Origin of the sequence: Flavobacterium ginsenosidimutans (genome assembly GCF_003254625.1) — a bacterium.
Taxonomy (GTDB): Bacteria; Bacteroidota; Bacteroidia; order Flavobacteriales; family Flavobacteriaceae; genus Flavobacterium; species Flavobacterium ginsenosidimutans.
In genome coordinates this window covers 1-115343 of sequence record NZ_QJRJ01000078.1, presented here as the reverse complement: position 1 = coordinate 115343, position 115343 = coordinate 1, and the positions used below count along the sequence as shown (strand labels likewise).

The 115343-nt window shown below is 32.7% G+C and carries 94 protein-coding genes and 1 pseudogene (1 of these 95 running past the window's edge); 38 read left to right on the top strand and 57 right to left on the bottom strand.

Annotation, left to right across the window (positions count from 1 at the left end; translation table 11 throughout):
• Positions 1-433: the 5' portion of a thioredoxin family protein gene (locus DM444_RS13820; RefSeq protein ID WP_111287615.1), read on the bottom strand. The gene continues 122 nt to the left of window position 1, outside the view; the window shows 433 of its 555 coding nt (coding positions 1-433); it begins with the start codon at positions 431-433; the stop codon falls past the left edge of the window.
• A 127-nt stretch (positions 434-560) separates the two neighbouring features.
• Positions 561-1454: an alpha/beta fold hydrolase gene (locus DM444_RS13815; protein WP_111287613.1), complete on the bottom strand. Its 894-nt coding sequence runs from the start codon at positions 1452-1454 to the stop codon at positions 561-563.
• Positions 1455-1585: 131 nt separating this feature from the next.
• Between DM444_RS13815 and DM444_RS13810 the strand changes: the two genes are divergently transcribed.
• The gene (locus tag DM444_RS13810; RefSeq protein WP_111287611.1) at positions 1586-1921 is read left to right on the top strand and encodes a tRNA-binding protein; all 336 of its coding nucleotides are present in this window, start codon (positions 1586-1588) and stop codon (positions 1919-1921) included.
• Between the two features lie 69 nt (positions 1922-1990).
• Here DM444_RS13810 and DM444_RS13805 read toward each other — a convergent pair whose 3' ends face one another.
• The 4 genes from DM444_RS13805 to DM444_RS13790 form a co-directional block, all read right to left on the bottom strand.
• On the bottom strand, positions 1991-2536 hold the full coding sequence (locus DM444_RS13805; RefSeq protein WP_111287609.1) for an RBBP9/YdeN family alpha/beta hydrolase: 546 nt from the start codon (positions 2534-2536) through the stop codon (positions 1991-1993).
• Between the two features lie 24 nt (positions 2537-2560).
• Positions 2561-3385 (bottom strand): alpha/beta hydrolase, encoded by an 825-nt coding sequence (locus DM444_RS13800; RefSeq protein WP_111287607.1) that lies wholly within the window; start codon positions 3383-3385, stop codon positions 2561-2563.
• A 150-nt stretch (positions 3386-3535) separates the two neighbouring features.
• The gene (locus tag DM444_RS13795) at positions 3536-3904 is read right to left on the bottom strand and encodes a PUR family DNA/RNA-binding protein (protein WP_111287605.1); all 369 of its coding nucleotides are present in this window, start codon (positions 3902-3904) and stop codon (positions 3536-3538) included.
• A gap of 68 nt (positions 3905-3972) precedes the next feature.
• On the bottom strand, positions 3973-5751 hold the full coding sequence (locus DM444_RS13790; protein WP_111287603.1) for an ABC transporter ATP-binding protein: 1779 nt from the start codon (positions 5749-5751) through the stop codon (positions 3973-3975).
• Positions 5752-5954: 203 nt separating this feature from the next.
• Here DM444_RS13790 and DM444_RS13785 point away from each other — a divergent pair, with 203 nt between their 5' ends.
• The 3 genes from DM444_RS13785 to yajC all read left to right on the top strand — a co-directional run bounded on the left by DM444_RS13785 (position 5955) and on the right by yajC (position 8611).
• On the top strand, positions 5955-7061 hold the full coding sequence (locus tag DM444_RS13785; RefSeq protein WP_111287601.1) for a Glu/Leu/Phe/Val family dehydrogenase: 1107 nt from the start codon (positions 5955-5957) through the stop codon (positions 7059-7061).
• Positions 7062-7301: 240 nt separating this feature from the next.
• Complete coding sequence (gene nusB, locus DM444_RS13780; protein WP_095931444.1) at positions 7302-8213, top strand: transcription antitermination factor NusB; 912 nt, start codon at positions 7302-7304, stop codon at positions 8211-8213.
• 122 nt (positions 8214-8335) lie between these two features.
• Entirely contained in the window at positions 8336-8611 is a 276-nt protein-coding gene (yajC, locus tag DM444_RS13775) for a preprotein translocase subunit YajC (protein WP_053471036.1), read from the top strand.
• A gap of 295 nt (positions 8612-8906) precedes the next feature.
• Here the strand turns inward: yajC and DM444_RS13770 are convergent, their stop codons facing one another.
• The 7 genes from DM444_RS13770 to DM444_RS13740 form a co-directional block, all read right to left on the bottom strand.
• Positions 8907-9494 (bottom strand): YdeI/OmpD-associated family protein, encoded by a 588-nt coding sequence (locus DM444_RS13770; RefSeq protein ID WP_111287599.1) that lies wholly within the window; start codon positions 9492-9494, stop codon positions 8907-8909.
• Positions 9495-10772 carry a peptidase T gene (gene pepT, locus DM444_RS13765; protein WP_111287597.1) on the bottom strand — a complete coding sequence of 426 codons (1278 nt, stop codon included), beginning with the start codon at positions 10770-10772 and terminating at the stop codon, positions 9495-9497.
• A gap of 118 nt (positions 10773-10890) precedes the next feature.
• A complete protein-coding gene (locus DM444_RS13760; protein WP_111287595.1) occupies positions 10891-12021 on the bottom strand; it encodes a formylglycine-generating enzyme family protein in 1131 nt (376 codons plus the stop codon).
• A gap of 98 nt (positions 12022-12119) precedes the next feature.
• Positions 12120-13091 carry a DUF6515 family protein gene (locus DM444_RS13755; RefSeq protein WP_111287593.1) on the bottom strand — a complete coding sequence of 324 codons (972 nt, stop codon included), beginning with the start codon at positions 13089-13091 and terminating at the stop codon, positions 12120-12122.
• Positions 13092-13178: 87 nt separating this feature from the next.
• The gene (locus tag DM444_RS13750; RefSeq protein WP_111287950.1) at positions 13179-14399 is read right to left on the bottom strand and encodes an OprO/OprP family phosphate-selective porin; all 1221 of its coding nucleotides are present in this window, start codon (positions 14397-14399) and stop codon (positions 13179-13181) included.
• A 22-nt stretch (positions 14400-14421) separates the two neighbouring features.
• On the bottom strand, positions 14422-15000 hold the full coding sequence (locus DM444_RS13745; protein ID WP_111287591.1) for a hypothetical protein: 579 nt from the start codon (positions 14998-15000) through the stop codon (positions 14422-14424).
• A 90-nt stretch (positions 15001-15090) separates the two neighbouring features.
• Entirely contained in the window at positions 15091-17529 is a 2439-nt protein-coding gene (locus DM444_RS13740) for an arylsulfatase (RefSeq protein ID WP_111287589.1), read from the bottom strand.
• Positions 17530-17900: 371 nt separating this feature from the next.
• Here DM444_RS13740 and DM444_RS13735 point away from each other — a divergent pair, with 371 nt between their 5' ends.
• The gene (locus DM444_RS13735; RefSeq protein ID WP_111287587.1) at positions 17901-18935 is read left to right on the top strand and encodes a quinone-dependent dihydroorotate dehydrogenase; all 1035 of its coding nucleotides are present in this window, start codon (positions 17901-17903) and stop codon (positions 18933-18935) included.
• Here the strand turns inward: DM444_RS13735 and DM444_RS13730 are convergent.
• Both DM444_RS13730 and DM444_RS13725 read right to left on the bottom strand, forming a co-directional pair.
• On the bottom strand, positions 18921-19637 hold the full coding sequence (locus DM444_RS13730; RefSeq protein ID WP_111287586.1) for a DUF3307 domain-containing protein: 717 nt from the start codon (positions 19635-19637) through the stop codon (positions 18921-18923). The genes DM444_RS13735 and DM444_RS13730 overlap by 15 nt on opposite strands.
• On the bottom strand, positions 19634-20248 hold the full coding sequence (locus DM444_RS13725) for a hypothetical protein (protein ID WP_111287585.1): 615 nt from the start codon (positions 20246-20248) through the stop codon (positions 19634-19636). The genes DM444_RS13730 and DM444_RS13725 overlap by 4 nt, the downstream gene beginning before the upstream one ends.
• A 210-nt stretch (positions 20249-20458) precedes the next feature.
• On the opposite strand from DM444_RS13725, the gene DM444_RS13720 reads away from it, so the two are divergent.
• The 5 genes from DM444_RS13720 to guaB all read left to right on the top strand — a co-directional run bounded on the left by DM444_RS13720 (position 20459) and on the right by guaB (position 25407).
• A complete protein-coding gene (locus DM444_RS13720; protein ID WP_111287583.1) occupies positions 20459-21325 on the top strand; it encodes a beta/alpha barrel domain-containing protein in 867 nt (288 codons plus the stop codon).
• A 19-nt stretch (positions 21326-21344) separates the two neighbouring features.
• Complete coding sequence (locus DM444_RS13715) at positions 21345-21671, top strand: hypothetical protein (protein WP_111287581.1); 327 nt, start codon at positions 21345-21347, stop codon at positions 21669-21671.
• Between the two features lie 124 nt (positions 21672-21795).
• Positions 21796-22341 (top strand): hypothetical protein, encoded by a 546-nt coding sequence (locus DM444_RS13710; protein ID WP_111287579.1) that lies wholly within the window; start codon positions 21796-21798, stop codon positions 22339-22341.
• Complete coding sequence (locus DM444_RS13705; RefSeq protein WP_111287577.1) at positions 22338-23738, top strand: DUF5723 family protein; 1401 nt, start codon at positions 22338-22340, stop codon at positions 23736-23738. The genes DM444_RS13710 and DM444_RS13705 overlap by 4 nt, the downstream gene beginning before the upstream one ends.
• A 196-nt stretch (positions 23739-23934) precedes the next feature.
• Entirely contained in the window at positions 23935-25407 is a 1473-nt protein-coding gene (guaB, locus tag DM444_RS13700) for an IMP dehydrogenase (RefSeq protein WP_111287575.1), read from the top strand.
• 299 nt (positions 25408-25706) lie between these two features.
• Here guaB and DM444_RS13695 read toward each other — a convergent pair whose 3' ends face one another.
• The 20 genes from DM444_RS13695 to DM444_RS13600 form a co-directional block, all read right to left on the bottom strand.
• A complete protein-coding gene (locus DM444_RS13695; protein ID WP_111287573.1) occupies positions 25707-26078 on the bottom strand; it encodes a hypothetical protein in 372 nt (123 codons plus the stop codon).
• A 48-nt stretch (positions 26079-26126) separates the two neighbouring features.
• Entirely contained in the window at positions 26127-27266 is a 1140-nt protein-coding gene (locus DM444_RS13690) for an FAD-dependent oxidoreductase (protein ID WP_111287571.1), read from the bottom strand.
• A gap of 47 nt (positions 27267-27313) precedes the next feature.
• Positions 27314-27910, bottom strand: coding sequence for a TetR/AcrR family transcriptional regulator (locus DM444_RS13685; protein WP_111287569.1), 597 nt, complete (start codon positions 27908-27910; stop codon positions 27314-27316).
• A gap of 216 nt (positions 27911-28126) precedes the next feature.
• Positions 28127-29011 (bottom strand): L,D-transpeptidase, encoded by an 885-nt coding sequence (locus DM444_RS13680; protein ID WP_111287567.1) that lies wholly within the window; start codon positions 29009-29011, stop codon positions 28127-28129.
• A gap of 112 nt (positions 29012-29123) precedes the next feature.
• On the bottom strand, positions 29124-30617 hold the full coding sequence (locus DM444_RS13675; protein ID WP_111287565.1) for a S41 family peptidase: 1494 nt from the start codon (positions 30615-30617) through the stop codon (positions 29124-29126).
• Between the two features lie 39 nt (positions 30618-30656).
• Complete coding sequence (locus tag DM444_RS13670; protein ID WP_111287563.1) at positions 30657-31241, bottom strand: NUDIX domain-containing protein; 585 nt, start codon at positions 31239-31241, stop codon at positions 30657-30659.
• 54 nt (positions 31242-31295) lie between these two features.
• Positions 31296-32567, bottom strand: coding sequence for an adenylosuccinate synthase (locus tag DM444_RS13665; protein WP_111287561.1), 1272 nt, complete (start codon positions 32565-32567; stop codon positions 31296-31298).
• Between the two features lie 97 nt (positions 32568-32664).
• Complete coding sequence (locus DM444_RS13660) at positions 32665-33129, bottom strand: Fur family transcriptional regulator (protein WP_008462215.1); 465 nt, start codon at positions 33127-33129, stop codon at positions 32665-32667.
• Between the two features lie 183 nt (positions 33130-33312).
• On the bottom strand, positions 33313-33855 hold the full coding sequence (locus DM444_RS13655; RefSeq protein WP_111287559.1) for a hypothetical protein: 543 nt from the start codon (positions 33853-33855) through the stop codon (positions 33313-33315).
• 17 nt (positions 33856-33872) lie between these two features.
• Positions 33873-36092 (bottom strand): RelA/SpoT family protein, encoded by a 2220-nt coding sequence (locus tag DM444_RS13650; RefSeq protein ID WP_111287557.1) that lies wholly within the window; start codon positions 36090-36092, stop codon positions 33873-33875.
• Positions 36093-36395: 303 nt separating this feature from the next.
• Entirely contained in the window at positions 36396-37184 is a 789-nt protein-coding gene (locus DM444_RS13645; protein WP_111287555.1) for a TrmH family RNA methyltransferase, read from the bottom strand.
• Between the two features lie 153 nt (positions 37185-37337).
• On the bottom strand, positions 37338-38267 hold the full coding sequence (locus DM444_RS13640; RefSeq protein WP_111287553.1) for a DUF2167 domain-containing protein: 930 nt from the start codon (positions 38265-38267) through the stop codon (positions 37338-37340).
• Between the two features lie 29 nt (positions 38268-38296).
• Positions 38297-39394 carry an alkaline phosphatase family protein gene (locus tag DM444_RS13635; protein WP_111287551.1) on the bottom strand — a complete coding sequence of 366 codons (1098 nt, stop codon included), beginning with the start codon at positions 39392-39394 and terminating at the stop codon, positions 38297-38299.
• Between the two features lie 180 nt (positions 39395-39574).
• Positions 39575-40720, bottom strand: a complete 1146-nt coding sequence (locus DM444_RS13630) for a transglutaminase domain-containing protein (RefSeq protein WP_111287549.1) — start codon at positions 40718-40720, stop codon at positions 39575-39577.
• 63 nt (positions 40721-40783) lie between these two features.
• Positions 40784-42115 carry a DUF58 domain-containing protein gene (locus DM444_RS13625; RefSeq protein ID WP_111287948.1) on the bottom strand — a complete coding sequence of 444 codons (1332 nt, stop codon included), beginning with the start codon at positions 42113-42115 and terminating at the stop codon, positions 40784-40786.
• A 115-nt stretch (positions 42116-42230) separates the two neighbouring features.
• A complete protein-coding gene (locus tag DM444_RS13620) occupies positions 42231-43244 on the bottom strand; it encodes an AAA family ATPase (protein ID WP_111287547.1) in 1014 nt (337 codons plus the stop codon).
• Between the two features lie 107 nt (positions 43245-43351).
• Positions 43352-44554 (bottom strand): DUF4350 domain-containing protein, encoded by a 1203-nt coding sequence (locus DM444_RS13615; protein ID WP_111287545.1) that lies wholly within the window; start codon positions 44552-44554, stop codon positions 43352-43354.
• Entirely contained in the window at positions 44547-45320 is a 774-nt protein-coding gene (locus DM444_RS13610) for a DUF4129 domain-containing protein (protein WP_111287543.1), read from the bottom strand. The genes DM444_RS13615 and DM444_RS13610 overlap by 8 nt, the downstream gene beginning before the upstream one ends.
• Positions 45313-46269: a hypothetical protein gene (locus DM444_RS13605; RefSeq protein ID WP_111287541.1), complete on the bottom strand. Its 957-nt coding sequence runs from the start codon at positions 46267-46269 to the stop codon at positions 45313-45315. The genes DM444_RS13610 and DM444_RS13605 overlap by 8 nt, the downstream gene beginning before the upstream one ends.
• Complete coding sequence (locus tag DM444_RS13600; RefSeq protein ID WP_111287539.1) at positions 46269-47246, bottom strand: stage II sporulation protein M; 978 nt, start codon at positions 47244-47246, stop codon at positions 46269-46271. The genes DM444_RS13605 and DM444_RS13600 overlap by 1 nt, the downstream gene beginning before the upstream one ends.
• 20 nt (positions 47247-47266) lie before the next feature.
• Here DM444_RS13600 and DM444_RS13595 point away from each other — a divergent pair, with 20 nt between their 5' ends.
• The 6 genes from DM444_RS13595 (at position 47267) to DM444_RS13570 (ending at position 53069) form a co-directional block, all read left to right on the top strand.
• Positions 47267-48010 carry an RDD family protein gene (locus DM444_RS13595; RefSeq protein ID WP_111287537.1) on the top strand — a complete coding sequence of 248 codons (744 nt, stop codon included), beginning with the start codon at positions 47267-47269 and terminating at the stop codon, positions 48008-48010.
• 99 nt (positions 48011-48109) lie between these two features.
• On the top strand, positions 48110-48958 hold the full coding sequence (locus DM444_RS13590; RefSeq protein ID WP_111287535.1) for a hypothetical protein: 849 nt from the start codon (positions 48110-48112) through the stop codon (positions 48956-48958).
• A gap of 79 nt (positions 48959-49037) precedes the next feature.
• Positions 49038-49640, top strand: a complete 603-nt coding sequence (locus DM444_RS13585; protein ID WP_111287533.1) for a trimeric intracellular cation channel family protein — start codon at positions 49038-49040, stop codon at positions 49638-49640.
• A 2-nt stretch (positions 49641-49642) separates the two neighbouring features.
• Positions 49643-50617 (top strand): GNAT family N-acetyltransferase, encoded by a 975-nt coding sequence (locus DM444_RS13580; protein WP_111287531.1) that lies wholly within the window; start codon positions 49643-49645, stop codon positions 50615-50617.
• A 13-nt stretch (positions 50618-50630) separates the two neighbouring features.
• Positions 50631-51785 (top strand): DegT/DnrJ/EryC1/StrS family aminotransferase, encoded by a 1155-nt coding sequence (locus DM444_RS13575; protein WP_111287529.1) that lies wholly within the window; start codon positions 50631-50633, stop codon positions 51783-51785.
• On the top strand, positions 51786-53069 hold the full coding sequence (locus tag DM444_RS13570) for an O-antigen translocase (protein WP_239455687.1): 1284 nt from the start codon (positions 51786-51788) through the stop codon (positions 53067-53069).
• 22 nt (positions 53070-53091) lie between these two features.
• On the opposite strand, the gene DM444_RS13565 is transcribed toward DM444_RS13570, so the two are convergent.
• The gene (locus DM444_RS13565; RefSeq protein ID WP_111287527.1) at positions 53092-53979 is read right to left on the bottom strand and encodes a glycosyltransferase family 2 protein; all 888 of its coding nucleotides are present in this window, start codon (positions 53977-53979) and stop codon (positions 53092-53094) included.
• A gap of 86 nt (positions 53980-54065) precedes the next feature.
• On the opposite strand from DM444_RS13565, the gene DM444_RS13560 reads away from it, so the two are divergent.
• Together DM444_RS13560 and DM444_RS13555 are read left to right on the top strand one after the other, a co-directional pair.
• On the top strand, positions 54066-54899 hold the full coding sequence (locus tag DM444_RS13560) for a glycosyltransferase family 2 protein (RefSeq protein WP_111287525.1): 834 nt from the start codon (positions 54066-54068) through the stop codon (positions 54897-54899).
• A complete protein-coding gene (locus DM444_RS13555) occupies positions 54886-55299 on the top strand; it encodes a sugar 3,4-ketoisomerase (protein WP_111287944.1) in 414 nt (137 codons plus the stop codon). Before DM444_RS13560 ends, DM444_RS13555 begins: the two co-directional genes overlap by 14 nt.
• Here the strand turns inward: DM444_RS13555 and DM444_RS13550 are convergent.
• Genes DM444_RS13550 through DM444_RS13540 form a run of 3 tightly spaced genes read right to left on the bottom strand, consistent with a single transcriptional unit; the run spans position 55286 to position 57795 of the window.
• The gene (locus tag DM444_RS13550; protein ID WP_111287523.1) at positions 55286-56221 is read right to left on the bottom strand and encodes a glycosyltransferase family 2 protein; all 936 of its coding nucleotides are present in this window, start codon (positions 56219-56221) and stop codon (positions 55286-55288) included. The genes DM444_RS13555 and DM444_RS13550 overlap by 14 nt on opposite strands.
• 6 nt (positions 56222-56227) lie before the next feature.
• On the bottom strand, positions 56228-57112 hold the full coding sequence (locus tag DM444_RS13545; RefSeq protein WP_111287521.1) for a glycosyltransferase: 885 nt from the start codon (positions 57110-57112) through the stop codon (positions 56228-56230).
• Entirely contained in the window at positions 57112-57795 is a 684-nt protein-coding gene (locus tag DM444_RS13540; RefSeq protein WP_111287942.1) for a cell division ATP-binding protein FtsE, read from the bottom strand. Before DM444_RS13540 ends, DM444_RS13545 begins: the two co-directional genes overlap by 1 nt.
• 242 nt (positions 57796-58037) lie before the next feature.
• On the opposite strand from DM444_RS13540, the gene DM444_RS13535 reads away from it, so the two are divergent.
• The 12 genes from DM444_RS13535 (at position 58038) to DM444_RS13480 (ending at position 79375) form a co-directional block, all read left to right on the top strand.
• Positions 58038-61052 (top strand): tetratricopeptide repeat protein, encoded by a 3015-nt coding sequence (locus tag DM444_RS13535; protein WP_111287519.1) that lies wholly within the window; start codon positions 58038-58040, stop codon positions 61050-61052.
• Between the two features lie 91 nt (positions 61053-61143).
• Positions 61144-62007: a PhzF family phenazine biosynthesis protein gene (locus tag DM444_RS13530; RefSeq protein ID WP_111287940.1), complete on the top strand. Its 864-nt coding sequence runs from the start codon at positions 61144-61146 to the stop codon at positions 62005-62007.
• A gap of 133 nt (positions 62008-62140) precedes the next feature.
• Positions 62141-63892 (top strand): TonB-dependent receptor, encoded by a 1752-nt coding sequence (locus tag DM444_RS13525; RefSeq protein WP_111287517.1) that lies wholly within the window; start codon positions 62141-62143, stop codon positions 63890-63892.
• A gap of 132 nt (positions 63893-64024) precedes the next feature.
• Positions 64025-64555, top strand: a complete 531-nt coding sequence (locus DM444_RS13520; protein ID WP_111287515.1) for a GNAT family N-acetyltransferase — start codon at positions 64025-64027, stop codon at positions 64553-64555.
• A 74-nt stretch (positions 64556-64629) separates the two neighbouring features.
• On the top strand, positions 64630-65079 hold the full coding sequence (locus DM444_RS13515) for a hypothetical protein (RefSeq protein WP_111287513.1): 450 nt from the start codon (positions 64630-64632) through the stop codon (positions 65077-65079).
• A gap of 555 nt (positions 65080-65634) precedes the next feature.
• Positions 65635-67311, top strand: a complete 1677-nt coding sequence (asnB, locus tag DM444_RS13510; RefSeq protein WP_111287511.1) for an asparagine synthase B — start codon at positions 65635-65637, stop codon at positions 67309-67311.
• A 316-nt stretch (positions 67312-67627) separates the two neighbouring features.
• The gene (gene asnB, locus DM444_RS13505; RefSeq protein ID WP_111287509.1) at positions 67628-69241 is read left to right on the top strand and encodes an asparagine synthase B; all 1614 of its coding nucleotides are present in this window, start codon (positions 67628-67630) and stop codon (positions 69239-69241) included.
• 213 nt (positions 69242-69454) lie between these two features.
• Positions 69455-72190 (top strand): M16 family metallopeptidase, encoded by a 2736-nt coding sequence (locus DM444_RS13500; RefSeq protein ID WP_111287507.1) that lies wholly within the window; start codon positions 69455-69457, stop codon positions 72188-72190.
• Between the two features lie 281 nt (positions 72191-72471).
• Positions 72472-74412, top strand: coding sequence for a DNA topoisomerase (ATP-hydrolyzing) subunit B (gene gyrB / locus DM444_RS13495; protein WP_111287505.1), 1941 nt, complete (start codon positions 72472-72474; stop codon positions 74410-74412).
• A 110-nt stretch (positions 74413-74522) separates the two neighbouring features.
• Positions 74523-75458: a malate dehydrogenase gene (mdh, locus tag DM444_RS13490; RefSeq protein ID WP_111287503.1), complete on the top strand. Its 936-nt coding sequence runs from the start codon at positions 74523-74525 to the stop codon at positions 75456-75458.
• A 225-nt stretch (positions 75459-75683) separates the two neighbouring features.
• Positions 75684-78674, top strand: coding sequence for a protein translocase subunit SecDF (gene secDF / locus DM444_RS13485; RefSeq protein WP_111287501.1), 2991 nt, complete (start codon positions 75684-75686; stop codon positions 78672-78674).
• An 86-nt stretch (positions 78675-78760) separates the two neighbouring features.
• Positions 78761-79375 carry an acyloxyacyl hydrolase gene (locus tag DM444_RS13480; protein ID WP_239455686.1) on the top strand — a complete coding sequence of 205 codons (615 nt, stop codon included), beginning with the start codon at positions 78761-78763 and terminating at the stop codon, positions 79373-79375.
• Between the two features lie 54 nt (positions 79376-79429).
• Here DM444_RS13480 and lgt read toward each other — a convergent pair whose 3' ends face one another.
• The 6 genes from lgt to DM444_RS13450 all read right to left on the bottom strand — a co-directional run bounded on the left by lgt (position 79430) and on the right by DM444_RS13450 (position 84809).
• Positions 79430-80362, bottom strand: coding sequence for a prolipoprotein diacylglyceryl transferase (gene lgt / locus DM444_RS13475; RefSeq protein WP_111287497.1), 933 nt, complete (start codon positions 80360-80362; stop codon positions 79430-79432).
• Between the two features lie 63 nt (positions 80363-80425).
• Positions 80426-80674, bottom strand: coding sequence for a membrane protein insertion efficiency factor YidD (gene yidD / locus DM444_RS13470; RefSeq protein ID WP_111287495.1), 249 nt, complete (start codon positions 80672-80674; stop codon positions 80426-80428).
• Positions 80675-80761: 87 nt separating this feature from the next.
• Positions 80762-82243 (bottom strand): cysteine--tRNA ligase, encoded by a 1482-nt coding sequence (gene cysS, locus DM444_RS13465; protein ID WP_111287493.1) that lies wholly within the window; start codon positions 82241-82243, stop codon positions 80762-80764.
• Positions 82244-82288: 45 nt separating this feature from the next.
• On the bottom strand, positions 82289-82654 hold the full coding sequence (locus tag DM444_RS13460) for a four helix bundle protein (RefSeq protein ID WP_111287491.1): 366 nt from the start codon (positions 82652-82654) through the stop codon (positions 82289-82291).
• A gap of 95 nt (positions 82655-82749) precedes the next feature.
• Positions 82750-83421 carry a GTP cyclohydrolase I FolE gene (gene folE / locus DM444_RS13455; protein WP_095929803.1) on the bottom strand — a complete coding sequence of 224 codons (672 nt, stop codon included), beginning with the start codon at positions 83419-83421 and terminating at the stop codon, positions 82750-82752.
• A 191-nt stretch (positions 83422-83612) separates the two neighbouring features.
• Positions 83613-84809: a pyridoxal phosphate-dependent aminotransferase gene (locus DM444_RS13450; RefSeq protein ID WP_111287489.1), complete on the bottom strand. Its 1197-nt coding sequence runs from the start codon at positions 84807-84809 to the stop codon at positions 83613-83615.
• A 123-nt stretch (positions 84810-84932) separates the two neighbouring features.
• Between DM444_RS13450 and DM444_RS13445 the strand changes: the two genes are divergently transcribed.
• The 5 genes from DM444_RS13445 to DM444_RS13425 all read left to right on the top strand — a co-directional run bounded on the left by DM444_RS13445 (position 84933) and on the right by DM444_RS13425 (position 94403).
• A complete protein-coding gene (locus tag DM444_RS13445; protein WP_111287487.1) occupies positions 84933-86258 on the top strand; it encodes a PDZ domain-containing protein in 1326 nt (441 codons plus the stop codon).
• A gap of 145 nt (positions 86259-86403) precedes the next feature.
• Entirely contained in the window at positions 86404-90756 is a 4353-nt protein-coding gene (locus DM444_RS23880; RefSeq protein WP_239455684.1) for an Ig-like domain-containing protein, read from the top strand.
• Between the two features lie 31 nt (positions 90757-90787).
• Entirely contained in the window at positions 90788-91714 is a 927-nt protein-coding gene (locus DM444_RS13435) for a PorP/SprF family type IX secretion system membrane protein (RefSeq protein WP_111287485.1), read from the top strand.
• Positions 91715-91724: 10 nt separating this feature from the next.
• A complete protein-coding gene (locus DM444_RS13430; RefSeq protein WP_111287936.1) occupies positions 91725-93854 on the top strand; it encodes an OmpA family protein in 2130 nt (709 codons plus the stop codon).
• Between the two features lie 66 nt (positions 93855-93920).
• Positions 93921-94403, top strand: coding sequence for a hypothetical protein (locus tag DM444_RS13425; RefSeq protein ID WP_111287483.1), 483 nt, complete (start codon positions 93921-93923; stop codon positions 94401-94403).
• A 102-nt stretch (positions 94404-94505) separates the two neighbouring features.
• Here the strand turns inward: DM444_RS13425 and DM444_RS13420 are convergent, their stop codons facing one another.
• The gene (locus DM444_RS13420; RefSeq protein WP_111287481.1) at positions 94506-94886 is read right to left on the bottom strand and encodes a DUF1573 domain-containing protein; all 381 of its coding nucleotides are present in this window, start codon (positions 94884-94886) and stop codon (positions 94506-94508) included.
• A gap of 287 nt (positions 94887-95173) precedes the next feature.
• Between DM444_RS13420 and DM444_RS13415 the strand changes: the two genes are divergently transcribed.
• A complete protein-coding gene (locus DM444_RS13415; protein ID WP_111287479.1) occupies positions 95174-97807 on the top strand; it encodes a valine--tRNA ligase in 2634 nt (877 codons plus the stop codon).
• Positions 97808-97876: 69 nt separating this feature from the next.
• Here DM444_RS13415 and DM444_RS13410 read toward each other — a convergent pair whose 3' ends face one another.
• The 5 genes from DM444_RS13410 to DM444_RS13390 form a co-directional block, all read right to left on the bottom strand.
• The gene (locus tag DM444_RS13410; RefSeq protein ID WP_239455682.1) at positions 97877-98572 is read right to left on the bottom strand and encodes a putative polyvalent protein kinase domain-containing protein; all 696 of its coding nucleotides are present in this window, start codon (positions 98570-98572) and stop codon (positions 97877-97879) included.
• A 93-nt stretch (positions 98573-98665) separates the two neighbouring features.
• A complete protein-coding gene (locus DM444_RS13405) occupies positions 98666-100894 on the bottom strand; it encodes a TonB-dependent siderophore receptor (protein ID WP_111287477.1) in 2229 nt (742 codons plus the stop codon).
• Positions 100895-101141: 247 nt separating this feature from the next.
• A complete protein-coding gene (locus tag DM444_RS13400) occupies positions 101142-101867 on the bottom strand; it encodes a DUF4198 domain-containing protein (RefSeq protein ID WP_111287475.1) in 726 nt (241 codons plus the stop codon).
• Positions 101868-102013: 146 nt separating this feature from the next.
• Complete coding sequence (locus DM444_RS13395) at positions 102014-104443, bottom strand: TonB-dependent receptor (RefSeq protein WP_111287473.1); 2430 nt, start codon at positions 104441-104443, stop codon at positions 102014-102016.
• A 185-nt stretch (positions 104444-104628) separates the two neighbouring features.
• Positions 104629-106947: a TonB-dependent receptor gene (locus DM444_RS13390; RefSeq protein ID WP_111287471.1), complete on the bottom strand. Its 2319-nt coding sequence runs from the start codon at positions 106945-106947 to the stop codon at positions 104629-104631.
• Between the two features lie 217 nt (positions 106948-107164).
• On the opposite strand from DM444_RS13390, the gene DM444_RS13385 reads away from it, so the two are divergent.
• Complete coding sequence (locus DM444_RS13385) at positions 107165-108325, top strand: MFS transporter (RefSeq protein WP_111287469.1); 1161 nt, start codon at positions 107165-107167, stop codon at positions 108323-108325.
• A 92-nt stretch (positions 108326-108417) separates the two neighbouring features.
• Here the strand turns inward: DM444_RS13385 and DM444_RS13380 are convergent, their stop codons facing one another.
• From DM444_RS13380 to DM444_RS13360, 6 genes are all read right to left on the bottom strand, one after another.
• Positions 108418-108870, bottom strand: coding sequence for a hypothetical protein (locus tag DM444_RS13380; protein WP_162614967.1), 453 nt, complete (start codon positions 108868-108870; stop codon positions 108418-108420).
• Between the two features lie 25 nt (positions 108871-108895).
• Positions 108896-109372 carry a DUF6265 family protein gene (locus DM444_RS13375; RefSeq protein WP_111287465.1) on the bottom strand — a complete coding sequence of 159 codons (477 nt, stop codon included), beginning with the start codon at positions 109370-109372 and terminating at the stop codon, positions 108896-108898.
• 245 nt (positions 109373-109617) lie between these two features.
• Positions 109618-111927, bottom strand: coding sequence for a type IA DNA topoisomerase (locus tag DM444_RS13370; RefSeq protein ID WP_111287463.1), 2310 nt, complete (start codon positions 111925-111927; stop codon positions 109618-109620).
• A gap of 151 nt (positions 111928-112078) precedes the next feature.
• Positions 112079-112651 carry a GNAT family N-acetyltransferase gene (locus DM444_RS13365; RefSeq protein ID WP_111287461.1) on the bottom strand — a complete coding sequence of 191 codons (573 nt, stop codon included), beginning with the start codon at positions 112649-112651 and terminating at the stop codon, positions 112079-112081.
• Positions 112651-112812, bottom strand: coding sequence for a hypothetical protein (locus DM444_RS23640; protein WP_162614966.1), 162 nt, complete (start codon positions 112810-112812; stop codon positions 112651-112653). Before DM444_RS23640 ends, DM444_RS13365 begins: the two co-directional genes overlap by 1 nt.
• A 276-nt stretch (positions 112813-113088) precedes the next feature.
• Positions 113089-113931 (bottom strand): hypothetical protein, encoded by an 843-nt coding sequence (locus tag DM444_RS13360; RefSeq protein WP_111287459.1) that lies wholly within the window; start codon positions 113929-113931, stop codon positions 113089-113091.
• Between the two features lie 340 nt (positions 113932-114271).
• Here DM444_RS13360 and DM444_RS13355 point away from each other — a divergent pair.
• Positions 114272-115343 (top strand): annotated as a pseudogene (locus DM444_RS13355) (hypothetical protein); the annotation flags it as partial.

Genomic DNA, 115343 nt, shown 5'->3' with positions numbered 1-115343 from the left:
GTCTAGAATCATCTAGTTGTCCGCGGTAGAATAATTTGTCTTGATTATCAAATAAATAAAAGTCTGGCGTACAGGCTGCTTGATAGGCTTTTGCAACTTCTTGGGTTTCATCATACAAGTAAGGAAAATCGATTTTGTTTTCCATTGCAAAATCTGTCATTAACTCAGGACCATCTTGTGGATATTTTACAACATCATTACTTGAGATAGCAATTACTCCAAGTCCTTGCACACGATAATCATTTGCAATCATTACAACTTCTTTAATAACATGATGCACAAATGGGCAATGGTTGCAGATAAACATAACCAAAGTGCCTTTAGAACCTTTTAAATCCTTAAAAGAATAAGTATTGTTTGAATTCGTATCTTTTAAATAAAAATCAGGAGCAATTGTTCCTAATGGAAGCATTGTTGATTCTGTTCGTGCCATTTTATTTGAAATTTGATTTTCAAAAATAGCTTTAAAAAACTGTAAATAAAAGAGCACAAGAATAAAAAGTATCCAAAGAAAGCAGTTAGCCACAACAGCTTGCTTCTTTGGATACTTTTTTTAATTTTTATGAATTCAAAAAATCTAATAAATCTTCATTTAGCTTTTCTCTATCGGTGTAAAATAAGCCGTGTGGCGCTCCTTCATATTCAATGTAAGTATTATTTGCAATTGATTTTGCTGCTTTTCTTGAAGTAAGATCAATTGGTACAATTTTATCGTCGTCTCCGTGAATAATTAGAGTTGGAACTTTAATGAAATCTACTTCATCTCTAAAATCCGTGTATGAAAAAGATTCAGCGCATTTTAAAGTAGCTCTTGGAGAAGCCACGGAACATAAATTTCTATAATATTCTAATAAAGGCGTGCTAATTGGTTTGTTGATGATATTTACACCAAAAAATGTTTTTCCGAAATTGTCTACAAAACCAATTCGATCTTCTTTAATTGCCATTGCAGTATTTTCACTTTTTTCTTTTGGATGTCCGTCTGGATTATCATGCGTTTTTAACAGAAACGGAATGATTGACGAAATCAAAGCTGCTTTTGTAACTCCTTTTCCGCCATGACGGCTGAAATAACGAACCACTTCGCCACCGCCCATTGAGAAACCGACAAGGGTTACGTCTTCCAATTCTAGTTGTTCAATAATTTCTTTAAGATCATCTGTCAAAGTATCATAATCGTAACCGTCCCAAGGCTGAGAAGATTTCCCGAATCCACGGCGATCGTAGGCAATAACACGATAATTGTTTTGTACTAAATGATCTATTTGATATTCCCACATTTCATTAGAAAGTGGCCAGCCGTGAATTAGAATCACAGGTTTTCCTTGACCATAATCTTTAACATAAAGTCTAACATTTTGGGCAGTTTCTATATATTTATCAGTATGAACCTGTTTTAGATTAGATTCAAAATCTTTGATTGACATGCATGCATTTGGTTCAGTATGTTCCATGTTATATCTTTTTACGTGAGTATTTTCATTTTTTCTTCTCGTAAAATTAGATTTAAAGAAAAAGAAATAGGTTATAGAATTAGGCGCATTAATTACAAAATTTATAGGTTTGTAAATAATACAATTTAAAAATGGATTTAACCTGGAATGAATTTGAACGCACAGATATGCGCGTCGGAACAATTATAGAAGTAAACGATTTTCCCGAAGCAAGGAAACCAGCATTTCAGCTTACAATTGATTTTGGTTCAGAAATCGGAATTAGAAAATCATCGGCACAAATTACCAAAAGATATCAGAAAGAAGATTTAATTAATCGCCAGATTGTAGCGGTTGTAAATTTCCCGAAAAAACAAATCGGAAAATTTATGAGTGAATGCCTAGTTCTTGGCGCTGTAGGCGAGGGCGGAGATGTTATTTTATTAGCTCCGGATTTTAAGATACCAAATGGTTTGCGTATTGGTTAGTTTTTTTAGTATTCAGTCGCAGTCGCAGTTTTCAGTTCTAGACTGTTTACTGAGACTGCGACTGAAAACTTAACTAATCTTTTTAATCAATTTCTGTAATATCAACTGCCCTTCTTCCCAATATTTTAAATCAGAATCGGAGTTAATGTGTCCTTGCTGGCCGATATTTACAAAATCGCTTCCCCATTTTTCTGCGAAGTATTTTTTTCTTTCGAAAGAAGCGTAAGGATCATTTTCGCTTGCAACAACAACCGATGGAAAAGGTAATTTATAAAGCGGGATTGGCGAAAAATTTCTAGTACATTCTGGTGTGTGCTGAGGTGAATCAACATCTGCTGGTGCGACTAAAAAAGCACCAACTATTTTTGGATTATTATTTTTTTCTGCCCAATGCAAAACCAATGAAACAGCTAAACTGTGTGCAACTAAAATAGTTGGTTTGTTAAGTTTTAAGATGTTCTCGTTTAATCTGTCAAGCCATTCTTCTCGAATTGGTTCGTCCCAATTATCTTGTACAACACGAATTGAGTTTTCGAATTTTTCGTGCCAAAAGGTCTGCCAATGTTTTTCTCCAGAATCTCCAAGTCCTGGTATAATTAATAGTTGTGTCTCCATTGCCGTGGAATTTTTATTTAGTGATTATTTTTTGCGTTCTTTTAAAATTCGGTTTACTTCATTTACTAAAAGCGGAAAACCAGGTTCTGTCATTCCGTGACCGTAACCGTCTAATTCATATAATTTAGTTTGCGTGTGACCAATCAATTTCATCATTCTAGCCATGTACGCGTTTTCTTCATAACGTCCCAACATTTCTAATTCGCGATCTCCAGTAATTAACAATAATGGAGGAGCATCCGCGCGAACGTGATATAAAGGAGCAAATTCGTCAATTGTTGGCTGTTTTTCTGGAATTCCGTTTTCTCTCCTAATTTCAAAATGTGTAATACATTGTCCGCTAAACGGAATAAGTCCAGCAATTTGATTCGCATCAATGTTTTCTTTTTGTAGCCATTTTTTATCCAGACCAATCATCATTCCTAAATATCCTCCCGCAGAATGTCCAGAAACGAAAATCTGAGTTCTGTCACCGCCATAATTTGCAATGTTGTTAAAAGTCCATGCAACAGCTGCAGCAGCATCTTCTATAGCTTTTTCAGCTTTTGCTTTTGGAGATAATCTATAATTTACACCAATAATAGCAAAACCTTTATTTTTTAATGCTTCAGGAATTTCTTTGTTTCCGCCAGTTAATCCGCCACCGTGAAACCAAACGATTGTGGCAAAACCGGTTTTGTTTTTTGGATAATAAATATCTAAAACACATCTTTCGCCGATATATTTATCAGATTTATTTACAGTAGCATTATAATATTGGATATTGTTTTTCGTTTCATATTCTGTATTCTGTGCAGAAAGGGAAATTACAAAGAAGAAGAAACTTAAAAGAACTATTAATTTTTTCATTTTATAAGTATTGAATTGTATTACTTTGAATTTAGGTGATTTGAGAAAATCTAAAATCTGAAGTCTAAAATCTAAAATTATAAATTAATATATAAAAAAAGTCCAAAATGCAGAACAAATTGGACTCCTACTTTATATAGATGATTTTGATTAAATATCATCAAAATCGATATCTGTAAAACTAGATCTTTGACCTTCAGCTTTTTCAGAGCTGTATTCTTTCTTAAAATCTTTTTGATGTCTTTCAGAAATTACTTCTTCGCCTTTGTGGTTCAAAACATAAGAAGTCATTTCCTCTAATATTTCGGCGAAAGCACTAAAATCTTCTTTGTATAAGTAAATTTTGTGTTTTTTGAAGTGAAAAGAACCATCTTCCTCAGTAAATTTTTTGCTTTCGGTAATAGTAATGTAATAATCATCAGCTTTGGTAGCTCTCACATCAAAGAAATAAGTTCTTCTTCCTGCTCGTAATACTTTAGAAAAAATCTCTTCTTTTTCTAACATGTCATTTTCTCTCATAATACGTTCTATCATTTTTGGAATTAATAGTACTCAAAAATCATAAAAAATTATCTATTACGCAACAATTAAAGTAATTCTTTTTCCGAAAGTTGTTTTAAATATAACGCTGAATAATATCCTTCTTGATTTATTAATTGATTATGAGAACCTTGTTGAATTATCTTACCATCTTCTAAAATAATAATTTTGTCTGCATTTTTGGCAGATGATACTCGATGGCTTACAATTATGGTGGTTTTATCTTTAGAAATTTCAAATAAATTATTCAAAATCAACTCTTCAGTTTCGGTATCAACTGCAGATAGACAGTCGTCAAAAAGTAAGATTGCTGGATTTTTTATAATCGCTCTCGCAATCGAAACACGCTGTTTTTGCCCGCCCGAAAGTGTAATTCCTCTTTCTCCTAAAATGGTGTCATATTGTTTGTTGAAAGCAATAATATTGTCATGAACAACAGCATTTTTTGAAGCTTCGATTACATCTTCATCTGTTGCATTTTGATTTCCGAATTTGATATTGTTTTTAATAGTATCCGAAAACAAAAAAGCATCTTGAGGAACGATTCCGATATTATTTCGAAGATCATTTAAGTTTAAAGAACTGATTTCTCTTTCATCAATTTTAATATCACCTTCCGCGACATCATATAATCTCGAAATCAAAGATAGAATAGTCGATTTTCCAGAACCTGTCTTTCCTAATATTGCTAATGTTTCTCCTTTTTTTACTGTGAAAGAAACATTTTTTAACGCTTCAATATTAGTGTCTTTATAAGTAAAAGAAACATTTTCGAAAGTAATATTTCCTTGTATGTCTGATGAATCTTCGTTTTTGTTTTTGATTTCCGGTTCAATTTTCAAAAATTCATTTAAACGTTTTTGAGAAGCTTCAGCTTCTTGAACCATTGAAGAAACCCAGCCTAAAGAAGCAACTGGCCAAGTCAGCATATTTACATATAAAATAAACTCAGCAATTGTTCCAATGTTTGGAATACTTCCGTTAATGTACATTACGCCTCCAAAATAAATTACAACCAAGTTACTGATTCCGATAAGGGCAATCATCAACGGGCCAAACAAAGATTGAACTCTTGCAAGACTTAAACTTTTACGTTTGCTTTCTTCGGCAAGATCAATCATATTATTTTGGTGCTGATTTTCTAAAGAATAGGCTTTAATAACGCGAATTCCCGAAAAGATTTCCTGAGTAAAACTGGATACTTTAGAAAGATATTGTTGGAAAGTTGTACTTCTTTTATTGATTTCAGAACTTAATTTGAAAATGCAATACGAAAGAATCGGCAATGGCAATATAGTATATAAGGTAAGAAGAGGTGATACATTATACATATATAATATAACGATCGCAAAACGAATAAATGTATTAATAGTATACATTACTGCTGGCCCGACATACATGCGGACTTTTGAAACGTCTTCGCTAATACGGTTCATTAAGTCGCCAGTTCTATTTTGTTTGTAGAAATTTTGCGAAAGATTCTCGTATTGTCTGAAAACTTCATTTTTTAAATCAAACTCAATATGACGAGACATTACAATTAAAGTCTGACGCATTAAAAAGGTTAAAAATCCAGCAACAATCGTAGTTCCAATGATAAGTAGCACATTATGAATAAGATCCTGACGAAAAGTTGCTATTACTATTTCCGATTTTTGCTCTGCAGCAGATAATTTGTCAAAATTCTCAATTGCGTTTAAAGACTTACTGATAAGCTTTGGAGTAAATAACGAAAATATTTGTGCGATTATGGTGATTAAAATACCTAACGAAAAACTGTATTTATATTTAATGAAATATTTGTTTAAATAGCTTAATTCTTTCATTTTTTTAAGAAATCTGATATTGAATTGTTTTGTATTTAAGAATTATTATTAAATAAAATTATAATAATTTGCGATTTAATCAAAACAATTATATTGTAATATTGTTATTTTAAAGATAAAAAATTAGCACATGTGTATTTTTTAATTATGTTTGAGAAGTCTTTTTGACGAATTCATAATTTTAACTAATTTATACTAGCGCTATGGATGCAACTTTCGCAACTGGAAAGGAACTTCAAAAAATGGATCCTGTTTTTGGACAGTTATCTTTTGACGATCACGAACAAATTGTATTTTGCAATGACAAAGATACAGGTTTAAAAGCAATTATTGGTATTCATAATTCAGTTATGGGGCCAGCTTTGGGAGGAACCAGAATGTGGAATTACAACACGGAATGGGAGGCTTTAAATGATGTTTTACGTCTTTCGAGAGGTATGACTTTTAAATCTGCTATTACTGGACTTAATATTGGTGGAGGTAAAGCAGTTATTATTGGTGATGCTAAAACGCAAAAAACACCTGAATTAATGCGTAAGTTTGGAGAGTTTGTTCACTCATTAAGCGGAAGATATATCACTGCAGAAGATGTCGGAATGGAAACTAAAGACATGGATACTGTAAGAGATGTAACGCCTTATGTTACTGGAATTTCTGAGGAAAGAGGTGGTTCTGGAAATCCTTCTCCTGTAACAGCTTACGGAGTTTATCTAGGTATGAAAGCAGCTGCTAAAAGTCAGTTTGGTTCTGATGTTTTAGACGGTAAAAAAGTTCTAGTACAAGGAATCGGGCACGTAGGTGAAACTTTGGTTGAATATTTAACTAAAGAAGGAGCGCAGGTAACTATTTCTGATATCAACGAAGAAAAATTATTTCAAGTTGCTTCAAAATACAATGCAACTATCTATACTGGTGAAGATTTATATACTGCAGATGTTGATATCTACGCGCCATGTGCGATGGGAGCAACAATCAATGATAATACAGTAGATAAAATTAAAGCTAAAGTTATTGCTGGTGCTGCCAACAATCAATTAGCTGATGAGAATGTTCACGGTGCAAGATTACAAGAAAGAGGAATTTTATATGCTCCAGATTTCTTAATCAACGCTGGTGGAATTATCAATGTTTATGCTGAATTAGCTAACTACGGTAAAGCTGAAATCATGACTAAGACAGAAAATATCTACAATACAACTTTAGAAATTATAGATTTCGCTGCTAAAAACGGAATTACAACGCATAAAGCGGCTCTTACTATTGCTCAAAATCGTATCGATCAAAGAAGAATCGAGAACGCTTCTAAGTAATTTTTTTTAGTACTCAGTTTACAGTCACAGTTTTCAGTTTATCTGGAAACTGTGACTTTTTTGTTTTCGCTAAATACTGAAAACTGGGACTGGGACTGAAAACTAAATAAAAAAGACCACTAAAACAACTACTTTTTTACGAATTAATTTTAAAATACGTATCAAAAGTTATACTTTTGCAGACTAATTTTTAAATGTTCTTACAAGGTGGTAAATAGAAGACACATACGCGTTAAAGTAATGCAATCCATTTATGCAATGCACCAAAGCGGTTCTGATAACATGGAAAAAGAAGAGAAATTTCTTTTCTACAGCATTGACAATATTCAGGACTTATATCTTATAATGCTTTCTTCATTGATAGAAATTTGCAAAAAAGAAGCTGTCTATTTGCATCTGTCAAGCAAAAAACACCTGGCAACTGCCGCAGAACGTAATCCGAATGAAAAATTTGTAAAGAATAAAATTTTTCAACTTCTTGCCGAAAGCAATTCTCTTAGTATCGCTTTAGAAAATCGTAAAATTAATAACTGGTCATTAAACGATGATTATATTATTTTGCTTTTAAATGATGTTAAAGCAAGCGATATCTACCAAAAATATATGAGCAATAACGTAAATACGTTTGAAGAAGACAGACAATTTATTATTGATTTGTTTGAAAATGTTATTGTTCCAAATGAAAAATTATACGAGTACTTAGAAGACGATAAATTGACTTGGGTTGATGATATTCCTGTTGTAAATACACATATCGTTAAACAATTGAAAGCAATCAAAACGGAAGATCCAGACGATTTTAGAGTGCCAAAATTATATAAAGATGTTGAAGATAAAGATTTTGCAAAAGATTTATTTAGAAGAACAATTCTAAACGAAACGGCATTTGCAAAAGAATATGAAGATAAAACACCAAATTGGGACAGTGATCGTATTGCTGAAATTGATACCATTATCTTAAAAATGGCAATTTGTGAGTTTATTAAATTCCCTTCAATTCCAGTAAAAGTAACTCTTAACGAATATTTAGAAATTGCAAAAGAGTATTCTACACCAAAAAGTAGTATTTTTATCAACGGAATTTTAGATAATCTTGTAAAAGAACTTACTGCCAATAAAAAGATGGTAAAAGCGGGAAGAGGGTTAATGTAAAAATTAAATTTTCAATTTTTTAAATACCAAATTCCAACTGCTTTGTCTCTCTGAGCGTCCCGAGGCTTCGGGAGAAGAGTTAAAAAAGAATATTAAATATAAATCAAAAATAAATTTAAATTATGGGACAATTAACTCAATTTGCGCCATTCCTTTTGATGTTCGTGGTAATCTATTTCTTCATGATTAGACCACAGCAAAAAAGAGCTAAAAACGAAAAAGAATTTGAAAGCAGCCTAAAAGTAGGTGATAAAATAGTTACAAAAAGTGGTTTCCACGGTAAAATTGCTGAATTAGCAGAAACTACTGTTGTAATCGAAACTATGTCTGGAAAATTAAAATTAGAACGTTCTGCTATCTCTTTAGAATTGAGTGCTGCTTTGAATAAAAAAGCTTAATTTTTAAATTACAATATTTTAAAAATCCCAAATTCCAATTGGAGTTTGGGATTTTTTTGTTTTTTATTCACAGTAATCTTGTCATCCTGACGAAGGAAGGATCACACAAGAAACTCCATACAGTATGTCTCCAATCTTTGTCGATTTCCGCGTGTGATCCTTCCTTCGTCAGGATGACAAAAAAGAAAAACCTTTGTCAAAGTTTAAAACTTTGATAAAGGTTTAGTCTCGTATAGTTTGGTTCTTCGACTTCGCTCAGAATGACAAAGTTATTGGAATTTTGAATTTCTAAATATTACCTGTATTTATCATTCAACCCAATATTAGCTAAAATCATCGGAAGTACTTTTTCAATTCTTGAAAGCTTTGTTTTCTCCTGTTTTGCTGATTCAATATATTCTAAAAACTCGTATTGTTTGTAAGGAGAAAATTTTTCGAAAGCAGACTTCAAATCTGGATTTTTAGCCATTTCTGCATTTAGAAGTGCTGAAACTATTGCTTCTTTTTTTGCTGGTTTAATGACTTTTCCCTGCTTTTCGTTTTCAATAGCTTCGTGAATGTATTCTAAAACTTCTTTTTCGTTGATTTCTTCTTTCGAAGTAAAACGCCATTGTCGCAAAGATTTCGTTACTTCTTCCTGAGCGTTTATCAATTTCTTTTTTTCGTCTTTTAAGAAAACGCCATTAAAAAACCATATTGCAAAATAATCTTTAAATCCGCCAAGGCCAATTACGTTTTTCTTTTCGTAAACATAAACAGGACCGCCCCATTTTGTAGTTTCAGTCAGTTCGGTTTTGTCAATGATCGATTTTAGGAATAGTAATTCTTCTTCCCATTTATCGCCGTATTTCCAAATGCCTCTATTTTCGGATTTAGTTTCCAATTATTTGCTTTTTTTAGATTTTTCTGATGCGTCAAAAATACCAGGAATCGCTGTTAATTCAGCAATTTTCACAATAACATCAGTTGCTTTCTGAATGCTTTCTGCTGGAACATATTCGTATTTTCCGTGAAAATTATGCCCGCCTGCAAAAATGTTCGGACAAGGTAGTCCCATGAATGATAATTGAGAACCATCAGTTCCGCCGCGAATTGGTTTAATGATCGGTTTGATGTTTAATTCTCTCATCGCTTTTTCAGCAATATCTACAATATATTTTACAGGCAGAACCTTTTCTTTCATATTGTAATATTGATCTTTAACTTCTGCCGTTACAATGTCTTCTCCGAATTTCTTCGCGAATTTTTTATTGAATTGTTTCGCCAGTTTATGAATCAATTCTTTTCTTTTTTCGAATTTCTTTCTGTTGTGATCACGAATAATTAATTCTAAAACTGTCTCTTCGATATTTCCTTTTATGTGGTGAACGTGAAAGAAGCCTTCGTAACCTCTAGTTTCTTGTGGAGTTTCACCTTTTGGAAGCTCATTGATAAAATCATTTGCCAAAAGCATAGAATTGATCATTTTTCCTTTAGCATAACCTGGATGAACGCTTTTTCCTTTAAAAGTAATTTTAGCTCCAGCAGCATTGAAATTTTCATATTCTAATTCGCCAATCTGACTTCCGTCCATTGTGTAAGCCCATTGTGCTCCGAATTTTTCTACATCAAAATGATGCGCGCCACGGCCAATTTCTTCATCTGGAGTAAAACCGATTCTGATTTTTCCGTGTTTGATTTCTGGATGCTGAATAAGATACTCCATTGCAGAAACAATTTCTGTAATTCCAGCTTTATCGTCTGCTCCTAATAAAGTTGTTCCGTCAGTTGTAATGATCGTTTGCCCTTTATATAATAATAAATCTTTAAAGTAATCTGGAGATAAAACAATGTTTTTCTCAGCATTCAAAACAATATCTTTTCCGTCGTAATTTTCAACAATCTGTGGTTTTACATTCGCTCCGCTAAAATCTGGAGAAGTATCAAAATGAGAAACAAAACCAATTGTTGGCACTTCATGATCAACATTGCTCGGAAGTGTTGCCATGATGTAAGCTTTGTCGTCAATCGTTACATCTTCAAGGCCAATTGCTTTTAATTCGTCAACTAATTTATTGGCAAGATTCCATTGTTTTTGTGTACTTGGTGTTGTTTGTGAATTTGGATCCGATTCCGTATCAATCGTTACATAACTGATAAAGCGATCTATGATATGTTGCATTTTTTTGAATTTTTAGCAAATATAGAAAAAAATTTCTGCTGTAAAATTTAGCTTTCAATATCTGAATTAATAAAAAAAGGGATTCTAAATTGAATCCCTTTCTAGTATTTTGAATTTGTTATTTACTTTTTACGCATCTAAAACCTACGTGGTTTGCGGCAGATCTGATTTCGCCTTTTCCTCTTGTTCCAACCATGTATCGCGTGCAATATTGATCAGTACATAAAAACGAACCGCCACGATGAACGCGTTTTACTTCAGAAGGATCGTTTGGATCATAATAAGCATCTGGACCTTGCGGATTTTTTGTTACTTTCCCGCTTTCTGCTAATGATTTGTAATAATCAACACTATACCAATCGTGTACCCATTCCCAAACATTTCCAGCGATATCGTACAAGCCGTATGCATTTGGAGCGTATTGTTTTGTTGGAGCAATTCCTTTGAAACCATCTTCGCCAGTATCGCCATCTTTTATTGGAAAATGCCCTTGATAAATATTAGCTTGAAATTTTCCTTTTGGTTTTAAATCATTTCCCCACGCATACAAATTTCCAGTTTTACCGCCTCTTGCAGCAAATTCCCATTCTGCTTCAGTTGGAAGTCTTTTTCCTGCCCATTTTGCGTAAGCTTCAGCATCTTCATAAACAACATGAACAACAGGGTATTTTTCTTTTCCTATAATAGTGCTTTGTGGGCCTTCAGGATGCCTCCAATCTGCACCTGGCTCATAACGCCACCATTGCAAAAAATTATTCAAATTAACAGCAGATGGTGTAGGAGTGAAGACTACAGAACCTGTTATTAAATCTTCTTCGTTTGCCGTTGGAAATTCTTCTTTAGTAGGTTTTTGTTCAGCCACAGTAACATAACCAGTTGCTTTTACAAATTTTTCGAATTCTTCATTAGTTACTTCAGTTTCATCCATATAATAACCATCTACATACACTCTGTGAATTGGAGCTGCATCTTTCGTTACACCTTTAATACTGCACAGACTTTCATCTTCAACATTGCTTCCCATAGAAAATTCACCTCCAGGAATCCAAACCATACCTTTTGGCGCTTTTGCTGTTGGTTTAAATTTATTTTCGATAGTCGGTTTAAATTCTGATTCTATGTTGCTTGGAACTTCATGGCATTCTGCAACCGTTTTTTCTTCTTTAAATGCAAATCTGGTATAGCTGTAAGCAATTGAAATAATGGATAACGTTAGCAAAGCGAAAATCCAAAAGGTTTTATTTTTCATGGTTAATTATTTTTGAACTGATTATGGTTGTCAATAGCGGGTATAAAATTATGAAAATAACTTTTATAATTATATTAATTTTATAGGATTAATAAAGTTTACTTATCTTCTTCAACAAGAACAACTTCGTACTTGTTTTTACCATCAATTTGCACAGGCTGATAATAAGTTTCTCCAAATTTGATATATTTTACATCACCAATTGTTACCTCTTCACCGCCTTCTGGCAAACTTTCTACGATTGTTCCAGCTGTAGGAGCAACAACTTTATAGTTACTGCCATCCTTTTCATAATACGTTCCGCCGTAATAGTAGTTGTTGACGGTTCCTGTATTGACGGTTTGCGCTCCACTTGGGATATTGTTTACAGTTCCACCAACAGGTGCAGGCACAACAGTATAACCTCCGCTTGACGGGGCATACCAAACTCCTTGATCATAATGATATTGAGTACTTTCGACACTAACAACGATTGCTGTAACGGCTAACGTTGCAACGAAAAATCCCCAAGGATGCCAAACTGGTCCCCAGTAAAAAGGTCTGTAGGGGTGATAATAATAAGGATGATAACCGTAATATCTATATCCGCCATAAACATAAGGCGGACGGGCATAAACAACAGTATTTCTTCTTACCACCGTATTCCGATTATTATTGATCGTAATATCTCGGCTTCGGTCAACATTAATGTTATTTCTGTTTACTGTATTGCCACTGATATTGGTATTTCTATTACCTGTATTATTTCTGTTTACAGTATTATTTCTGTTAGTAGTATTACTTCTATTATTGATCTTAGAATTTGAACTGTTTGCAGGTCTGGTAACTTTTGTTCCAGAATTATTAGATCCAGGTCTAGTAGTTGCAGCAGGTCTAGTAGTTGTAGGTCGGTTCACATTTGGTCTGGACTGAGTTGCAGGTCGAGCAGGTCTAGCCTGAGTTGCTCCACCACCGCCTCTTCGAACTCCACCACCATGACGCTGTGCAAAACTATCAATAGAAAGAAGGAAAAATGTTCCAATCAAGCACAGGAGCGCTGATTTTTTTACTGTTTTTGATATGTTTTTCATATTCAGTGTTTTATGTTAATTAAAGTTATGAAAAAAAATATACTATTTACAGAAATAGATTATAAAGTTTGGTATCTCATTTTAAGCTTATAAGGAAATATCCCATTGAATTCTAAATCGCCAGCCTTGTTGCAATGGCAGTGTTTTGTCCTGAAAACTAAAATAACTAACTTCTGATGTAAGTTTATTTTTATGTCCTTTAAAGAACCAGTTAAAAGCTATTGTAGATTCTTCTTGTCTATTTTCTCTTATCGAATTATCTGGTCTATATGCGGCATGACGTCCCGCCATTTCTAAGCGTTTTGGCCACCAGTCAAGTAGATTATGAAAGAAATAACCCGCCTGAACATAGTATCCTTTCATTACAGTCATATCATCGTTATTGTATTTGTCGATGATTTCTTTAGTGTGCCATTCGCTTTGCCAAGAAAAACCACGGTACATAAAAGCAGTTTCTAGATTCCATTGATTGACTCTGTATTGGCCAGGCAATCCATCTTCAAATCCGTCTAATGAGCCTCCTCCAGCTTGTGAAAAGCGAGTATAAGGGCTTCGGTTAGTTATGGCTGAAAAAGCAATAATAGGTGTTAGTTTTTCATGAAACTCTAAATCACATCCTTCAAAATCAAGAAATCTTCCTAGGAAATTCCATTGTGCTCGCCCAAAATACATTAAATGATTATCATCATTAGAAGTGCTTCCGCGTCCTGTTCCTGTTAAAGCTGCGGCCCAATAATTAAAGTCGGCAATTCCGGCTCCTTTTAAGTGTCCGTAAACTTCAACTCCTAATTGTCTGTCTACGGTAAAAGGACGGTTAATAAGAGACCGTTCCACCATTTGCTGTTCGCCGCTGCTAATAAAGCGTTCGCGTGTAAACTCTGTTTTCCATTGTCCTACTTTAAAACTTAGGAAGTCCCATTTTTCGATCATAATTCTGAAATCAAGTAAATTGGACTGACTCAATTCATATTCCCAATAATATTTTAGCCAAGGTTCAAAAGCATGACCACCAATTTTTAATCTAGCACGATTTATTTTAAAAGTTGTTTTCGCATCCTGACTATAATCATCATAAGTTAAAGGATCTGTATCATAAGGAGTAGAGAAGCGAAATTGAAATCGGCTTTGTAATTGAAATAGAAATTTTTTGTCTCGGGTTTCTAATTCAATTCCTTTACTGCCATATCGAACATTCATCAGCTTTGTAGTATCTTTTTCTTGTTGTGAAAGTCCTTTATAGCTAATTAGTAAAAGAAAAGCTAAGAGAAAATATTTGGAAATGCGATTTGGTTTACTTGTGCTGTACATAAGATTATCGGGTTTGTATAAATTATTTTCCTCCAAAGTTTTTTGCAATTCCCAAACCAATTCCCCAGCTGTCGTATGCGTTCCATTTAAAATCGTAACTCACAGTGCCAAAAATTTCCCATCCTTTAGGAAGTTCATATCCATATTCTACACCGGCTCGGGTTAAGAAAAAATCTTCTTCTTTCGCAAATTCGCCACCAAAGCCTAAAAGAAAACTCCAATGTTCATTAGGTTTGTAAATTCCCATTAGAGCAGGAGCAATGGGATAGCTTCTTTCGACAGTTTCTTTATCTTCTCCGCTAGCATAAACTTTTTCGACTTTAAATTTCTCAACAATAAAATCGGTATGAAGACCAACAGCCCATTTTTCGTGAAACTGAAACGTATAATCGATTCCCCAAGCAGGAAGAGTTAAGGTTTCCCTATTTCCTTCTTCATCACGACCTTCAAAAACATGAACATGATTAATTGATATTCCTATTTGATGATGTGATTTGAATTCTTTTTCGTCACTTTCCTGAGCTGAAATTTTAGTGCTAAAAAAGAAAATTATGCATAAACAGAAAAAGAAAGATTTTAAATGTGTATTGATATATAACATTTGACTTCTCTATTAATGAAATATTTACTTAAAAGAAAAGAGGTATTTCGATTACTTAATTATAACCGAACATACCTCTTCGCTGTATTTTTAATCTCTTCCTAGAGCTCTTTTTGCTTCGTTGTTTAAGTCAGTATATTCAATTTTTCCAACGCTAACGCCAACGCCAATGATTTCACCTCCTTTGTAAGTTCCTGGAGTTTTATATTCTTTACTAACGGAATCACCACTATCGAATCCAACGCAAAGACCATCTCCTGCTAAAGTAAATTTACCAGATTGTGTTCTCATTGGGCCAGAAGCCACTTCTTTTCCATCAATGTAAAGTTTCATTTGACCAAGAGATTCTCCATTTGGTCCAGCTTTTTCGCGTATGAATTCCATTCCAAAAACATGTTTTCCTGTTGTAATTGGCACATTTGAAGTGAATTTTTGTTCAGGAGCAATTCCTAAGAAATTGTACACATAATTCAATTTGCCATCTTTTATAAATAAAGTATGCCCTCCAAAACGAGATCCATGAGCAAAAAGCACTCCTGAAGCTTTAGCATCTTTTACATCAACATCGGCTAGGATTTTATAAGATCTTCCGCGAACGTTTACAGCAACACCTTCTGGCACTGCAGAAGTTCCAGGATAATATTTATACAAGTCACGAGGAGGTTCAGATGTAGGTCTTTCTGTTCCTAAAACTTCAATTGCTGAACGGTCATCAAGCGGTAAAACCAAGTTTTTGGCAGCTTCATCGTCCCAGTCTTTAATCAATTCTTTTAATTTGTCTGGATATTTTTTAGCTAAATTATTAGATTCAGATCTGTCAATATCTGTATTGTACAATTCCCATTCATCCTTGTCAAAATGTCCTTTTCCGCCAAGAGGAGCATGAAGTGCAACTGCTTTCCAACCATCTTTCCATAAAGCACGGCTTCCTAACATGGCAAAGTACTGAATGTGTTTTTGTGTTTTGGTATTTGGGGCAGCATCAAAAGTATAACGCATTGAAACTCCTGATAATGGATATTGGGCAACACCGCGATATTCTTTTGGCATTTCAAGTCCGCAGACATCTAAGATAGTTGGAACAATATCAGTAGAGTGGTGGAATTGATCACGAACAACACCTTTAGCTTTGATTCCTTTAGGCCATGACATTACCAATGGGTCGCAAGTTCCTCCAGCATATTGGCTGTATCTTTTAAACATTTTAAATGGAGTAGAAAATGCAGCCGCCCATCCTGTAGGATAGTGTTCGTAAGTATCTGGGCTTCCTAATTTGTCAATATATTTTAGGTTTTCTTTTAATTCATCAGGATATCCGTTAAAAAATTTATTTTCATTTACAGAACCCGATTCAGAACCTTCTCCAGAAGCACCATTATCTGCTGCATAAATTACTAGAGTATTTTCAAGCTGTCCAGTTTTCTCTAAGTAATCAATAATACGTCCGACTTGAGCATCTGTATATTCTGAGAAACCAGCATAAACCTCGGCTAATCTTGAAAATAATTTTTTTTCTTCTGGTTTTAGTTTATTCCAATCTAATACATTATCGGCCGGATTTGCAACACCTGGTGGCATTGGGTTAAAATTATCCATTTTTGTTCCTGGCGGAATAACTCCTTTTGCAATCATACGAGGAAGTACCCATTTGCGGTAAGCGTCATAACCATCATCAAATTTTCCTTTATATTTAGCAATATATTCTTCTGGAGCTTGATGCGGAGCATGATTTGCACCTGGACAATACCACATATACCATGGCTTAGAAGGATTTGTAGCTTGTTGATCTTTAAGATATTCCAATGCATGATCAGCTAAATCTTTAGATAAATGATAACCTTCTTCTGGAGTTGCTGGCGGTTCTATAAAATGATTATCTTCTGTTAAGTCAGGATACCATTGATTAGTTTCTCCGCCAAGAAAGCCATAAAAACGGTCAAATCCCATTTGTAATGGCCAAGTGCTTCTAGGTCCGCCAGCAGCTATATCTTGTTCGGGAACATTGTGATCTTTTCCTATCCAAAAAGTGCTCCAACCATTATCCTGAAGAATCTGGCCAATTGTTGCAGCTTGTTTAGGTATTCTTCCGCTTGCTCCAGGATATCCGTCAGCTGTTTCAGTAATAGCCGCCATTCCGTTAAGGTGATGATTACGACCAGTAAGTAATGTTGAACGTGTTGGAGAACATAAAGCGGTTGTGTGCCATTGCGAATAGGTAATTCCATTATCGGCTAGTTTTTGCATAGTTGGCATGTTGATCGCTCCACCATACGGAGACCATGCAGCCATTCCAGTGTCATCATACAAGATAAATAGAATATTTGGAGCGCCAGCAGGTGCTTTTTTAGGAAGATAAGGAGACCAATCGCTTTTTGAGTCTCTAATATCTAAGGCCATTTTTCCTTTAAAAGTTTCTTTGGTGACTTGTTGAGGGTCGGCCTGAGCAAATATTTTCGAAGTTAAACCTAATGAAAGGCAAAATAGGAAAGTGAAAATACTTTTCAGAAATAATGATTTACTAATTTTCATGATTTTAGTTGTTAATTAATAATCTTTTAAGGGCACTTTAAAAACTTAGATATAAAAACTAATCTGAATAAATGAGATTTTATTTATCTGATTTAAAGATTATGGAGGCTTATAGGTTTTAGATTTGAATATCTCAAATTTAGCTATTCTCAACTCCAAAAAGGTGTTTTAAAAGAAACGAACTTGTTTCATTTTATAATTTGCAACATGAAAAACATGTTTTGAAACGGAATGATATAAAAATTTATAAACGGTTTTATTTAATAAGGATAATAATTAAACAAAAAGGAAATTATTTGTTTTTGTAAAAAAGCACCTTTTTAAACTATAATATTTAAATTTGCAGCCAAAATAACAACAACACAACTCTTATGTATAAATTGATAATTCGTCCGATACTTTTTTGTTTTGATCCTGAAAAAGTGCACTATTTTACTTTTTCATTTGTAAAATTCATTTCAAAAATCCCTGGAGTTTCGGCGATTATAAGATCGATTTATGAAGTTAAGGATGCGCGATTGGAAAGAGAAGTTTTCGGAATTAAGTTCAAAAATCCAGTTGGTCTTGCTGCTGGTTTTGATAAAGATGCGAAACTATACAAAGAACTAGGCGATTTTGGTTTTGGATTTATTGAAATCGGAACTGTAACGCCAGTGGGACAAGAAGGAAATCCGAAAAAGCGTTTATTCAGATTAAAAGAAGACCAAGCGATTATTAACCGAATGGGATTTAATAATGGCGGAGTTCTAGATGCTGTAGAGCGTTTGAAAAAGAATTCAGGTGTTTTAATCGGAGGAAATATCGGAAAAAATAAAGTTACTGATAACGAAGATGCGGTTAAAGATTATATCATTTGTTTTGATGCGCTTTTTAATCATGTAGATTATTTTGTAGTGAATGTGAGTTCGCCAAACACGCCAAATTTAAGGGCTTTACAAGATAAAGAACCTTTGACAGCTTTATTGCAGACTTTGCAAAATAGAAATGTCGAAAAACAAAAAACAAGCACACAAAAAGTAAAACCAATTCTTCTAAAAATTGCTCCAGACTTAACAGATGAGCAGTTGTTAGATATTATTGATATTGTAAAAACAACTCAAATTGCAGGTGTGATTGCAACAAATACCACTATTTCTAGGGAAGGTTTACAATCTGCGAATCAAACAGAAACTGGAGGTTTATCTGGAAAACCATTAACAAAACGTTCCACAGAAGTAATTCGTTTTCTTTCGGAAAAAAGTAATAAAGCATTCCCAATTATTGGAGTAGGAGGAATTCATTCTGCAGATGATGCAATTGAAAAACTAAATGCAGGTGCAAGTTTAGTGCAATTGTACACTGGCTTTATTTATGAAGGTCCAGCGTTGATCAAAGCAATTAACAAAAAAGTTTTAGGGCAGTTGTAAAAGAAGTGCCTGAATTGAAAGGCCAATAATTATCGCAATTCCAAAACTGATTAAAGTTCCAATCATTACATATTCAGTTAGTTTTCTGTCTTTGGCTTCTTTTAGATCTCCGAATCTAAAAATAGATTTAGCCGCAAGCAGAAATCCAATTGCTTCAAAGTGAGCAGTAAGAATAAAACAAACGACCAAAAGACGTTCTAAAATGCCAATGTAATTTCCTGCACTAGCAAGAGAATTGTCTTTTTGGCTGATTTGGTTTTCAGGACTCCAAATCGAAATAATGGTTTTGATAAAAATGGAAGAAGGTTTGGTAACCAATATAATCCCAGTTATTAAAATCCAGAACTCATTATCAGACCAGAAATTGACGATGGTTTTGTTTTGATAAAGCAATACAACTCCAATTAAAATCAAAATATGTGCAATTTGGTCTACTAAAAACCAAGTGCGTTTTGTTTTTGCTTTTTGGAAATTGAGTTTTATCAAATCGACAATTCCGTGCGTAACAGCAATTAAAACAGCATACGGAATAAAACTGATTTCTCCAGCCAAAACAGCAGCTAAAACGCCATGAAGTAAAATATGAACATATAAGTAAACGCTTTTATGTTTTTTAGTTTCTTTATCGGCTACCCAAGAATTAGGCTGCCAGATAAAATCTCCTAATAAATGAGCGAGAAGCAGTTTTATAAATAAAATCATGAGGCTGTAAGTTGTTTTATTTGTGTTCTAAAATAACGATCTAAATTCATAACCAAATCAAACTGGGCGCGTTTTTGTCTTCGGCTCACAGCAGCTTGGTTTATGCCTAGTTTTTGACCTAATTCTTCTTGCGATAAAGTCGGATTTTCTATTGCCAAAGCCACAAATTCTGCCGATTGAACCAGCCAGCTGTCCATAAAAGTTAACGCTAGCTGTAACATTAAATTCAGTTTTTCATCGAAATCTAAATCTCCTGTTCGCATCGCTAAAGTGACTTTTTGTTTTTTCAAAGTTTCAAAAAGTTCCCCCGAATGTATAAAAGCAGAACCATTACTTTCAGAAATACGTGCAGCATTGTGCGTTTTATCTCCAAAACCAATACTCATTCGAGCATCAGATTTTATGGATCTTAAATGCGCTTTTATTAAAATCGCAGTCAGTAAAGCATCTTCAGGATTGGTTACTTCAACTTGAAATTCGTCTCCACGATATACTTCCCATTGACTTGGAGTATGGCCTAATGGAGTTATGATTTTCTTTAAACCTTCAACCCAATTTTCTGATTTCTGCTGTCTTGAACCAATTATGTCGCCTGTAATTACACTAGTCATAACCAAATATAATTAAAAAATAATAAACTTTCTATTACAAATATAAGTAATAAAATTAAATATTACGTTTTTTGGTAATATTTTAAATTATTACGGTTTTAGGTAATAATAAAAGCTATTACGATATTCCGTAATAATTTGGATTCAGCTAAAATTATCTTTTATTTCTTTAAAAAAGAAACTAACTTAGCCTTTACAAAAGAATAAGCTTTGAACAAAGAAATCAAAATTATTGAATGCCCAAGAGATGCCATGCAAGGCATTAAAGATTTTATTCCGACAAAAAATAAAGTTACTTATATACAAGCTTTGTTGCGAGTAGGCTTTGATACTATCGATTTTGGAAGTTTTGTTTCTCCAAAAGCTATTCCGCAAATGCAAGATACTGCTGCCGTTTTAGAGCAGTTAGATTTGTCTCAAACAACAAGTAAACTGCTTTCTATTATTGCTAATACGCAAGGAGCGGTAACCGCTTCCAATTATGAACAAATTCAATATTTGGGCTTTCCTTTTTCTATTTCTGAAAACTTTCAAATGCGTAATACGCATAAGACTATTGCAGAATCTTTAGTTACATTGGAAGAAATTCTTGAAGTTGCCGATAAGAAAAATAAAGAAGTCGTGACCTATCTTTCAATGGGTTTCGGAAATCCTTATGGAGATCCATGGAATGTTGAAATTGTATCAGAATGGACCGAAAAACTGGCAGGAATGGGCGTGAAAATTTTATCGCTTTCTGATACTGTCGGAACTTCTACACCCGAAGTAATTACGTATTTGTTTTCAGATTTAATTCCGAAATATCCTGAAATTGAGTTTGGAGCACATCTTCATACAACACCCGAAAGCTGGTTCGAAAAAATAGATGCAGCAGCAAAAGCAGGCTGTACTCGTTTTGATGGTGCTATTCAAGGTTTTGGAGGCTGTCCAATGGCAACTGATAAACTTACAGGAAATATGCCGACAGAAAAATTGGTTTCTTATTTTACTGCAAATAAAAAAATAACAGGACTTAATTCTCTAAGTTTTGAAAGTGCTTATAATGAAGCTTCAAAATTGTTTGGGAAGTTTCATTAAAATCAAATAGTTGTTTTATATGGATGAATTTAAGCTTTGGTTAGAATTTGAAGAAGTTGATCCAAACAATTGGCAAAAAGACAATGATTTTTGCAATATACATGTCAAAATGGAAGATGGAAGACATTACGGAATAAATGTTTGGACTTATAATTTCTTAACTACGGCGCTTCAATCAAATAAAGAAACAAGAAATAATCTTAATGGATTATATTTAATTCCGCCAGATTTATTTGTTGAAGAATTAACTAGAGATTGTATTGAAAAAACAATTAGTGATCTATTAAAGACTGGAAATCTAGAAGAAATCTTAAACCCGAGCGTAATTTCTAAAAATACTGATTGAAGCTATAATTGTTTAGGCTTCAAAATTGTTTGTATGTTTCATTAAAGAATAGTTATATTTTCTTACCTTAGATAATAATTGTAAACTTTAAGAGTTATATTTTATGTAAGAAAAAACATTCAAAATGAAATCAAGTCTTTCAAGTTTAAATCTAATCTTTTTAGCTTTTTTATTTTTCTCCTGTTCGAGTAATTTAGATTTCGATCAGGTAAAAGATCTAAAGCTTGAGCCCGCTGTTTTAGCAAATCTGGCCTATTTTGATATTCCTGCAAATAAACTTATTGATGATGGAGGAAATCACGTCTTAGCCGATGTAAGAGGTTTTGATGTTTTTAAAGATAAATTTTTCACTAATCGTTTAACAAAAGCAGAATTTGATTTTGAAATCGAAAATACGATAGACCGCGCTTTTGTCGTAAATCTACTTTTATTAAATGCAAATGATGAGGTTTTGGAAACTATAACTTTTAATGTTCCAGCCTATACAGGAGGATCCAATGTTATAAAATATCCAACAGAATCTTTTGAAAATCAGAGATTAGAAAACTTAAAGCAAACAATTAATATTGGGTTTGTTGTTTTCGTAGCGGCTGGACCTCCATTGAATGATGACAGTACAGGAAGTTTGAAATTAAAATCAAGTGCAACGGCTTATTTAATTATCGGATGAGAAAAATATATCTGATATTCTGCCTTATTTTTCAGCTTTCTTGTTTTTCTCAAAATAAAGAAATACTGTATAATTTTACTTCTATTCCGCAGTCGTTGTTAGTAAATCCTGGCGCTGATGTTTCATATAAATATTATTTTGGTTTTCCAGTCTTATCTGGAGTTTCAGCCAACTTAGGTTCCACTAGTTTTTCAGCTTACGATTTATTTGCCGACAATGGCGTCGATTTCAATCAGAAAGTACGAAATGTAATTAGTAAATCCTCTGCAAATGATAAAGTTGTGACCAATCAGCAATTGGAAATATTTTCTGGCGGATTTAGAGTAGGAGGTAGGGAAAGCAAATCTTATGTTTCATTTGGATTGTATCAGGAATTCGATTTTTTTATGTTTGTTCCAAAAGATTTGGCTTTGTTAGCTTTAAACGGAAACAAAGATTACATTGGAAAATCCTTTAATCTTGGAGATTTAAGTATGAAAGCGGAGGTTTTGTCTGTTCTGCATTTCGGATTTCATAAAAAAGTCAATGAAAAATTGGTTTACGGAGGACGCGCCAAAATTTATTCAAGCGGGGCAAATGCTTCTTCGACAAAAAATTCTGGTTATATATATACAGGCGAAAGCGCTGCTACACCGAATTTCTACAATCAAGTTATTTCTTCCAATTTAGAATTAAGAACTTCGGGACTTTCTAAATTTACAAAGGATGAATACGAAGGAAACGTCATTAGAGATATTGCAAATAATACTTTTTTTAATGGAAGTTTAGGTCTTGGTATTGATGCAGGATTTACCTATTATTTTAAAGATAATTTGCAAGTAACAGCAAGTGTTGTCGATTTGGGATTTGTGCGACAAACCAAAGATATCGAAACTCTGACTTATAAAGGAACTTATCAATACAATGGAGTAAATCCTGATTTTATGGGAAATGATGATCCCGAAAATGTTTTTGATGAATTTGATAAGGCCATTCCACGAGATACACTTTATAATAAATATACCACTTGGCGCCCGACCAAAATATATTCGTCCATTCAATACTCATTTGGAGAATCGCGTCCAGATAATGAATGCAATTGCAAAGGACAAGGTGGCGATGTAAACTATAAAAATGCCGTAGGAGCACAGTTTTTTGCAATGTCGGCACCGCGCACACCTTTATTAGCTTTGACTGCTTTTTATAGAAGAAATATTTTTAGAAAATTAGATGTCAAAGCAACTTATACTTTAGACACTTTTTCAAATAAAAATATTGGACTAGGACTTGCAGGAACAATTGGGCCAGTAAATCTTTATGCAATGGTCAATAATGTTTTAGAGTACAAAGATGTATCAAAAGCAAGCAGTGCTGCATTTCAGCTCGGAGTTAATTTTGTTTTTCAAGATAAAGATTAAAAAAATCAATTTTCTAAATTCCAAATTCCAAAAAAACAAAGTTTCTTTTTCTCGATTCTAACTTGGAATTTGGCATTGATAAAATTGGAATTTAATTGAAAGACTTTTCTTGTAAATACAAATTTATGAATAAGTTAGTATTCAAGTTAGCAATTTATTCACTATATTTGCACGCAATTCAACTAGAAATTGCAACATGATAGCACACAACTCCAAGATTATCGGCGAAGGTTTAACTTACGACGATGTATTATTAGTACCTAACTACTCGAATGTGCTTCCCCGCGAAGTGAGTATCAAATCGAAATTCTCAAGAAACATTACATTAAACGTTCCGATTGTATCTGCTGCTATGGATACAGTTACAGAAAGTGCAATGGCAATCGCTATGGCACAAGAAGGCGGTATTGGTGTTTTACATAAAAATATGACTATCGAACAACAAGCAGGAAAAGTTCGAAAAGTAAAGCGTGCTGAAGCAGGAATGATTATCGATCCGGTAACATTACCAATGAACTCTACAATTGCAGACGCAAAAAATGCAATGAAAGAATTCGGAATCGGCGGTATTCCAATCGTTGACGAAAACAGAATCTTAAAAGGAATTGTTACCAATCGTGACTTACGTTTCGAGAAAAACGGTGCAAGACCAATCGCTGAAGTAATGACAAGCCAAAACTTAGTAACGGTTTCTGAAGGAACTTCACTTGAGCAGGCAGAAGTTGTTTTACAAGGTCATAAAATCGAAAAATTACCAGTTGTAAACGATAAAAACGAATTAGTTGGTTTAATTACGTTTAGAGATATTACAAAATTGACTCAAAAACCAATCGCTAATAAAGATAGTTTTGGTCGTTTAAGAGTTGCTGCTGCAATTGGAGTTACTGGAGACGCAGTTCAAAGAGCTGAAGCTTTAGTTGCTGCTGGTGTAGATGCAATTATTATCGATACAGCTCACGGACATACTGAAGGTGTTGTGAATGTATTGAAAGAAGTAAAATCAAAATTCCCTCAAATAGATGTAATTGTTGGAAACATCGCAACTCCAGAAGCTGCTAAATATTTAGTAGAAAATGGTGCTGATGGAGTAAAAGTTGGAATCGGACCTGGTTCTATCTGTACTACCCGTATCGTTGCAGGTGTTGGTTTTCCTCAATTCTCAGCAGTTTTAGAAGTTGCTGCAGCTATCAAAGGAACTGGGGTTCCAGTTATTGCTGATGGTGGAATTCGTTATACAGGAGATATTCCTAAAGCAATCGCTGCAGGTGCTGATTGTGTAATGTTAGGTTCATTATTAGCTGGAACAAAAGAATCACCAGGAGAAACTATCATTTTCGAAGGAAGAAAATTCAAATCTTACCGCGGAATGGGTTCTGTTGAAGCTATGCAAACAGGATCTAAAGACCGTTATTTCCAAGATGTTGAAGACGATGTTAAGAAATTAGTTCCAGAAGGAATTGTTGGTCGTGTTCCTTACAAAGGTGAATTAAACGAAAGTATGCTTCAGTTTATTGGAGGTCTTCGTGCTGGTATGGGATATTGTGGTTCAAAAGATATTCCTACTTTACAAGAAACAGGACGTTTTGTTAGAATCACTTCTAGCGGAATTACTGAAAGTCACCCACATAACGTAACTATTACAAAAGAAGCTCCGAATTATTCTAGATAATTTAGGATGTATCATAAGCAAAAAGGAGTTGTCTCAAAAAGACAACTCCTTTTTTTATAAGCTTCGGAGAAGCGAAATATTTATAGAAAAGAATAGATGTTTGCAATATAAAAGCTCCAGCGGAGCGACATATATTTTAGATTTAATATATGTCGCTCCGCTGGAGCTTTTTTTCAATTTGTTTTAATGAAATTCTATAAATATTTCACCCCGCTGGGGTTTGATGTGAAAAATATTTTTTTTAAAATATTTTTACGCAGTTAATGAAGCTGTTTTTAGACAGCCTTTTTTATTTGATTTTATTCACTTCTCCCGTATTGACTAAATTTAGCATTCCATCCGTCTTCTGAATAAGATTCTCCATGAATTCCATCACTAAGTTCAACAATATTTTTTCCATTAACTAATATTTGGATATTGTTTTCGAAATCAGCTAATTCTTGTAATGAAAAAAGAAAATCATGAATAGCAACATCAATACTTCTAATAACGATCTCTTTAATTAACTCTTTTTGGGATTCATCAAATTTATTAATTTCCGTTTGTAATTTTAAATTTGAAGGTGCTTTAGATTTATTTTTTAAAAGAGTTTCGATATTCCCAATTCCTTTGTCTCTTAGGTTTTTGACTAAAAATTCTCCAAAAATATCTAATGATTGTTTTGATTTCATAAACTTAATTTTAATCCTTTAAAGGTATTTAAAATAACTAAAGTAAAATTAAAATCGACTATTCAAAATATCTTCAGCAACAATATCAGAATGCAGTAAATCTTCCATTTTCTTTGTCATGCGCTGTGCTTCTAGTGCGTAACCAAACATTTTCTTTTCGTAATCTTTAATTGCTTTGTCAATTGTTTCAAATTTTCCGTTGGTTAAATTTTCGGTTAAATGAAAAGCATCAAATAATCCCATATTTACGCCTTCGCCTGCGAATGGAGGCATTAAGTGAGCCGCGTCGCCAACAAGTGTAATATTCGAATGCTCTTTCCAAGATTCTTCTAAAGAAAACAATCTTAAAGGCAAACAAGAAAACTCTGTAGAAGAAGCAAAGAATTTTTTGTAATCATCTCCCCAGTTTTCAAAAGTTTCATTCAAAAAAGATATAACAGATTCATCGTCTTCAAAATTGATTCCGTGGTTCGCAATCCAGTTTTCATCAGCTTTAAAAGAGACTCCAAAATGAACAGAACCGTCGCGCATGGTATGGGTGTAAAACATTTTGTGTTCTCCCATTGCCATTACATTTCCGTTTCCGTATTTTGGTTTAAATTCTGGATAATTTTGATCTGGATTTACAATTTCACCTTGAATAATATAAGTTCCGGAAAGCTGAGGTTCTTGATCGCTCACAAATTTTCGAGCATTTGATCTTCCTCCATTTGCAACGATTACAAAATCGGCAGTTGTGGTTGTTCCGTTTTTAAATTCTAAAATATATCGGCTTTCAGATTTTTCAATATTAATTAATTGGCTATCCCAAACAACGGTATTTTCTTCCAGATTCTCCAGCATAATTTTTCGAAGATCGTTGCGATCAATTTCAGGACGAGAGAAGGCATTAGTTTCATTTGGCATTTCGTCAGAAGTAATATTTCCGTTCATATCAGCCATTTTTTCGCCAGTTGGTCTTGCATACTTTATGAATTCCTCCATTAAACCTGCTTTCTGAATTGCATATTGACCTGAATCAGAATGAATGTCCAAAGTTCCTCCAGATGTTCGCGCTTGAGCATTGATGTCTCTTTCATAAACCGTGACATCAGCACCACTAATTTGTAAAATTCTGGCAGTTGTTAATCCAACTGGTCCGCCACCAATAATGGCAATTTTTTTATTTTCTATAATTGAATTTTTCATTTTTGTTGAAATTAATATTATTGTATTTGAATTTTAAAATTGAGTTTTTAAAATTGAGGAGTCAGTGCTTTTATGACCAGATTGAAAGCTTCATCTTTTAGTTCATTACTTAAAACAAAAGGTTTTCTAGACATCGATTTTCCTTCTCGATGAAATTCTAATAAAGAATAAAGTGGTCCGTAAGCAATACTCCAGAATATTTCGTAAGGAATAGAAATAAGTTCTTTTCTATTAATTGCTGCAAGCATAAATTCTGTCATCATTTGTTTGTAATCGCCTGTCATTTCTGCTACAATAGCGTCGCCATAAGTAGAATGTTTTAAAAGTTCTAAACAAGTCGCCTCAAGTGTAAAATTTAAATTGAAATAAATGCGGTTTTCCCATTGCATTCGCAATCCATCTTTAAAAGTCATATCAGCAGAAAATCCGTCGAACATCTTTTCGAAGAAGTTTTTGCCAATTTCAATTCCAATTTTTTTGATCAAATCCTCTTTGTCTGAATAATATATATAAAGTGTAGCCACAGAAATGCCACATTCCTTAGCCAAACGGTTCATTCCAAAACCTTCTACGCCTTGTGTTACAATCATTTCGATTGCTTTTTGCTTTACAATTTCTTCTTTATTTATATCTCGTGTTCTCATAATTCTAACTAATTATGACACAAAGATATAAATAATAAATGAACGATCGCTTATTTATGAATTATTTTTTAAGATTCTAAGGCTCTAAGATGCTGAGATGCTAAGTTTTTTTAGGTTCAAAGATGCAAAGTGACAAAGGTTCAAAGGTTTTTATATAAAAAAAATCAGCTGAAGTAATTTAAATTTCACTTCAGCTGATTCTGTATCAATAGTATTTTATAAAGTTTTTGTCGGCTCGGCTTCTCTTAAGTTTTGGTTTTCTAAGATATCTTTTAAAAATGGTTTTACCTGAGTTTCAATTTCAGATACTGAAATATTTAAAGCTTCTGGATCTGATGCCAATTGAAGCCATGGTTTTGGTCCGTCAAAATCATAATTTCCAAAAACGATTACTGGTGTACCTTTTACTTTTACATTTTCCTTGTCTTTCAGAATCCATTCGTCAGCAAATTTGTAAAGGTATTTGGCATCTTTTTCTAATAGTCTCAAGCAAGAATGAGAAGCTGGATATCCAGGCAAATCGTATTCATGAAAACCAACACCTAATTTATTTTCGATATTAAAATTCCATTTTAAATCCCATTCGTCATTAAAGGTGCTTGTTGTTTTCTCTGCTTTCCAGTTGGTAAAAAATAATCCTGTGGGCGTAGGATCTTTTTTTCTTCCCATATTAGTTGGTCCTGTTCTAACTAATTCACCATTTTCGTAAGCCGCAAAAGTTTGGGTCGGATAAGAAAAAAAGATAATTTTTGAAACTTCTTCTAAAGCCGAAACATGAATCGGAAACGGAAGATAATAAACCAAATCTCCGCTAAAATCTGCTGGAATTACAACAGAATCTAATTTCTTAAAATTAACTTTATCTGTTCGGTTTAAGGCATAAACAATATCCATTTTTGAGCTGTCGGCTTCATTAAGCTTTAGCCATTCTTTGGTTTTTTCTATTTGGTAAGAAACCGTTTTTGGTTTTTTATATTCAATTACTTCTTTTTTCTCTTTTTTATTTTCTGTCAGCGTTATAGTGTCGCTTTTTTTGCAAGAACCTAATAAAACCAACATTAAGATCAGTAGGGCATTTGCTGTGTAATATAACTTTTTCATAGGTTGTAATTTTATGAAATTAAAGTTATAACTATGATAGCTGAAAAGGGTTACATAATTTTTGAAATTGGTTTCGGGATTTTCATTTTGTAGATAATAGTAAACAGTAACTTTATTTTTTGTCGATTAATTTTATCGTATAAATATATTGTGTGTCTTTATTTTGCATAAAATCCTCAAATGTCTGTGAAATTTTATGATCAGGAATTACTCCTCTTCCAAAAATTTGATTTGTTTTTTTCGGAACATCCTGTTCTAGATTTACGATAGAAAACTGTGTTTTGATTTTGGTGTTTGGTAACTCGTATTCAATAGGAGTGTGGCCGTTGTGTCCGTAATATCCGCCCATAGTTTCTTCACCAATTACAATTGCCTTTGTGTTTCCTGCCACCAGTGAGGCAAATAAAGATCCAGCAGAAGCAATTCTCGGACTGATAAGCATATAAATCTGTCCTTTAAAACTGTTTTTATCAGGCTCTAATAAAAGGTTAAATTTTTTATCCTGAGGATATTTTTTATTGACGAGTTTTGGAAATTCTTCTATTATTTCATCTTCAAAATCCTTTAGTTCTTCCTGCTGTTTTTTAGCATCTGTTTCTTCATAAACGAAATAATTAGGAAATGGTATTTTCTGAAAATTCACATAAGCTGAAGCATTTTCGCGAAAAGCTTTTTGTGTCAAATAAGAGAAAGTCACGATGTCATTCGGATCGGTGCCACCGCCATTGTTTCTAACATCAACAATCAAGTTCTTAATTTCAGAATGATTAGAAAGATATTGAAAACAGCTGTCCAAATATCTTTTATACGCAATATGTTGTTTGTCTTTGGCATTTCGACCAATTACAAATGTGTGTACAGAAAGTAATGCTGTGTTTCCAGAAATTACTTTAAATGAATATTTGTCTTTCGCACGATTGTATTGCAGACTGTCAATTGGCAAAGAAAATCGGTTTTTGAAGTTTTCTTTCCGACTTTCATTTGAAACAGGATAAATAGTTTTGGTCAGTTTTTGAGTTTGATTTGGAAGCGAATATTCAACCAAAAAGCTTTTTTGCGCCCCATATTCCATTTTGAAATATTTAGCGAAAGAGCTTCCAATTCCAATCGATTTTCCAGTAATGTTATAACCGTCGGTTGTGTAATATTTGTAGAGAGAAGTAAGCAGTTTTTTGGTCTCAATACCATTAATGCTAAATATTTGAGAGCCCAGTGGAATTTCTGAATTTTTAAAATTAAGAACCAATCGATTCTCGATAAGTTTTACAGGATATGGAAAGAAAACATTTCCTGATGAATATTTCTTTTCAAAATCATCAGGAAGTGTTGTGTCATTATGTAGACTTCCTTCAAAATCGGTTATCTGAAGAATTATTTTGTAGAATTCAATAAGTTCTTTTGGTTCATTAATTTGCGAAAAAGCCCAAGAATAAATACTGTCAATCTGCTGTTTTGTTCTGTATTTATAAAGTCCTGAATTGGCTTTTTCTCTTATTTCTCTAAAGATGGTTAAATCTTTTTTGAGTTTTCCTGCTGGCCATTTTTCGTTCTGCGAAAAAACAAATAATGGCAAAAATAAAATCAGTACTATTTTAGATTTGAGCATTTTAGATTGTTTTGTTAATCTAAAATACTCAAAAAACTTTTAAATTAATCCTTTTATTTTAGCATGTTGCAATAACATAATAGTTTTAGCGTCTGAAATTTCTCCAGATTCGATCATGGCATAAGCTTGATCAAAAGTAAATTCTAAAACCTCAATATTTTCTTGTTCAGCATCTAGTCCACCGCCTTCGCTTACTTTCATATTTTCGTCGTATTCGCCAACAAAAAGATATAGAATTTCTGTTACAGAACCTGGTGACATATAAGTTTCGATTACTTTTTGAACCTTGCTTAAACGGTAACCAGTTTCTTCTTCTGTTTCGCGAATGATAGCTTGTTCTGCTTTTTCTTTATCTAAAAGTCCTGCACAAGCTTCAATCATCATTCCTGATTTATTTCCGTTAAGATAAGTTGGTAAACGAAATTGTCTGGTTAGGATAACCGTCTTTTTAGCTGAATTGTACAATAAAATTGCAGCTCCGTTTCCACGATCGTATACTTCACGAATATGTGATTCAACAGGCTGATTTTCTTTTTTATAATTAAAAGTTACTTTGTTTAAGACGTACCAATTATCAGATAATAATTTGGTCTCAGTAATTTCGATTTCTGGATTTTTTCTCATTTGAAAAATAGTTGTATAAAAAAACGCTCTGATTATCAGAGCGTTTAAAATGTATTATTTTGTTATTGTTTGTTTTCTATCTGGTCCAACCGATACAATTTTGATTGGCACTTCGATTTCTTTTTCAATAAACTCAATATATTCTTTTAGCTCAATTGGTAATTGATCGTAAGATGTCAATCCAGTTAAATCTTGTTTCCATCCTTTGAATTCTTTGTAAATAGGAGTAACGTTTTCTGGCTCAATGTTGTAAGGGAAATGAGAAATGTTTTGACCTTTGTAGTTGTATTCAGTACAAACTTTTAAAGTTTCGAAACCAGAAAGAACATCACCTTTCATCATCATTAACTGCGTAACTCCGTTAACTTGAACTGCATATTTTAAAGCAACTAAGTCTAACCATCCGCAACGTCTTTGTCTTCCTGTTACAGAACCAAATTCGTTACCAACTTTTGCCATTGTAGCACCAACTTCGTCAAAAAGTTCAGTTGGGAAAGGTCCACTACCTACACGTGTAACATAAGCTTTGAAAATTCCGTAAACCTCTTTGATTTTGTTAGGAGCAATTCCTAAACCAGTACAAGCTCCAGCAGCAGTAGTGTTTGATGAAGTTACGAAAGGATAAGTTCCGAAATCAACATCTAATAAAGATCCTTGAGCACCTTCGCAAAGAATAGATTTTCCAGCTTTTTGAGCTTGGTGCATATATTCTTCGCTATCAATGAAATCTAATTTTTTTAATTCTTCAATAGCTTCGAAGAATTCTTTTTCAAGTTCAGCTAAATTATATTGAATAGCAACATCATGAAAAGCAATCATTGCTTCATGTTTGTCAGCCAAAGCTCTGTAACGCTCTTTGAAATCTTCTAATTCGATATCTCCAACACGTAAACCATTTCTACCAGTTTTGTCCATGTAAGTTGGTCCAATTCCTTTAAGAGTAGAACCAATTTTTGCTTTTCCTTTAGAAGCTTCAGAAGCTGCGTCTAGCAAACGGTGAGTTGGTAAAATTAAGTGCGCTTTTCTTGAAATAATCAATTTGCTTTTGATGTCAAGGTTGAATTTCTCTAAACCTTCGATTTCTTTTTGAAAAACTACAGGATCAATTACAACACCATTTCCGATAATGTTTACTGAGTTTTTGTGAAAAATTCCAGAAGGAATTGTTCTAAGTACGTGTTTAATTCCGTCAAATTCTAGTGTATGTCCTGCATTTGGTCCTCCTTGGAAACGTGCAATAATATCGTAATTTGAGGTAAGTACGTCAACAATTTTTCCTTTACCTTCATCTCCCCATTGTAATCCTAGTAATAAATCTACGGTCATTCTGTTTTAATTTGCGTTGGGACAATCTAAATCGTCCTACTGATTATGTAGTTAATTTTCTTTTTTTTATTTTTTTGAAAAGTCTAATTTGAAAAGACTATGAATTTGAGTTTTGCTTTTTGTTTCCGTAGAAATAAAGCGAGTGATTTGTAATTTCAATATCAAAAATTTCTTCGATAGTCTTTTTGATGGTTTGAATTCTTGGATCACAAAATTCGATTACCTCACCAGAATCTGTCATAATGATGTGATCGTGCTGTTTATCAAAATATGATTTTTCGTAGTAAGCCTGATTTTGTCCAAATTGATGTTTTCTAACCAAAGCGCAGTCCAACAATAACTCGATCGTGTTGTATAAAGTAGCTCTACTTACACGATAGTTTTTGTTTTTCATCTTGATATAAAGGTTTTCTATATCAAAATGCTCCTCGCTATCGTAAATTTCCTGAAGTATAGCATAACGCTCAGGAGTTTTGCGATGCCCTTTTTGTTCAAGATATAGTGTAAAAACATTTTTTACAATTTCTTGATTCTTAGTGTTGTCAGTTGAAATAAGTGTCATATCCGGCAAAGATAATTTTTTATTTTTAATGAATAAAAGTTTCGGGTTTAAAGTTTAACGTTTAAACTTGTTTTTGATTAGTGATAATGCACTAAATACAGGCTTTTGCGTTAAAAATATTTTGAAAGCTTAATTTAGCTTAATTAACATAATTTTTTTAATTTATGAAAAAACTAACAATGGTTAACTTGATTTCGACATGTACATATACCAGTTCCATTCCCAAGTTTTTCCTTTGTCATCAGACATTGCCTGGCTCCAAACAGGATTCTTTTCGTCTCGAGCATCCCATCGGAATACTTGAATAACTGGTTTTTCATTAAAAACATCTTTAGAAAAAAAATGCCCCACTTTATTTTCAAAAGAACCAACTACAGGTTTGTCTAATGTTCCTGTGTTAGAATCAGACCAGTAAATGCTCCACAATTTTGTTATCGGATTAAATAATCTTACTGTCATACCTTCAAAAGGTTCTCCATCAAAAGTGGCTAGAAAATTATCAATGTTTCCAATTCCATTTAAAATCTTGTACATTTCCTGTGTTGAAGGAAATTCAATCCACTCATCGCAATTCGTTAATCTGGATTTTAATTTTCTATTACGAATAACAGATTTTCCTTGAAAAAAATCAAAATCGTCTTTTGATGAAGATTCAGATGCCGTAATTAAAAGCTCTCCATTTTCATCAAATTCTATTTTAGGAATTTCTAAGGATTTATTTTCCATGATTAATAGTAATTAGTTTAAGTTCTATACTCTCTAGTAACCTTATCAACTCCGTCAATTTTTTTGATGGCGCTAATCATTTTTTTCAAAATAGTATTGTTTTTAACAATTACGGCAACTTGTCCGTGGAAAATTCCAGCATCTGTACTCAGTGAAATACTTTGAATATTTACGCTCATATTGTTTGAAATTACTTTTGTCAATTGGTTGGTAAGTCCTAAAACATCCATTCCGGTAATATTGATAATGGCTTTGAATTCCTCTTGAGAAGAATCAATCCATTTGGCGCTCATGATTCTGTAAGCATAATTAGACTGCATTCCGATCGCGTTCGGACAATCTTTTTTGTGCACTTTTATTCCTTCGTTAATGGTAACAAAACCAAAAACATCATCACCTGGAATTGGGTTACAGCATTGCGAAAGCTTATAATCTAGTTTGTCATGTTCTGTCCCAAAAACCAGCATGTCATAGTTACTGCTAATGACTGGTTTATGAATGTCTTCATCTGCAGTATCTTTCGTTCGTTTAATTTTATTTTTAAAGAAATTGATAAACGAATTGCTTTTCTGCGCCGCAAAATCTTTTAATTGCTGATTTTCGATCGCACCAATTCCAACTCTATAAAATAAATCTAAACTTGTTTTTAGTTTAAAGAAGTTAACTAACTCGTTTGTTACCTGTTCGTTGAACGTAACTTTTAGATGTTTTAATTTTCTGACAAGTAATTCTTTTCCTTCTTCTGCAATTTTTTTAGTGTTCTCGTTAAGAACGTTTTTAATTTTATTTTTAGCTCTCGAAGTTGTTACATATTCTAACCAGTTTACCGTTGGTTTTTGGTTAGGCGAAGTAATAACTTCAACTTGGTCACCACTTTTTAGTTCGTAATTTAATGGAACTAAACGGCCATTAACACGAGTTCCGCGAGTTTTAATCCCGATTTCAGAGTGAATACTGAAAGCAAAATCAAGAGAAGTGGCACCTTTTGGCAGTGATTTGATTTCTCCTTTTGGTGTAAAGATGAAGATTTCTTTTGAATACAGATTCATTTTGAAATCTTCCACAAAATCAACCGCATTGGTTTCTGGATTTTCTAATGCTTCACGAAGTAAATTCAACCAAACATCTAAACCACTTTCTTCGCTTGCGCCATTTTTGTATTTGTAGTGCGCAGCATAACCTTTTTCTGCAATTTCGTCCATACGTTCGCTTCGAACCTGAACTTCAACCCAGCGTCCTTTTGGTCCCATTACAGTAATGTGAAGTGCTTCATAACCAGTTGATTTTGGTGATGAAATCCAATCACGCAAACGGCTCGGACTCGGTCTGTAATGATCCGTTACAATCGAATAAATTTTCCAAGCTATGAATTTTTCTTCCTGTGGAGAAGCTTTGTAAACAATTCTAAGGGCAAATTTGTCATAAACTTCATCAAAAGTTACGTTTTGAGCACGCATTTTTCGACGAATAGAATAAATCGATTTTGGTCGGCCTTTGATGATATAATCTACGCCTTCGTTATCTAAAGATTTTTTCAAAACATCCGAAATATCTTTGATATAAGCATCTTGCTCTTCTTTAGTTTCACGAATTTTACTTACGATATCATCATAAACTGCTGGTTCAGTATATTTTAATCCTAAATCTTCTAGTTTAGTTTTAATGTTATAAAGTCCCAAACGGTGCGCTAGAGGTGCGTAAATGTATAAAGTTTCAGATGCGATTTTGGTTTGTTTGTATTCTGCCATCGAATCCATTGTCTGCATGTTATGCAAACGGTCAGCCAATTTGATTAAAATTACACGAACATCATCGTTCAATGTCAGAATCATTTTTCTGAAATTCTCCGCCTGCATTGAAGCATTTAAGTCTTTTTGAACCAATGAAATCTTAGTAAGACCTTCAACCAGTTGAGCTACTTTCGGATTAAACAAACGTTCAATATCTTCAACTGTAATTGGAGTATCTTCAACAACATCGTGAAGTAAGGCCGCAGCGATAGAGGTCGCTCCCAGACCAATTTCTGAGGCAACAATTTTTGCAACTGCAATAGGATGAAAGATATACGCCTCACCAGATTTTCTTCTCTGTTCTTTGTGCGCATCTACGGCAACATCAAAAGCTTTTCGAATTAATTTTTTGTCGGTTGGGCTTAAAGTTTGGTAACTTATTCGTAGTAATTCTTTGTATTCCTGCGCAATAGCTTTGTTTTCTTTTTCTATATCTATTTCTGTCATAACGGCATAGTTCAAGTACTAAAAATAAGAATTAGTTTGAACATACGCAAGGGAATGGATTGTTGATTTAGAGTTCAGATTTTAGATTTTTGAGGGTGAAATTTTGGATTTTTCGTCTCTGGAAAGGGCTTCGACTTAGCTCAGCCTGACAGCTGAAAAGGGATTAAAAATAAATTCCAATTTTTTATCCCGAAGCCTCGGGACCAAATTCCAAAAAGGAGCAAAGCGACTTTTAGAAAATCTAAAATCTAAAATCTAAAATCTAAAATCTAAAATCTAAAATCTAAAATCTAAAATCTAAAATCAAAACCCTCTTTGTCTTTTAGCTTCAAAAATTAAAATAGCGGCTGCAACAGAAACATTCATACTATCAATTTCGCCTTGCATTGGAATAATAATGTTTTGAGTTGCATTATCACGCCATTCTTGCGTTAAACCTGTTGCTTCTGTTCCTACAACCAAAGCCGTTGGAGTGGTGAAGTTTTGAGTGTGATAAGAAGTTGAATTTTGTAAAGTGGCGCTATAGAAATTGATCTTTTTTTCTTTTAAAAAAGAAATGATTTCTGTGGTTGTTCCAGTTGCAATTTGGTTGGTAAATAAACAGCCAACGCTTGAACGAACAATATTCGGATTGTATAAGTCGCTTTTTGGATTGGCAATCAAAACGGCATCTAAATTGGCAGCATCTGCTGTACGTAAAACAGCGCCAATATTTCCTGGTTTTTCCAGAGATTCAACAACCAGAATTAATGGATTATCAGATAATTTTAAATCAGATAATTTTAGGGATTTGCTTTTAGCTACAGCTAAAATTCCTTCTGTCGTATCACGATAAGCAAGTTTTTGGTAAACCTCTTTATTGATTTCAATGATTTGAAACGGATTTTTAATTAGTTTATTGATTTCTGATTCAGAAACTAATTCAGGTAAAAATAAAACCGTTTCGATTTCATAGCCTCCTTTTATAGCTAATGAAATTTCTCTTAAACCTTCAATCAAAAATGTTCCGGTTTGTTTTCTGGCTTTGGATTTTTCCTGAAGTAAAACCAAAGATTTGATAAACGGATTTTGAATTGAAGTGATTTGTTTCATTTTTTTAAGGCTCAAAGTTGCAGAGGGGCAAAGGTACAGAGTTTTTTTCTTCCTGCAAGCCATAAAAAATAGCCACGAATTCACGAATTATTTTTTTCTGCTAAATAGTAAAAAAAATTATTAAAAATCCATGAATTCGTGGCAAACAAAACTTTACTCTTCGGTAGAATTGTTTTCTTCTAAAAGAGCTGTTTCTTCAGCAGGTTTTGTAACTATTTGGTCTTTGTTTCCAAAAAGAAATTTCTTTATTGCAGCAAAAGCCGCTATAATTCCGATTACGATAAACTTTCCGAATTTTGCCAAAATAGCAAAGAAACCAACTTTAGCTAATACTTTTCCAGCAACTAATCCGCCAATTGTCCATGCAGCAACGGTATCAGTATCGGCATCAAAATCTAAGTATTTATTTCCTTGATCAAACGCAACACTTTTGATGATTTCTGGAATACTTGCTTTTACTTCTGCTAATTGATTTACACCAGCAACAGCAGAAATATTATACATTCCTTTTCTTCCTAAAACTCTTAAATCGTAATTTAAAGTGTGTTCTTTATCTTGACCGAATTGTAATTCTTTTGCCCAATGAAGCACTTTTAAATTGTTGTCATAGAATGGAGTAGAAGCCCACCCGATCAATTGAACTTCAGGATAACCAGCTTTTTTTCTTTCTTCATTTTCTGTCGCTACATCTTCCTTCATAGTTTTCAGAAGATCTGTATAATCAATATCACCTGCATCATCATCTTTTACATAACCATCTCCTTGATAGCTAATTACAAACATCCAGCTGTCACCATGGGTAACGCCTTTTCCATCTGGAACAAGTGATCCTAGAATTGATTTATCTTCTGGATTTCCCCATAAATTGCTAAGTACATTTTGAGTTTGTTCTCCATTTAAAAATTTAAATCCTTTAGGAACATTCAAAGTTCCGTTGCCTTCAGTAAGTGTAATTTTTCCTGTTTCGTAGTTAAAGGATTTTTCAATTTTGTCATAATAAGCTTTGAGCGTATCAGGTTCTTGGGCGATCATTTTGGTAATTGAAATCGTCCATAACAAAAGAAATAATAAAGGTTTTTTCATTTTTGGTTGATTGGTTAAAGATTAATTATTTATGGTTTTTGGTTACTTTGTAATAATTCTGAAACTTCTTTTTCTACAGGATGTGAGGTTTTAAAATCATAACCCATCAATTTTGCTAAAGTTTGAGCAAATTGTTTTTGATAGAATTGAGCTTCTGTTTTGATTTCGCCTTTTGGGGCAATTTCTGGACCCATTGCGGCAAACCAAATTTCAGATGCTCCTGGAACATCAGAGCCATGATCTGTCCATTGCGATTTTACTTTATTGCCACGACCGTGATCTACTGTTATAAATAGGGTTGTTTTGTTTTTGTATTGAGGATCGGTTTGAACAAAATTCCAGATTTCCTGAATCCATTTATCTACTTGATTTGCAGCATCAAGATACGATCTGTAATCTCCGTGATGTGCCCATTCGTCGGTTTCACCGTAGGCGATGTATAACACTTTTGGCTTTTTCGTTTTTAGTTCATCTAATGCTTGATAATGTGTAAAAACGTCTAAACATTCATCTTCATGAAAAGGTTTAAATGAATTGTCACGCATTTCGTTCAGTAATTTTTGAGCTGCTGTTGGTTTGTTTCCGCCCACTTTATCAAATGCAGAAATGACAGGAAAACCGCTTCTTTCTTCATTTAAAATTCGGTCAAAAGCATCCCAAGCTCCAAAAGCTGCAACTTTTCCTTTTAGTTTAGCCTGCTGATTTAAAAACTCTAAAACATTGACATTTGGATTAGGTTTGTAGCCATTTGAGTTAACCTGAAGATCAACATTTCCAGTCATAATTTCGCTATAACCAGGATAACTAAACCAATATGGATTGGCAACATCGACTTTGTTTCCTAAATCTCGATTTCCATAAATTTGACCTTTTGAGGCAATTTCAGACCAGAAAAAAGGCATTAATTTTTTACGAGATTCTTTGATATCTGGATTCCCGTATTTTTTATAAATGTAAGCGCTGTCTCCTTGATTAAATTTTTTATCATTGGCAATTGCTGCATCCACTCCTTTAAAAACTTCCTGCCATCTAAAACCATCTGTAGTGATAATAATGATGTTTTCTGTTTTTTGTGCTTGAGATTGAATGCTTAATAAAATGAACAGAATTAGGATTGCTTTTTTCATAGCTTATTAGTTTGAAATAGAATTCAAAACTAATTAATTTAATCAAGCAATTTTTACGGGATGACGTAAGGTAACTATAAATTAATAATAGATAAAAAGCTGATAAAAGCCAATATAGGGAAAAGAAGGTTTCACATAACCATTTTACTTTTCCCTAATATTGAACACTAATAATATCCTTTATTTTGTTGGCTTAGCCCAAAACAAATTTGGATTATTTGTCTTGTAATTTGTAGTTTTTACGTTTGTTTTAGTATTCGTAGACTCTGTTTTTTGTGGAGTTTGCTCGATTCCATCTAAAGGCAATAGTTCAATATACGCAATTTCTTTTCCGTCTTTTGCAGTTTCAGTATCGTATTCGCTGTAAACTGGAGTTTTTAGCCTATATAGATTTTTAGCCATATAAGTTTCTAAGTAATATTCTTTAGTCTGCGTTGCTTTGTTGTTCCAGTTTGCTTCTGGATTTAGAATCAATGTTTTGCCGTTAATTAATCTTTCTCTTACTTCTTGAATTCCAAGTAATTCTCCTTTCTCATTCATAACATAAGCATCGAAAGTAGGATCAATCCAAATCCATTTTTTAAATTCGTTGCTGTAAACCATATTAATTACGTGGCAATCATCAAAATCAGTTTCCTTTGGCATGCAGGTAATATATCTGGATTTTATGCCCATAGCTAAATAACATTCATTAAGAATTGTTGACATCATTCTGCAGTTAAGACCTCGATTTTCGGTTTTGCAAATTTTAATTAAATCAATAGCATTTTTTAAATCTGGATTATAACTAGCTCCATCATGTCTAATTATTTTATGTACCCAATGCAGTAAATTAAGAATTTGAGAGGTTTCGCTTCCAGTTCCAGCAATTGAATCCAATTTTAAATCTTTTCTAATTTTCATTAGGTTTGGATTCTCCATTGGTTGATAAGTGAATTCAGGAATAAAACGATTGTCAGAGTAGTTGTACTTGGCTGCTTTTTTTAGTATTTCCAAACGAGATATAACGGCTTTATACTTGATCTGTGTATGAGCTTTTACAGAATCATTAAGTAAAATCACAAAATCAAATTGAGTGTTTTTTTTAATTTTTACAGAGATAGAATCTTTATCAGTAATAAAAGTGACTTTTTTTCCTAAAGATGATGTTTCGTATACATCAGGATTTAGTTCAGGAGAAATGTTCCAAGATTGTTTTTTATATTCTTTACCGTCTCTAATATCAAGTTTTTTTGATACTGCTTTTATAGTTGGAATATTTTGTTGACTTATAACTAACTGTGCTAAAAAGCTAAAAAAGATAATAAGACTGATTTTTAATTTCATTTTTTGATTTTTGATTGAGAATAATATTTTGATTGAAATGGAACAAGTTTGATAATGAGTAGACTACAAAATTCCTCTAGATTTAATCTCCAGATATTTGTTGATTGCGTCAAGCGTAAGATTTTCTGGCTGCGTCAAAACCGAATGTATTCCGTATTTCTTTAATTCGTTTACGATTAAACGTTTTTCGAACATGAATTTTTCGGCAATAACTTTGTCGTAAACTTCCTGAATAGTAGTTGTTTTTTTATTGATGATGGAGTTGAGTTCTGTATTTTGGAAGAATACCACAACTAGCAAATGGCTTTTTGCAATTCCTTTCAAATAAGGTAATTGACGATTTAAACCATCCATTGTTTCGAAATTGGTGTAAAGAATAATTAAACTTCTCTGATTGATGTTTTTCTTAATATCAACATACAATCGGCTGTAATCGCTTTCAAAAAAATCTGTTTTGATATTGTATAAAGTTTCAAGGATTTTCTGCATTTGAGAACCTCTTCTTTCTGCAAAAACTCGGTTTTCTACTTTTTTAGAAAAAGAAAAAAGTCCAGCTTTATCTTGTTTTTTGAGAATTACATTAGATAAAACCAGAGAAGAATTAATAGCATAATCTAATAAGCTTAATCCACCAAAAGGCATTTGCATGACGCGGCCTTTGTCGATTGCCATATAAACCGACTGCGATTTTTCGTCCTGAAACTGATTCACCATCAAAGAATTTCTTTTTGCGGTAGCTTTCCAGTTTAAAGTTCGCAAATCATCACCTTGAACATATTCCTTAATTTGTTCGAATTCCATTGTATGTCCAATTCGGCGTATTTTTTTAATTCCGTATTGAAACAGATTATTCGAAAAAGCAATTAAGTCGTATTTTCTTAGCTGAATATAAGAAGGATACGTTGGAACCATTTGATTATTATCAAAAGAAAATCTTCTAGAAATCAGTCTTAAAGGCGAAGAAACATAAACATTTAAAGAACCGAAATAGTATTCTCCGCGTTGTGTTGGGCGAAGATCGTAACCAATTTCTTTTTGTGCTGCAGCTTTTATGGTTTTTACAATCTTGAAGTTGCGAACTTGAAATTGAAACGGAATTTCATCAATAATTTTTACCGAAACTGGAAAATTATAATGATTCTTTAAATTGATTTTGATAGGATTTAAATCTCCATTTGATAATTTTTCTGGAGTAATTCTTTCAGCTTCAAGTCCTGTTCTTGCTAAATACAAAAGTAAAATGTCAAGTCCCAAAAAAGTAACTAAACCCAAAACAAGCAGCCAAACTGCATTATACATATTTGGAAAAATAAATGCACAGATAAACAATCCTATAACGCCTATTAGCACATAGAAAAAGAAATTGTTTAGATATAGACTTTTTATGAATTTCATTTTTTTTGTTTCAAGTTTTCTTTTTGTTTCAGGTTTCAAGTTTCGCATTTCTCTGTCAGGCTGAGCGAAGTCGAAGCCATCTCACAATTAACCATTAACCATTAATAATTAACAACTATCTCGGTATTTCTACCGTTTCAATAATCTGTTTAATGATTTCTGAACTTGTAATTCCTTCCATTTCGCGTTCTGGAGCAACAATTACACGATGCTGTAAAACAGGAATTGCTGCTTCTTTAATATCTTCTGGCGTAACAAAATCACGTCCGCGGATCGCGGCGAAACCTTTTGAAGCGTTCAAAATAGCGATTGAAGCACGAGGCGAAGCCCCTAAATATAAAAAGGCATTTTCGCGCGTATTTACTACAATTCGAGCAATGTATTCTAATAAGTTTTGTTCTACTCTAATTTGTTTAACCAAACCTTGATATTCTTTGATTTCTTGAGAAGAAAGAATGGTTTTAATCGCATCTAATTTTCCATGATCTTGTAATGAATGTTCTCTTTGAATGATTAAGATTTCTTCATTCAATTTTGGATAATCAATCGTAATTTTAAAAAGAAAACGATCCAATTGCGCTTCAGGTAAACGGTAAGTTCCTTCCTGTTCTACTGGATTTTGAGTTGCAATAACCAAAAATGGCGCTTCTAACTGATAAGCAGAACCGTCAATTGTAATTTGACGCTCTTCCATAACTTCAAAAAGTGCAGCTTGTGTTTTTGCTGGAGCACGGTTAATTTCATCAATTAAAATCAAATTCGAGAAAATTGGCCCTTTTTTGAATTCAAATTCTGAGTTTTTCAGATTGAAAATAGAAGTTCCTAAAATATCAGAAGGCATTAAATCTGGTGTAAACTGGATTCTGCTGAAACCAATATTTAAGGTTTTAGCCAATAATTTAGCCGTAATTGTTTTAGCAACTCCAGGAACACCTTCTAAAAGAACGTGACCATTTGATAAAATAGCAACTAAAAGCTGATCTACCATTTTGTGCTGACCCACAATAACTGTTTCGATTTCTTTTTTGATCGTGTTTACATGATCTAAAAGCGGTCCTAAATTAATTCTTGTTTCAAAATTCACATTTTCGTTTGTGATTTCGTTTGATGTTGTATTGATATCGTCCATAATTTGGTCTTTTATTTTATGTTTTTTTTTGCCACAGATTAGAAAGATTAAAATGATTTTATAAAAAACTAATCTGTGTTAATCCGTTTAATCTGTGGCTAAATAAATTAATGTAAAATCTTTTCAATTGCCGTATTTATTCGAATCAGATCATCTTCGAGACTTCCGTGATAACTGTTTCGATGGTCGTTAATTAATTGAATCAGTTCTCGAATGTCTTTTTCGTCTTTTCCAGTTTTATAATGCAGTTTAGTTATAAAATCATCATCGAGTTTTGAAGTATCAAGCAAATAATCGGTTCTGATTTTTTCTAAAAAGTAAATAATTTTTTTGTCAATAATATTGGTATGATCGCCTTCTTGATAATATAAATTTCCAATTGTTTTGGTAAAATCAACCGTTAAATTCTGCAAAGGTTTTATGATTGGCACAATACGCTGTTTTCGTTTTGCATTGAAAATCATAAAAATAAGAATTCCAATTAAACCTAAATACCAAGCTGACTTTAAAGCAGGCTGACTCCAAATATAACGCAGTGGCGAACTTGAAATACGCTTATCATTGAAGCTTTTATTGTACCAGAAAATGTTTCCTTTTGGAACATAAGACATGACATTTTCAGCATACAAGTAATGATCTTTTTTCAGTAAATTATAATTGGTAAAAGCTACAGGCTGCGTATGCAGATAGATATGACCATTTTTATAAGGAACTTCAATAAAGTTAATCTGCCTTTTGTTTTTATTGCTTGTTTGATATCCTAAAACTTTTGTCTTTAAAGTATCAATTTTAGAAAAATAATCACTTAAACCAGTATTGAAAGTATATTTTTTGGTGCTAACCTTTTGATTTGCCATCCAAACCGAAATACTTTCAGAAGGCATAAAATCTGTTTTTAATTCAATTTTTAAAGAATCTAGCAATGGTTTTGGAAATACTTTCATACTTAAAAAAGCATTATTCCCGTGCGATACAAAGTATAGAATCTCAGTCATAGATTGATCGTCAATATTATTGACTTCTGAGATATTAATAAAAGTACCTTTAATTTTATAGGTTTCTACACCTTCAGTTTCATCGTATTGAGAATCCAAATATTCGTATGGAGTCTCGATCGAGATTCTTTCTATTTTCTGCTTAAAAAGAGCATCAGCTTCTTGATTAAAAACATATAAACCAAACGGAATTTTATCTTCAACAGAGTATGTCGGAGTCCAGTCAATAGGTTTTGGCTGACCTTTGTCTACAAGTAATGTTATTCCGAAAATTAAAACCAGAATAGCAATGTATATTTTAACTTTATTATCCATTACCAAACGTTTTTAATGCTTTTTTAAATCTGTTTTCAGTCTTTCTAAATATGGCATCATCAATCTCAAATTCGCCGTACCAAATATAATTATACAAATAAGAAAGATAGGTAAACTCTTCTTTATGAGCAGGACTTTGCAGTTCATACAAATAATCAGAGTTGGTTTTTTCGATATCCCATTCAATATAATGGTGCTGTGCCATTACTTTTAAAAGCCATAAATAATAATATCTTACAGCAATTCTTTTTTCGCCAGCTTCAATACTTTCTTGGATAAGTTTTTCGAAGTCTAAAAGATGAATATTTTTTTCTGCATCTGAATAAAACAGTGTTCGTTTATTGGCATTTTTTCCGAAAATCCATCTTCCTTCTTGTTTGGTTAATGCTCTGGCTATAAAGTAAATCAGAACGATAACGACAAGAATTGCAATTATTCTAAATAAAATAGCAACAAAATTAAGAGATGTTTTTACGCTGCTGAAATTAAATAAACTAGCAAGTTGTCTTGCCAGCCAATGCATAAAATGATCGAGCAAGCTTTTTTCAGGAGCTTTATATTCGTAGATAAATTCTTTGTCAGTATATTTTTTCTTGAAATTTTTCTCAAAATGTCTAGCCTCAACAGTTCCAGAATCGACTTTAATGTCTTTCTCGGTATATTTAATTGCGGCAATTTTTGGCGGATCTTCTTTAATAAGAGTATCTTGAGCATTTAAAGTGCCCAAGCAGAAAAGAAAATATAAAATAATAAAAAACCTATTCATTAGTATGATCTCCAATTAAATCAATTGATTCAGATTCAAGCTTGTTTTCTGATTCTAAACTATAATAAACCATTCCCTGATTAATTATAATTGCATTATTAAAAATGTTGCCAAGGATAATAAGGACAATTACAATAATCGTTATAAAACCTATTAATAAAGGCGATGGTTCTAAAGCTTTTGTGCTATTCGAATCAGAATTTCCGATAAAATAGGCAAGCGAGATAAATAAACCCACAAAGTAAAAAAACATTGTTATGGCGGTTTGAACAAACTGCATGATAATCATCATAATAAATGTTGTCCCGATAGTATTCCAAAAATCTTTTTTGACTAAATAAATGGCATGTTTTAACGATTCAAAAAAGCGCTTTTCCTCTGTTAGATAACTATAAAACCAAAGATTTAAAAACGTAAAACACGTTGGCAAAGCAATTATAAGCAACGGAATCCCAATAATAATGAAACATAAAAGAAACATGATAATTAATGCTATCAATAAAACGGGGAAAACTATAAATAAAAATCCGAAGCTAAATTTTATCAATTTAAATAGAACCTTGAAAAAATTTGAAAGGACATCATTTAATTCAAAATCCTTTTTGCCGGTTCCTAACATTTTCAAATATAAAACAGGATACGCATAATTAAACAAGGATAAAATCAGGAATAGAAGTACAGAAATAAATATTAAAAGAACTGTAAGAGCTTCGTTATTATTGAAATGCTCTAATAGATCACTTTTTAATTGTTGATTTCCAAAACCTGAATTTTTAATCGCTTCGAAATTGACTTCAATCAAAGTATAAATCATAATTCCAAAGAGAACTAAGAAAGCTCCATTTACAATGAAGAAAATCTTAAAAAAGTTTTTTCCAAAATCTTTGAAAAAAGTAAAAGTGTCGCCTAAATTATCACCTAATTGTCGTTTTTTATAAAGCTCAAACATTATAAATTAATTGATTTTGAAGTTATTTTTTTGTGTACAATAAAAGGATAAATCAGGTAATAAAACGAAATAATGGCAAGTGTAATCAAGATGATAAAACTGCTTAACCAATTTGGCATATCGATAGAATATCTTGTAATGAAACCTTCTAAAAATCCGGCACTTATCGTGAAAGGAAAAGTGCTTAAAAATATTTTGAAACTATTTTTGAAACCAATTTTAAACGAATTTAATCTGGAGAAAGTTTTAGGAAATAGGATAGAAGCACCCAAAATAAATCCAGCAGTTGTTTCGATTACGATAGCAAAAATTTCCATAGAACCGTGAATCCAAATTCCTCGAACACTTTTCCAGAAAACACCTTGCTCATAGAAAAAATATTGAAAAGACCCAAGCATAATACAGTTTTGGAGGAAAACATTAAAAGTTCCGATTCCTGCAAAAATCCCATAGAAATAACATTTTGCGCCCACAAAAAGGTTATTTACCGTAATGCCAATAAAACTTCCCCAATTGCTGCCAGAACCATATACGGCCATCGGATTGCCTTTTTTGATGTTTTCTAAAGTCATGTTTACGTAATCGTCTCCTAAAATCAGGCGTACGAAATCACGATCGTAACGAGCAGAAAGAGCACCAATTCCAACGGTAATAAAAAACAAAGCAAAAGCATAAACCAAATATCGTCTGTATTCGTAAACCAGCAATGGCACTTCAATTTTAAAAAAATCTACAACTCGATTTTGATCCGTACGTTTGGTTTTATAAATCTTTTGATAAATCTGAGAAGCCAAATGATTTAAATACACAACCGTTTTGCTTTTAGGATAATACGTTTGGGCATACGACAAATCATTCATCATTTGAATGTACAAATTAGCTAATTCATCAGGATTTTTTTTAGCTTTACCAAAAATTGCCAGCTCAAATTCGAGCCATTTTTCTCTGTTTTGTTTTATAAAGGCGATTTCTCTCATTGCAGGCTAAAATATGAAATATGTCAGAATTATCTATTAATACGACACAAAATGTCAAAATAAATTTTATTGCTGCTTCCGTAGGCGAAAGACTCGGAGCATTTTTTATTGATTTGTTTATTATAATCTGTTATATAACAGCTCTTTCCATTATTATTTTTGACTGGCTTCAGCTAGATCGATTCATGGTTGATTTAGACGATTGGTCTCGTGGCGCTATTTTTTTAGTGCTCTATTCGCCAGTTATAGTGTATTCGCTAGTTTTAGAAAGTGTTTTTGAAGGACAGTCGCTTGGTAAAAAATTAGTAAAAATTAAAGTCGTTAAAATTGATGGTTATCAAGCTGGTTTTGGCGATTATTTGATTCGTTGGTTTTTTAGAGTAATTGACTTTTTTACTCTTTGCGGACTTCCTGGTCTTATTAGCGTAATTACCAGTCAGAAATCACAGCGATTGGGCGATATGGCAGCGGGAACTGCGGTTATTACTTTGAAGAATAAAATTAATATCAGCCATACTATTTTAGAAGAAATTGGCGAAGCGTATGTACCGACTTATCCTTTGGTAATCAAGCTTTCAGATAATGATATGCGTATTATTAAAGAAACCTATCAAAAAGCAGCGGCTAAAAACGATCATGAAGTCATTTACAAATTAGTGGCAAAAATTGAAAGTGTAACAGGTATTAAAAATCAATCAGGAAACAATAGCGACTTTATACGTGTAATTTTAAAAGATTACAATTTTTATACACAACACATGTAATCTTTTCTTTAAGGATTTGAAAATGTTTTTCAGCTTTTGCTGATAATTTTTTATATTTAACTGATTATTAGTTAGTACGGTTTAATTAAAAAATAAAACATGAAAAATTCAAAGCTTTTCTTTATTGTATTTTTGTTGCTTGCTACTTTTTTTGGTTTCGCTCAAGGCGGAAAAAAACTAGATAAAATCATAAAAAGAGATTATCAGATTATTGAATGTACGATTTCAAAAATGTCTGATAAAACCGTTGAATATTCACTTCCTGGAGAAACAATTCAGATTTCATTAGATGTTTCGCAAATTGCCAAAATTGATTTTGCAAGCGGAAGATCTCAAATTTTTGATGTTAGCCAGACCAATAATCCTTCTTCATCTGGCTCGCCAGCAATTGCGGCATCTGAAATGAAGACCAATACCATAGCGGTACTTCCAGTTCCTTATTTAAATTCTGACACTCAGGAAAGTTCTGAAGAAATGGCAAAATTTGCACAAAATGACCTTTATAATAAATTGCTAGACAAATCTTCAAATATTTTACCGTTGACGGTTCAAGATTTAAGAACCACAAACAGCTTACTGCACAGCGCAGGAATAGATTATAAAAATATTGATGAAACCCCAATCGAAGATTTAGAGAAAGTACTAGGCGTAGATAATATTGTAGCGGTAAAAGTTTCATATACCATAAATTCTGGGACAACGGCAACTACTTATAACAGCGGAAATGCAAAAGTAAGCAACGACAACAAGAAAGTGAAAACCAATGATGTTTCGACTACAACATCCAGTACACAAGTTTACTATTACTATACCATATATTTTGACATGTATAAAGATGGTTCAAAGATCTATTCTCATACCCGTAAACCGTTTCTGGCAGTAAAAGACGGCTGGATGGATTCGGTTACTTATTTATTAAAAAGAAGTCCGATTTATGTAAAAAAATGATGATCGTTTTTATGAGTTAGATTTGTTAAGATTATTCCTTACAACTTTGTAACTTTGGCCCTTTGTAACTCATAAAAAAATGTTTCACTTACTTGATATTATTGGGACAATGGCATTTGCAATGTCCGGCGCTTTAACAGCAATGCATAAAAAACTAGATCCGTTTGGGGTTTTTATCATTGCATTTGTAACTGCAGTTGGCGGAGGAACGCTTCGTGATGTCTTAATAGGGAGAACTCCAGTAGGCTGGATGCGCGATATGCAATATGTTTATGTGATCATTTTAGGATTTTTTCTAGCGATTCTTTTTAGAAAAAGCTTCGATAAACTTCGAACTTCTTTGTTTCTATTCGATACAATTGGTCTTGGCGTTTTTACTTTAATTGGTCTTGAAAGAGGAATTGTAACAGGGCTTCATCCAGCAATTTGTATTGCATTGGGAACAATGACAGCTTGTTTTGGAGGCGTTATTCGTGATATTTTATGCAATGAAATTCCGAACGTTTTTAGAGAAGAAATCTATGCAACAATTTGTATTTTCGGCGGAATCGTATTTTTTGGATTGCGAAAACTAAATTTAAACGACGATATTTTATATTTAGTTACTTCGCTTGTAATCATTGTGATAAGATTAATGGCAGTTAAATACAAATGGCATTTAAAAGCATTCGATCATAAATAAGCATGAAATATAGCATTAAAAAATATTCTGAAAACGATTATTCAGTTTGGAACGATTTTGTCGTTCAGGCTAAAAATGCTACATTTTTATTTCATCGTGATTTTATGGAATATCATAAAGATCGTTTTGAAGATTTTTCGCTTTTAGTTTTCGAAGACGAAAAACTTTGCGCTATACTTCCAGCCAATAAAAAAGATAATTCTGTATATTCTCATCAAGGTTTAACTTACGGCGGATTGGTTTATAAAGAGCAAACAAAACTTAAATCGGTCATTGAAATTTTTAGGGATTTATTGTTTTTTTTGAATGAAAATAATTTCGACAAATTATGCCTCAAAACGCTTCCATCAATTTATCATTTAAAACCAGCTGAAGAAATTTTGTATAGTTTGTTTCTGGCAGAAGCAAAGCTGATTAGAAGAGATTCTCTTTCTGTGATCGATTTGCAGCAGCATAACATAATTTCTAAAATTAGAAAAAGAGGATTAAAAAAAGCAATTTCTAATGAATTGATTATTAAAGAAGATAACCAGTTTGAATTATTTTGGGAAAAAATTCTTATCCCGAATTTAGAAAAAACACATAATGCAACGCCCGTTCATTCAATCGATGAAATAAATACATTGAAGTCACTTTTTCCTGAAAATATTCATCAGTTTAATATTTACCAAAAGGATGAAATTATTGGTGGAACAACGATTTTTGAAACAGAAAGCGTTGCACATTGCCAGTATATTTCCAAAGATCCAAATAAAGAAGATTTAGGAAGTTTGGATTATCTTTTTCATTACTTAATTCATGATCGATTTTCAAAAAAACGTTTTTTTGATTTCGGAATTTCAAATGAAAATCAAGGCAAAAACCTGAATGAAGGATTAACTTATTGGAAAGAAAGTTTTGGCGCAGGTACTATTGTGCATGATTTTTACGAAATTGATACTGCCAATTATACTAAATTAGAAGATATTCTTATTTAAAAACAGAACACAAATGATATCTTTTCTCGATCTTAAAAAAATAAATGAACCGTATGAAACTGCTTTTCAGCAAAAACTGAAATTAGTTTTAGAAAACGGCTGGTATATTTTAGGAAAAGAATTGGGAACATTTGAAAAGGCTTTCGCCGAATATTGTCACTCTAAATACTGCATTGGAGTTGGAAATGGTTTTGATGCTTTAGCTCTTATTTTTAAAGGTTATATTCAGCTTGGGAAACTCCAAAAAGGAGATGAAGTTATTGTTCCTGCAAATACATATATCGCGAGTATTTTGGCTATTTTAGAAGCCGATTTAATTCCAGTTTTGGTCGAACCAAAATTAGAAACCTACAATATCGATCCCGATTTAATTCAGGAAAAAATCACATCAAAAACAAAAGCCATTTTGGCGGTTCATTTATACGGACAATTAGCCGAAATGCAGAAAATAAATGAGATCGCAGAAAAACACAATTTAATTGTCGTAGAAGATGCTGCACAATCTCACGGAACAGAAGAATTTAAATTCCAATCCCGAAGCCTCGGGATAAATTCCAAATTCCAAAACTCAGTTGTCACTCTGAGCGGAGTCGAAGAGCTTTCTTGTACCTCTGCCTACAGTTTTTATCCAGGCAAAAATCTAGGATGTTTGGGCGATGGCGGAGCAATTACAACAAATGATTCTGAATTAGCAAAAGTGCTTTTTTCACTTCGAAATTATGGTTCTGAAAAGAAATATCACAACGAATACGTTGGTGTAAATTCGAGATTAGACGAATTGCAGGCTGGTTTTTTAAATTTGAAATTGCCCAATTTAGATGCAGATAATGAAAAAAGAAGAGCCATTGCAAAACGATATTTAGCAGAAATCAAAAATGATAAAATTGTATTGCCATTTTGGGATTTTTCTAATAATCACGTTTTTCATTTGTTTGTCATTAGAACAGAAAACAGAGAACATTTACAGGAATATTTAGCTCAAAATAATATTCAAACTGTTATACATTATCCGATTCCGCCACATCAGCAAAAAGCTTTTTTAGAATGGAATAATTTGTCATTTCCAATTACAGAGAAAATTCACAAAGAAGTTTTAAGCTTGCCAATAAGTCCAGTTTTGACACAATCTGAAGTGGATTTTATTATCGAAATTTTAAACCAATACTAATTGAATTTCTATAGAAAAATAATTCAAACGAGTTTGTTTAAGATCACATCTTTAAACAGTTTTAGTGTTGCTTTAAAAATTGGAATTGGATTAATTACTTCGAAAATATTAGCAATTTTCGTTGGTCCAAGCGGAATGGCTTTGGTCGGAAACCTTCGTAATTTCTTGACTTCATTAGAAAATATTTCCACTTTAGGTTTTCAAAACGGAATTGTAAAATATACGGCTGAAAATGAGAAAACTAAAACCGAACTTCAAAAAATAGTTTCTACGGTTTTTATCAGTTTATTAGTTGTTGCGCTTCTGCTAAGCGGAATTTTATTTTTTACTGCTTCTTATTGGAACCAGAAAATCTTTGGAAATAATGCCGAATATTTAATTGTTTTTAAAGTCTTAGCATTGGTCTTACCAACTTACGGACTTTCTATTTTTTTAATTGCTGTAATCAATGGTTTGGGCAAATTTCAAAAAGTAATCTGGATCAACATTATCGGAAATATTATTGGTTTACTAATTTCCATTTTTCTGATTCTACAATTCAAAACCTCTGGAGCTTTGCTAGCAATTGTAATTGCGCCAGCTTTCTTGTTTTTTGTTACTTTTTATTTGGTTCAGCGAGAGATTCAGTTTCTTCAAATTATAAAATTAGATTTCTTCGATTTTAAAATTTTAAAAAATCTTTCGTCTTATTCTTTAATGGCGTTTGTTTCGTCTGTTTTTGGACCTTTTGTATTTCTTGCAATTCGAAATTATATTATTCATAGTTTAGGAATTGAGCAAGCAGGATACTGGGAATCAATGACGAGAATTTCGTTCTATTATCTAATGTTTGTAAGTACCATTTTAAGTGTTTATTTTCTGCCAAAATTAGCTAAAGCAGAAAATGATTTGGAAACAAAAAATATCTTTTTGCAGTATTATAAATTCATTCTTCCAATCTTTATTTTGGTGCTCACTCTCCTTTATTTTATGAGATTTTTTATTGTCCGACTGCTTTTTACAAAAGATTTTGTGCCCGTAACCAATTTGTTTTTCTGGCAGCTTTTAGGAGATGTTTTTAAAGTTTGTGCGCTTATTTTAGGATATCAGTTTTTTGCAAAAAAAAAGACTTCAGCATTTATTTTAACCGAATTATTTTCGCTTGCAGTTTTGTACTTTTTCAGTTTGTATTTTATTAAAATTTATGGAATTGAAGGAGTGGTGATGGGATATGCGCTGGATAATTTTGTATACTTTATTCTATTGCTTTTTTACTTTAGATCTGTTGTTTTTAGACGACAATAATTAAAATGAAGTTTTTAAATACTTATTCAAATCGCAATTTTAATTCTAGAGGAATGTATTTTATAAAAAGCGAAATGTCTAAAGTTCTATACGCTTTTTCCATTTCAAAATGCAGCCTCTTTAAAAGCGCTTTGTTTTCTTCTTTGGTTTGGTTTAATGCAATGGCCTTTTTTATAACTAAATAAGTCGATCGATTTATCTTTTTTGTTCTTGAATTGAATCTTTTATAAAACATATTTCCTAAAGAGTTGGCAAGCTCTCTTTTTTGAACTAAAATAGCATCTATGAACTCGAAATTGTAATTTCTTGAAGCTCTAATCCAAATGTCTAAATCTTCATAAGATAAATTTTCATCGTAGCCGTTTAATTCAATTAACACTTCTTTTTTCATCATTGAACTGATAGAGCAAATCATACTGCTTTGGCTTAAAATTGCTTTATAAATGTCTCCAGAAGCAGGTTTTACGATTGCTTTTTTATCAGTATCAACTTTGTAATAATAGTTTAGATGTGAGTTGTTTTCAGAAATAATTTCGGCATTTCCATAAACTATCGCTAATCGATCCATTTTAGAATTTAAGAAAGTGTTGATCTGTTTTTCAACACAATTCGGTAATAGTACATCATCAGCAGCTAAATCAATGATAAAATCTCCATTTGCTAATTTTAATGCTTTGTTAAAGGTTTTTGTATTGCCTAAATTGCTTTCATTAATTACAAGTTTAGCTTGAGAATAATTCTTTTGCCATTCTTTAATTTTTTTTGCAGAAGAATCATTACTAAAATCATCTGCAACTATAATTTCAATACTTTTGTAAGTTTGATTTACAATACAATTTAAAGCCTCTATTACAAACTTTTCATGATTGTAGCACAAACAAATAACAGTTACTAAAGGAAGGTTGTGCATATTAAAATTAAAGTGTTAAAATGAGTTTGTAAAATTCAAAAATAAGAATATTATAGTGTTTTATGATTGTTTAATAGAATTGAAAAATGAATATTTTGTTTGAAGAAAAAGATTTGGAGATATTAATTTCGACAATGAACAGAGATTCGTTGGATTTTTTAGTTCCCATGTTTCCATCTTTAGATTATTCGAAAATTTCAATATTAATAATCAATCAGGTTGAAAATGAAACAAAACTTAACTCGAGTTTTCCTAATATACGAGTTATAAATTCATTTGAAAAAGGACTTTCTAAAAGCCGAAATTTAGCATTACAAAATGCGATTGGAAATATTCTTTTAATTTCGGACGATGATGTAATGTTTCAGGAAGGATTTGCTGCAAAAATAATTGGAGCTTATAATAAATATCCCAACGCTTCGACGATAAAGTTTTGCGCTCTGAAATCAAATAAAAAGCCTTTGAACAAATATTCAGCCAATTCTAAAAGCCATTTAAATGCTTTTGATATCTTGAATACAAGTTCTATTGAATTAACTTTAAATAAATTTCAGGTTGATTTTATAAAATATAGATTTGATGAAAATTTTGGACTGAGAGGAATTTTTGAAATGGGAGAAGAAGCTGTTTTTTTATCAGATTTAAAGAAAGATGGCAAACAGCTCGTTTTTGAACCTGAAATAATTGTTGCACATAACAACTCAACTTCTTCAGAGAAAAGAGATATATTAGACAAGTATTTTATTAGCGGAGCATTGTTTACCAGAATCTTTAAAGAAAAATATATCTTTTGGATTTTTATAAAGATGTTTTTTGATTTAAAACAGAAAAAAATAAAATTTGAAAACATCAAAACCGTTCTGAAAAGTGCAAAAAACGGACATGAAAAATTTGAAAGAATCCAACATGAAAATAAATAATAGAGGAATACAAATTATTTCAATTCCTAAAATTGAGGAACGAAGAGGAAATTTATCTGTAATAGAAAATGATACGATTCCTTTTGATATAAAAAGAGTTTATTATTTATATGATATTCCAACAGGATCAGAACGTGGCGGACACGCGCATAAAGATCTTCGGCAGTTTTTGGTTGCTTTGAGCGGAAGTTTTGATGTTGTTTTAAATGACGGAAAAGAAGAAACAATTATTACTTTAAATAAACCGTATGAAGGTTTACTGATCAATTCTGGAATTTGGAGAGAACTTCAGAATTTTTCTTCGGGTTCGATTTGCCTAGTTGTGGCTTCAGAAGTTTATATAGAAGAAGATTATATTCGGGATTTTGATGAATTTATAAAATACGTTAACCGTAAATAGAAAAATCAATTCCGCTTTGCTTTAATTTTTTTTTCAATTTTAAAAGAAACTGCAAAACGAAAGGCGGAACTTTTAATAAAAATTGAACTTTAAAAGGGATATTTTCCTTGTCAACATCTTTTAAATAAAAATTGAATTTGGTTTTATTCCCAAAAATATAGTAGTGTAATCCATATTCAATTCGATATAAATCAAGAAACTTTTTAAGAGATGGATTATCTTTTTCGAAGATTTTGAATTGTTCAAAATCCATTAAAATCCTCGAATTTATTTTGCGTTTAGTCAAACTATTGTCAATATCATAATTGTAAATAGCAGTAGTTTTATTTGTAATTGCTACAGGAAAACGGATTCCAATTTTGGTCCATAACTCCAAATCTTGTCCATTTGTTATGCCAGGTGTAAAACCTCCTATATTTTCTAAAATTTCTTTTGATATTGCCAGCGATGAAGTCCAAGTAATTCGGGATGGTTTATTAGAATAAAAATAATCATTGATAATCCCTTTAAAAGAATTTGCTATTCCTTGAAATACTGGGGTTTTAAAATGATTTGTACCAATTTTAGTTTTATATCGAGAGCAATACATGCCGCAATTAGGGAAATCAAGAATTAATTTATGCAATTCTTCTAAATGATTTGGAAACCAATAATCATCAGCATCAAGAAAGGCTATAAATTTTCCAGAAGATTTCTCAATTCCAAAATTTCTTGCAACAGAAACGCCTTGATTTTTTTGATTAAAAATTTGAATCCTTTTGTCATAAAATTTTCTTGCAATAGCTTCACTTGCATCAGTAGATCCGTCATTTATTATAATGATTTCATAATCAATAAAAGTTTGATCGAAAATACTTTTGATAGCGTTTTCGATATGATCAGCTTTATTGTGTAACGGAATAACTACCGAAAAAAAGACCATAATTGATTATTTTTTTAAATCGCAATAAAAGCCTAATTTATAAAAATCTAACAGATATAAATTTGGATTCTCTGAAGTTAAGTTGGCTAAGATTCTCTTTTTTGTTAGTCTATATATAGTCTTTATAATTCCAGTTAAATATAGCTTTTTTAAAAGTGAATGAACCTTTGTTAATCTAGCACTTTTAGGATCAATTTTATGAAAGCGAACTAAGTTGTATAAGTTTTGAACGGCTTTTTCAGATTTTTCAATAAAATCGATACTGTCTTCATTGTTGTAATGAATCAAGAGATTTTCGATATGAACAACTGGAACCGAATTTAAACGCAGATTTTCTATAAAAATCAAATCTTCATATCCATAATCTTTTATGAATTCTGGAAATGGAAATTGTAAAAGGATTTCTTTTTTTAAAAGTAAATTCCAAGTGAATACAAAATCGTAATTGTTTTTAAGCCTTTGATTTAAAGATTTAGTTTCTCTTTTTAAACCATATTTCCACCGAAGCAGTTTTTCTTTAGAAGGAACAATATCTGGGTATTTTACACCGCCAAAAATTACCGATGTTGAATTTGAAAGTAATTCAATATAATTTTTAAGGTAAAATTCGTTCTCAGGCAAAGCATCTGCTTCCATGATCAAGGTAAAATTATACTTTGATTTGGAACACAATAAATTAATATTTCTACCTCTGCCTAAGTTTTCAGCATTGATAGAAAAAGAGCAATTTTCGAGCGTATTTATCTGGCTATTTTCATTGGTGAATTTTTGGCTAAGATCATCTTGCGCCAAAATTTCATATTCAATTCCTAAATTATCTGCTTGCTGCTTAAGCTCATAAACAAGCTTAAAAACATTATAATTGTAAACAGGAATTAAAATCGAAAGCATTACACGCTTCTTTGCACCACTTCGAAGATTCTTTCATCTTCGCATTTTAAGGTTTTAGAAGGGAATTTCATCAATAAAGCATAATCGTGAGTTGCCATTATAACAGTTTTACCTGCGGCGTTGATTGCTTTTAAAACTTCTAAAACTTCAGAACTAGTTTGCGGATCAAGATTTCCAGTTGGTTCGTCAGCTAAGATGAATTCAGGATCATTAAGCAATGCTCTAGCAATCGCAACACGCTGCTGTTCTCCTCCAGAAAGTTGGTGAGGCATTTTGTTTACGAAATCTTTCATGCCTACTTTGTCCAAAACTTCATCAATTTTGTGCTCCATTGCATCTTTTTCGTGCCAGCCTGTAGCTTTTAAAACAAAAAGCATGTTGTCTTTTATAGAACGGTCTGGAAGCAATTTGAAGTCTTGAAATACAATTCCGATTTTACGTCTCAAAAACGGAATATCATTTTCTTTTATGCTTGCCAAATCAAATTCGACAATATGTCCTTCACCTTCAATTAAAGGTAAATCAGCATATAAAGTTTTTAGAAAACTACTTTTTCCAGAACCAGTTTTTCCGATAATGTAGATAAACTCACCGTGGTTAACATCCAAATTAATGTGAGATATAATTTTTCTTCCTTCTTGATATATAGTGACTTCTTTAAGAGATAGTACGGTTTGTGACATAATAAAATTGATTTGAATGGTAAAAGTAATAAGATAACGTTTGTATTCAAAATAAATTTGAATCATTTCTTAGGAAAAAGTTTAAAAAATGAAATGTTTTAGAAAGTTTGAGAACCAATAAATTGAAGTTTATTAAACCTTAAAATCATAAACGATTATTAATTTGTTTATAATAAAACCTAAAAACGTTTCGTTATAAAGCGTATAAAATGATACATTTGAATACCTAAATATTAATCAAAATGCGTAAACTATCCAGGTTCTTTATATTCCAAATTCTCCTTACTTCGACAATAGTTTCGGCACAGAAATCGGCTATTTATACTTACGAATTAAAGGATTTTGACAAAGCACTGGCTTTATATAACGACAAACAATATGCGTCGGCTCAACTGATTTTTGAAAAAGTAAAATACAATGCAACAAACGAAGAAGTGCAATCGGATTGTGCTTTTTACATTGCCAATTGTGCGATTAGAACGAACAAAGCAAATGCTGATGCTTTGGTGGAAAAATTCGTTAGCGATTACCCAACAAGTACAAAACAAAATCAGGCTTATATAGAAGCGGCACAGTATTTTTTCGAACAAGGAAATTATCCAAAAGCTTTACAATGGTTTGATAAAGTTGACGAAAGCTACATGAGCAAAGCAGAATCTGATAAGTTCAACTTCATGAAAGGTTACAGCTATTTTAATGCTAAAAAGAAAAAAGAAGCCACAAACTATTTTAATAAAGTTGTAAATTCTAAAGAATATGGTTCTCAAGCCAAATATTACTTAGGATTTATGGCGTATGAAGGCGATGATTATAAAGAAGCAACGAAATATTTTGATGAGGTTTCGGGCGAGGAAAAATACAAAGAAAAGCTTTCGTATTATCAAGCTGATATGAATTTCAAATTAGGAAATTTTCAAAAAGCGATTGATTTAGGTCAGGTTGCAATGAATAAATCTAATGAAATTGAAAAATCGGAATTGAATAAAATTATTGGAGAAAGTTATTTCAATTTAAAACAATACGGAAAAGCGATTCCTTATTTAGAGCAATACGCTGGTAAAAAAGGAAAATGGAATAATACCGATTTTTACCAATTAGGTTATGCGTATTATGAGCAAAAAGAGTATGAAAAAGCGATTTCTCAGTTTAATAAAATTATTGAAGGAAGGGATTTTGTGGCGCAAAATGCTTATTATCATTTAGGTTTAAGTTATTTAAATACAGGTAAAAAGCAAGAAGCTTTAAATGCTTTTAAAAATGCATCTGAAATGGATTTCAATGCACAAATTCAAGAAGATGCGGCTTTAAACTACGCTAAATTGAGTTATGATATCGGAAATGCTTATCAAGCTGTTCCGGGTATTTTATTAGATTTCCTTAAAAAATATCCAAATAATTCGAGCCGTTCAGAAGTAGAAAAACTATTGGTTGATTCTTATATTTCTTCTAAAAATTATAAAGAAGCTTTGGTTTTATTGGAAAAAAATAGAAGCGCTGAAAACAAAGCGGCATATCAAAAAGTGCTTTTTTATCGCGGATTAGAATTGTACAATGAATCCAATTACCAAGAAGCAGGTAAAATGTTCAAAAGCGCAATCAGCGAGCAAAAAACGCCTGAATTTACCGCTCGTGCGACTTTCTGGAAAGCAGAAACAGAATATTTAAATGATGATATGCAAAACGCTCTTCTAACTTACAAACAGTTTGCAGGAATGGCAGCGGCAAAATCTACAGATGAATATAAAAACGTAAACTATAATATTGGTTACACGTATTTTAAATTGAAAGAATACGACCAAGCAGCGAATTCTTTCCAAGCTCAAATTGATAATTCACCTTCAGATAAAGTTCGTTTAAACGATTCTTACTTGCGTTTGGGAGATTGCCGATTTGTAACTTCAAAATATAGCGCGGCAAATGAAGCATACGCTAAAGCAATTGCTGCAAAAGGCGTGGATGCAGATTATGCGCAGTTCCAAAAAGCACTTTCTTATGGATTTATGTCAAATAATGCCAAGAAGGTAGATGAATTGAACAATTTTATCCAGATGTACAAAAAATCATCTTACCGTGATGATGCTTTGTTTGAATTAGGAAATACTTATGTTGCAGAAAAGAAAAACGATCAGGCAATCAAAACTTATGATCAATTGATTTCTGAATTTAAAGATGGATCTTTTACTTCAAAAGCAATTTTAAAACAAGGTTTAATTTATTACAATTCGGATCGTGACGAGCAAGCTTTGACGAAATTCAAAAAAGTAGCTGCTGAATTCCCAAAAACTCCAGAAGCTTTAGAAGCAGTTGCAACGGCAAGATTAATCTATGTAGATTCTGGAAAAGTAGATGAATACGCAACTTGGGTTCGTACATTGGATTTCGTTGCAGTTACTGATGCAGAATTGGATAATGATACTTATGATGCGGCTTTCAAACAATACAGCCAAAATAATCCTAAACAAGCAATTCTTGGCTTTGCTGGATATATTGCTAAGTTCCCGAACGGAATGCATGCGCTTGAAGCTAATTTCTATTTGGCGCAGCTTACTTATGCAGAAGGTTCTGAAACGAAATCTATTGCTAATTATCAATACGTAATCGATCAGCCTAGAAATGAATTTACAGAACAAGCTTTAAACAGATTGGCTCAGATTTATTTGAAAGCGAAAGATTGCGATAAAGCGATTCCAGTTTTAACAAGATTAGGAAATGAAGCAGATTTTCCTCAGAATAAAAACTTTGCTCAAGCCAATTTGATGAAATGTTATTATGACAAAAAAGATTATGACAATTCGGTTATAGCGGCAGAAAAAGTATTAGAAAATCCGAAAGCAGACGCTGGTGTAAAAGCAGATGCACAGATTATTGTGGCGCGCGCGGCAATACAGACAGGAAATGAAGATAAAGCCAAAACGGCTTATGCAAAACTTTCTGCAACTTCAAAAGGAGAATTAGCAGCAGAAGCTTTGTATTATGATGCCTATTTCAAGACAAAAGAAGGTAAATATGAGGCTTCGAATACGGCAGTTCAAAAACTGGCAAAAAGTTATTCGGCTTATAAATATTACGGAGCTAAAGGTTTGGTTTTAATGGCAAAAAACTTCTATGGTTTGAAAGACAGTTATCAAGCGACTTATATTTTGGATAACGTAATCAACAATTTTACAGATTATCCAGATGTAGTTGAAGAAGCGAAGAAAGAATTGAATACTATTAAAGCTGAAGAATCAAAAACAAATTCGTCGATTAATAGATAGTTTATTAGTAAGAAGTGAGATGTTATCTGTAAAAGGACAACTGAAAAAGAAACATTTCACATTTCACAAATCACATTTCACAAGAAAAAAAATGAGTTTACCTTTTTATATAGTTGATGTTTTTGCCGATAAAAAATATGCCGGAAATCAGTTGGCAGTTTTTATGGACGCAGGAAATTTAAGTAAAGAACAAATGCAGCAAATTGCACGCGAGATTAATTTTGCAGAAAGCACATTTGTTACCAAACTAGACAGAGAAAATAATAAAGCTGAAATTAGAATTTTCACGCCAGCTCACGAAATGCAGTTTGCGGGACATCCGATCATTGGAACTTCTTGGGTTCTGATGAATAAGATCTTTGAAAATTCTCCTAATGAAATAAAATTAGAAGTTCCAATTGGACCAATCGCAATCAATAAATCAGATGATTTGATTTGGTTGAAAGCGGCGCAGCCAAAGTTTTGGGATACTTTTTCGAAAGAGGATTTTACACATTTCAGTAATCTGCAAGTGAGTGATTTCGAAAATCAGTTTCCAATTCAGGAAGTTACAACAGGAAGCGCTTTTGTAATGGTTGGATTGAGCAGTAAAAGGGCTTTAGAAAATTTGGTTTTAGATAAAGATAAAGCAGATGAATGGATGAAACAGCACTGCAAAACAGATCATCGAGGTTTATACTTTTATTATTTAGAAGGAGAAAAACTGTTTAGCCGAATGTTGTGTGTAGAGCATAATCAGTTGGTAGAAGATGCTGCGACAGGAAGTGCCAGTACTTGTTTACAGGCTTTTTTATTAAAATATCATAAACCTGAATTTGAATTGACAAATCATCAAGGAGACTACATTGGCCGTCCATCTGAAATTTATTTTAATGGAAAACTAAGCGGAGATCTGTTTGATATTAGAATAGGAGGAAAAGCTCAGTTTGTGGCCAAAGGAGAATGGGAAGCTTAGAAATTAGATAATTGAGATAATTAGAAAATTAGATAATCTAAAAAGTGAAATGAGAAAAGTGAAATGTGGATCTGAAAAGAGAATATTTATCGAAACACATTTTACAAACAACATTTCACATAATAATATAAATATGAAATTAAACTGCCGACATAAAATAATCATTTTGTTAGTGTTATTTACAGCTCAGTTTTCGATTGCGCAGAAGAAAAATGAAAGCATTGGTACTGAAACGGTAAATGTGGTAAAACCTTATTCGCCGACTATTTCAGATGCTTTTAAAGTGAAAGAGATTCCTTCGCTTGACGACAGCGGTAATCAGCCGAAAGAAGTTATTAAATACAGTATTTTGTCTGTTCCTGTGGCATCGACTTTTACGCCTTCAAAAGGAAAAGCGGAAGGTGTAGAAAAAGCAAAAAAAGAAAAATTATTTAATAATTATGCGACTTTAGGCGTTGGAAATTACAGTACTTTAAATGCTGAATTATTCGTAAATCAGGATTTAGGAAATAATGATTATGTGGCAGGAATGTTTCGCCATCATTCTTCTCAAGGCGGAATTAAAGATGTGGAATTGAATGATGAATTTTACGATACAGCAATTAATATTGGTTACGGTCAAAATAACAGAGATGCGGCTTGGGCTGTAGATTTGGGTTACCAAAACCAGATTTACAATTGGTACGGACTTCCATCAGATTTTGGATCTACAATTCCAGACCAGCGTTATGATTTGGTAAATAGCATCAATCCGGATCATTCTTATAATACGATTTGGCTTGGAGGAAATGCTGAATTTACGGAGAGTATTTTTAGTAAACTTTCTACAAAATTCACTCATTTTTCAGACAGTTATTCTTCATCAGAAAACAGATTTTTTGTAAAGCCAACTTTTACAGTTGATGTAATGGATCAGGCAATTAAAACAAACGTTATTATAGATCATGTAAGCGGTTCTTTCAAAAATAATTATTTACAGGATAATACAGAAGCTTTAAAATATAGTTTTACAAATGTTGGAATTGAGCCAAGTTTTGTAATCAATGAAAATGAATGGACATTAGAATTAGGAGCTGGAATTTATTACAGTGCAGATTCTGAAAACAGCGGAAACAAATTTTATTTCTACCCAAAAGTAAATGCTTCTTATAGATTAGTTGGGGATTTGATGATTTTTTATACTGGAGTAAATGGCGGTTTAAATCAGAATTCTTATGCCGATTTTGTAACTGAAAATCCGTTTTTATCTCCAACTTTAAATATGCGTCCGTCTAGTACACAATATAATGTGTTTGCGGGTTTAAAAGGAAAGTTGGCTAACAATGTAAATTATAACTTGACGGGTTCTTACTTGAATGAAAAAGATAAAGCATTGTTTAAGGCAAATGATTATACAGAAGTAATTACAAACGAAGATTATGCTTTCGGAAATTCATTTGGGGTGGTTTATGAAGACATTAGAACATTCCGTTTCTATGGAGAATTAAAAGCAGATTTCTCTCAAAATGTAACTTTCGGAATCAATGGAACTTTCAATAGTTATAGTACAGACAACAATGTTCAAGCATGGAATTTGCCAACAATGAAATTAAGTTCAACTTTAGACGTTAATATAACTAAGCAATGGTATGCAGGATTGAATGTATTTTATGTAGGTGAAAGAAAAGATATGCAGACAAATACTTCTTTAGGATTAGATGCTGAGACAATAACTCTAAAAAGTTATTTTGACACGAATGCTCATTTAGGTTATAAATTCAATGAACGCTTGACGTTTTTCTTGAAACTAAATAATATAGGAAATCAAGCTTACGAAAAATGGTTAAATTATCCTGTACAAGGATTCCAGGTTTTAGGAGGCGCAAACTATAAATTTGATTTTTAGACTTATTGCCACAAAGACACTAAGGCACAAAAATTTTATAAAAGAATAAAGTGCCTTTTTTTTTCAGCCATGAACTCATGAATTTTTTGGAGTAGATTCGTGAATTCGTGGCTGTTTTTTTAATTTTATAATATGGAAGTTACATTACGTCAAGAAAATAAAAATGATTTTGAAAGTGTTTTTCAATTGATAGAAAAAGCTTTTGAAAAAGAAGAGCATTCCGATCACAAAGAACAGTTTTTGGTTGAAAGGCTTAGAAAATCTGATGCTTTTATTCCTGAATTGTCTGTTGTCGCTGAAAGTGATAATAGAATTGTTGGGCATATTTTATTTACAAGACTAAAAATTATTAATGACAAAGATGTGTTTAATTGTCTATCATTGGCACCTGTTTCTGTGTTACCTGATTTTCAAAGAAAAGGAATAGGCTCAAAACTCATTTTATATGGACATGAAGTTGCAAAAAAATTAGGATACAAATTTGTTATTTTGCTAGGACATCAAGATTACTATCCAAGATTTGGATATGAGCTTTGCGAAAAATACAATATTAAAATGCCTTTTGATGTTCCTTCTGAAAATTGTATGGTATTTGCACTTATAAAAGACGGATTGCATAATGTAAGTGGAAATGTAATTTATCCTTTAGGTTTTTTTGAATAAAAACTTAGACAAAGAAAAAAAACCTTTGCACCTTTGCACCTTTGTACCTCAGAACCTCAGTACCTTTAAAAAAAATGACTTTCAAAGAAAAAATATATATCCATTATACACAAATGGTTCAGGATAGAATCGATGTTTTTAGAGACATGATTACGAACTTGACCGAAGATTCCAAAAACGATGCAAAAGGTTCAGCTGGTGATAAACACGAAACGGCTTTGTCAATGATGCACATCGAACAGGAAAAATTAACGAATAAATTAAAAGAAGCAATTGCGCAAATTGCAGTTTTAGATAAAATAGATCCGCTTAAAACGACAGAAAACATTATTTTAGGAAGTCTGGTAAAAGCAAACGGAATCTATTTGTATGTTAGTGTGGCGCTTCCAAAAATAGCTATTGACGGAATTAATGTTATTGCGCTTTCTCCGCAATCTCCTTTAGGAAATCATTTGATGGGGAATAAGGCCGGGTTTCAGTTTGAAATTAATAAAACGCATTATACTATTCAAAGCGTTGAATAATCTAAATTAGTCTACGAATAACTTTGTCAAAGTTTTAAACTTTGACAAAGTTGATTGCCGCAAAGTTTGTCAAGATGACAAACTTTTATAAAACATAGCCCGTGGTTTCAACCACGGGACGCAATATATACAATACGTTTCCCGTGGTTGAAACCACGGGCTATGCTTTGAAATTAATTAATAAAAAACTTTGTCGAGTCACTGGGAGTTCTCTTTCCTCGAAATTGAAAGAATGTCGCCTAGATGATTATATAAAATACAATTCCAGAACACCTTTTCTTCTTCTCTTTACGAATTTTTCAGTGATACTGAAATAACTCAAAAATTAATTCAAAAAACTAGGCTGAACTTTAAATTTTAAAGCAGTTTTTACCTCAAAATTAAAATTTTCAAGTTTCAAGCTTATTTTTGCTTATGAATTTTACATTTTTCATGTAAAATTAAAATAATGGTTTAAATTTGTAACTGAAATAACTATTTGTGTTTTTCAATTGTAACTAATACTCCATCTTTGCCCTATCAAATTAAAATTTAAAAAATAAAATATAGAATATTATGTGTGGAATTGTATGTGCCTTTGATCTTAAACAAAAAGCCGAAGCGTTAAGACCTCAAGTATTAGAAATGTCAAAAATCATTCGTCACCGCGGACCAGACTGGAGCGGAATTTACAGCAATGATAAAGCAATTCTTTCTCACGAGCGTTTGGCTATTGTAGATCCAGCTTCAGGAAAACAACCTTTATTTACAGAAGATAAAAAATTGGTTTTAGCTGCAAACGGTGAAATTTACAATCACAGAGATTTGCGTAAACAATTTGAAGGAAAATATAACTTTCAAACTGAAAGTGACTGTGAAGTTATTTTAGCATTATATAAAGAAAAAGGAGTAAGTTTTGTTGATGAATTAAACGGAATTTTTGGTTTCGCAATTTATGATGTAGATAAAGATGAGTATTTTGTAGCTCGTGACCACATGGGAATTATTCCATTGTATATTGGATGGGATCAGCACGGAACTTTCTATGTTGCTTCTGAATTAAAAGCTTTAGAAGGATATTGTACAAAAATCGAATTATTTCCTCCGGGACATTATTTATCAAGCAAAGACGGTGAATTTGTACAATGGTACAAAAGAGACTGGGTTGATTATGATGCGGTTAAAGACAACGAAACTAGTATTCCAGAAATCAAAAAAGCGCTTGAAGCAGCAGTTCACAGACAATTAATGAGTGATGTTCCTTACGGAGTTTTACTATCTGGAGGTTTAGATTCTTCTATTACTTCGGCTGTAGCTAAAAAATTCGCTCAAAAAAGAATTGAGTCTGATGATACAACAGATGCTTGGTACCCACAATTGCACTCTTTCTCAGTTGGTTTAGAAGGTTCGCCAGATTTAGCTGCAGCGAGAAAAGTAGCAGATCATATTGGAACTATTCACCACGAGATTAAATTTACAATCCAAGAAGGTTTAGATGCTGTTCGCGATGTAATTTACAACTTAGAAACTTACGATGTAACGACAGTTAGAGCTTCGACTCCAATGTGGTTAATGGCGAGAGTAATCAAATCTATGGGAATCAAAATGGTTCTTTCAGGAGAAGGTGCAGATGAATTATTTGGAGGATATTTATACTTCCACAAAGCGCCAAATGCTAGAGAGTTTCACGAAGAAAACGTTCGTAAATTAGGTAAACTTCACATGTACGACTGTTTACGTGCAAACAAAAGTTTAGCTGCTTGGGGAATTGAAGGTCGTGTGCCATTCTTAGATAAAGAATTTATGGATGTTGCAATGCGCATCAACCCACAAGATAAAATGATCAACAAAGAACATCCAATGGAAAAATGGGTTGTTCGTAAAGCTTTCGAAGATATGCTTCCAGAAAGTGTGGCTTGGAGACAAAAAGAGCAATTTTCTGACGGAGTAGGATACAGCTGGATTGATACTTTGAAAGAAGTAGTAGCAAGAGAAGTTTCGGATGAGCAATTAGCAAACGCTAGATTTAAATTCCCATTGCAAACACCAACTTCAAAAGAAGAATACTACTATCGTTCAATCTTCTCTGAGCATTTCCCAAGCGACGCAGCAGCGTTATGTGTACCTCAAGAAGCAAGTGTAGCTTGTAGTACAAAAATCGCTCTAGAGTGGGATGAAGCTTTCAAAAACTTAAACGATCCATCTGGTAGAGCGGTAGCAAACGTTCACGATGATGCTTATGTTAAAGCCTAAATAAGAGTTTAATTTTTAGAATTAGTATATATTTTTTAGAAAAACGTTCTCCACCGAGGGCGTTTTTCTTGTCTTAGGATGTTAAATTATACAATTTCAGATGTTTGTGAAATTTGAGACGTATATGTTTGACTTTCTTTTAATATATTTGGCATCTGCAGTATTATTATCGAATGCTAAATATTTTAATCAAATTAATAGCTGAAAGCAAAAATTAATACATAGTTTTGCTTTCACTGAAAAATTTTAATGTTTTTTTAATGTTCAAACCAAATTTTGAACTATAAAAGGAAATGGAATAATAAAATAAAAGATTATGTCTGGATTATTAGCTGTAATTGGTAAAGGAAAAGACCCCAAACTTGTAAAAGAACTATCAGAAAGAATGTCACATCGTGGCCCTGATGAAAGCGATGTTCATATTATGGAAAATGGAAGTGTGCTTTGTCATGAAAGTTTATCTATTATTGATCTTAACTCAGGAAAACAGCCTATTCAAGGAACGGATAAAGCTTGGATGGTTCATGATGGTGAAATTTATAATTATCAAGAGCTTAAAAATACAGTTTTAAAAAATCATACTTTTAGAACAGAGTCAGATTCAGAAGTAATTGTACATCTTTATGAAGAATTTGGATATGATTTTTGCAATAAATTGGATGGAGATTTTGCTTTTGTAGTAATCGACGGCGACAAATATATTGCGGGACGCGACCCAATTGGGGTGAAGCCTTTGTATTATGGATTGGATGAAAGAGGTAGAATTTACTTCTCATCAGAAATGAAATCTATTGCAGATCAATGCAAAACGTTTTCTACTTTTCCTCCGGGACATTATTATACAGCAAAAACTGGTTTTGTTAAATATTACCGCCCAGAATACGAAGATCATAAAAACGCAAAGCAACCTCTTGACTTAGATTTGATTCGTGAAAGTTTAATTAAGGCAACGAGTAAACGTTTGTTGGCAGAAGTTCCTTTAGGAGTTGTTTTGTCAGGAGGATTAGATACTTCTTTAATTTCTTCGATCACTTCTCGATTATTAAAAGCGAAAGGTCAAAAACTACATTCATTTTCTATCGGATTAGATGCTAATGCGCCTGATAATATTGCAGCTAGAAAAGCAGCTGAGTTTTTAGGGACAGAGCATCACGAAATTCATTTTTCAGTAGAAGAAGGAGTTAAGGTTTTAGAAAAAGTAATCTATCATATTGAAACTTACGATATTATTTCAGTAAGATCTGGAGTTCCAATGTATTTATTGTCTAAAGCGATTGCTGATCAAGGCATAAAAGTGATCTTGTCAGGAGAAGGTGCAGATGAGGTTTTTGGAGGACATTTATATTTTAGAAATGCACCTACAGAAGAAGAATTTCAAGATGAAACAATCGAAAGAGTTCAGAAGTTATTTACAGCAGATTTACTTCGCGCTGATAAAACAACAATGGCTAATGGACTTGAGGTTAGAATTCCTTTTTTAGATACAGAATTTTTAGATGTTGCTATTCGAATCAAAACAGAAGAAAAACAGCCGAAAAATTATGACGGCGTTGAAAAATATATTTTAAGAAAAGCCTTTGATACAGAAGATCCTTATTTGCCTTCAGAAATTTTATGGCGTCAGAAAGAGCAATTTTCTGATGGAGTAGGATACAATTGGGTTGATGAATTAATTGAATATTGTGCTTCGCAAGTTACGGATGAGCAATTAGCAGGTGCAAGTGTAGAATTCCCATATAATTCACCAACAACGAAAGAAGCCTACTTGTATCGATCAATTTTTCATAAATACTATCCACAGGTCAGCGCGGCGCAAACCGTTCGTAAATGGATTCCAAAATGGCAGGAAAATCTAGATCCAAGTGGAAGAGCAAATGCAGCCCATTTAAATGGGAATTTTGAATCTGTAAAATCTGGAATGGCAGTTTAAAAACTTAAGATTATAAAGGAAAAAACCGAAACTATATGCTAAATATAGTTTCGGTTTTTTCTTTTTGTATTATTTGTGAAATTCAGAATGAATATTTTACGGCATCCCGTAAAATACTAAAACTAAGTTAACAAGGATTTCTGAGCTTAGGAAAAATACTATATTTGGTTGCGAAGGAATATTTTAATCCTTAAACCAATATAAACAAAACCTATGAGAAAACTATTACTAAGTGGAATTTTATGCTGCTCATTAATTTCTTTGAGCTCAGTTTACGCACAAAAGGCAGAAGTGCCTAAATTTATTACAAATGTTGAAGGTGTTAAAGAATATTCTTTAAACAATGGACTAAAAGTTCTTTTGATTCCTGATGCTTCTCAAAGTAACATGGTAGTCAATATTGTTTATAATGTAGGTTCTAGAAATGAAGGTTATGGCGAAAAAGGAATGGCTCATTTGTTAGAACACATGCTTTTTAAAAGCACTAAAAATCTGGGAGACATCAAAAAGATGCTTGCTGATAAAGGAGGAAATGCAAACGGAACCACTTGGCTTGACCGTACAAATTATTATGAAATTTTTCCATCGAGTGATGAAAACCTGAAATGGAGTATCGAGATGGAAGCTGATAGAATGATTAACGCAACTATTCTTCAATCGGATTTGGATAAGGAATTTTCAGTTGTAAGAAACGAGTTTGAAATAAGCGAAAATAGACCAGAAAGAGTTTTGCAAGAAAGAGTGGTTTCGACTGCTTATTTGTGGCATAACTACGGAAATAGTACTATTGGAAGTAAAGAAGATATCGAACGCGTAAAAGCAAATACGCTTAGAGTTTTTTATGAAAAATATTACCAGCCAGATAATGCGACTTTGGTCGTTGCAGGTAAATTTGATGAGCAAAAAGCATTGCAATATATTGGTCAGTATTTTGGAGCTGTTCCAAGACCTAAAAGAGTTTTAGATAAAACCTATACAATTGAGCCTTCGCAGGATGGTGAAAAATTTGTAGAATTGAAAAGAGCAGGCGACAGCAAAAATGTTGGAGCACTATATCACACGGTTTCTTATGTTGATAAAGATTTTGCTGCTATTGATGCATTAGGTGAGATTTTGACTGCAGATCCTTCAGGATATTTATATAAATCATTGGTAGATACTCAGAAAGTTTCAAGCCTTTATTCTTGGCAACCAACTTTAAGAGATGCTGGTTACATGTATTTTGGATTTTCTCTAGGCAACGATAAAGATATAAAGGCAACCCAAGATATTGTTAGAGGAGAATTGGATAAAATTGCAACGATAAAATATACAGATGAGGATGTAAACAGAGCTAAAGCTAAAATTATTAAAGAAATAGAATCTGTTAAAAATAACACCATTTATTATGCAATTAATTTAACGCAAATTATTAGTGCTGGCGATTATAGATTGGGGTATTTATATCGAGATGGAGTTGAAAAACTAACTAAGGAAGATATTCAGCGTGTTGCAGAAAAGTATTTTAGAAGTAATAACAGAACAGTTGGGATATTTATTCCATCAAAAGATGAACAGAGAATTAAACCTGTAGAATATACAGATGATCAAATTGTTGCATTAACTAAAGATTACAAAGGGAGAGCTTTGGAAAAAGAAATTGCAGATTTTGAGGCGTCAATCAAAAATCTAAAACAAAATTTGACTGAAGGGAAACTGACAAATGGTGTTAAGTATGGTGTTATTAAAAAAGAAATAAAAGGAGGAAAGGTTCAGGCCAATTTTATTTTCCCTGTTAGTAATGAAAAAGATCTTGAAGGAAAATCAAATGTTGGAGTTATTTTGGCAGAACTGCTTAAAACAGGAACAAAAACAAAAAGCAAAGAACAAATACAAGATCGTTTAGATCAATTAAAATCAAGTATTTATTTTGGTTTTGGCCAACAGACGCTTTCTGTTTATGTGACAACTTACAAAGAAAGTTTTAAAGAGGTTATGGGGATTTTAGAAGATTTACTTCTTAATTCGACTTTTCCTCAAAATGAGTTGACCAAGACAATTAGTGACTATAACACTTATCTTGAAGGAAGATTGAATGATCCAGAGTCAATTGCTTTTAATCAAATTGTTAGACAAACTAATCCCTATCCAAAAGAAAGTATTTTTTATACCTCTACAACTCAAGAGCAAATAGATGCCTTTAAACAGATAAAACAATCTGAACTAGTTGATTTCTATAAAAATATTTTAGGAGGAAATAATGGAGTAGGAAGTATTGTTACTGATTTAGATGCAAAAGAAATTGGGGTGATTTTAGAAAATACTTTTGGAAAATGGAATTCAAAATCAAAGTATGAAATTGCAAAACCTACTTATTTTGAAACAAAAAAATCAGATAAAGATTTGCTTACTCCTGATAAAGAAAATGCTGTTGCGCTTGGAAGGGTGAGTTTTAAAATGGATAGAAATAGTCCAGATTATCCAGCTTTTGTAATGGCAAATGAAATATTAGGAAGCGGAGGTTTTTTAAGTGCTAGAATTCCGATGAGATTACGTGAAAAAGAAGGAATAAGTTATGGGGCAGGAGCAATGATAAATGTGCCAATTACAAATGATGTAGCATATTGGCAATATTATGCTCTTTTAAACCCTACTAAAAAGAATGCGGTTGAAACTGCAGTTAAAGAAGAGATTTCGAAAGCATTAAAAGACGGTTTTACTGCCGAAGAAATGAAGTCGAATTTTAAAAGTTGGCAGAATGGCAGAAAAACAAGATTAGGAAATGATAATACTTTGATTGGGCTTGTAAATACCTATTTACAATATGGAATTCCTCTAGAAGATTATGATGACTTAGAAAATAAAGTTAAAGCGTTAAAATTAGACGATGTTAATAATGTAATTAGAAAATACTTGAGTTTAGACAAAATGACGTCAATCTACGCTGGAGATTTTAATAAGAAACAATAAGCAGATTTGGACTAAAACTCTAAATTTAGTTTTTCGAATCATAAAGCAAAACCGAAATACATTTTTAAAATGTCATTTCGGTTTTTTTTGTGTTATTACCATTTTTAGAATTTGGAATTTAAGAAAATTGGAATTTAAATTCATTTTTGGGTTTATTTTTTGGTTTTTCAGACAATTGTGTTAATAACTTAAGTGCTTTAAGTCGTATTTTAATGGGTATATAGCTCGCGTTTTTATATATTTGCGTGTTAGACATTAATTACATTTTTAGAATAAATTATATGAGCGAAGAAATCAAGAAGAACAATTATTCAGCAGATAGTATTCAGGCATTAGAAGGGATGGAGCACGTAAGAATGCGTCCGTCCATGTATATTGGTGATGTAGGGGTTCGAGGACTGCACCATTTGGTTTACGAGGTTGTTGATAACTCTATTGATGAGGCGATGGGAGGACATTGTGACACAATTGGTGTTGCAATAAACGAAGACGGTTCTATAACAGTTGAGGATAATGGTCGTGGTATTCCAGTTGATTTACATAAAAAAGAAGGTGTTTCTGCACTTGAGGTTGTAATGACGAAGATTGGTGCCGGAGGTAAATTCGACAAAGATTCATATAAAGTTTCAGGAGGTTTGCACGGGGTAGGGGTTTCTGTAGTAAATGCCCTTTCGGTTCATATGAAATCTACTGTATTTAGAGATGGTAAAATTTATGAGCAGGAATACGAAAGAGGAAAATCTTTATATCCAGTAAAACAAATTGGAGAAACAGATAAAAGAGGCACACGCCAGACTTTTTATCCAGATGATACCATCTTTACTCAGACTACTGAGTTTTCATACGATACGCTTTCAGCACGTATGCGTGAGCTTTCTTTCTTGAATAAAGGAATTACAATTACGTTTACAGACAAGAGAGAAGTTGATGAAAAAGGTGAATTTAAAAGTGAAGTTTTCCATTCTCAAGAAGGACTTAAAGAATACATTCGTTATTTAGATGGTAATAGAGAACCAATTGTTTCTCATGTTATCAGTATGGATAATGATAAAGGTGAAATTCCAGTTGAGGTTGCTTTAATTTACAATACAAGTTATACTGAGAATATTTTCTCTTACGTAAATAATATCAATACTCACGAAGGAGGAACGCACTTGCAAGGTTTTAGAAGTGGTTTGACAAGAACACTTAAAAAATATGCAGATGCTTCTGGTTTGCTAGATAAATTAAAATTCGAAATTGCTGGAGATGACTTCCGTGAAGGATTAACAGCAATTATTTCGGTAAAAGTATCTGAACCTCAATTCGAAGGACAAACTAAAACTAAACTTGGAAATAGAGAAGTTGTTTCTCCAGTTTCTCAAGCTGTTGGAGAAATGTTAGAGAATTATTTGGAAGAAAATCCAAATGATGCAAAAATAATTATCCAAAAAGTAATCTTAGCAGCTCAGGCACGTCACGCAGCGAAAAAAGCACGTGAAATGGTACAGCGTAAAACCGTTATGGGCGGTGGAGGATTGCCAGGAAAATTATCTGATTGTTCTGAGCAAGATCCAGCAAGATGTGAGGTTTACCTTGTCGAGGGAGATTCGGCTGGTGGAACAGCAAAACAAGGACGTGATCGTAACTTTCAAGCGATTCTGCCATTACGTGGTAAAATCTTGAACGTTGAAAAAGCGATGCATCATAAAGTATTCGAAAACGAAGAGATTAGAAATATCTTTACTGCTTTAGGAGTAACTGTGGGAACTGCAGAAGATAGTAAAGCATTAAATCTTGAAAAACTAAGATATCATAAGGTAATCATCATGTGTGATGCCGATGTCGATGGTAGCCACATTTCTACCTTAATATTAACGTTCTTCTTCCGTTTCATGAAAGAACTAATTGAAGAAGGTCATGTTTACATTGCAGCGCCACCTTTATACTTAGTTAAAAAAGGAAACAAGAAAGAATATGCATGGAATGATGTTCAGCGTGATCAAGCTAACGAAAGAATGGGAGGAAGTGCCAATATTCAGCGTTATAAAGGTCTTGGAGAGATGAACGCGGAGCAATTATGGGAAACTACGATGGATCCAAACTTCAGAACTTTACGCCAAGTAAACATTGATAGTCTTGCAGAAGCTGATCAGGTTTTCTCTATGCTAATGGGTGATGAAGTGCCGCCTCGTAGAGAGTTTATCGAGAAAAATGCAGTTTATGCAAATATTGATGCATAAAATGAAAAATTAATAATTTCAATTCGTTTAATTGTTTAAATTTACTAGACAATTAAACGAATTGTCTTTTTAAAGAATAGACAAAATTAATAACCGATAAAGTATAAAATATGAAAGTTACCATTGTAGGAGCAGGAAATGTTGGAGCTACATGTGCAGATGTTATTTCGTATAGAGGAATTGCGAGCGAAGTAGTATTGTTGGATATTAAAGAAGGTTTTGCAGAGGGGAAGGCACTGGATATTACACAGTGCGCCACAAACACAGGTTTTAATACCAAAGTGTCGGGTGTGACCAATGATTATTCTAAAACTGCCGGAAGTGATGTAGTAGTAATTACATCAGGAATTCCGAGAAAACCAGGAATGACAAGAGAAGAATTAATAGGTATCAATGCAGGAATTGTTAAAACAGTTGCTGAGAATGTACTAAAGTATTCACCTAATACGATTATTGTCGTAGTTTCCAATCCAATGGATACGATGACGTATTTAGCTTTAAAAGCTACAGGTCTTCCAAAAAATAGAATTATAGGAATGGGTGGAGCTTTAGATAGTTCTCGCTTTAGAACTTATCTTTCGTTAGCTTTAGATAAACCAGCAAATGATATTTCGGCAATGGTAATTGGAGGTCATGGAGATACAACGATGATTCCGTTAACACGTTTAGCATCTTATAACGGGATTCCGGTATCGGAGTTTCTTTCAGAAGAAGTGTTGCAAAAAGTTGCAGCAGATACTATGGTAGGAGGAGCAACTCTTACAGGTCTTCTTGGAACTTCGGCTTGGTATGCGCCAGGAGCTTCTGTAGCTTATTTGGTAGATAGTATTTTGAATGATCAGAAAAAAATGATTGCATGTTCTGTTTTTGTAGAAGGAGAATATGGTCAAAATGATATCTGTATAGGAGTACCTTGTATAATTGGTAAAAACGGAGTAGAAGAAATTCTAGATATAAACTTAAATGATCACGAAAAGGCGTTATTTGCCAAAAGTGCAGATGCGGTTCGTAGTATGAATGATGCCCTAAAAACGATTTTAGTATAATAAAAACGGCAAAAAAGAAAAAAAGCTGCACTTTTGCAGCTTTTTTTTTGAGATTAATTAATAAATAAATTGGTTAATATTTTCGTTAATTATATATTTGCTCGGTTTAAAAAAAAATTGGTAATTCGTGATCTCGTTTTTTTGTTTTAAAAAATCATGTCAGGGCTTATTTTATGGGAGTTTAAAGCAAAAACAAAAATAAAACATAATTAATTTTTAGTAATAATGCAGAATAAAGGACTTATTAAATTTTTCGCAATTCTATTTGCATTGGTAAGTATTTACCAACTATCATTCACTTTTGTGGCAAATGGTGTCAAAAGTGAAGCTAAAGCTTTTGCAGGAGATAATCCTGATAAAGAGCTGAAATATTTAGATTCTATTGGTAAAGAAAAAGTATTAAACCTTGGTTTTACTGATTTCACTTACAACGAAGTGAAAAACAAGCAGCTTAATAAAGGTCTTGACTTAGAAGGAGGAATCAACGTAATTCTTCAAATTTCTATTAAAGATGTATTAAAAGGTTTGGCTAATAATTCTAAAAATCCAGTTTTTAATAAATCATTAGCTGATGCATCTGCAAATTTAGAAGGAAACAAAACGTATTTAAATAAGTTTTTCGAAGCTTTTGAAGCTAATTCAAAAGGTTCTGTAAAATTAGCATCTCCAGATATTTTCGCTAACAGAAGCCTTCAAGGTGAAGGTGGTGTAGATTTTCAAATGTCTGATGCACAAGTTCAAAAAGTTATCAAAAGAAAAGTTGATGAGTCTGTAGAAAGTGCTTTTAAAGTATTAAGAGAGCGTATCGACAAATTTGGTGTTACACAACCAAACATCCAAAAATTAGGAGAAACAGGAAGAATCTTAGTTGAGCTTCCAGGTGCTAAGGATGTTGATAGAATTAAAAAATTATTAGGTGGAAAAGCTCAATTAGAGTTTTGGGAAACTTTCAAAATTGAAGAAATTGGTAATTTCTTAGTATCAGCAAACGAAGCTTTAAAGAAAACTGAAGTTAAAAAGACTGAAACTAAAACTGTTGCTAAAGATTCATTAAATGCATTATTAACAGATGCTAAAGATTCTTCAGATGTTAAAAAAGGAAACAATCCTTTATTTGATAAAATGATCGTTCAAGGTGGTGGACCTGTTTTAGGTTACTTCGCTCCTAAAGATACTGCTGCTATCAATGATTATTTCAAAAGACCAGAAATTAGAGTATTATTGGCTGCTGACCAACACTATGCAAAATTTGTATGGAGCAAGCCAACAACTATAAAAGATCCTAAAGCTAAAGACGTAAAAAGCGCAGCTGATATCGAAGCTGTTGAATTATACGCTTTAAAAGGAAACAGAGACAATAACCCAGCAATGAGCGGTGGTGTTGTAACTGATGCAAAAGATACTTTTGACCAAATGGGTAAACCTGCAGTTTCTATGCAAATGAACAGCCAAGGTGCTAAAGTTTGGGAAGAGTTAACAGGAAGAGCATTTGCTCAAAAAAGCTACATTGCTATTGTATTAGATGATATCGTATATTCTGCTCCAGGTGTAACAAGCGGTCCTATTGCTGGAGGAAGATCTGAGATTACAGGTTCATTTGATGTAGCTGAAACTAAAGATTTAGCTAACGTATTAAATGCAGGTAAATTACCAGCTTCTGCAGATATTATCCAATCAACTGTTGTAGGTCCATCTTTAGGACAAGCTGCTATTGATGCAGGTACAATTTCTTCTGTATTAGGTTTCTTATTAGTTTGTGTTTGGATGGTATTCTATTATGGTAAAGCTGGTTGGTATGCAAACCTTGCTTTATTATTAAACTTACTATTCTTATTCGGAATTATGGCAAGTTTTGGTTTTGTATTAACATTACCAGGTATTGCAGGTATCGTACTTACATTAGGTACTGCGGTAGATGCGAACATTATTATCTACGAAAGAGCAAAAGAAGAATTGCGTGAAGGAAAATCACTTTCTGAGGCAGTTCAAGCTTCTTACGGATGGCATGGTGCAATGCGTTCTATTATTGATGCTAACGTTACTCACGTTTTAACTGGAGCTATCTTATTTATTTTCGGAACAGGTCCTATTAAAGGTTTCGCATTAACATTATTAATTGGTATCGTAACTTCATTGTTTACATCAATCTTTATTGCTAGAATCTTTATTGACAGAAATATTGCAGGAAAAGCTGATTTAACTTTCTCTACAAATATTACTAAAAACTGGTTTACAAACTTCCACTTTGATTTCATCAAAATCAAAAAATTCACTTATATCTTCTCTTCTATTGTAACAGTAGTAAGTTTAGTTTCTATCTTCTTCGTTAACGGTTTAGATGAGGGTGTTGATTTTGTTGGAGGAAGAACTTTCCAAGTTAAATTCGAAAAACCAGTTGATGCTACTGTAGTTTCAGATGAATTATCTGCTGCTTTCGGTACACCAGTTGAGGCTAAAATTTTAGGTGATGATGATCAATTGAAAATCACAACTAAATATAAAATTAAAGAAGATGGTGTAGCTATCGATGAAGAAGTAAACCAAAAATTATATGCAGGATTGCAGAAATATTTCCCAAATACTTCTTATGATAAATTTACTAACTCATTTGATGGTAAAAAAGTAGGAGTTTTACAAGCTTCTAAAGTTGGAGCTTCTATCTCTGAAGATATTAAAACGAACTCATACTGGGCAGTTCTTGGAGCAATGGCAGTTATTTTCTTATACTTAATGGTATCTTTCCGTAAATGGCAATATTCATTAGGTGCTATTGCAGCTGTTGCGCACGACGTTATCTTTGTATTAGGAATCTATTCATTATGTTATAAATTCATGCCTTTCCACATGGAAATGGATCAGCACTTTATCGCTGCGATCTTAACTGTAATTGGTTACTCTATGAACGATACGGTAATTGTATTTGACAGGGTAAGAGAATTTATCATTGGAAACCGTAAAGGAAGTTTCGAAGATATCGTAAACGCTTCTATTAATACTACATTATCAAGAACATTGAATACTTCATTAATGATGATCATTGTATTATTAACAATGTTTATCTTCGGTGGAGAGTCTATTAGAGGATTTATCTTCGCAATGTTAATTGGTATTATCGTTGGTACTTACTCTTCATTATTTATCGCAACTCCAGTATTGGTAGATACGATTTCAAGTGATGAGAAACACACAATCGAAGACAAACACAATAAGGCATAATTAAAAACCTTATTCTAAATAAAAAAAAGATCCAGTGAAAGCTGGATCTTTTTTTTATGTTTGTAAGTGCCAACCAAAAATATATTATGCTTCTAAAACGGATATTCTTTATTGTAGTGTTGTTAGCTGCAATACATCTTAAAGCGCAAGAAAAAAGCAGTAATTATAGAATAGGTTTGAGTTATGGTTTTGGAAGTGAATTTAGTAATACTGATTACACTTTTGAGAATCATTTTTATAAGGCGCAACTCTATTATAAGGTAAAAGAGACCAGAAATTTTAAGTACGAAATTCTAATCCAGCCCGAAATCAATTTTGGAAAACATCAATTATTGAATTATTATTTTGTAAAGCCAGATACGCCCAATTTTGAGCAGAAAAGAATTGAATATATGAAACTGAAAGAGGTGAGGGAATATGTTCTTAATTTCGGTTTTATAGTTAGAAAACCTATTGGCAATATCTTTTCGATTTATGCATTAGGAAGTGTTGGTCCTCTTATTACAGATACAGAAACGGAACGAATGTCTAAAGGTTTTGCTTTTGCAGATGTTTTAGCAATTGGTTTTGCATTCGATTATGAAGATTTCCAGTTTGATGTTCGACCAAGTGTAAGACATGTATCAAATGCTGGTTTAGGAAGCAGTAATGCCGGATATAATACAAAGAATATTGAATTTGGTATCTCGTATCGATTATAAAAGAAAACGCCCAATATCTTTAAATATTGGGCGTTTTTTATTTTATGAAAAAACCTATGATTCTGCTAAAGGGTTTCTTTGTGCTCTAATGATAAAGAAAAGTCCAATAATGATAAATGGAATGCTTAACCATTGCCCTGTAGAAAACATTCCTAATTCGCTTTCAAAACCACCTTGGCTTTCTTTTACAAATTCAACAATAAAACGAACAACAAATAAAAGAACTAAAAACAATCCGAATAAAAGACCAGATTTAAGTCTAGCATTTGTTCTCCAGTATAAAAAGAATAATATAGCAAATACAAAAACGTAACAGAATGCTTCGTACAATTGAGTAGGATGTCTTGAAGGAACTTCTGCCAATAATGTTGCAAATTTTGGATCTGTTGCGATTGCATTGTAAGCTTCTTTTGGGTCTGCAATTCCGGTTTTTTGTACTGCTTCGGCTTTGCTGAATGTATCATGAAGAAAACGGATTCCGAAAGCAGATGAAGTTTCGTGACCTATAATTTCAGAATTAAAGAAATTCCCTAAACGAACAAAAATAGCACCACTAGCAACAGGAATTACAACACGATCTAAAATCCACAATAATGGTCGTTTTAAGATTTTTTTGCTGTAATAGTACATTGCAACAATGATTGCAATAGCTGCTCCATGACTTGCTAATCCTTGGAAACCTGTAAACTGAAATTCAGGTTCAAATTTAAAAGGAAGGAAAATTTCAAGTAAATGATTTCTAAAATATTCCCAATCGTAGAAGAAAACATGACCTAAACGCGCACCTATTAAAGTTGCTAAAACTGTCCAAACAAATAAAGAATCTAATTTTTCAATAGATTCATTTTCTCTTTGGAAAATCTTTTTCATTAAGAACCATCCTAAACCAAAAGCAATTACAAACATTAAGCTGTAATAGCGAATCATAAAAAATCCTAAGTTGATTCCCTCTGAAGGATTCCAAACTAAATTTAAGGCGTGTGTCATGTATTAATTTGTTATATATCTGTAAAAATAAATATTTAATGTAAAGTACCGTTTTCTAAAAAGTTAATGTTTGTGATTGCATTTCTTTTCTGGGACAGGATCGTAACCGCTTCTTCCCCAAGGATGACAGCTTAAAATGCGTTTTATTCCTAGAAATCCGCCATAAAATAATCCGTGAATTTGTAGTGCCTGAATCATATAAGTTGAACAAGTCGGCTCAAATCTGCAGGCGGCTGGTGTAAAAGGCGAAATAGCAGTCTGATAAAAACGAACCAGCAATACAAAAGGATATATTAGAATTTTGGATAACATCTTTCAATAATTAATTGTTTTTTGATTCTTAACTCTTCATTTGTTGTCTGAAAAAGAATTCTGTTACAGCCAAAATTTAAATTTATCTTATTGAATACTAAACGAGGTTCCTTCTTTTCCGTCTTTAAGCTGAATTCCTAAAGCAATTAATTGATCGCGAATCTGATCAGAAAGAGCAAAGTTTTTGTCTGCTCTAGCTTGATTTCTCATTGCTATAAGCATATTTACTACTCCTTCTAACTTATCATTGTCTCCATCAGCATTTTTCTCGTCGATAATTCCTAAAACATCAAATACGAAAGCATTTACTGTTGTTTTGAAATCTTCTAAATCATTAGCAGAAATCGTCTCTTTGCCATCTTTTAATAAATTGATGTAACGAACAGCTTCAAATAATTGCGCAATTAAAATTGGCGTATTGAAATCATCATTCATTGCATCGTAGCAAAGCTGTTTCCAAGCCGCAAAGTCAATAGAACTAGTATTTCCTGCAGCAATATTTGGTAAAGCATCAACAGCTTCCATTAATCGTTTGTACCCTTTTTCGGCAGCGACAATGGCATCATCAGAAAAATCTAAAATACTTCTATAATGTGCTTGAAGCATAAAAAAACGAGTTACAGAAGCAGAAAATGGTTTGCTTAATATAGTGTTGTCTCCGCTAAGAATTTCGCCTGGAAGAATATTATTTCCAGTCGATTTTGCCATTTTCTTACCGTTTAAAGTAAGCATATTAGCGTGCATCCAATAATTTACTGGCGCCTGACCTGTACAAGCTTCGTTTTGCGCTATTTCACATTCGTGATGAGGGAATTTTAAATCCATTCCACCTCCGTGAATGTCAAAATGATTACCAAGATATTTGGTGCTCATTGCCGTACATTCAAGATGCCATCCTGGGAAGCCATCGCTCCAAGGTGACGGCCATCTCATGATATGTTCTGGTTCAGCTTTTTTCCAAAGCGCAAAATCTTGCGGATTTCTTTTGTCAGATTGTCCGTCAAGATCACGAGTATTTGCAAGCATATCATCGATATTTCTACCGCTTAGAATGCCATAATTGTTGGTTTCGTTGTATTTTACAACATCAAAATATACTGATCCATTGGCAACATAACCAATTCCTTTATCAATAATTTTTTTAATGATTTCGATTTGCTCAATAATGTGTCCTGTTGCTGTAGGCTCAATACTTGGAGGTAAAAAGTTGAACGCTTTTAGGATATTATGAAAATCTACAGTATAACGCTGTACCACTTCCATAGGTTCTAATTGCTCCAAACGTGCTTTTTTAGCAATTTTATCTTCACCTTCATCTACATCATCTACAATATGCCCAACATCGGTAATATTTCTAACATAACGAACTTTATAATCTAAATGCAGAAAATACCTAAAGATTACGTCAAAAGACATAAAAGTTCTCACGTTTCCTAAGTGAACATTACTATATACGGTAGGTCCACAAACATACATTCCAACATTTCCATCATGGATGGGTTTGAAATCTTCTTTTTCGCCAGAAAGCGAATTGTATATTTTTAAGGGCTGCGTTGTATATAAAGGCATAAATTTATGTTTAACCGTTAATTTGTTTAATCGTTCTTGACGGATTTATTGTTGTGAAAGATAATATTTTTTTAGATTATTTATTTGATTGCAGATTTTTTCAATTTTTTCTCTTGATTCCACGTATTCTGTTTCTGAAACATAATTTAAATCTTTTGAAATAATTAAATGATTTAAAGTTTCCATTGCAGATGAATAAGAAATAGTTAAAAAATGAGCTTTGTCTTTATTTGTATTTCTCGAAGTTCCCTCTGCAATATTTGTCACAATCGAAGATGAACTTCTTTTTATTTGAGATGTTATCCCAAATAATTCATTTGATGGAAATTTACTAGTCAATTTATAAATATCCAAAATAAACATTCTTGCATTTTGCCACACTTCAAGTTTCTCAAAGGAAAAAACGTACATTCTTTTTTGTTTAACTGTTAGTCCGTTTAATCGTTTAACCGAAAATTAAGTTCAATGATTAACCGATTAAACAAATTAACGATTTACCGATTAAACTAAAATTGAGTGTCTAGTTTAATATAGTCTAAGAATTCTCTTTTCGTTTGAGGATCTTTGAATTTTCCGCCGAACTCAGAAGTTACTGTGCTGCTTTCGATATCTTTAATACCGCGAGAGTTTACACAAAGGTGTTTTGCATCGATAACGCAAGCAACATCTTCTGTTCCTAAAGCTTTTTGTAATTCTTGAACAATCTGCATTGTAAGACGCTCTTGTACTTGAGGTCTTTTTGCATAATACTCAACGATACGGTTCATTTTTGATAAACCAATAACGCGTCCGCTTGAGATATAAGCAACGTGAGCACGCCCAATGATTGGCAGTAAATGGTGTTCGCAAGTAGAATATACCGTGATATTTTTCTCTACAAGCATTTCGCCATATTTGTAGTTATTGTCAAAAGTAGAAGCTTTTGGCTGTTTCGCTGGGTTAAGACCACCAAAAATTTCTTTTACAAACATTTTTGCAACTCGGTTTGGAGTTCCTTTGATGCTGTCATCTGTCAAATCCATTCCAAGAGTTTGCAGAATGCTTTCAACATCTTTTTTAATTTTTTCTATTTTTTCTTCGTCAGTTATATCAAAAGCATCTTCTCTTAGAGGATTTTTTGCATTACTGCTAAAGTGATTATCTCCTATTTCGTCTAAAAATTCTTCGTTGTTTATCATTAAAAACTACTATTAGTATGTGTATTCCTTTTTAAGGGGGTAAAGATAATTAATAAATGGGAAACCTTTTCTATCGTTTTTAGGATTTAATTGCTCCTTTTTGGATATAATTTAATTTTCTGTTATTTATAAAGAAAAAAGACAACAACGAAAAACGTTATTGTCTTTTAAAATCTATTATAATGAATTGATTATCTGTTGTTATAAACTAATAAAGCTTCTTTTAAAATGTTTACAGCAGTAATCAAATCTTTTTTATTCAAAACATAAGCAATACGAACTTGATTTAGTCCCATACCTGGAGTTGAATAGAAACCTTTTGCAGGGGCAATCATTACTGTTTCGCCATTTAAATCGTAACTTTCTAAAAGCCACTGTGCAAAATCATCTGAATCTTCTATCGGAAGTTCTGCAATACAATAAAAAGCACCTTTTGGTTTAGTTACCACAACGCCATCAATTTTATTTAATTCAGAGATTAAAGTGTCACGACGTTCTTTGTATTCGCCAATTACTTCATCAAAGTAACTTTGAGGTGTATCAATTGCAGCTTCACAAGCAATTTGTTCAATAGTTGGTGGACTCAAACGTGCTTGAGCAAACTTCATTACAGTTGCCAAGACATCTTTGTTTTTAGTTACCAAACAGCCAATTCTTGCTCCACACATACTGTAACGTTTAGAGACAGAATCAACCATGATTACATTTTGCTGTACATCTTCTAAATTCATTACAGAAAAGTGCACATCGTCGCCATCATATAAAAACTCACGGTAAACTTCATCAGCGATTAAGTATAAATCGTGTTTTTTAATTAAACTAGCAAGTTGTTTAATTTCTGCTTCAGAATATAAATATCCAGTCGGATTTCCAGGATTACAAATCAGAATGGCTTTTGTTTTTGATGTTATAAGTTTTTCAACTTCGTCAATACTTGGCAAAGCAAAACCTGTTTCGATAGTAGAAACAAGAGGCACTACAGTTGCACTTGTAGAAGAAGCAAACGCATGATAATTAGCATAAAAAGGTTCTGGAATAATGATTTCATCTCCAGGATCTGTAATTGTGGCCAGTGCAAAAAGTAAGGCTTCAGAGCCACCAGTAGTTACAATGATGTCTTCTGTGTTAACGTTTACATTTTGGCGCTGGTAAAAATGAGCTAATTTTTTTCTATAGCTTTCATATCCGGCAGACGGACTGTATTCTATAAGAGTTAAATCAATATTTTTTACCGCCTCGATGGCCACTTCCGGTGTCTTGATATCCGGTTGACCAATGTTTAAGTGATACACCTTGTGTCCTTTTTTCTTTGCTAAATCAGCAAAAGGAGCCAGCTTGCGTATCGGAGATTCGGGCATGTTTCTTCCCTTGAGTGAAATTGTCGGCATGAGTATAAATTATTGAAGTGCAAATTTGCATTTTTTTTTTCAATTTAACGTAAACAATACGGGTACTTATAAAAATGTAACAATAATAAATATATTTACTAATTTTATAATAAAAAATTGTCAATGGAAAAATATAAAGTGTTGTTTTTTGGGTTATTCTTACCTTTTTTGCTTTTTGGACAAGGCGATTTTTTATTGGAAAACAATGCATCAAAGGCTACAATCCCTTTTAAACTGATTAATAATCTTGTTTTTATTCCTATAAAAGTAAACGGAGTAGAGCTCAATTTTCTATTGGATTCTGGTGTCGAGGAAACAATTTTATTCAGCATGGAAGAAAAACAGGAAGTCAGTTTTAACAACGTTGAAAAAATAAAACTTCGCGGATTAGGTAGTGAAGAAGAGATTGAAGGATTAAAATCGACCAAAAATATTTTAGAAACACATGGTTTAATATCTAACGATCATATGGTTTTTATAATCTTGGATCAAAGTTTTAATTTATCCTCACACATAGGAATTCCTGTAAATGGAATTATAGGACATAAATTCTTTAAAAATAATTTTGTTGAAATTAATTATCAGAAAAAGAGAATTATAGTTCACGTTCAAAGCAATACGTTTCAAGAAAAACTAGACAAAAAATTTAAAGCAATTCCAATTACTATAGAAAGGTCAAAGCCTTATCTTGTATCTACAGCAACAGTTAATAATCAAGAGATATCAGCAAAGCTTTTAATAGATATTGGAAATAGTGATGCATTTTGGATTTTTGAAAATAATAAAATTAAACTCCCAGACAAGAACTTTCCAGATTTTCTAGGAAAAGGATTTAGTGGTGATATTGAAGGACATCGTGCTAAGATTGACGAATTTTCTATTGATGAATTTGAATTTAAAAAGCCAATTGTTTCTTTTCCAGATTCAGTTTCGATTCGAAATGTTAAGATGGTTCCAGGCCGTATTGGATCTGTTGGCGGAGAAGTTTTAAAGCGATTTACTGTTGTTTTAGATTATAAAGGAAAGAAAATGTATCTAAAGAAAAACAGCAAATTTAGTGAACCTTTTACTTATAATAAAAGCGGAATTACAATTCAGCATAACGGACTTCAATGGGTACAAGAGACCGTACATTTAGAAACGGTACAAGTTGCAAATACAATTGATGAATTACAAGAAAAAGACAAAAACAATAATAATTTTAAATATAAATTTGCCCTTAAACCAGTTTATGAAATAGTGAATGTCCGTAAAAATTCTGCAGCAGAAAAATGCGGACTTCGAAAAGGCGATATTATTGTAAGTATTAATAGAATTCAGCCTTATAAATACAGTTTGCAACAAATAAATAATCTTTTAAAATCTGAAGAAGATGTTTGGATAAATCTAGAAGTTGAAAGAAATAGTGTAGTTTTAAAATTTAGATTTAAACTCGAAGATGAATTATAAAGTTTTAAATTATAATAATTTGTAAATTATTCTGAAATAAGTTTTTTATTGGGATTTAAGAATTTTTTTACCTTTTGTGAAAAAATGTTTGTTAAAATTAGCGTTTTGCCTAGATATTTTATTATGTTTAGCAAAAATTTAATCTATGGCCAAAAACTACATTAATTTCCTACATTTTGTATCGTTTTTTATTTTTTTTGCTCTTCTACCTTCAAAGCTTAGTGCCCAGTGCGCTGGTGATGATAATATAAACGAATTAATTTGTGATATTTCTAATCCTGCGTATCAATCTATAAACTTATTTACCTTATTAGGCGGGACACCAGTACCGGGCGGGACATGGACCGATGATAATAATTTGAAAGGTTTAGATCCAGTTACAGGTATTTTGAATCCGCAGCTTATTGTCGAAGGAGGTACTTATCATTATACTTATACTGCTCCCACTACTTCAGGATGTGTTGATGATAAAGCAGTAGTGACAATTACAATAGGGGCTTATGCTGGTGTTGGTTCACAGGCAACGGTTTGTAATAAAGCAAGTACTTTCAATCTTTTTACAGCATTTGACAGTAATGCAATGGGGCCGCATGGTAACGGAGTATTCACAAATACTATTACAGGACAAATTGTGGAGTCGGTTATAAATATTGCAGATATAGATCAAAAGACAACTCTTTATTATACTTATACTGTACCTCCGGTATTAGCTTGTTCACCAACTGAAAAATCTACTAATATAGTAGTAACCGTTCTAAGGGCTCCAAAAGCAGGAACGCCAGATGACTTAATACTTTGTGGAACTACCGATTTGGGGTCTTATACCAATTTAGACCTGTTTGATCGGCTTACTGACTATGATAGTGGTGGTACTTGGGCAGGCACTGGACTAACTTCTAATACAGATCACAATATTAATCTTCAAGAACTATTCGATACTAATGGTCCTGGTGAATATACCTATACATATACTGTATTAGCAGTCCCTGATAATAATATATGTAAAGACGAAACAGCTTCTATTGTAATTACTCTTGAAAAAAGACTTGATTTTACAGGAGCAACAATTGTTGTCAATAAAGATATTTGCGAATCGGAAATTACGACAGCTTCATATTCAGGGATAATTACTCAAGGTCTTGAAAATATACCTAATGGAGAATATGAAGTTGCTTACAATGTTGTGGGGCCAGGAGTATCTCAACCTTTAACAGCAACGAGAAATTTTATCAATGGGGTATTTAGTTTTTCAATTAGCTCATCTTATTTTAGACAGGTAGGTGAATATACTATTACTGTTACTGGTATTGTTTCGACAAGTAGCCAAAAATCTTGTGTAGATATTTTTAGCCCTTTTTCAACTATTTTAACGATTTATCCTTTACCTAATTTAGATAATGCTGTGTTGACAGCTTCACCCGTTTGCCAGAATGAAGATGGGTTAATTGAAATTACAGCGCCTCAATTGCTTGATGGAAATTATCGTATAACCTACAATATTAATGGAGATAATGTTGTAGCTGGACAAACTGCAGTAATACAAGCAGTAGGAGGAAAAGCATCCTTTACGGTTCCTGGGAACTTAAATGTAAAAAGCGGATTATCTGTAATTTCTATACTTAATATTGTAAATATCACAAATGCTTCTACACAATGTAGTGCTGCAGTTAATATTGCAGGAAATCTAATTATAAACCCATTGCCCAATGCGGCACCAGTGCGTGTAACAGTAAATGATTTCTGCTTGAATGATTCTGTTTCTGCTTCGGTTTTTGGTTTAGAAAATCTAACAAATGCTAGTATTTCGTACATGTTGTCAGGAAGTAATTCTTCTGCTGTGCAAACGGTAGCTCGATCCGTAACAAATGGTAGATTGAATTTTATTATTCCTGCGGGATTACTTGTAAATACTGGAACGACAAAAATCACATTATTAAATTTGACTAATACTATAACTAATTGCGATGTTGATTTAGTTAATGTAGCAGATGATTTTATAATAAATCCAATTCCACCTGCGCCAACTGTTTTAAATCAGGATTTCTGTCAAAATGATGGAGCAACAATTGCAGACTTACTTCCTAAAGGGGTTCAATATAAATGGTATAATTCACCATCTTTAACAACACGTCTTGCATATGAATATGTTTTAAAGACAGAAGATTATTATGTTACAGAAACTTCTGCAGCAGGCTGTACTTCAGAACCTACAAAAATTTCGGTGACAATACATCCTTTGCCTAATTTAGTTAATGCAGTTTTAACAGCTACTTCTGTTTGTCAAAGTAAAGATGCGTCAATTGAAATTACAGCACCTCAATTGCTTGATGGAAATTATAGTATTACTTATAATATTAACGGAGACAATTTAGCTACAGGGCAAACAGCATTAATGCAAGCAACAGGAGGAAAAGCAACTTTTACAATACCTGGAAGTTTAAATGTAAAAAGCGGATTATCTGTAATTTCTATTCTTAATATAGTTAACATTACAAATCCTTCGCCACAATGTGGTAAAGCGGTAAATGTTGCAGGAAATCTAATTATTAATCCATTGCCAAATGCGACGACAGTAAAAGTAGCAGTAAATGATTTCTGTTTGAATGCTCCTGTTCCTGCTTTGATTTCTGGTTTAGGGAGTTTAACGAATGTTAGTATTACATATTCGTTGTCAGAGAGTAATTCTTCTGCTGTGCAAACAATAGCTGGAGCAGTAACAGATGGCAGATTGGATTTTACTATTCCTGCTGGATTACTTTTAAATAGTGGAGCAACCAAAATCACATTATTAAATTTGACCAATACAGCGACAAATTGTGATGTAGATTTAATTAATGTAACTGATGATTTTATAATAAATCCAATACCAGATGCACCTATTGCTCAAGATATGGAATTTTGTAAATCTGATAACGCAACAGCAGCAGATCTAGTTCCGAGTGGGGCTGAGTATAAATGGTACAATTCGGCAACGTTAACAACACCTCTTGCAGCCAATTATGTTTTAAAAACAGAAGATTATTATGTTACAGAAACTTCTGCAGCGGGCTGTACTTCAGCACCAACAAAGATTTCAGTAATCATACAGCCATTACCTAATTTAGATAATGCCGTATTAACAGCGACTCCTATTTGTATAGGTAAGGAAGCATTAATTGAAGTTACTGCGCCTCAATTGCTTGATGGAGACTATCGAATTGTTTATAATATTAATGGAGATAATGTTGCTACCGGACAAATTACAGTAATGCAAGCAACAGGAGGAAAAGCATCTTTTACAATTTCAAGTAATTTAAGTGCAAATGCAGGATTATCAGTAATTACGATTGTAAATATTGTAAATATTACAAATCCTTTTCCACAATGTAGTAATACGGCTTTTTTGGCTGGAAATCTAGTTATAAATCCGTTGCCAAATGCCTCAACAGTTAGTGTTGCAGTAAATGATTTCTGTTTGAATGATCCAGTTTCTGCTTCGATTTCTGGTTTAGGAAATTTAACAAACGCAAGCATTTCTTATACATTGTCAGAAAGCAATTCTTCTGGCGTTCAAACGATATCTCAGGCTGTAGTTAATGGTAAATTAGATTTTACTATACCTGCGGGATTACTTTTAAATGCTGGGACAACTAAAATTACATTATTAAATTTGATCAATACAACAACAAATTGTGATGTTAATTTAAGCAATGTAACCGATGATTTTATAATAAATCCAATTCCATCTGCACCTGCTGCTCAAAATCAGAAGTTTTGTAAAGTTGATGAAGCAGAAGTTGCCAATTTAGTTCCAAACGGAAATCAGTATAAATGGTATAATTCTCCAACTTCAACAACACCTCTAGCTAGTACTTTGGCTTTAGAATCGGGTAATTATTATGTAAGAGAAACTTCTGCTGAAGGCTGTACTTCGGAAGCTACGACTGTTTTGGTAACTATAGACGATTCGCCAGTTCCAGTATTAAATTCAGAGGGACAAAACTTCTGCGGATTAAATAATCCGACAATTTCAGATTTATCAAATAATACAAATGTTCCTTCAAGTGTAGTTTGGTATGATTCGCCAAATAATGGAAATTTATTATCAAGCACAACTTCTTTAATTGAACAAGGAAAATACTATGGATTTAATTTTTCAAGTACAGATTGTCTTTCTTCACAATATATTGAAGTGACGGTCACATTAACAGATTGCGATAATGTGCCAAATGATTTCTTTATTCCTGATGGATTTTCTCCAAACGGTGATGGGGTAAACGATTGGTTTGTGATAAAAGATATTGAATTTTTATATCCGAATTATACACTCGAAATTTATAACAGATATGGAAATGGTATGTATAAAGGAGATAAAAATAAGCCAGCTTGGGATGGAAAAAATTACGAAAGAAGCGGTATCGCTGGAGGTATTGCACCCAACGGAGTCTATTTTTATGTATTGCATTTCAATAAAGACAATAAACCACCAAAACAAGGCCGTCTTTATTTAAATCGATAAATCTCTTTTACATTTTTAATATAATTTTCAAATGAAAAAATTAATACTCCTTATAAATTTCCTTTTCTGTTTATCAGTTGCTGCACAGCAAGATCCAGAATATACACATTATATGTATAATATGAGCGTTGTCAACCCCGCTTATGCTACTGGAGTGCCTGCAATGATGAATTTTGGAGGATTATACAGAACCCAATGGGTAGGCGCTTATGGTGCTCCAAAAACATTTACATTTTTTGGACATTCGGCTATTACAGATAGAATAGAAGCTGGTATCTCATTCATTTCAGATGATATTGGAGATGGCGCTAAAAAAGAAAATAATGTTTATGCCGACTTTGCATATATTTTAAAATTAGGCGGAAAAAACAAATTGTCACTAGGTTTAAAAGCTGGATTTTCATCTATGCAAAGTAATTTCAATGGTTTTCGATTTACAGATCCTCAAACAGATTATGCTTTTTCAGAAAATATAAATGCTACAAAACCAAATATTGGAGTGGGAGCTTACTATTTTAGAGATAATCTTTATGTTGGATTGTCTGTTCCGAACTTATTGAAAGCAAAATATATTGAAGAAAAGTCAGGAGTTAACGCTTTCGGTTCAGAAGAAATACATACTTTTTTGACTGCTGGTTATGTTTTTCAGCTTAATGATATGGTGAAATTAAAACCTGCATTTATGTCAAAGATTGTAAAAGGTTCACCAATAGCGATAGATATTACCGCTAATGTTTTGTACAACGAAAAGTTTGAATTTGGAGCCGCTTATAGAATTGATGACTCAGTAAGTGCATTGTTCAATATTAATGTTACTCCGACACTAAGAGTAGGTTATGCTTATGATTATACGCTTACAAACTTCGGTCAGTTTAATTCTGGTACACACGAAATTATGCTGTTGTTTGATTTGGATTTGTTAGGAAAAGGATTTGATAAATCTCCAAGATTCTTCTAAAATGAAAAATATGAAAAAATTACTCGTTATTATATTCGTATTTTCAATACAGTTTATAAACGCCCAAGATCAGGAATTGGCAAGAGCGAAACGTTTTTTTGATAAAACGTATTACAGCGAAGCTATTGTTTTATATCAAAAATTAGCAGATGAAAAGCCTTCGCAAGAAGTAATCAAGAACTTGGCAGATTCTTATTTCTATACCAATGATTTGGTTAAAGCACAGCGTTATTATCGTCTTCTGATTTCAAATTACAATAATGATTTGGACAGAGAATATTATTTTAGATATGCACAGACTTTAAAAGCAACAAATAAATATGATGATGCTAATGCCAATTTAAAAGAATATTATTCAAAATCAGCCAATTCAGAAGATAGTGCCAATTTTGAAAATGATCTTAAAACTTTAGAAAATGTAACCGCGATAGGCAAACGTTTTGAAATTAAAAATCTCGCTATAAATACACCAAATTCAGAATTTGGAGCTGTAAAATATGGAGATAATTTAGTTTTTGCTGGAGTAAAATTGAAACCAGGTTTGTTTGATAAAAAATTCAAATGGGATAACGAAACCTATTTGAATATAGTTGCAATTCCTCTTACAAATATAAATTCGGCAGATTCTATTGTTCATTATTTTGCGAAAGAATTAAAAACAGGAATGCACGAATCGAATGCTATTTTTACAAAAGATGGTAAAACAATGTATTTTACCCGAAACAATTCTAAAAACGGAAAGAAGAAAAAAGACGATAATAAGATCTCCAATCTTCAAATTTTTAAAGCAGAATTAGTAGAAGGAAAATGGACCAATATTACGTCTCTGCCATTCAATAGTCCAAATTATTCTGTGGAGCATCCTGCTTTAAGCGCAGATGAAAAAGTATTGTATTTTGCTTCTGATATGCCAGGATCATTTGGTTCTTTTGATATTTATTCGGTTAATATCAATAAAGGCGCTTTTGATACGCCGAAGAATTTAGGTCCGCAAATTAATACAAACAAGAGGGAACAATTTCCTTTTGCGTCTGCAGATAATAAACTTTATTTTTCGTCAGATGGACATTTGGGTTATGGGTCTTTAGATGTTTTTGTTTCTGAAATTACTGGAAACGAATATTCAAAACCTATAAACGTCGGACTTCCATTGAATTCCAATTTAGATGATTTTGCTTTTTATATCGATTCAAATACCAAAGAAGGTTTTTTTGCTTCGAATAGAGAAGGAGGAAAGGGAGGCGACGATATTTATCAATTTAAAGAAACAAAAGATTTAATTGTTGAAGATTGCAAACAATTTATCGCTGGAACTATTACAGATGTTGATACTCAATTAGCTTTAGAAAATGCTACCGTATTGTTACAAGATTCTGAAAACAAAACTTTAAATACAATCACAACTTCTGCCGACGGAAAATTCAATTTTACTGTTGCTTGTGAGACTTCGTATAAAATTTCTGCTTTCAAAGAAAATTATACAAATGCATCGAAAGCGCTAACTTTAGACAAAACAAGAGATAAAGTAAACGATGGTTCTTTAGCTTTAAAATCACTTGAAGTTATCAAACAGGAAGAAAAGCAAATTGCTGAAAACAAAAGAAAGCAGGAAATTATTCTAGAAGAAGAAAACAAGAAAAAAGAGGCTTTAGCCGCAATTCAATTAAAAGAAAAAGAGAAAAAAGCCAAAGAAGCGGCTATCGTTGCAGCTGAAGTTAAAAAGAATGAAAAGGTAAAAGAAATCTTAGCAAATGAAAAAGATGTTGTAAAAGACAAAGACAGATTAATCATTAAAACAGATCCAATTTACTTTGACTATAATATGTGGTACATTCGAAAAGAATCGAAAGTGGTTTTAGGAAGAGTTGTAGAATTGATGAAGAAATATCCGGACATGAAAATCGAAATTGGATCTCATACTGATTCTAGAGGAAATGCTAAATTTAATGAAAATCTGTCTCAAAAAAGAGCCAATTCGACTAGAGAATTTATCATACAATCAGGTGTAGACGCTAAACGAGTTACGGCAAAAGGATATGGAGAATCGGTGCCAATTGTAAAATGTAAAACAGACGAATCTTGCTCTGAAGAAGATCACGAATTGAACAGAAGATCTGAGTTTGTAATCAAAAATTTATAAAATTATAGTAAGAAGAAAACCTTTTTTCTTTAATTTTATATTGATATCAACGAAATAAAAATAATTATGAGAAATCTGGCCTTATCTTGTTTGCTTTTATCCTTTATTGGATTGCAAAGCTGTAAAAATGAAGAAAAACAAAAAGCTGCTGAGGCTGCAAAAGCAGAAGGCGAAAAAGTAGTAAGCACTGCATGCTACAAAGCAATTTATGAAAAGGATACAGTAGATTTAAAATTGAATACTTTAAAAAACGGAAAACTAGCAGGAGATTTGATTATGAAAGTTGCGCCTTCGACAGTTAGAACAGGAGAAGTTGCGGGAGAATTTCATGGAGATACTTTGTTTATCGACTATACTTTTAAAGACAATGTAAACGGAAATAAAACTTTCAAGAATCCTATGGCGCTATTAAAACGCAACAATCAGCTTATTTTAGGAAACGGAACTATGCAGACCACAATGGGTGTTACTTATTTAGTAAAAGACCAACCAATTGATTTTGAAAGTGTAAAATACAAATTTGATTCTGTTGAATGCGTTGAGAAGTAAAACGTATAAAGTGAAATGTCAGATGGTTTCACTTTACCAATAAAATAAAAAGCCGTTTCTAATTAAAGAAACGGCTTTTGTTATTTAAAGATTTTTAAATTCTTATTGAACTTCACCCTTAATTTTAAGAGCTACTCTTCCGTCAGGATAGTTTACTGCGTTTGTTTCGACAGTAATTGTTTTACGAATAGGTCCTGCGACCATATTATATTTTACATCGATTTTTCCTTTTTTGCCTGGCTGAATTGCTGCCGAAGGTTTTGTTACAATAATCGAACTTACTGTAGATTCTGCGCCTGTAATTAATAAAGGAGCATCTCCCGTGTTAGTAAATTCAAAGGAACGAAGTCCGTTGTCACTCTTAGAAATTTTTCCATAATCAATTGTATTGTCTGGAGCTGCAAATTCAATTTTAGGGCCATTTTGTGCATAACTTATTGCGCTAAACAATAAAACTGCAATAAAAGAGGCTGCATTTTTCATATGAATCTTTTTTTAATTGTAAGTAAATATACATTCTTTTAATTAACACACAAATTATTATTTCTCTTTTTATAGTCTACTTAATTATTTACTTTTGCTGTCAGTTATAAATACAAAAATTGAACCATTTTTTTGTTTAACTGTTTAATCGTTTATTTGTTTAATCGTTGAGATTGATTTATAAATGATTTTTTTAAACAGAAAATGAGAAAACAATTCAATTCGAAATTCGATGATCAAAACCGATTAAACGGTTAAACAAATTAACGATTAAACAACCCTAGTAAATGACAATTCCAGCACAATTTGACGCTAAGACGATTGAGAGTAAATGGTATGATTACTGGATGAAAAACAATTATTTTCATTCAGAACCAGATCATAGAACACCGTACACCATTGTAATCCCGCCGCCAAACGTCACTGGAGTCCTTCACATGGGACATATGTTGAATAACACGATTCAGGATGTTTTAATTCGTAGAGCACGTCTTAAAGGATTCAACGCTTGTTGGGTTCCAGGAACAGATCACGCTTCTATTGCAACTGAAGCAAAAGTTGTAGCGAAGTTAAAAGCAGAGGGAATCAATAAAAACGATTTGACCCGCGAAGAATTCCTAAAACATGCTTGGGAATGGACAGATAAATATGGTGGAACAATCTTAGAGCAACTTAAGAAATTAGGAGCTTCTTGCGATTGGGAACGCACTAAATTTACTATGGATCCAGATATGTCTGCTTCTGTAATTAAATCGTTTGTAGATTTATACAACAAAGGATTGATCTACAGAGGATACCGTATGGTAAACTGGGATCCAGAAGCTAAAACGACTTTATCTGACGAAGAAGTTATTTATGAAGAACAACAAGGAAAATTATTTTTCTTAAAATATAAAATCGAGGGAACTGAGGAATTTTTGACCATTGCCACAACTCGTCCAGAAACTATTTTTGGAGATACTGCAATCTGTATTAATCCGAACGATGAGCGTTTTACACATTTAAAAGGTAAAAAAGCGATTGTTCCAATCTGTGGTAGAGTAATTCCAATTATCGAAGACGAATATGTAGATGTTGAATTCGGAACAGGATGTTTGAAAGTAACGCCTGCACACGATATGAACGATAAAACTCTTGGAGAAAAACACAACCTTAAAATCGTTGATATTTTTAATGAAGATGCAACTTTAAACAGCTTCGGATTACATTATCAAGGAAAAGATCGTTTTGTAGTTCGTACAGAAATTGCAAAAGAACTAGAAGAAATTGGCGCTTTAGCAAAAACAGAAATTCACTTAAATAAAGTTGGAACTTCTGAAAGAACAAAAGCGGTAATCGAACCAAGATTATCTGACCAATGGTTCTTGAAAATGGAAGAATTGGTAAAACCAGCAATTAAGTCAGTTTTAGAAACAGGAGATATTAAATTACATCCAAAACGTTTTGAAAACATTTATGCGCATTGGTTAAACAACATTCGCGATTGGAATATTTCTCGTCAATTATGGTGGGGACAACAAATTCCAGCATATTATTATGGAGACGGAAAAGAAGATTTCGTAGTTGCAGAAAATATCGAAGATGCATTAGCGTTAGCAAAAGAAAAAACCAACAATCAACAACTAACAACCGACAACTTAAAACAAGATGTTGATGCATTAGATACTTGGTTCTCATCTTGGTTATGGCCAATGTCAGTTTTTGGCGGAATTATGGATCCAGAAAGTCCAGATTTTAAATATTACTATCCAACAAATGATTTGGTTACAGGTCCAGATATTTTATTCTTTTGGGTTGCCAGAATGATTATTGCAGGTTATGAATATGCGGGCGAAAAACCATTTACAAATGTATATTTGACTGGTTTAGTTCGTGATAAACAACGCCGTAAAATGTCTAAATCATTAGGAAATTCTCCTGATCCTTTAGATTTAATTGATGCTTTTGGTGCTGATGGTGTTCGTGTAGGATTGCTTTTAAGCGCTTCTGCAGGAAACGATATTATGTTTGATGAAGAATTGTGTAATCAAGGAAAAGCGTTCTCTAATAAGATTTGGAATGCCTTTAAACTGATTAAAGGTTGGGAAGTTTCAGAAACTATCGCACAGCCAGAATCATCAAAAGTAGCGATAGAATGGTACGAAGCGAAATTACAGCAGACTTTAGTTGAAATTGAAGATAATTTTGAGAAATACAGAATTTCAGATGCTCTTATGGCAATTTATAAATTGGTTTGGGATGATTTCTGTTCTTGGTTCCTTGAAATGATCAAACCGGCTTACCAACAACCAATTGATAAAGCAACGTTTGATAAAGCGATCGAAATGCTAGAAAACAACTTGAAGTTATTGCATCCGTTTATGCCTTTCTTGACAGAGGAAATTTGGCAATTAATTGCTAAAAGAACTCCGGAAGAAGCTTTAATCGTTTCAACTTGGCCAGAATTGAAGCCTTTTGATGCAAAATTGATTTCAGATTTTGAAAACTCAATTGAAGTAATTTCTGGAATTAGAACGATTCGTAAAGACAAAAATATTCCGTTTAAAGATGCAATCGAATTAAAAGGAATCAACAGCGAAAATGTTTCAGCTTATTTTGATTCAATCATTACGAAATTAGGAAACGTTTCTGCTTTCGAATATGTTTCTGAGAAAGTAGACGGCGCATTGTCTTTCCGTGTAAAATCAAATGAATACTTCATTCCAATTACAGGAAATATCGATGTTGAAGCTGAAATTGCAAAACTGACAGAAGAATTAAATTATACAAAAGGATTCTTAAAATCTGTTGAAGCAAAGCTTTCTAACGAGAAATTCGTAAACGGAGCTCCTGAAAAAGTTTTAAATATAGAGAAACAAAAACAAGCAGATGCTCTAGCAAAAATTGCTACAATCGAGCAGAGTTTGGCTGGTTTGAAATAAGAAATCAAACTTAGTTTATAAATAATATTAAACCTTAAACCCGACAGTTTTTTGAAAGCTGTCGGGTTTTTATATTTCGTAAAAATTATCTTTTATATAGAAAACGGTATCTATAAATTGAAGAATGCCATTTTCGGTCAATACATTTTCGTCGTGAAGATCTTCAAGAATAATTCCTAAGTCAGGATTACAGTAGTCATTATTTTTGGTATTTAAAAATCCGTTTACAAGCATAAAATTTTTTACAACTTCTAGATCTGTTGGCTCAGTTGCTTTAACAAAAGGTTGTTCAACAACTGCATATATGATATCTTCGGTTTTGAAAAAGCCTAATAAATTGTATGCTGTGTCTGGGAAAAAGAAATTGTTTAATAATAGATTATTGAAATAATCTATCCAAGAGTTATAATAAATAGAATCATTAAGTTTGATTACATGTTTCCCGTCTTTTAAATAGACCTTTTGTTCTGCTCCTTCAGAAACATAATTATCAAGATTGATATCTAAAATCCAAAGACTGTTTAATTCTATAAACTTTTCTAAGGTCTCTTTTTCTTGTTTTTTGAAATGCTTGAATTCTTTAGCCATTGTGCCTGCGCTTTGGCTTCTTCTAAGGTAACTGGCTGCTGCTTGGATAATTGTTCCATGCTTAACTTTGCTCTTTCCTGAAATGATAAGTTGTAATTCATATTTCATAATGTTGAATACAAAAATAGCATATTTTTTCAAAAACCAAAATAAAAGTAAGTTTTGTATTACTTTCATTTATCTTGTTTAAAATAAAAATCCCAAGATTTTTCTATTTCCACAGAAACAGAAAATCTTGGGATAAATCAAAAAAACTTCTAATTCAATATTTTAGAACTTGTAACGCACGCTTGTCATGAACTGACGAGGAGCGATTGGGTTCACACTGTAATTTTCGTGAACGGTATAATTTAATTCGTTCGTAATGTTTGATAATTTGCAAAGAATAGAGAACTTATTCCAAGTATATCCAGCCGAAGCATCGATTGTAACATAACCATCAATCGGAATTTCTCTGTGGTAGATACCGTCAGGATATTTTACAAGATCAGTGCTATATTGATCATTCCATCCGCCTAAACGATCACCAATGTAATTTCCTATTGCTCCAACAGATAATCCTTTTAATATACCTTCTGGTACTGTGTAAAAGAAACTTAAGTTTGCTGTATTTGCTGGAGTTCTTACAAGACGGTCACCTTCTATAAAACTTCCGTTTAAACCAGAAGTTTTTGTATAACGCATATCGTTGTAGCTGTATCCTGCAATAATGCTAAGTCCTTCAATAGGTCTTGCTGTAACGTCAACTTCTACCCCTTTGCTTTTAGTTTCACCACTTAAAACTTTTACGTTTGTATCTGAATTAGGACTTCCGTCAGCTTTAAATTCAGCAGTTTGAGCCAGATTACTGTTTGTAATTTGATAAACAGTAACATTTGTGCTTAATAATCCTTTTAAGAAATCAGTTTTAATACCAGCTTCATATTGATCAATAATAGATGGTTCAATTGGTTTTAAATCTGCTGTAGTTCCTGTGTTTGGAGTAAACGAAGTAGAGTAGCTACCAAATATAGAAACGTCTTTTCTTGGTTGGTATATCAATCCAAATTTTGGTGAAAATGCATTGTCTAATTTTTTAGCACCTACTGTAGGAACTGCATTTTCAGGCTTAACTGTTTGTACATTATTAGCATAAGTTTCTTTGTAAGTTGTAACTTCTGCTTCTTGCCATGACCAACGTACACCTGCTAATACTTTTAACTTCTCTGTAATAGAGATTAAATCTTGAAAATAGGCACCAAAACGATTCGTCTCAGTTTTTGCAATTTGAGTGGCTCTCGCATCAGGAATATCATTTCTTTGCGTTGACGGATCAAAGTTGAAAAGATTAATTGTATCATAATTTGCTGGAGTAAAAGCAAAAGTATAAGCTGTTGCAAACGAGTTTTCCCAGTCTGCACCTGTAAAAATTTGATGTTTTACAGATCCTGTATTAAAGTTTCCTTGAAGACTTAATTGATCTCCTAGTATTTGTTCTGAGTTGTCGTTTTGAACTAAAGGTCTTGTCCAGTCTCCATTCTCTTTTACTGTAGATAATTGTGCGGTAGATTTTGAAGCTCTGTCATAGTTCTGAAAAGAACTATTGAAATTAAGTTTCCAGTTTTTATCGAAATCATGATTTAATAATACAGATGCACTAGAAGATTTAGTTGTACCATTAGACCAAAGCGATCCGTAGAAAGCATTTCGAGGTAAATCAAGAATTTGAGTTCCTACGATTCCAGTTCCGAAATCTGGTGTCCAATCTGCACTTAAATAATCTCCTTGTAATGTAATTTGAGTTTTTGGATTAATTACAAAAAGTAAAGACGGATTTACATATACACGTTTGTTTTTTACAACATCTCTAAAACTTTCTGAGTTTTCGTAAGAACCGTTAATTCTAAATGCGATTGATTTATTAAGTCCTCCATAAAAATCAAATGATGGTTTATAATAAGCATAACTTCCAATCTGCATTGAGATTTCGCCTCCGCTTTTGAATTGAGGAGTTTTAGTAACTAAATTAAGAACTCCTCCTGGAGCCACATTTCCAAATAATAAAGCCGAACCTCCTTTTAAGAATTCTACTTTATCTAAACCAGAAACATCTGGAATTGATCCTGCGTTGTAACGAAATCCGTTTTTGAACATATTATTTGAAGACATGTCATAACCTCTTGAGTAAAAAGATTCTGTAGCTCCACCACGAGCAGAACTTACATAAACACCATTAGCATTTTTAAGAACTTCACTTAATCTAATAGCTTGCTGCTGTTCGATAACTTCAGAACCAATAACTTGTATACTTTGAGGATTATCCATTGGTTTTAATCCAGAGCGAACTGCTGTAACTGGTTTTGGTTCTTTATTTTTAGTAACAACTACTTCATTTAAAATTTCTCCTTTTTTATTCTTAACTGTATCGGTTACTGAAGAAGTAGATTCGGTGTTTGAAAAATCTTGACCATAAGAGGCAAAACTTAATAATCCTAATGCAAATAGTAAATTATATTTCATGTTGTTTATTTAGATTCAATAAAAATAGATCGCCGCAAATATACAATTGCATGAATGTGTTAAGGAAATTTATGGGGCGTTTTCTTACTTAAACCTTTCTTATTGTTTTCTTAAGATTTGCTTAAGAATTTTCTAATATTATTTTAATTTAGTATAAATAGCAACAAAAAAAACCTTGCCATTAGCAAGGTTTTTTAAATTGAAATTAAATCTAAGAATGAAGTTTTTACGAAAATTATTTTACTAATTATTTTACTGTAATTTGGTAAGTAGCCATTTTCCAGATTTCATCGTATTTTTTTCCGTTATGTTCGCCAGATGATTTATCTGTGTGAGCATATTCTACCATATAGTTTCCAGACCAGATTGGTGTAAAAGAGAATTCTCCTTTATCGTTTGTCCATAATTCTTTTTCCCATCCGTTTGGTGCAATTACTTTAATTTTTGTTTCTTTTGCAATAGCTCCGTCATAAGAGGCAACACCAGTAATTTTAGTATCTTTTTTTGCAGCATCTGCATTTTCTGAGAAAACAGCAATTTTGTTTGTATTAGAAGCAATATTGTTTCCAGCAGCTTTATTTCCAACTACAACATTTGCACTAGAGTTATAATCTAATTTCATTGTTCCGTAAACATCTCCAACTGTATGGTGCATCACAATAGTGTAAACTCCGTCTTCGTCTGGTGTAAAGAACGCTTGATATTTATTTTCTAAAGCTTTTGAAGTCAGTTTTGTTTCTTTTTTTGAAGGAGAAATTACAACCAAAGTAAAATCTTTTAAATCAGAAAACCATTTATCAGCTTTTGTAATATCGTTATCAGAGAATTCTCCAAAATAAACAGAGATTTCCTGAGCTTTTCCTTTTGTTCCTGTTGCTTTGGTTTCGATCCATAGTGCATGGGCAAAAAGCTGAGGTGCAGCAAAAAGCATTAGAAATAAAAAGCTTAATGTTTTTAAAATATTTGATTTCATAAGATCAAGTTTAAATTATTAGAATGATATTTTTTACAAACATAACGCTTATTTAGAATAATTAAAAATAAAACAACTAAAAAAAGCCTCGAATCTTTCTATATTTTGAAAGGCTCCGAGGCTTCTTATGAGATTTTGGTTAAATCTTAGAATTTGTAAGCAAAAGTAGCTACAACATTTCTAGGCTTTTGCGGATTTACGGTTGACCATCCTCCATTAAAATAATCTTTGTTGGTAATATTATTTACATTTAAACTTAAACGATATTTAGTGGAGTTATAGAAAACAGAACCATTGATTACAGTATATTCTGGAAGAATAAATTTACCGGTTACGTCACTATCTAGAATGGCATTATCGCTGGCATAATTTCCTCCAAAACCAATTCCAAAATTCTCTAAAGCACCTTCATTAAACTTATAAGTTGCCCAAAGATTTACTAGATTTTTTGGACCCGCCCAAAATGGTCTTTTTCCTTGATCTAGCCAAACATTACCTTCATCACCTTTTGTAATTTTACTATCATTGTAACTGTATCCCGCAATAATGCTTAGACCTTTTAGAGGTGCGGCATTCAAATCAAATTCAAATCCTTTGCTTCTTGCTTCACCGCCTTGAGCACTGTACATTGGGTTGCTGGTAACTAAATTAGCAACATTAATATCGTAGTAACTCATTGTCGCGGTTAGTTTATCTGAAAATAAGTTTCCTTTTACTCCAAATTCTAACTGATTAGCATGTTCTGGTTCAAAAGTCTGTGATCCAATGAAATTGCCATCGTTGTCGTAAATTGCTGATGGAGCGATATTTCTGAATCCATTCATATAATTTGCAAAAACGGACAATTGATCTTCAATTGGCTGATAAACGACTCCAAATTTTGGAGAAAATGCAGTCTGTGTATAATTGTCATCGTCAGTTTTTATGTTTCCTTCAGTGTCAAAATAGTCAACACGTAGGCTTGCCATTACTAATAATTTATTGTTAATGTTCAATACATCAGAAGCATAAGCACTATAAGTTGCATCTTTTGAGTTATAATTTGTTGCAGGTACTGTAGATAATAGTTGGTCTACTGAAGTTTGTGTTAAGAAGTATGGATTATCAGCATCTAATTGTCTTACTTCTCCCTGAGCGGTAACATTGTAAAGATGACCATATCCTGATCCGCCAAACATAACATTTCTATCAAAATAATCTAAACCAACAACAAGACGATTTCTCATATTCCCAATTTTAAAATCTCCAATAAAATTTTGTTGAATATCTGTGGTTGCTGTTTGCGATTGTTCTTTTGTGATCCATAAAGCAAAATCACGATTTCCGTCTTCATTGTCGTATATATAAGAGTAATAGCCTCTCGATTTTGAAGAGCTTCTTGAGAATACCGTTTGTGAAGTCCATTGATCTGAAATTTTATAATTCATCTGACCTTGTAAACTGTATCTCGGATTTTTTATGGGTAAATCATTACTGTAAAAAGATAAATCTGTATTGTAATTTAAATCGGCAAGATTAGCAAATTGTAAAGGAGTGTCTCTTCCTAAAAACAACATCGATGGCGTAGTTTTCTCTTCGGCCATAAATTCAGTATTAATTAAGAAAGATAATTTTTCGTTTACTTTATAGGAAAGGGCAGGAGCTACAAATATTGAAGTTCTAAATCCTGCATCCTGAAAACTGTTTTCAGTCTGATAAGCCGCATTAATTCTGAAAGCTACATTATCAGTATCATCCAATGGCGTGTTGATATCTGCGGTAACTCTATTTAGTCCAAAACTACCAGCAAGATAAGATACTTCGCCTCCAAAACCACTATATGGCTTTTTTGTAACAGTATTAATCAATCCTCCGTAACTAACAAGACTACTTCCAAACAATGTTCCAGATGGACCTTTAATTACTTCAACTCTTTCAATATTTGCTGGGTCTAAACTTCCACTTGTTAATCCTGGCAATCCGTTTACAAGATTTGCCTGCACTTCAAAACCGCGTAAAGAATAATAAGATCCTCCGTCGCCTCCACGTCCTGTAGATTCCCATAATTTTTGAATTCCAGGTACATTTTTTAAAGCATCTTCATAATTTGTAATGGCTTGCTCTTTCATTAACTCTGATGAGACAATGTTATATACCTGCGGATTTTCTATATTTTTAAGAGGCATTTTAGAAACGTAAGTACTTTGTTTCGGGAAAGCTTTTCCTCTATTGTTGGTAATGATAACTTCTTTTAATTGTTTGTTTGAAACGGTCAATTGCAAATTAAGCGAAGTAGTTTCGGTAGCCGCAACTTTCACTTGTTGTTCTAGAGTTTCGTAACCAGTTAATGAAACTTCTAAAGTATACGTATTAGGTTTAACACGGTTAAATTCGAAAACTCCCTCTTCATTACTAATTGTTCCGTATTTTGAATTTTTAAGAATAATATTTACGCCTACAGCAAATTCACCATCAGAGGTTGTTATAATTCCTTTTATTTTTCCGAAGTTTTGCTGCGCAAAGAGATTGCTGCAAAATAAAAATAGCATACAGAATATGGTACTTATCTGTTTGATGCTACGATTTGAATAGTTCATGGTAATTTTTTTTTGGATTAATTTTGGTTATTTTATTTAGAACAAATAAAAACAAGGCAAAAATATAAATTATAATTTCTTGAACAACGAAAGAGCGAATGTTTATGTAAACTATAAATGCTTGATTTTTATCTTTTAAAAGATAAAGCCATTCGTTTTCGAATGGCTTTATCTGGAATAGAAAATTAAATTCTTATTGTTAAGTTAACTAAGAAGTTTGCGGGAGTTTGAGCCATTCCGTAAGAATCCCAATATTTTGTGTTTGTCAGGTTGTTAAATTTAACCCCAAGTCTCCATACTGGTCTGTCATAAAATACAGTGGCACTATAAATCGAATAAGAAGGAGCATAAAAGCTTTCGTCTTCAAATTTATATTGTTTGTCTACATAATTTCCTCCAAAGCCAAAGCCTAAATTTTTTAATGTGTTTTGAAATTTGTAGGAAACCCAAAAATTCAACACATTTTCTGGTGCACCGCTGGCTTTATTGCCTTCAATGGAAGCGTCGGACGATTTAACGATACGGTTATCATTGTAAGCATAACCAGCCGTCAAGTTTAAACCGTTTATCGGATTGGCAATAAATTCAAAATCAATTCCTTTACTTACTTGTTTTCCATCCTGAATATTATATCCGTCAGGATTTGTTCTTGTAGCATTATCAATTGTAATGTTGTAGTAGCTAAGTGTTGTGCTTAATTTTTTATTGAATGCTTCTACTTTTACACCACCTTCATATTGATTAGCATAAATTGGCTTTAAAATTAATATTGACCCGTCTGGCTGATTTACTGGCCCAGAATTTTGAAAACCATTCATGTAATTTCCAAATAAAGAAACCTGTTCTTTAACCAGTTCATAAACCAAACCTAATTTTGGAGACAAAGCAGTTTGGTTGTAGCCCTCTGTATCTTCGATTTTTTTCTGAACAAAATTATCCAGACGAAGACTTAACATTGCCGATAAGCGATCTGTAAAACTAACTACATCTGAAGCGTAGACACTGAAAGTCTGTTCATTTGGAACACCAAATTGCATTTCCTTCAATTTTGGGTCTACATCGCTTTTTCGAATTGGTTCGAAATCTGTTGTTACATCAATTTCATCTAATACTTGTGTTGTAGCATATTTAAATGTTCCTTTTGTAAATCTGTAATTAATACCAGCTAAGAGTTTATGTTTGATGCTTCCTGTTGAAAATTCACCATTAATATTTTCTTGAAAATTGGTGAAGTTATTATGAATTGGGCCAAAACGAGATACCATTCTTTGAACTTCTGTTGGCGATTTCCATGCAGTGTAGTATTGATAACTATGATCGACACGTTCGTCTACTAGTGAGAACAATGTTGTAGATTTCCAGTTGCCAGAAATTTTATATTCTGCCTGAGCAAATATTTTAGGAGAAGTCGTTTTAGCATCAAGATCATCTGCAAATAAGCTTGTTTTGTAATCTACTTTTAGATCTGTTGGGTTGGTAAGTCCAGCCGCGTAAGAACGTCCGTAAGTTGGACGGGTATTATTGGTGTTGAAAATCTCTGTGTCTAAACTCAGCGTTAATCTATCGGTTGCTTTATAAATAATGCTCGGCGCAAATAAGACTGTTTTATTAAAGCCATAATTTAAGAAGCTGTTTTCTGTATTTGCCGAAGCGTTCATTCTAAACAAAACTTTTTTGTTTTGAGTCAAAGGCATATTAAAATCTACCGCAACACGCTGCAGTCCAAAGCTTCCTCCTGTATAAGATATCTCTGTTTTGCTAGTTTCAAAAGGCTTTTTTGTGACCAAGTTTACAACTCCTCCAAACGAAGAAACAGAAGAACCAAACAAAGTTCCAGAAGGGCCTTTTAGCACCTCAATTCGCTCGGCATTATCAATTGAGATTGAGCTTCGTCCAGAAAGAGTCTCCATTCCGTTTCGTGCGTTTACACCCGTACTGAATCCTCTAAAACTAATTTCAAGTCCACCAGAAGGATATATTTTGGAGATCGCGCCCGTAGCATTTTGCACCGCACTTCTTATGTCAACCGCAATTTGCTCTTGTAATAATTCTTTGTGAATAACATTGTAAACCTGAGGATTCTCCAAGTTCTTTAGTGGCATTCTAGCAACATAATCGGTCTTTTTTGATAAATTGCTTTTCTTGCCATTTACAACCACTTCATTCAATTCCTTATTAGAAACCTTTAATTGTAAATTAGTGGTAATGGTTTCATATTCAGAGACAATTATTTCTCTTTCAAGCGTTTCATAGCCCGATAAAGATACCTGTATAATGTAGGTGCTGGGTTTTACTCTGCTAAAATCAAAACTACCGTCATCATTAGAAACGGTGCCATATTTCGTATTTTTAAGGATAATATTGACACCGGCAGCAGCATCGCCATCAGATGTTGTGATTGTTCCTTTAATTTTTCCGTGGTTTTGTGCAAAGGCAGATAAAAACGAAAATAGTAGACTGATAGAAAATAGAAAACGCGAAGTTTTCAAACTGAGGTAATTCATTGCTATTAAGTAATTGGTTTATAAATAACATTTATTTAGAATAAATAAAAACAGTACAAATGTAAAAATTAAAATAACTTTAACAATTTTTATTTCTGCCCTTTACTAATGAAATTGTTAAATGTTGATCTTAGAGATAATTAAATGAAATTCTTAGTTGATGTTTTACTGAGATAAAGTTTTAAAGCCTTAATTTTGCAGTCTGAAAAATGACTTCATGATTTTACCATTCTTTAAAAAGATTCAAAATACGCCCAGAGGATACCGTATTGCCAATACTGTTTTTTTCTTCCTTTCTGGTTTTGGATATTCTTCGTGGGTTTCGCGAATTCCACGCATACAAGCCCAATTGCATTTATCTGAAGCCGAATTTGGAGCAGTTTTATTTGCTTTTCCGATAGGTTTAATGCTTACAATGCCTTTTACAGGAAAATTATTGAATAAATACAGCAGTCGTTATATAATGCTTCTTGGCGCAGTTATGTTCAATATTGCGCTGTCTTTGCCTGGTTTGGCAGCATTTGTTTGGCAGTTGGTTATCATACTTTTATTCTTTGGAGCTTCTCGTAATATTTTCAATTTATCTATAAACGCACAATCTCTGGAAGTGCAGAAACTATATCCAAAATCGATTATAACACGTTTTCATGCGGTTTGGAGTATTGCCGTTTTTTCGGGAGCTGGTTTAGGTTATGTAATGGTAACACAGCATATCGCGCCTTCACACCACTTATTGGGAGTAAGTATTTTTATGCTTGCGCTAACGGCTTGTTTTTACCCGATGAGTATTCATAATGAGCCTGTTCCGGTGAAAAAGAAGTTCTTCTCAATGCCAGAAAAAAATCTGGTAAAATTTTCTTTGATTTGTTTCGTTTCTATGGCTTGCGAAAACACAATGTACGATTGGAGCGGAATTTATTTTGAAAATATATTAAAAGCTTCTCCAAAATTAACCAGTGCCGCGTTTGTATTTTTTGCTTCGGCAGTAACGTTAGGACGTATTTTTGGTGATTATGGCGTAATGAAATTTGGAACTAAAAAAATCTTGCTTTACAGCGGAATCTTAATAACAGCTGGTTTTGGAGTTTGTTTTATTTTGCCGTATGTTTATCCAACTATTTTCGGTTATGTTTTAATCGGATTTGGGGTTTCTTGCGTGGTTCCGTTAGTGTTTAGCATTGCAGGAAGATCTTCAAAATTAAGCAGCGGTTCTGCTTTAACTTCAATATCAACAATTGGTTATTTAGGATTTTTATTGGTTCCGCCAATGGTTGGTTTTATTTCTGAATATCTAAGTATGAAATGGGCATTCTTAATTATGGCACTTCTAGGAATTCTGATGATTTTTATGGTGAATAAGATCGGGGAGAATGAGTGATTTTTTTAAGTTGCTAAGGTTCTGAGATACTTTCGTAAAGAAGATGCGATTAATAAAATGCACTATTTTTTTAACATTTGAAATTTATATAATCAAAAGGTACATATTTTAGATCCTTTCGATTCTATTTCCTTTTTAAATTCTAAAGGCAATTGTATTTTATTTCTGCACAAATCCTTCATCTCATATTGCTGAGTTTCTTTATTAAAAAGTACTGCCTGAGAAGAAAAGTAATCTGAATTATAGTACCATATATCAGCATTTTTATCAACATATAAAACCCAATAGTGATAAGCGCTAAAAGTTTCATTTAAGCTTTGTTGAAACAGTATTTTATTTTTACTGTTTCTTATGGCAAATATTTTTGATCCGTCTTTTAATTCTTTAATCAAAATATTTCGATCCTTTCCAGGAATAGTGTAAATTCCATCGTCATACAAAAAACCTGATTTAATGCTTTTATAGCTTAATTGATAATTGTTGCAAGACACAAAAAGAAGAATTAAAATAATATTAATCATTATTCTAATTCTTCTTTTTGTCATTTTATTTTTTACAAAAAACATTTAACTACTTCTTCGTCATCACAAACTTCTCAGAACTCGGTTTTCCATTCAAATTCCCAGAAATCTCTGCGGTTAAAGTATTATTGGCACCTTTAGTATAAGTAATTTTTTGAGGATAATCGTGTTTCGGATTCTCGAAAACCAATTTTTGATCTGTTTCAGAAGTAGAAGGGAAGAAAACTGGTTTATCTTCGTTTTGACCTTTTACAGTTGCTTTGTAAGTCAGCGTTTCGCCTAATTGCGCCAAAACAATAGTTTCAAAATGCAGAGTGTCTTTTCCTTTAATAAAATAAGAAGAAGCGCTGAAAGTACTGTCGTTTAATTTTTGCCAGTTTTCAGATAAAATGCCTTCTGGAGTTTTATTTTCCCAATTCCCGATTAACCAGTCGGCTTTTTTGATTTTGTCTTTTTCAACGGTTTCTTTTTTCTGGCAAGAAACGAAAGCTATGATAAGGGCGATAAGAGTAATTTTCTGAAACATATTTATTAGATTTTGGGTTTGGTAATATTGCTACTAAAGTATGAAAATTTTTTTAGCCACGAATTCACGAATTTATATCGAAATGCAGTAATGATGGTTTGCGATGAATTTTACAAATTTTATATATTTAAAATCTGTGCTAATCTGCTCAAATCTGTGTGAAATAAATTAATGCTTTCGTGGAATTCGCGACAAATAAAACATCCAGTATATCAATAAAAATTCGTGAATTCGTGGCAAAAAAATCAAACGCTAGCACTCAAAATCGAATAAACCAATTCCTTAGTAGGTTTTTGGTCTTTTAATTTAGCTCGAACTTCATCAAAAGTCACTTTGAAATCGCAACCCGATTTGTACTCAGCGCAGCCATAAGCAGTTTTGCCTTTCAGAATCGTTCCTTTTTTACATTTCGGACAAACTAATGCATCTGAACTCTCTTTTGATTCGGCTTTTTTATCTGTTTTCTTTGGCTCTAATTTCAGTTTGTAGTTTTCTTCAAAACGAAGTAAACCTTCAACAGTTCCAGAATCGGTTTTGAAACCTTTAATGTTTACTGTCGAACCTTTCTGAACCAATCGTAAATATTGGCTTTCCGTGATTTTTTTATCATGAAAAACAAAAGGCAGCACAAAATCACAGCCCGATTTGTATTCACTGCATCCAAAAGCCGATTTTCCTTTCAGTATATTTCCTTTTTGGCATTTCGGACAAGTTTCTGCCGAAATTCCAGAGGCTTTCTTTTTCTCTTTTTCTGCTTTTACAACTGGTTTCTGAACCGTTGCAGCATGTGAAATATTGGCGTGTTTGGTTTCGCTTCGTACTTCATAAACCAAAGCTTCAACCATACGTTTCATGTTTCTAATAAACGCCGCGGCGGTGAAAGTTCCTTTCTCGATATCTTTCAGCTGTTTTTCCCAAGTTCCGGTAAGTTCGGCTGATTTTACCAATTCGTTTTGAATCGTATCAATCAATTGAATACCCGTTAAAGTGGGTAAAACCTGTTTTTTATTTCGAACAATATATTGGCGTTTGAAAAGCGTTTCGATAATATTCGCACGTGTTGACGGACGCCCGATTCCGTTTTCCTTCATCAATTCACGTAAATCTTCGTCGTCAACCTGTTTTCCAGCGGTTTCCATTGCACGTAATAAAGTTGCTTCTGTAAACTGATTTGGCGGTTTGGTTTCTTTTTGAAGAAACGAAGGCTCATGCGGACCTTTTTCGCCCACAGTAAAACTCGGCAATAAATCGGGTTCTTTTTCTTTCGCATTCGGATCTTCAAAAACAACGCGGAAACCTTTTTTCAAGATTTCTTTCCCTGTCGCTTTAAAAGTTACATCGGCGGCTTTTCCAATAACTGTTGTGTTGGCAACGAGACAATCATCATAAAAAACAGCAATAAAACGTCTTGTAATAATATCGTAAACCTGCTGCTGATTGTGTGGTAGATTGTTCTGAACTCCTGTTGGAATAATCGCGTGGTGATCGGTTACTTTTTTATCGTTGAAAACCTTTGGAGATTTCTTGATTTTTTTTCCTAAAATTGGCTGAGTCAATTCAGCATAATTGGTTAATTTTTGCAGAATTCCCGTCACTTTCGGATAAATATCACCAGGTAAAAAAGTCGTATCAACTCTGGGATAGGTAATTACTTTCTGCTCGTATAAAGTCTGTGCAATCTTCAATGTTTCTTCTGCCGAAAATCCAAACTTTTGATTGCAATACACCTGTAAACCAGTTAAGTCGAAAAGTTTTGGCGCGTATTCGTTTCCATTCTTTTTATCAACAGAAACAATTTCGAAATCACTTTCTTTGACTTTTGCAGCAACAATTTCCCCATCTTCTTTGTTTAGAAAACGACCTTCTTCATAACTAAAAAGCGTTTCTCTGTACAAAGTCTGTAATTCCCAATACGGTTGAGGTTTGAAATTTTCGATTTCTCTAAAACGATCTACAACCATCGCCAATGTTGGCGTTTGTACACGGCCGATAGACAGAACCTGTTTGTAACCGCCATGTTTTACGGTATATAAACGCGTTGCATTCATTCCTAAAAGCCAATCTCCAATTGCTCTGGAAAACCCAGCGTAGAATAAATTATCATAATTAGAAGAGGGTTTTAAGTTTTCAAAACCTTCTTTAATCGCTTCGGTTGTAAGTGACGAGATCCATAAACGCTGAATTTCTCCTTTATAATGCGCTTCGTTCATCACCCAGCGCTGAATCAATTCTCCTTCTTGTCCAGCATCCCCGCAGTTTATAACCACTTCGGCTTTATCAAAAAGACTTTTTATAATTTTAAACTGTTTCTGAATTCCCGAATTCTGAACGACTTTAGTTTCGAACTTTTCAGGAAGCATCGGTAGATTGTTCAAATCCCAACTTTTCCAGTGTGGTTTGTAATCGTTAGGTTCTTTTAAGGTGCATAAATGTCCGAAAGTATAGGTTACTGCATAACCATTGCCTTCGTAATATCCATCGTGCTTGGTATTGGCACCTAAAACAGATGCAATTTCTCGTGCTACACTTGGTTTCTCAGCAATACAGACCTTCATTTTTTCTTTTCTAGTTGGACGAGCGAAATTAGGGAATTTTTAAAAGAGTTACTAAGGTTCTAAGATACTAAGATTTTAAGTTTTTTTCTTATTTTAGGAGAAAGATGGTATTGCCAATAATTATTAGGACTAAAATGCTAGTTTTTTTTTTCTATGCAGATATATCGTATGCAGTATTCATTATTGGTCTAAGGTCGAGATACATTTGTCTTGTATCACTGCCTTCATCACTATCAGTAAGAAATTTGAAGCCTAGTTTTGTATAAAAATCTAATGATTGACTATATGCATCGACAGTTATTAATTGACAGGCACAATTGCTATTTTGTTCTAATGCAAGATCAATAACAAAATTTACTAATGCTCTGCCAATTCCTTTTCTTTCTTTTTTTGTTAATTCACAAACAGCTAGTCTTCCAATTTTGATTGCAGGGAATTGTCTCAGATGTCTTTTTGGATGCGAAATCATTTTTTTTAATAATCTATTCAAAGCATTTTTTGATGCAAAATCCTTTTCCTGAACAGCTAAAGCATCATTGTAAATACTTAAATAAGCAATAGTTTTATCTTTGCTTTCGAGTAAATAAGTGGTAGCCAACAATTCTTTTTTATAGTGAATAGCTTTATTGCTAAGGAAGCTATTCAAATCGTCGTCTCCACATTCAAAAGGAAGAATGTTTGTGTTGGAATTTAATTTAGAAAATGAAAAACCAGTGAAAGGCATTAATTTACCTTTAGAATTTCTTTTAATTTACTCGCGTCAGTTCGAATTGAAGTCAAGGTATCAACACTAACTTTTTTATCTCTATTTGAATCAATAGATTTGTAAAAGTTAACGGCTTCTTTACCTTTTAAAACGGGAGTGTTTTTGATTGGCTTTGCCATTGCGATGAATATTTGATTAATAAATTATTTTACGGAAAGCCGTATTTTATTGTATGCTGACGTTACCATCTTAGTTTTTGTAAGAAAGATAGGTATTTTTTACTTGACAAACATACAAAATGTATTGGTATAAATCATGCTTTTGTCACAACATTTTTGTTATATGATTTCTTAATTTTAGAAATAGAGTAAAAAACAAAACCAATAATACTACTGATTTTGTCATTTTTTTTAGTTTAAAAAGGTATAAAGGTATTTTGCCAATTGAATTATTTATTAATAATACTCAACGGTATAATCTGCTGTTGCTGGAACAGGGCCATTATTTTCATACACCATATGCCAACTTATAGGATATCCGTCATTATCATATTGGTGTGCATAGGTTGACGTGCCGTAAATGGTCATATTATTGGGCGTTATTCCAGTATGTTTGTAATTTGATATTCCATTTCTGCATTCTAGATAATAGATACTTCTATACAGTTTTTTAAATGCATAATAGAAAGGATTTTTTTTATTATCGTATACATATTTCACAACAAAATCACCATAATTATAATTGTTTTCTTTGAATGTTATTTGAGTAATATTATTGTTGTCATCATACAAATACTCTTGTACCATAAAAGTATAATCTGTTGTTGGGGATAAATTTCTGTATTTGATTATGCGCTGTTTGTTATCTAGATAAAGCTCAGAAATTTGATCGTAATGAGCCGCCGACTCGTAATTGTATGAGTTTGTAATAGTTATTTTATTGTTGTCGTATTTCAAAGTAATATTGTCTGGCGATCCCGTTCGTGACTGTTTTATTAATCTATTTTTGCTATCATACTCAAAAGTATATTCTTGATCAGACACGTGTCTGCTTATTAGCTTCCCAGAATTATCATAGGTAAATGTTCCAGAAAATAAATTAAAACCCGTTCCTTTTGTTAGATAACCGTTGCTGTATTCATAAAAAGAATCGTAATCACCAGGATATTCAGGAGTGTCGGTCTTATAAGCTTTCATGTATTTTACATCTTGGTCTTCTGAATTATTTTCAGAATCTGAACTGCAACTGAATAAAAAAATACTTAAAACGAATAATAAAGCAGGTAATTTTAGTTTCATATTTAGGAATAGAAGAAAGTTTTTAGGAGAGCAAGATAGCAAATGATTATAATTAAGAAGATTGTTTTCAGTATTTTTTGTCATTTAATTCTTGTTTTTTTAATCAGTTTTCGACTATCATTCTCAATTTGCGCTTCTAAATAAGAAATTACCTTTTTGAACTACAATGCTTCCTTCGTTTTTCTAAAAACAAAACAAATAAATAAGAAAATAATTACATAAACTTTAATAAGTAAGAATTGTATTATATATTTGCATTGATTTTGAAAATTGAAATTTTCTATTCTAGACGTTTCAATAATTGAAAGTTAATTATCAAGTTTTAATAAATAATTATAAAATGAAGAAGATTGCATGCTTACTGTTCTTAATCCAAAGCGGGTTTATGATGGCACAAACAGAAACTGTTGTTACAGTAAACGGAAAAAAAGTACAAGTTGCACCAAATGCGGGTACTGCAGATAATGGTTTAACTGCAGATAATGGTAAAATTCAATTGGGTGGAAATTTAATAAAACCAACCACTTTGAAAACAACTTCTGTTAATACCTTAAAAATTGTTGGATTGCAAACAGGAACAACTGCGGACTCATTATTAACTAAAGATGTGAATGGTGTAGTAAGACAAATTGCCAATACAAATTGGAGTACCAAAGGAAATACTGGAACAAACTGGAAAAAAGATGCGATGGGTACTCTTGATGACCAGCATGTGGTCTTTGTAAGGAATGGCAAACAAAGTGGTTTTTTAGGTACTAACAATACTGGATTTGGATATGGTACTTTAGGTGATTTTGATGATGATGGATATAATGTTGCTTTTGGAGTCAGAGCATTGTCAACGGGAAGTTATAGATGGAATGTTGCGGTTGGATATGAGGCATTAAAGAATAATATTGGAAACGGAAATACAGCTGTAGGTTACCTTGCCGGAAGTAAGGGCTACAAAGCAAATTATAATACATTTATTGGAAAGCTCGCAGGAAGCGAGAACTATGAAGGTATTTACAATGTAGCGATAGGTAATGAAGCTCTTAAGTCCCATACTAAAGGACATGATAATATTGCAATTGGAAGTTTTGCACTTCAATTTTTGACAAATGGAGATAATAATACAACTAATACTCTACTTAACTTAACAGACGGTTCTGGAAATAATGTTTTTGGAGGTATGGGGCAGTTAAAAAAGGGAAGTAATAATACAGCTCTTGGTTTCAGTGCTGGTAGTGGTTATGGTACAGATGGGGGAGCAATAACTGAATCGAATTATTCTGTTTTTATTGGTTCTAATACGAGTGCTTTGGCAGATAATAGTTATAACGAAATAGTGATTGGTAATAGTGCTATGGGTAGAGGTTCCAACACTGTAACAATTGGTAATGCTAACATAACTTCTATCGGAGGTTACACCC

What these genes read in the sequence shown, in the direction of transcription:
- DM444_RS13685 (WP_111287569.1), bottom strand. Translation starts at nt 27,910, where the DNA reads ATGAGAACACGAGATATAAATAAAGAAGAAATTGTAAAGCAAAAAGCA.
- DM444_RS13520 (WP_111287515.1), top strand. Translation starts at nt 64,025, where the DNA reads ATGGAAGTTACATTACGTCAAGAAAATAAAAATGATTTTGAAAGTGTT.
- DM444_RS13725 (WP_111287585.1), bottom strand. Translation starts at nt 20,248, where the DNA reads ATGACTAGTGTAATTACAGGCGACATAATTGGTTCAAGACAGCAGAAA.
- DM444_RS13670 (WP_111287563.1), bottom strand. Translation starts at nt 31,241, where the DNA reads ATGAGAAAAAATCCAGAAATCGAAATTACTGAGACCAAATTATTATCT.
- DM444_RS13360 (WP_111287459.1), bottom strand. Translation starts at nt 113,931, where the DNA reads ATGAAACTAAAATTACCTGCTTTATTATTCGTTTTAAGTATTTTTTTA.
- DM444_RS13740 (WP_111287589.1), bottom strand. Translation starts at nt 17,529, where the DNA reads ATGAAAATTAGTAAATCATTATTTCTGAAAAGTATTTTCACTTTCCTA.
- DM444_RS13755 (WP_111287593.1), bottom strand. Translation starts at nt 13,091, where the DNA reads ATGAAAAACATATCAAAAACAGTAAAAAAATCAGCGCTCCTGTGCTTG.
- DM444_RS13435 (WP_111287485.1), top strand. Translation starts at nt 90,788, where the DNA reads ATGAAAAAATTAATACTCCTTATAAATTTCCTTTTCTGTTTATCAGTT.
- DM444_RS13800 (WP_111287607.1), bottom strand. Translation starts at nt 3,385, where the DNA reads ATGAAAAAATTAATAGTTCTTTTAAGTTTCTTCTTCTTTGTAATTTCC.
- pepT (WP_111287597.1), bottom strand. Translation starts at nt 10,772, where the DNA reads ATGCAACATATCATAGATCGCTTTATCAGTTATGTAACGATTGATACG.
- DM444_RS13445 (WP_111287487.1), top strand. Translation starts at nt 84,933, where the DNA reads ATGGAAAAATATAAAGTGTTGTTTTTTGGGTTATTCTTACCTTTTTTG.
- DM444_RS13750 (WP_111287950.1), bottom strand. Translation starts at nt 14,399, where the DNA reads ATGTACAGCACAAGTAAACCAAATCGCATTTCCAAATATTTTCTCTTA.
- DM444_RS13795 (WP_111287605.1), bottom strand. Translation starts at nt 3,904, where the DNA reads ATGAGAGAAAATGACATGTTAGAAAAAGAAGAGATTTTTTCTAAAGTA.
- DM444_RS13705 (WP_111287577.1), top strand. Translation starts at nt 22,338, where the DNA reads ATGAGAAAAATATATCTGATATTCTGCCTTATTTTTCAGCTTTCTTGT.
- DM444_RS13535 (WP_111287519.1), top strand. Translation starts at nt 58,038, where the DNA reads ATGCGTAAACTATCCAGGTTCTTTATATTCCAAATTCTCCTTACTTCG.
- DM444_RS13760 (WP_111287595.1), bottom strand. Translation starts at nt 12,021, where the DNA reads ATGAAAAATAAAACCTTTTGGATTTTCGCTTTGCTAACGTTATCCATT.
- DM444_RS13590 (WP_111287535.1), top strand. Translation starts at nt 48,110, where the DNA reads ATGAAAAATTCAAAGCTTTTCTTTATTGTATTTTTGTTGCTTGCTACT.
- secDF (WP_111287501.1), top strand. Translation starts at nt 75,684, where the DNA reads ATGCAGAATAAAGGACTTATTAAATTTTTCGCAATTCTATTTGCATTG.
- mdh (WP_111287503.1), top strand. Translation starts at nt 74,523, where the DNA reads ATGAAAGTTACCATTGTAGGAGCAGGAAATGTTGGAGCTACATGTGCA.
- DM444_RS13610 (WP_111287543.1), bottom strand. Translation starts at nt 45,320, where the DNA reads ATGAATAGGTTTTTTATTATTTTATATTTTCTTTTCTGCTTGGGCACT.
- DM444_RS13405 (WP_111287477.1), bottom strand. Translation starts at nt 100,894, where the DNA reads ATGAAATATAATTTACTATTTGCATTAGGATTATTAAGTTTTGCCTCT.
- folE (WP_095929803.1), bottom strand. Translation starts at nt 83,421, where the DNA reads ATGATAAACAACGAAGAATTTTTAGACGAAATAGGAGATAATCACTTT.
- DM444_RS13645 (WP_111287555.1), bottom strand. Translation starts at nt 37,184, where the DNA reads ATGAAACAAATCACTTCAATTCAAAATCCGTTTATCAAATCTTTGGTT.
- DM444_RS13385 (WP_111287469.1), top strand. Translation starts at nt 107,165, where the DNA reads ATGATTTTACCATTCTTTAAAAAGATTCAAAATACGCCCAGAGGATAC.
- DM444_RS13585 (WP_111287533.1), top strand. Translation starts at nt 49,038, where the DNA reads ATGTTTCACTTACTTGATATTATTGGGACAATGGCATTTGCAATGTCC.
- yajC (WP_053471036.1), top strand. Translation starts at nt 8,336, where the DNA reads ATGGGACAATTAACTCAATTTGCGCCATTCCTTTTGATGTTCGTGGTA.
- DM444_RS13425 (WP_111287483.1), top strand. Translation starts at nt 93,921, where the DNA reads ATGAGAAATCTGGCCTTATCTTGTTTGCTTTTATCCTTTATTGGATTG.
- DM444_RS13605 (WP_111287541.1), bottom strand. Translation starts at nt 46,269, where the DNA reads ATGTTTGAGCTTTATAAAAAACGACAATTAGGTGATAATTTAGGCGAC.
- DM444_RS13400 (WP_111287475.1), bottom strand. Translation starts at nt 101,867, where the DNA reads ATGAAATCAAATATTTTAAAAACATTAAGCTTTTTATTTCTAATGCTT.
- DM444_RS13635 (WP_111287551.1), bottom strand. Translation starts at nt 39,394, where the DNA reads ATGAAAAAAGCAATCCTAATTCTGTTCATTTTATTAAGCATTCAATCT.
- DM444_RS13565 (WP_111287527.1), bottom strand. Translation starts at nt 53,979, where the DNA reads ATGCACAACCTTCCTTTAGTAACTGTTATTTGTTTGTGCTACAATCAT.
- DM444_RS13540 (WP_111287942.1), bottom strand. Translation starts at nt 57,795, where the DNA reads ATGTCACAAACCGTACTATCTCTTAAAGAAGTCACTATATATCAAGAA.
- cysS (WP_111287493.1), bottom strand. Translation starts at nt 82,243, where the DNA reads ATGCCTTTATATACAACGCAGCCCTTAAAAATATACAATTCGCTTTCT.
- DM444_RS13615 (WP_111287545.1), bottom strand. Translation starts at nt 44,554, where the DNA reads ATGGATAATAAAGTTAAAATATACATTGCTATTCTGGTTTTAATTTTC.
- DM444_RS13380 (WP_162614967.1), bottom strand. Translation starts at nt 108,870, where the DNA reads ATGACAAAAAGAAGAATTAGAATAATGATTAATATTATTTTAATTCTT.
- DM444_RS13810 (WP_111287611.1), top strand. Translation starts at nt 1,586, where the DNA reads ATGGATTTAACCTGGAATGAATTTGAACGCACAGATATGCGCGTCGGA.
- nusB (WP_095931444.1), top strand. Translation starts at nt 7,302, where the DNA reads ATGCAATCCATTTATGCAATGCACCAAAGCGGTTCTGATAACATGGAA.
- DM444_RS13415 (WP_111287479.1), top strand. Translation starts at nt 95,174, where the DNA reads ATGACAATTCCAGCACAATTTGACGCTAAGACGATTGAGAGTAAATGG.
- DM444_RS13460 (WP_111287491.1), bottom strand. Translation starts at nt 82,654, where the DNA reads ATGTACGTTTTTTCCTTTGAGAAACTTGAAGTGTGGCAAAATGCAAGA.
- DM444_RS13595 (WP_111287537.1), top strand. Translation starts at nt 47,267, where the DNA reads ATGTCAGAATTATCTATTAATACGACACAAAATGTCAAAATAAATTTT.
- DM444_RS13580 (WP_111287531.1), top strand. Translation starts at nt 49,643, where the DNA reads ATGAAATATAGCATTAAAAAATATTCTGAAAACGATTATTCAGTTTGG.
- DM444_RS13630 (WP_111287549.1), bottom strand. Translation starts at nt 40,720, where the DNA reads ATGAAATTAAAAATCAGTCTTATTATCTTTTTTAGCTTTTTAGCACAG.
- DM444_RS13735 (WP_111287587.1), top strand. Translation starts at nt 17,901, where the DNA reads ATGTATAAATTGATAATTCGTCCGATACTTTTTTGTTTTGATCCTGAA.
- DM444_RS13410 (WP_239455682.1), bottom strand. Translation starts at nt 98,572, where the DNA reads ATGAAAGTAATACAAAACTTACTTTTATTTTGGTTTTTGAAAAAATAT.
- DM444_RS13710 (WP_111287579.1), top strand. Translation starts at nt 21,796, where the DNA reads ATGAAATCAAGTCTTTCAAGTTTAAATCTAATCTTTTTAGCTTTTTTA.
- yidD (WP_111287495.1), bottom strand. Translation starts at nt 80,674, where the DNA reads ATGTTATCCAAAATTCTAATATATCCTTTTGTATTGCTGGTTCGTTTT.
- DM444_RS13675 (WP_111287565.1), bottom strand. Translation starts at nt 30,617, where the DNA reads ATGCTCAAATCTAAAATAGTACTGATTTTATTTTTGCCATTATTTGTT.
- DM444_RS13560 (WP_111287525.1), top strand. Translation starts at nt 54,066, where the DNA reads ATGAATATTTTGTTTGAAGAAAAAGATTTGGAGATATTAATTTCGACA.
- DM444_RS13600 (WP_111287539.1), bottom strand. Translation starts at nt 47,246, where the DNA reads ATGAGAGAAATCGCCTTTATAAAACAAAACAGAGAAAAATGGCTCGAA.
- DM444_RS13515 (WP_111287513.1), top strand. Translation starts at nt 64,630, where the DNA reads ATGACTTTCAAAGAAAAAATATATATCCATTATACACAAATGGTTCAG.
- DM444_RS23640 (WP_162614966.1), bottom strand. Translation starts at nt 112,812, where the DNA reads ATGGCAAAGCCAATCAAAAACACTCCCGTTTTAAAAGGTAAAGAAGCC.
- DM444_RS13620 (WP_111287547.1), bottom strand. Translation starts at nt 43,244, where the DNA reads ATGGACGATATCAATACAACATCAAACGAAATCACAAACGAAAATGTG.
- DM444_RS23880 (WP_239455684.1), top strand. Translation starts at nt 86,404, where the DNA reads ATGGCCAAAAACTACATTAATTTCCTACATTTTGTATCGTTTTTTATT.
- DM444_RS13575 (WP_111287529.1), top strand. Translation starts at nt 50,631, where the DNA reads ATGATATCTTTTCTCGATCTTAAAAAAATAAATGAACCGTATGAAACT.
- DM444_RS13790 (WP_111287603.1), bottom strand. Translation starts at nt 5,751, where the DNA reads ATGAAAGAATTAAGCTATTTAAACAAATATTTCATTAAATATAAATAC.
- DM444_RS13500 (WP_111287507.1), top strand. Translation starts at nt 69,455, where the DNA reads ATGAGAAAACTATTACTAAGTGGAATTTTATGCTGCTCATTAATTTCT.
- lgt (WP_111287497.1), bottom strand. Translation starts at nt 80,362, where the DNA reads ATGACACACGCCTTAAATTTAGTTTGGAATCCTTCAGAGGGAATCAAC.
- DM444_RS13430 (WP_111287936.1), top strand. Translation starts at nt 91,725, where the DNA reads ATGAAAAAATTACTCGTTATTATATTCGTATTTTCAATACAGTTTATA.
- gyrB (WP_111287505.1), top strand. Translation starts at nt 72,472, where the DNA reads ATGAGCGAAGAAATCAAGAAGAACAATTATTCAGCAGATAGTATTCAG.
- DM444_RS13555 (WP_111287944.1), top strand. Translation starts at nt 54,886, where the DNA reads ATGAAAATAAATAATAGAGGAATACAAATTATTTCAATTCCTAAAATT.
- DM444_RS13745 (WP_111287591.1), bottom strand. Translation starts at nt 15,000, where the DNA reads ATGTTATATATCAATACACATTTAAAATCTTTCTTTTTCTGTTTATGC.
- DM444_RS13815 (WP_111287613.1), bottom strand. Translation starts at nt 1,454, where the DNA reads ATGGAACATACTGAACCAAATGCATGCATGTCAATCAAAGATTTTGAA.
- DM444_RS13370 (WP_111287463.1), bottom strand. Translation starts at nt 111,927, where the DNA reads ATGAAGGTCTGTATTGCTGAGAAACCAAGTGTAGCACGAGAAATTGCA.
- DM444_RS13365 (WP_111287461.1), bottom strand. Translation starts at nt 112,651, where the DNA reads ATGCCTTTCACTGGTTTTTCATTTTCTAAATTAAATTCCAACACAAAC.
- DM444_RS13375 (WP_111287465.1), bottom strand. Translation starts at nt 109,372, where the DNA reads ATGTTTCAGAAAATTACTCTTATCGCCCTTATCATAGCTTTCGTTTCT.
- guaB (WP_111287575.1), top strand. Translation starts at nt 23,935, where the DNA reads ATGATAGCACACAACTCCAAGATTATCGGCGAAGGTTTAACTTACGAC.
- DM444_RS13785 (WP_111287601.1), top strand. Translation starts at nt 5,955, where the DNA reads ATGGATGCAACTTTCGCAACTGGAAAGGAACTTCAAAAAATGGATCCT.
- DM444_RS13655 (WP_111287559.1), bottom strand. Translation starts at nt 33,855, where the DNA reads ATGGAAAATAAATCCTTAGAAATTCCTAAAATAGAATTTGATGAAAAT.
- DM444_RS13805 (WP_111287609.1), bottom strand. Translation starts at nt 2,536, where the DNA reads ATGGAGACACAACTATTAATTATACCAGGACTTGGAGATTCTGGAGAA.
- DM444_RS13530 (WP_111287940.1), top strand. Translation starts at nt 61,144, where the DNA reads ATGAGTTTACCTTTTTATATAGTTGATGTTTTTGCCGATAAAAAATAT.
- DM444_RS13665 (WP_111287561.1), bottom strand. Translation starts at nt 32,567, where the DNA reads ATGACCGTAGATTTATTACTAGGATTACAATGGGGAGATGAAGGTAAA.
- DM444_RS13640 (WP_111287553.1), bottom strand. Translation starts at nt 38,267, where the DNA reads ATGAAAAAACCTTTATTATTTCTTTTGTTATGGACGATTTCAATTACC.
- DM444_RS13625 (WP_111287948.1), bottom strand. Translation starts at nt 42,115, where the DNA reads ATGAAATTCATAAAAAGTCTATATCTAAACAATTTCTTTTTCTATGTG.
- DM444_RS13680 (WP_111287567.1), bottom strand. Translation starts at nt 29,011, where the DNA reads ATGAAAAAGTTATATTACACAGCAAATGCCCTACTGATCTTAATGTTG.
- asnB (WP_111287511.1), top strand. Translation starts at nt 65,635, where the DNA reads ATGTGTGGAATTGTATGTGCCTTTGATCTTAAACAAAAAGCCGAAGCG.
- DM444_RS13390 (WP_111287471.1), bottom strand. Translation starts at nt 106,947, where the DNA reads ATGAATTACCTCAGTTTGAAAACTTCGCGTTTTCTATTTTCTATCAGT.
- DM444_RS13730 (WP_111287586.1), bottom strand. Translation starts at nt 19,637, where the DNA reads ATGATTTTATTTATAAAACTGCTTCTCGCTCATTTATTAGGAGATTTT.
- DM444_RS13715 (WP_111287581.1), top strand. Translation starts at nt 21,345, where the DNA reads ATGGATGAATTTAAGCTTTGGTTAGAATTTGAAGAAGTTGATCCAAAC.
- DM444_RS13480 (WP_239455686.1), top strand. Translation starts at nt 78,761, where the DNA reads ATGCTTCTAAAACGGATATTCTTTATTGTAGTGTTGTTAGCTGCAATA.
- DM444_RS13450 (WP_111287489.1), bottom strand. Translation starts at nt 84,809, where the DNA reads ATGCCGACAATTTCACTCAAGGGAAGAAACATGCCCGAATCTCCGATA.
- DM444_RS13550 (WP_111287523.1), bottom strand. Translation starts at nt 56,221, where the DNA reads ATGGTCTTTTTTTCGGTAGTTATTCCGTTACACAATAAAGCTGATCAT.
- DM444_RS13420 (WP_111287481.1), bottom strand. Translation starts at nt 94,886, where the DNA reads ATGAAAAATGCAGCCTCTTTTATTGCAGTTTTATTGTTTAGCGCAATA.
- asnB (WP_111287509.1), top strand. Translation starts at nt 67,628, where the DNA reads ATGTCTGGATTATTAGCTGTAATTGGTAAAGGAAAAGACCCCAAACTT.
- DM444_RS13545 (WP_111287521.1), bottom strand. Translation starts at nt 57,112, where the DNA reads ATGCTTTCGATTTTAATTCCTGTTTACAATTATAATGTTTTTAAGCTT.
- DM444_RS13650 (WP_111287557.1), bottom strand. Translation starts at nt 36,092, where the DNA reads ATGACAGAAATAGATATAGAAAAAGAAAACAAAGCTATTGCGCAGGAA.
- DM444_RS13525 (WP_111287517.1), top strand. Translation starts at nt 62,141, where the DNA reads ATGAAATTAAACTGCCGACATAAAATAATCATTTTGTTAGTGTTATTT.
- DM444_RS13690 (WP_111287571.1), bottom strand. Translation starts at nt 27,266, where the DNA reads ATGAAAAATTCAATTATAGAAAATAAAAAAATTGCCATTATTGGTGGC.
- DM444_RS13660 (WP_008462215.1), bottom strand. Translation starts at nt 33,129, where the DNA reads ATGACACTTATTTCAACTGACAACACTAAGAATCAAGAAATTGTAAAA.
- DM444_RS13695 (WP_111287573.1), bottom strand. Translation starts at nt 26,078, where the DNA reads ATGAAATCAAAACAATCATTAGATATTTTTGGAGAATTTTTAGTCAAA.
- DM444_RS13395 (WP_111287473.1), bottom strand. Translation starts at nt 104,443, where the DNA reads ATGAACTATTCAAATCGTAGCATCAAACAGATAAGTACCATATTCTGT.